Source organism: Xanthomonas hortorum, from assembly GCF_024339125.1.
Lineage (GTDB): Bacteria > Pseudomonadota > Gammaproteobacteria > Xanthomonadales > Xanthomonadaceae > Xanthomonas > Xanthomonas hortorum.
This window is the reverse complement of record NZ_CP101417.1, coordinates 1,550,816-1,666,158: the sequence shown is the minus strand read 5'-3', so window position 1 is coordinate 1,666,158 and position 115,343 is coordinate 1,550,816. Positions and strand designations below refer to the sequence as shown.

The window sequence follows — 115,343 nt, the reverse complement described above, 5'->3', positions numbered from 1 at the left end:
CGAAATCCGCGACCTGGAAACCGCGCAGATGGCGGTGCAGGCCTCGCTCACCGGGCACCTGGTGCTGTCCACGCTGCACACCAACGACGCCGCCTCGGCGATCACCCGTTTGCTGGATCTGGGCGTGCCGCATTACCTGGTGGCTTCCACGCTCAACGGCGTGCTGGCGCAACGCCTGGTGCGCACGCTGTGCGTGCACTGCAAACGCCCGCACACGCTCAGCGACGCCGACTGGGCGGCCATCCGCGAACCCGGCGAAGCCCTGCCGGAACCGCTCAACGTGCACGCGCCGGTGGGTTGCCTGGAATGCCGCCGCACCGGTTACCTGGGCCGGGTGGGCCTGTACGAACTGCTGCCGGTCACCCCACGCCTGCGTACCCTCATCCGCCCGGACACCGAGCTGGCGAGCTTCAGCCAGGCCGCCCGCGGCGAAGGCCTGCGCACGCTGCGCCGCACCGGCCTGGAGAAGGTCGCCGCCGGGCTGACCACCATCGAGGAAGTGCTGTCGGTGTTGCCGCCGCGGGAGTGAGCGGATCCTCCGTCCTGGCGAGCACGTCGCTTGGGCGTGGTTGGCAGCCGGCACGCGCGTGCATGATCGGGGGGATTCTCGAGGCCGCAAGGCATCGAGGGTCGGGGATTGAGTAGAAAATTTTTTGCGCACGGTGGGACCGATCCCTGCCGATCGCCCGTTCGCTCAGGCACGTTGTCGGCGGGCACGCATGCAAAGACACGCCCGGTTTCCACGTCGTTTTCGTACGCCAAGCGCTCGATCGCCATGACGGCGACCGACGCACCCGGCCGCGAGTGCGCGCCGCACGCGCTCGATGTTGCCGCACCAGTGCAAGTCGGCGCTCATGCCGTCATGGTGGAGACGCCATCTGGCCCGCAGCTCAATCTTTCCAACTGTCGCACTTGTCCACGTTCCGGAAGATAGATTGGCCCTCATGCGCGCACTCCCAGACGCTCGACCCCGGCGGGTTTGCGCACCTTGGCGGTCATCTCGTGCATGGCCTTTTGGTGCGCTGCGATCTCCTGCGTCAGTTTTGCCTGCCTGACCGGATCGGGCTGAGGTTTTTGCCGCTCCCTGTCCAGTCGTGTCTGCGCCAACTGCATCCGCTTGTACGGCAGGTGCGTTTGCGCCTTGGCGTTGAAGCTCTCGGCCGTGTGGAACTGCACTTCAAACGCGTAGCCCTCGGCGTCGGTGAAGCTGGCATTGATGCCCCGGTAGGTGCCACCTCCCGAGGTGAAGTAATTTTTCAGCTTCACGCACGTGATTCCTTGCCGACGCAGTGCGTCCTGTGCCGCCAGCACCTTGATCACGAAACCCTCGGACTGCAGCTCAAGCGCATAGCGCAGCGCATCGCCCACGCGCTGCGCGGCCTGTTCGGCAGTCATGCCAGCGCGCAGATGGCGCCGGATCTTGTCCTTGATCGAGGCGACCGATTTCTGGAACGGGGCCTGTTGCGCCTGCTCGATCCGGCCCTGCTTGGCGTCGTAGCGCACGTTGCCCCAGAGCCGCGCGCCCAAGCCTTCGGCCAGCGTGTCGAGCACCGGGGTCAGCGCCGCTTGCTTGCCTGCGGCGGTGTCGAACACACCGGATGCCGACGATGGGTCTGCAGTGCCGGCAGTCTGCTCGGCGCCGGGCGTGGGCGTGGGCGTGGCGCTTGGCAACGCCGGCACCGTCTCTTCCTGCCAGTTGTCGATCTCCTCGCATCCTGGCGGCGAGGCCACGCGCTTGAAGGCCTCCAGTGCAGGCGCCTGCAGGGTGCGTTGCTCGGCCCGCGACGCACCGCCAACCGCCAGCGCATGGGCGCGCTTGTACAGATCGTGGAAGCGCTCCTTGAGCGCGAAGGTCTCCGGCGTGTGGAACTGGATCTCCCACAGCGCACCGTCAGGGCTGCGCAGCGTGACATTGATGGCCTTGAAGACTGGCGGGTAATCGGTGAATTGATTGGTCAGCTTGACCCGTGCATGGCCCTGGTCGTCCAGTGCAGCCAGCGTGGCGCGCAGACCGGCGGTGAAGTCCTGCGGTTCCAGCACCACGCTGTAGCGCAGCGCATCGTTGACGCCCGCCGCCGCTTCTTCCAGCGTCTGCTTTTTCAGTGCCACCCGCTGCTTGAGCTTTTCCTGCAACGAGCCGTAGGACTTTAGTTGATGCTGCGTGCCGGCCAGTTGCCCACCATGGCGGGCGGCAATGCGCTGCAGCATGTCGGTGACCTGCGGCTCCATCTGCCGAGCGCGCCCGAGCAAGGCCTGTGCCTGAACCGCAATGTCCTGCGGCTGCACGTCGCGCAGACGCTCGGTCGGCGGCTGCGACCGGTCGATCCAGCCGGCCTGCTGCAGCGCCTCGAGCGCGTCTTCCATGACGCCGGCGGCCATCGACGGCATGCGCTGCAGCAGCAGCTTGGTCTGTTCGGGATCGAAGCGCCCGTCCTGCATGGCCCGGGCGGTCGCCCTGCTGTATGGCGGGACGCGGACCCGCTCGGCGAAGCTGCGCTCGGACCGTTCGCAGGCCTCCACGATCTTGGCGAACAACGCCGTGCCGGTGTCGGACTTCAGCGCATCGGTGCCGACCTTGACCGCGATGGTGAACAGGTTGCGCAGGGTCAGTTCCGGCTCGCCGGGGATGAGCCCAGGTTGCCCGTCCGGGAACTGCGCATGCGATAGCCGGCGCACCGGGTAGTTGTCCAGGATGGCGTGGATGCGCGCCTCGACGCCAGAGGCGGCCGCGTAGGCCTTGGCCAGGCCGGGAAACGCCTCGGCCACGGCCTCGGGCAACGCCGGCGCGGCGCTGTCGGCGGCCGGGTCCGTCTCCAGCGCAAGCAGCTGCGCGTGCAGCAACGCGGCCGCTTCACGCGCCTCGGGCAGGTGAGCGCGTTCGATCCCCTCGCGCGCCTGCACGCGCAGCGTGGCCAACACCACCGGATCGCGGACCTGCTCTTCGAGCAGCTCGCGCAAACCGTTGCGCAACTCGCGCTCGATGCCATCGTAGGTGCCGAACATCATCTCGCGCGCCATCGCTGCGCGCAGCGCGTCCGGTTGCGCCATGAAACGCGCGGCCAGCGTGGCCGCCGCCGAGGTGATGCGCTGACCGCGCTTGAGCGCCATGATCTCCGACAGCCGCCCGGGCTGGTAGTGGCCGGTGGCCGGGTCGATGGCCGGCGTGGCCGTCTTCGGCGGCTTGAAGGACTTCTGCCGACCGAGCCCGAGCTTGGTCTTGCGATCCATCACCCGCGAAATCAGCGCCGCCAGCTTGGGGTAGCCGGCGTAGATGAAGGCGTCGTCGCCGTCGGTGTCCATGTCGCGTTTGCGCAACTCGTCGATCGGCAGTGCGCCCAGGCACCCAGGCTCCACGATCTCCTTGAGCCGCAGGCTGCCGGTGCTGAGCATGTCGCGCGGCAAGGCACCGCGGTCGCGGCCGTTGGTCCAGCACGACAGCGTCTTCAGATCTTCCTTGGAGCAGGCCAGGTCGGTGTCGGCAAACGCGGCCGGCCATTGCTTCCCGGGCACGACAACCAGCATGCCCTTGCTGTGCAGCATCTGCGGATCGACGCCGGAGCGATCGTCGAAACCGGTGTAGCTGTACTGGATGCCGAAGCACTGGGAAAGGAACGCGGCGGTGGCGTCGCCCTTGGCCACGGTGGCGATGCGTTGCTCGGGCACCGGCAGCAGATTCTCCTTGTCGTAGGGGGGCTTGCCGAGCAGCAACGGGCCGCCGGCCAGGTCGAAGGCGTGGCTGCGCTGCTGCGGCAGATGCACCTTGTCGTCTGCCGACGGCACCGCCCGCACCCGCTGGCCCTGGTAGCCGCCGCTGATCAGCGGCCTGTACACCCGCAACGGGTCATCGCCCGTCGGCTCCAGTGTCTGCAACCGGTCCTGCATCGCCGCATGCGCCTCTTCCAGTGCCGCCGCATCGCGCGGGTAATGGTGCAGCGCCTGCGGTGGCATCAGCGAAGGGCCCTTGTCCTTGGCCACCAGGTCGCGCTGCTCCTCGGTGGCCTGGTTCGCCTGCACTGCGTGCCAGGCCTCGTAATGCTTGCGGAAGGCCGGAATGGACAAGGCCACCTCCAGTTTCAGGAAACCGCAGCCATCGTTGGGGCACAGCGCCAGGGCAGTGCCATCCGCCGCCAACGGCTTGAACGGATGCGCAGGGCCCTCGACGTCATCGAACACGCCCAGGCGCAGCGTGCCCTCCACGACATGGTCACTGGGCACCATCTCCAGCAGCGAGCGCTGCATGCGCGACCAGTCCTCGCGTTGCGGAGCGAGCTTGGCGGCCAACTGCATCAGGCTGCTGCCCGGGGCGGTGTCGGCATAGCGGAATGCAGGCAACAGCGACGCCGACTCCTTGCGTTGGGACATCACCAGACTGCTGCTGCCGGATTTGCTGCGCGCGGCGCGGCTGCCGCCGAACAGGTCGAAGCGCCAGGGCTCGCCGTTGTAGTTGAACGTCCGCGCGAGCATGAAGGTCGATAGGTCACCAGGCAATTGCACCTCCACCAGCGGCAGCCCGGTCAGGCGCGCAAACAGCGAGTACGGCTTGTCCGATTCGGACCGATTGGTCGACAGCTCCTTGCCCACCAGATCGACCACCACATGGGTCGTACTGCCGCGGCCGGGCGCCGGCGGCACCGGCCGACCGGGAACCGAGGACATACTCAAGCGCCCACTGTCCAGGTCAAAGCGGGTCGGTGGATGGGCCTGTGTAATCGCCGGCGCGTCCTTGGCCATGCGCAGGTCCAGGGCGTCGAACACCTGCTCGCCGGCCTCGATCTGCGCGATCAGGTTCCAGCTCATCTCGCCCAGGTCCGCCTCGATCGCCTCGCGCGTGCGCACCAGCGTCAGGTCCACCCACTTCACCAGTTCGTCGCGGCGCTGGCGCACTTGCTTCCGCGGCCCGTCAAGATGGCGCGCTTTCCATTGCCGGATCACCACCGCGTAGGCCTTGAGCACCTGGTAGAAGGTCAGCGCCGGGCAGCGCGTTGCATGCTGTTCGATGTCGGCCGACGCGCGCGCGCCGTCGCCGGGAAGGTACAGGTCGATCTTGCGCGCGACGATGGGCTGCAAGGTGTCGAACACGCGCAATGCCTGGCCCCGATGGCGGGGGCTCAACTCCGGGCTGCTGATCAGCGGCAACAGTCCCATGCAGAGGTTGCCGATCCACTCAAGGCTGGTCTGGCGTAATCCATCGTCCCCGATCAGGACCGACACCCGCTCCAGCGCTGGCTGTCCCAGCGGGCGCATCTGGCGTTGAAGCCGCGCCGAGGCAAGGGCCTTGAAGATCCCCCCGATATCCTTGGCCGAGGCGGATGCAAAACGCTCGCGGTGCAGGTCCAGGTGCCCGGCCATGGCCTGCAGTTTGGCGACGCCCAAGGCCTGGAACTGCTCCTCGTCCAGTTGCAGCAGGCGAGACATCGCGTTCGCCAGCATGGAGATGCCGCGCATTTCGAACTGATGCCAGGGCAGCTCGGCCGAGCCTGCACGCTCGGTGAGCAGGATCCCTGCCGATTGACACGCCGGCCTTCCGAAAGATCTGCTCATCGCGTTGAGCGCCAGGACCACGTCATGCGCGTCCATGAGGTGTCGCAGATCGTGGTCCTCAGCCAGCTTCGCAGCCAATAGGTCCAAGGCCGCCTCGCAGGCCGGCGTGCCGGGCCATTTGCTCAGGGCATTGAGCGCGGTGGCCACATCTTGCGGGGTCAGTGCCTCGCGCAAGGCGGAATCGTCGGCCAGCCGTGCGGCCAATGCACTGGCGGCCTGTGCACAGGCCTGGGTGCCGGGCCATTTGCTCAGGGCATTCAAGGTATTGGTCACGTCGAGTGTGTTGAGCGCCTTGCACAACCCGGGATCGTCGGCGAGCCGGCCGGCCAGCGCGCTGACGGCCTCCGTACAGACCGGCGTGCCCGGCCATTTGCTCAGCGCGTTGAGCGCGTTGGCCACGCCTTGCGGGTTCAATGCTTTGCGCAATCCGGGATCGTCAACCAGCCGCGAGGCCAGCGTACTGACCGCTTCCGTACAGACCGGCGAGCCGGGCCATTTGCTCAGCGCGTTGAGTACGATGGCCACCTGGTGCGGTTCGAGGCCCTTGCGCAACCGGGGTTCGTCGGCCAGCCGCGCGGCGAGCGCACTGGCGGCCTGTGCACAGGCCTGGGTGCCGGGCCATTTGCTCAGGGCATTCAAGGTATTGGTCACGTCGAGTGTGTTGAGCGCCTTGCACAACCCGGGATCGTCGGCGAGCCGGCCGGCCAGCGCGCTGACGGCCTCCGTACAGACCGGCGTGCCCGGCCATTTGCTCAGCGCGTTGAGCACATTGGCCACGCCTTGCGGGTTCAATGCTTTGCGCAATCCGGGATCGTCAACCAGCCGCGAGGCCAGCGTACTGACCGCTTCCGTACAGACCGGCGAGCCGGGCCATTTGCTCAGCGCGTTGAGCGCAACGCCCACTTGTGGCGGCTTGAGGGCGTTATGCAAATCGCTCTCGCATGCCAGCCGCAAGGCCAGCGTGCTCGCGGCGGCCACGCAGGCCTGCGTGCCGGGCCATTTGCTCAGCGCGTTGAGCGCGGTGACCATGCCCTGCCGGTCCATGACCTTGGACAGGCCGCGACCGTCGGCCAGGCGTGCAGCGAGCACACTGGCAGCCTCCGCACACACCGCCGTATCGGGCCATTTGCTCAGGGCGTTGAGCACGTTTGCCATTTCTTGCGATCCGAGGCCCTCGTGCAAACTACGCTCGTCGGCCAGCCGTGCGGCGAGCGCGCTGGCGGCCTGCGCACACACGGCCGTGTCGGGCCATTTGCTCAGCGCGTTGAGCGCGTTGGCCACGCTTTGCGGGTCCAGGGCCTTGCGCAACCGGGAATCGTCGGTCAGCCGTGCGGCCAGCGCACCGACGGCCTCTGCACAGAGCTGCGTGCCGGGCCATTTGCTCAGTGCGTTGAGCGCGGTGGCAATGTCTATTGGATTAAGGGCCTTGCGCAATACCGGATCGTCGACCAGCCGCGAAGCAAGCGCCTCGACCGCGGCTGTGCACAGCGGTGCATCAGGCCTTTTGCTCAGGGCATTCAACGTGTTGGCCACGTCCATTGAGTTGAAGGCATTACGCAACCCCGCATCGCCGGCCAGCCACGCAGCCATTGCGTTGACCGCGGCAGTGCACAGCGGTGCTTCAGGCCATTTGCTCAGGGCATTCAACGCGTTGGTCACGTCCATTGGATTGAGGGCCGTGCGCAACACCGGATCGTCGTCGGCCAGTCGCTCCGCCAGCGCGCTGACGGCCGCCGCACAAATCGACGTGTCGGGCCATTTGCTCAGGGCGTTGAGCGCGACCACCACGCCTTGTGGTTCCAGGCCCTTGCGCAAGGCGGGATCGTCGGCCAGCCGCACGGCCAGTGCCCCGACAACTTCTCCACAGACCTGCGATCTGGGCCATTTGCTCAAGGCATGGAGCGTGGTAACCACTTCGTGCGGCTTGAGGGCATTGCGCAACCTGCGCTCGTCGACCAGCCGCAGGGCAAGCATGCTGGCGACGGCCTCGCAGACCTGCGTGTCTGGCCATTTGCTCAGGGCGTCGAGCGCTTGGGTCACGTTGATCGGGTCGAGGGCCTTGCGCAAGCCGGTATCTTCGGCCAGGCGTACGGCCAGTGCGTTGACAGCTTCCGCACACACCGCCATGTCGGGCCATTTGCTGAGGGCGTTGAGCGCGTTGGCCAAACCTTGGGGGTCCAGGGACTTGCGCAAGGTGGGATCGTCGGCCAGCCGTGCGGCCAGCACACTGGCGGCCTCGGCACAGATCTGCGTGCTGGGCCATTTGCTCAGGGCGTTGAGCACATTGGTCACGCCTTGCGGGTGCAGCGCCTCGCGCAATCCGGGATCGTCGGCCAACCGCGCGGCCAGCGCACAGACGGCCTCTGTACAGACCTGCGTGCCGGGCCATTTGCTCAGGGCGTTGAGCACATTGGGCACGCCGATCGGGGTCAGCGCCTTGCATAAGCCGGGTTCATCGGCCAGCCGCGTGGCCAGCACACTGGCTGCGGCCGCACACACCGGCGTGCCGTGCCATTTGCTCAGGGCGTTGAGCGCCTGGGTCACATTGACAAGATCGAGGCCCTCGTAACACCCGGGATCGTCGGCCAGCCGCTCGGCCAGCGCGCTGACAGCCTCTCCACAGACCGGCGAATCGGGCCATTTGCTCAGGGCGTTGAACGCATTGGCCACTTCTTGCGGATTGAGGGCGCGGCGCAACCTGGGCTCGTCGGCCAGCCGCAGCGCCAGCGCGCCGACAGCCTCTCCACAGACCGGTATGTCGGGCCATTTGCTCAGGGCGTTGAGCGCGTTCGCCACGCTCTGCGCATCCATTGCATCACGCAGGCGTTTGTCGCTGGCGATACGCGCGGCGAGCCCTTGCGCGATGGCCTGGCAATCGGGCTGATCAAGCCACTTGCTGAAAGTGTTGAGTGCCAAGCTGATGTTCTGCGCGCTCAGAGACTGCCGGGCACGCTCGTCACGCAGCAAATGACGCGCCAAACGCGCCACGGCGCGTCCACACCCGCCGCTGTCGATGTTCTTCGAGAAGGCGTTCAGGAGAAGCACCGACGGGTAGCCACCCAGTCCCGCGAGATCGTCGGCCTGATTGAGCTGCCCGGCGATCCACGCGATCGCCTCCATGCACGCGGGCTGGTTCGGGTGCTTGCTCAACTTGTTGGCCACATGCGCCAGCTGCTTCAGCGATGCACCTTCGAACCACCCGGTTTCGGAGAGATAGTGCGCTGCAAGCTCGATGCAATGATCGAGCTCGCGGGGCGTTGCCGCCCTGGTGCGCTGTGCATTGGCAACCAGCTGAAGGTACTTGTCGAGCCGACTCGCGTTGACTTGCGCATGCAAACTCTCTTCCAGGAAAGGCAACGCCATCCGGCCACGCACGCAATGCGCCAACTCGTTGTCATATGCCATGGACACGCACAGGCCGGCGTTATGGTTCGCAGCGATTCCGTGGGGCTCGCTCAACTGTCGCTGTTGCTGCTTTCGCTGCGCCTGCAGCCGTTTTTCTGCCGCCGGGTCCAGCTGATCTTCGGCCATGCGAAGCTCCGCCGTCGTCAACCTCACACCATGGAGTGGGCGCTTTGACTGCCGATAGGATTCTTGCTCTTCGCGCGGTCGTTTTCCTGCGGTCCGGTCGGACTGCCGTTCGGTCGATCGAAGATTTGCCCTCGCCTCCAAACCATCATGCATTGGTCGTTGTGGTCGACGATGCGACGAGGCGACGCTTACATCAGCGGGCAATTTGCCCGGGCGCCGCTCGGTTTCAGCGCGCTCGTTTTTTACGGCAGAGGGCTGCCCGTTCCGAAAGCGCCTGTCCGATGCGCCTTCGCTGGCGTCGGTTTGCTCTTTTTTTGCGGCGCTTGCCGTAGAGGGCTGTCCATAGCGCGTCGACGCCCCAGGGTCATCCGACTCTACCCGCCGCCGTTTGCTGGGCGGCCGTCCAAGGGGGTGACGATCGTCCCTGGTGCTGGCTGCTGCCTGATGCTCGGCTGGCCTGGGCTTCTCCTCATGAGCGTGAGGCAAGTTTGTGCGTAACGAATGTGGATTGGTGGCATGGGTTTTCATGCCGGGAAATTTAAACAATCTGCCCGCGAGCGGCTTCTTCAATACGAAGCGCCGATGACGTGTGCGACGCCGCTGCGAGTTAGGCTAAAGGCCCAAATACCTCGCATGGATTGAACGCCTGGGATGCAGCACGCCGGCACGGCGACGTGCCCCGCAGCCGTGGGGCACGGTGTTCGGATGGTTAGGCACGATTCGCCGTTTTCTTATACGAATCCTGCCGAACCTCTCGTCGACCTAACCACCGCGAAGGCGCGAAGGCCCGGTCAGTCCAGTCGTGCGTTTCTCTGCCGATATACAAGGCGTGCCACAGCCGGCGCCCCCGTCACCACCACCTCCATCCAGCTGAGAGGGAATCAAGACATGTCATTCGGCAATGACCCGCAGCGCCCGTATCGGGGCATCGCTTGAAAAAAACCCGCCACTGCCGCCTACAATCGGGGGATCTGTCGTGTCCGGGTCTTCGCGCATGTCTGTGTTGCCGTTCCTGATCATCGAAACCGGGCACCCCGTGCCGGAGATGAAGCGATACGGCCGTTTTCAGCACTGGATCCGCGTGGCGGCTGGGCTGGCCGAGCAGGAAACCGTGGCCATCGACGTCGCCAATGGCGAGGCGCTACCGGACCCGGCCGACTTTGCCGGCATCATCGTCAGCGGTTCGGCTGCCTTCGTGACCGACCGCGCCGACTGGAGCGAACGCAGTGCCGAATGGCTGCGCCATGCCGCTCATCAGGGCATGCCGTTGCTGGGCATCTGCTACGGGCATCAGCTGCTGGCGCACGCGCTTGGCGGCGAGGTCGACTACAACCCGGCCGGGCGCGAATCCGGCACCATCGCGCTGGAACTGCATCCGCCAGCCGAGCAAGACCCTCTATTTGCAGGCCTTCCGCCGCAGTTCCCGGCACATGCCACCCATCTGCAGACGGTCGTCCGCGCCCCCGATGGCGCCGTCGTGCTGGCGCACTCGCGGCAGGACCGCTGCCATGCGTTCCGCTGGGGCCGCGCCACCTGGGGAGTGCAGTTCCATCCGGAGTTCGCCACCCACCACATGCGCGGTTATGTGCAGGCGCGCGCCGAGTGCATTGCCCGGCATGGCCACTGCGCCCGCACGGTCGCCCGCGAGGTCACCGCCGCTCCGATCGCCCGCAAGCTGCTGCGCCGCTTCGTGCATCACGCATGCGGCCTGCAAACAGTGATCGCTCATCCCGCCGCACACACGTAAAAGCAGCGATAATCGCGGCACGCCGGATGGTCCGGTGCGTGTCGATCCGGAATGGGAATGAGCGAAATTCGTAAGGTGCCGGCATCTGCCGGCGCAGAGTGGCTGTTGACCGGTTTCTCGCTGTTGAAGCGGGCGCCGCTGGCGCTTGGCTCGCTGGGGGTGATCTGGAGCGTGGCCGCCTCGCTGGTGGTGTCGCTGTCGGTACTGGTGCCACTGCTGGGCCCGGCCCTGCAGTTCCTGCTGGTCCTGGCCGGCCCGCTGTTCATGGGCGGCCTGCTGTGGGCCATCCGCGAAGTGGACGAAGGCCGCACCGCCAAGCCATCGCACTTGCTGCACGGTCTGCAGGACGGTCGCGCGCCCCATCTGCTGGTGTCGCTGCTGCCACAGCTGATCGCCGGCCTGCTGCTGGGCGTGCTGCTGCTGGTGATGATCGGCGCCAACGGGCTGCAGCAATTGTCCGAGGTGATGGTCAAGATCAACCAGATCAGCCAGTCCGGCGCGCAGCCGGACCCGGTGCAGATCGAGCAACTTGCCGCCAGCCTGCCGGCCGGCCGTATCCTGCTGTGGCTGCTGCTGACCATCGCCACCTTCGCGGCGATGACGCTGGCGCTATTCGTGATGCCGCCGCAGGTGATGTTCGACCGCAGCACCGGCGGCCACGCGCTGCGCGAGAGCCTGCGCGCCAGCCTGCACAACCTGCCGGCGATGCTGGTGTTTTTCGTGCTGGCCTTCATCAGCATCTTCGCGATCTATTTCGCAGTGATGATCGTGGCGCTGATCGTCGGCCTGGTGGCCGGGCAGACCGTGGCGATGTGGCTGGCCCAGCTGCTTCTGATGGCCGTGCTGATGCCGGTCTTCGCCGGCTCGGTCTACGCCGCCTGGAAGCAGATGTTCACGCACGAAGGCGCCGTTGCACAGCCGGCCCCGCCGTCGCGCCCGGACGTGTTTGCCGCCTGAGGTGCGTGATCTGTAGGAGCGCACCTGGGCGCGATGAAGCTTTCTCGGGAAAGCCTCTATCGCGCCCGGGTGCGCTCCTACACGAGCGGCACCTTCGGTGCCAGCTAGCACCTGCGTTGGCCTGGCGCCTTGTGCAAACAAGCGTCCATCTCGCACTCCCAGCCCTCGTTCTGACACGTCAAGCACTGCTTTGGCTATCAAACGCGTGTGTGCGTGCTTGCGACCGGATCACTCGGGCATCGTAGGAGCGCGCTTGCGCGCGATGAAGCTTTCCCGCGAAAGCTTCATCGCGCACAAGTGCGCTCCTACAAGGAGAGGCCTGGCACTGTCGGTGCCTGACGCGCGGCGCGCTAGGCGGCTTTCGGCCCGACCGCGCGTGAGGCGACGATGCCGAGCTCGTAGAGCAGGCACATCGGGATCGCGAGCATCAGCTGCGAGACCACGTCCGGCGGGGTGAGCACCGCGGCCAGGATGAAGATGCCGACGATGGCGTAGCCACGGCCTTCGCTCAGTTGCTTGGGCGTGACCCAGCCCAGCAGCACCAGGATCACCAGCGCCACCGGCAACTCGAAGCTCGCACCGAAGGCGAAGAAGATCGCCAGCACGAAGTCGAGATAGGAATTGGCATCCGGGGTAATGGCGATCACGTCCGGCTTGAACGTGGTCAGGAAGTGGAACACCGCCGGCAACACCAGGAAATACGCGAAGGCGCAGCCGATATAGAACAACGCCACCGCCGAGGCCAACAGCGGAAACGCCAACTTCTTTTCGCGCTGATACAGGCCCGGCGCCACGAACGCCCAGGCCTGATACAGCAGCCACGGCACGCTGAAGAACACCGCCACGAAGAAGGTCAGCTTGAGCGGGGCGAAGAACGCGCCGGCCGGATTCATCGCGATCATCGTCTGCCCCAGTGGCAGCTGCGAAATCAGCGGCGCCGCCAGCCAGGAATAGATCGCGCGGGAGAACGGCAACAGCGCCAGCAACACCACGCCCAGGCCGATCAGCGCGCGCACCAGCCGCGCGCGTAACTCGACCAGATGCTCGATCAGACTGCTTTCGGCCTGTGCGTCGTCGAACAGGCTCACGGCTGCTTCTCCTGGATCTTGGTTGGCGCGGTCGGCTCTGTCGCGGTGCTCGGCTCGAGCGACGTGCTCGCATCGATAGGTGCGGCAGTCACCGGGGCATGCGCGCTGGTGAGATGTGCGGCATGCGGCGCTGGCACCACGGGGTCATGTGGGGCCGGTACCAACGTTTGATGGGGCGCCGGGGCGATTGGCTGTGCCTGTGCAATCACCGGTGCCGCAGCCGCTGGTGCAGCGACGGCGGCCACTGCCGGCATTCCTGCCGCCGACGTCCCTACGGCCCGCTCGGCATTGGCCCCGGCCGACAGATCCGCATGCGCCAGCTCCAGCGGCGTCGCCACCGGTGTCGCAGTGCTGCGGATATCGATATCGCGGCCCACCTCGTCATGCAGCGCGCGGGCGCCCTGCTCCAGGTGCTGCTGCTTGTTGCGCAACTGGTCTTCGGCCTCGCGCAGCGAGGTCTGCACGTCCTGCAGGCTGCGCTTGAGCTCTTCGGCCTCCAGCTCGCGCTCCAGTTCCTGCTTGACCGAATCCCACTGCATGCGCGCGCGGCGCACCCACAATCCGGCAAACCGGGCCGCCTTGGGCAAACGCTCGGGACCGAGCACCACCAGGGCGACGATTGCGATCAGCGTCAGTTCGCCAACACCTATGTCAAACACCGACGCCGCTCCGGATCAACGCGCGTCGCGGTCGCGCTCGGCCTGCGCCTCACGCGCCTGCTCGGCCGTGCGCGCGTCGTCGCCAAGCTTTCCGGCCGGCTTGTCGTCGTCGTGCATGCCTTTCTTGAATTCCTTGACCGCGCTGCCGAGATCCTTGGCACCGCTGGTGAGCCGCTTGGTACCGAACACCAGCAACACGATCACCAGCACGATCAGCCAGTGCCAAATGCTGAAACCGCCCATGATCTGCTCGCTTGCTGAAAAGAAGGAAGACGCAGGATACCCCAGCGCACCGCGCAGGGGGATGACAGCGGTTTAGCGGTTGCCGTCCAGCGATTCGGTGCGAATTTCGCCATCGGAGACCGGCTGAAATCCCTGTTGCGGCGGCGGCGTGGCGCTGGGCTGCATCGGCACGGTACTGGCCTCGTTGGCCGGCGGCGGCGGGGTGCTCGCGGCCTGTGCCGGTGGCGCGGTCTGCGGACGCGGTGCAGGTGCGGTGCCCTCGGCCGCGCCGTCGGTGCCGCGATTGGCGCGCGCGGTGTAAGTGGCCTCTTCCAGGCGATCGCGGAAAGCGATCACGTCGGTGGACGCGCGCTCGTTGGTGCGGCCTTCGAAGATCATGCGCGGGGTGGCGCCGCCACCGTAGGCATTCAGATCGGCGGCATCGTCGATCTGCAGGATCGCGCCATCCAGTGCGACGCCGGCGAACAGGCCACGGGCGCGCGACCACGACCAGATTTCGGCCTTGAGCTGGCCGTCGGTGGCGGCGGCGGCATTGCGGCCGACCGGGCCGGCGGCCACGCCGGCATCGGCGCCGAGGGTGAATTTGCCGTTGACGATGTTGTCCAGGCTGCGGTCGTTGCGGAACACCAGCACCACGTCGGAGGACTGCACGCCGGCCTGGAAGCCGATGCTGCCGCCGGTGAGCTTGACGAACACCGGCTGCGACCAGCTGCCGTCGGCGTTCTTCATCGACATCAAGCCGTGGCCGCGACGGCCGCCGATCACCAGACCGGCCTTGAGCGTGTCGGGGATGACCACGATGGCGCGTGCCTCGTCGAGCAGCTTGTCCGGGATGGACTGCTCGGGGATCTTCATGATCTCGTTGAGCACGCGAACCGCGTTACGCGCGCGCTGGTCCTCTTCCGGGCCGGCAACGGCATGGCCGGCGGCGAAGGTCAACGACAACAACAGGGCCAGGCGCGACAAACGGGGCATGACAAGCTCCAAAGGACGATCCGTCAAAGATAGCAATGGCGCGACGTTAGTGGTGGCGCAATGAATCGGTGGTGAGCGCAACCGGGCGATCAAGAGGCGGTCAATGGGGGCGATCGATGCGCTGTCCTCGGCAGCGCTGCTGCGCTCTGCCAGAATGCTCGGCATGAATACCACCTCCGATACCGCCCTGCTGGTCGTCAATCTCGGCACGCCCGAGTCGCCCACCGCCCCGGCCGTGCGCCGCTACCTGGCCGAGTTCCTCAGCGACCGCCGTGTGGTCGCGATCCCGCCGCTGTTCTGGAAGCCGCTGCTGTACGGGGTGATCCTGCCGATCCGCGGGCCCAAGTCGGCGGAGAAATACGCCAAGGTGTGGCTGCCGGACGGCTCGCCGCTGGCGGTGTACACGCGTCGCCTGGCCGAGGGTCTGAAAGAGGTGATGCCGGACTGGCATGTGGAATGGGCCATGCGTTACGGCCAGCCCGCGCTGCGCAAGACGCTGGACGGCCTGCGTGCGCGCGGCATCAAGCGCATCGTGGTGCTGCCGCTGTATCCGCAGTATTCGACCACCACCACCGCCTCGATCCAGGACGTGATCGATGCCTGGCGCCCGAGCGCACCGGAGATCGCGGTGGAGGTGATACAGGACTATTGCGAAGACGCCGGCTGGGTCGCAGCGATCGCCGATTCCATCCGTGCGCACTGGCAGGCGCACGGGCGCAGCGAGAAGCTGATGTTCTCCTTCCACGGCCTGCCGCAACGCGTGGCCAATGCCGGCGACCCGTACCCGCAGCAATGCGAGCGCAGCGCGCAGGCGATTGTCGCCGCGCTTGGCCTGGGCGCGGACGACTGGGAGATGGGGTACCAGTCGCGCTTCGGCGCGGAGCGCTGGCTGCAGCCCTACGCCGAACCCACGCTGTGGAAACTGGCCGAAGGTGGCGTGCGCAGCTTCGATCTGGTCTGCCCGGGCTTTGCCACCGACTGCCTGGAAACGTTGGAAGAAGTGGCCTTGGGCTTTGCCGAAACGCTGGCCGAGCGTAACGCCACACTGAGCTATATCCCCTGTCTCAACGCCAGCCCGGCACATGCGCAGGCACTGGCCGCGTTGGCACGTCGCGTATGAGGTTGGAGCCGTTTGCGTGCGAGCTGCCGATTGGTCAGATCACAGGGTTGCGCAATCACGCGCGCGGCCCGCGCCGGATGCTGGCACTGCATGGCTGGCTCGACAACGCGGCCAGCTTTGTACCGCTGAGCGCGCACCTGCACGCGCAGGATCTGGATCTGGTGCTGCTCGATCTACCTGGTCACGGCCATAGCGCGTGGTTGCCGACCGGTGCCGAATACACGCTCAGCAGTGCGATCGGGATTCTGTTGCAGGTGGCCGATGCGCTGGGCTGGGAGCGCTTCAGCGTGCTCGGCCACTCGCTGGGCGGCGGCGTTGCCAGCCTGCTCGCGGCCGCGGCGCCGGAACGCGTGGAAGCCTTGATCGCGATCGAAGCATTGGGCGCACTGGCCGAGCCGGTGGAAAGCACCGCCACGCGCCTGCGCGATGCAGTGGCCTCGGCACGCACGCTGGCGCAGCGGCCGCTGCGGGTGTTTCCATCGATGGAGATGCCGGTACGCGCACGCATGATGGCCAACCAGCTCACCGAACCGGCCGCACGCCTGCTGGTGGAGCGCGGCGTGCGCGCGGTGGAAGGCGGCTATAGCTGGTGCAGCGACCCGCGCCTGACCTTGCCGACAGCGATCCGCATGACCGAGGCGCAGATCGACGTGCTGCTGGCCTCCATCGCCTGCCCGACCCAGGCCATCTTCGCCACGCCCGCGCAGGTGTATTTCCCGGATGCGTTACGCGATCACCGCGTGGCGCTGATGCGCGATGCGCGCCTGCATCTTCTGCCGGGCACGCACCACGTGCATATGGAAACACCGGAAGCAGTGGCGGCCGTGATCAATGGGTTTTTGGCCGAGTTGCCGCCGCGCGAGTGATAGTGGGTGCGGGTTGTGCCTGCAAGCAAACACGCATTGCCATCGCAGCATGGGTGTCATCAGGTTTGTGACGGGCGGTGCGACACACCGCCCATCACTCGGCCTGCAACAACCGCCGCAACTGCGCCTTGAGTTGGCGGCCGTGTTCGTGGAAATAGCTGCGTTCGTCGCGCCAGGCAGGAAAGCGCTGCTCCACTTCGGCCCAGAACGCGGGCGAGTGATTGGCCTGCACCAGGTGGCAGAGCTCGTGCACCAGCACGTATTCGAACGCGGACGGACGGCCTAGCACCAGCGCCAGATCCAGCGCCATCGAGCCATCCGGTGCGAGCGAGCCCCACTGCGAGGACATTACCTTCAGCCGCACCCGTGCCGGTGCGCGCGGCAAGCCCGGCAGATAGCTCGGTAGCCAACGGCCGACATCGGCACGTGCCTGGGCTTCGTAAAATTCCTTCAACGTGCGGCGCAGACCTGCATCGCCCAGTCGTGTGGGCACATGGAATTGCGCGCCGTCATCGGTGATGTCGATACGTGCATAGCGCCCGTCGTGCCAGCTCAGCGGCAACAAGGCACCGCGTAATGGCAGCAGCCCCGGCACGCCACGCTCCAGCGCGGGAAAGGCATCGACCTGCTGATAGCGCGACAGCTGCGTGCTCAGCCACTCCAGGTGCGCCAGCAAAAACCGTTCGCCGGACACCAGGCTGGCGCGGATCGGCAGCGTCAGCCGGGCGCCGCGTTCGTCCACGCTGAGCTTGATGCGCCGCGCACGTGGGTCGCGCACGCGCAACACCTCGATCTGCCGCCCCTCCAGTTCAAGACGCACGCAGTCGCGTTCGACAAGCTGCGGTGTGGGCGCGATGAGGCGGCGGACGGGCGTGAACATGGGCACAGGATAGCGCTGCGATGTGTCAGGTGGTGAGATGGAGCGATTGATGCATTCGATGACGGCGCGCGCGTGATCTGTGGTGGCACTGCATCCATCACGCCATACCCGGCGCAATGCGCAACGCGCAGCTCAACGCACCTTCAACCAGCTCGGCTTGGGAACATCCAGACGATGCTGAAGCTTGAGCTCTCGGTTGTCTTGAGCCGTGGTTAAACGGTGTGGATGGGGCGGTTTTTAGAGCGGATGATCTGGGGCTTGGCTGCAGGGTGCTTGCCCGCCCACCGACGCGGGACACGCCGCAAGTACGTCCTGTAGCTCTCGGTCACTTTGAGAGGTGATTGAACGGTGTGGATGGGGTGGTTGTGGAGCGGATGATCTGCGGCTTGGCTGCAGGGCCCTTACCCGCCCACCATCGCGGGACACGCCGCAAGTACGTCCATGTAGGCTCTTACGCGGCATCCATGCCGCGTAAGGTCCCGCGACGGTGGGCGGGCAAGGACCAGTCGAGATAGTCGGTGTGTAGGGTGCAAGCAGAGCATGACCTGCGTTGTTTAAATAACGGCGCGTCCGCTCAACTTCCCAAAACAAGCCGAGCAAGGGGCAAGCTTTTAAGAAAACAGCCGACTAATCCCCTGGTGCGGTGTCCTCACCGCTTGCGGGACCATGTGGCGGCATGGATGCCGCCACTGAGCCTCCACGGACGGATTCACGGCGTGTCCCGCAAGTGGTGAGGGCACCGCGCCCTCGACCACCCAGGCGTTTGATTTAAACGTCGGATCCCACTTCTACGACGCCGCTGTTCGAAGTTTCTGTTACTCGGCCTTGCTCAATTTCAACGCAGTTTCCAGCAGCAGGAACAGGCGGCGCACTTCGGCGCTCATCAGCGCGAAGCGGGCGTCGAGTTCGGCGCGTGCGCCGTCGTCTTCGCTGTGTTCGAGCTGGTCCAGTGCGCCGTCGAGGAACTTGAGCTTGCGGATCACCAGATCGTCGCCGAGCACGAACGACAGGTTGTCGTCCAGCACCAGCGCCAGCTTGGTGACCTGCTTGCCGGATTCCAGATGCTTGTCGATCTCCTCACCGCGCAGTTCCTGGTGCTGGCACTTGACCACCGCGCCGCCTTCGATCGGATCCTTCATCTCGCATTCTTCGCCCAGGCTCAGGCCTTCGGGCAAGGGCTCGCCGGCGATCCAGCCGGTGAGGATGGCGCGCGGTGCGACTTCGGCATTCAACGGCAGCGCCGGGAAGCTGCCGAGCGCGCCGCGGATCTCGCTCATCACGTTCTCGCCGCTCTTGCGGCTGGAGCTGTTGACCGCGATGTAGCCGTGCTGCAGGTCCAGGATGGCATCGGTGCGCGAGCTCTTGACGAAGGCGCGCGGCAACAGCTCATGGATCAGATCGTCCTTGAGACGCTTGCGGGCCTTGCCGCCGGGGCGACGGCCTTCCTTCTCTTCGATCTCGGCGACCTTGCGCTCGAGCAGATCGTTGATCACCGCGCCGGGCAGGATCTTGTCCTCGCCACCGACGGTGAGCCAGAGGAAATCTTCCAGACGATGCGAGAGCACTTCCTGCTCATCGCGACCGAACGGGGAGATGAAACCGCGCGAGCTCATTTCCAGCGGGCCGACCGGCTTGAGCTGCACTTGCGGCAGCAGCGTGTCGATTTCGGAAAAATCCAGCGTGGTCGGAAAGCGAAACAAGGTGAGATTGCGAAAGAACATGCGTAAGACCGAAGAGGAGGAAACGTGGAGGGTGGAAGACCGACGGCGGCCGGACGGGCCGCGTCAGTCGCTGTCGTGTGTGATATCGCTTGCGGCGAGCCAGGCGTTGGAGTCGGGATCGGGCGGTGCTGCCTCATTGCGGCGGCCCAGCGACAGGAAATCGAACAGCGTGCGGTCGGCCAGTTGCTCGGGCCGCACATCCCCCAGCGCGCGGGCAATCTGTTCGACCCGTCCGGGCTGCTCGCGATCCCACTGCTGCAACATGCGGCCGACCTGCTGGCGCTGCAAATTTTCCTGGCTGCCGCACAGGTTGCACGGAACGATCGGGAACTGGCGCGCCTGCGCGTAGGCGGCGATGTCGGTTTCACGCACATAGGCCAGCGGGCGGATCACCACATGCTGGCCATCGTCGCTGCGCAGCTTGGGTGCCATCGCCGCGAGCCGGGCGTGGTGAAACAGGTTCATGAAGAACGTGGCCACGATGTCGTCGCGATGATGGCCGAGCGCGATCTTGGTCACGCCATGCGCCTGCGCGTAGGCATACAGCGCGCCGCGCCGCAGCCGCGAGCACAACGAACACATGGTCTTGCCGGCCGGAATCACCCGGCTGACCACCGAATAGGTGTCCTGCTCGACGATGTCGAATGGCACGCCGAGATCGCGGAGGTAGCCCGGCAGCACGTGCGCGGGAAAGTCCGGCTGCTTCTGGTCCAGATTCACCGCCACCAGGGTGAACGGCACCGGCGCCTTGCGCTGCAGGTGCAGCAGCATGTCCAGCAAGGTGTAGCTGTCCTTGCCGCCGGACAGGCACACCATGATCTTGTCGCCGGCGGTGATCATGCCGAAATCGGCAATCGCCTGACCCACCTGGCGCTGCAGGCGTTTACCCAGGCGCAGCTGCTCACGCTGCAACCGCTGGCGCGGGTCGCGCGGCGCAGGGTCGGCCAGGGGTTGCGGCAGCGGCAGGACAGCGGTCATAAGCCGGCCATTGTAGCTGCCCCGCGCGCGGCGGGCCGGAGCACGGCGCGTGCGGCTGAATGAGCGGTCAGCTGCTTGTAGGTGGGGCGTGCTGCGGTCGTTCGCCGTGCCGCATGGTTAGCGAGCCCATCACGGCTGCGCGGTGCGCCGGGAGGCCGGTTGCACGGCGGACATCTCGCAGCGCAGCAAGCCTTTCTGCGCCGGGCTGGGTAAAGTCCTGCAGACCGCTTCACTCGGGATCGGCATGGCATCTTCAGCTTCGCTGCATGGCGCGGCTTTTTTCAGTCGCGATTTTGGTAGCGCTAACATTTGCAGGAGTTCGACCGTATGAGCAACACCGTCTACATCGGCGCGAAAGAATATTTCCCCGGCATCGGCAAGATCGGCTTCGAAGGCCGCGACTCTGATAACCCGCTGGCCTTCAAGGTCTACGACGCCAACAAGCAGATCGGCGATAAGACCATGGCCGAGCATCTGCGCTTTGCGGTGGCCTACTGGCACAGCTTCTGCGGCAATGGCGCCGATCCGTTCGGCCCGGGCACGCGTGCGTATCCGTGGGATGTGGGCGCTACCGCGCTCAATCGTGCCGAAGCCAAGGCCGATGCCGCGTTCGAATTCTTCACCAAGCTCGGCGTGCCGTACTACTGCTTCCACGATATCGATCTGTCGCCGGATGCCGACGACATCGGTGAGTACGAGCGCAATCTCAAGCACATGGTCGGCATCGCCAAGCAGCGCCAGGCCGACACCGGCGTCAAGCTGTTGTGGGGCACCGCGAATCTGTTCTCGCACCCGCGCTACATGAATGGTGCATCGACCAACCCGGACTTCAACGTGGTGGCGCGTGCAGCGGTGCAGGTCAAGGCGGCGATCGATGCCACCGTCGAGTTGGGCGGCGAAAACTACGTGTTCTGGGGCGGCCGCGAAGGCTATGCGTGCCTGCACAACACCCAGATGAAGCGCGAGCAGGACAACATGGCGCGCTTCCTCACCCTGGCACGCGACTACGGGCGTGCGATCGGCTTCAAAGGCAATTTCCTGATCGAGCCCAAGCCGATGGAGCCGATGAAGCACCAGTACGACTTCGACAGCGCCACGGTGATCGGCTTCCTGCGCCAGCACGGCCTGGACCAGGATTTCAAGCTCAATATCGAAGCCAACCACGCCACGCTCTCGGGCCACAGCTTCGAGCACGACCTGCAGGTTGCCAGCGATGCCGGCCTGCTCGGCAGCATCGATGCCAACCGCGGCAATCCGCAAAACGGCTGGGACACCGACCAGTTCCCGACTGATCTCTACGACACCGTCGGCGCGATGCTGGTGGTGCTGCGTCAGGGCGGGCTGGCACCGGGCGGGCTGAATTTCGATGCCAAGGTGCGCCGCGAATCGTCCGATCCGCAGGATCTGTTCCTGGCCCACATCGGCGGCATGGACGCGTTCGCACGCGGGCTGGAAGTGGCCAATGCGTTGCTGACGTCCTCGCCGTTGGAGCAATGGCGCGCAGAGCGTTACGCCAGCTTCGACAGCGGCGCCGGTGCGGCATTTGCCGATGGCACCAGCACATTGGTGGACGTGGCCCAACATGCGGCCGGCAATGAGCCAAAGCAACTCAGCGGCCGCCAGGAAGCCTACGAGAACCTGATCAATCAGTATCTGACGCGTTGATGCTGTGCGGATGATCGTCTGCACACGCAGGCGATCACCTACTGCCTGCGCGCTTAAAAGCGCGCAGCGTTACGGTTGTTCTGCTGCATCCGGCGCCGCCGGTGCGGCTACCGAATCCCGCTTGACCAGCAGGTGCGCGACCACATGATCGACCATCTTCGCCGTACGCTCCTTGGCACGAATCGTCTTCAACAGGATATCCAGTGCGGCGTCGGCCATGGCGGCGATGGGCTGCTGCACGGTGGTGAGCTCGGGCCACACTGCGGTGGCGGCAGAAGTATCGTCGAAACCGACCACCGACAGATCGCGCGGCACATCCAGCCCGCGCCGATGCGCAACCGAGATGGCAGCGGCGGCCATATCGTCGTTGCTGGCGAAGATGGCGCTGGGGCGGCGTTTGCGCGCCAGCAGTTTTTCCGCAGCGACCAGACCCGATTTGTAGGTGTAGTCGCCCGGCTGCACCAGATGCCGATCCAGGCGCAAGCCGGCATCGGACAGCGCTGCTTGAAAGCCTTCGAAACGGCGTGCGCTGGCGGACAGATTGGGATGCCCGGCGATGTAGCCGATGCGGGTATGCCCCTGCGCGATCAGATGCTCGGTGATCTCCTTGGCAGCGGCGAATTCGTCGATGCGCACGCAGGCCACATCCGGGCTGAAATGGTTGGAGGCGATCGCCACGACCGGCACCTTGGCGCGCACCAGTTCCAGGACCGCAGCTCTGGATTCGCACAGCGGCGGCGGCAGGATCACCCCAGCCACGCCCTTGGCGAGCTTGCGTGCGGCCTTGCGTTCGGCATCGGCATCCAGGTCGTCCCAGCAGTCGATGACCAACTGGATCGAGGTGCGCGAGGCCACCCGCAACACACCCAGCAACAATTCGCGCAAATACGCGCCGCTGGGGTCGCTGTAGATCAACGCGATACGCAGGCTTTGCGCGGCGGCGAGTGCACTGGCGGCCAGGTTGGGCGTATAGCCGAGCTTGTCCACCGCGCGCAGCACGCGCGCACGGGTGGCATCGCGCACGCTGCCGTTGTTGTTGACCACGCGCGAGACCGTCATCGGCGAGACCTTCGCCAGCGCCGCCACCTCATTGATGGTGATCGCGCGGCTGGTGCGGCGGACCGATTTCCTGACCTTCTCCAAGCGTGGCCTCTTCAAGTGGGTGGCGAACCTGCACGATGCACACATGCTGCGGGGAGAACGCAAGCGCCGCATGCGTGCGTGACGATGCGAGGCATGGTACCGGGAAGCAGGCACAGCGGCGATACACGGCTGCGTGCGTTCGCGACGATGGAGCATGCCGCATGAGCAGATGTTTGACTGGTCGCCGCGTCGCGGATTGCCGCGCGTTCTCATGGCAGTGGTTGCTGGCCATGTTGCTGCTGTGCGGTTTGGCGCTGGCCAGTACCAGTGCGCAAGCCGACGATGGCTATGATTTATGGTTGCGCTACCAACCGCTGGCCAATGCAGCGCAGCTGCGTGATAGCGCGAGCGAATTGATCGTCGCTGGCGACTCGTCGAGCCTGCACGCAGCGCGAGACGAGTTGCAGCGCGGACTGTCGGGCCTGCTTGGCAGCGCGCCGCATCCGGCCGATGCCGTGACCCGCGATGGTGCGATTGTGTTGGGTGCCGCCACAGCGCCGCAGATCGCTGCATTGAAGCTGGACACCGCGCACCTGGACCGCGAGGGGTATCTGATTCGCAGCGTCAGCGTGGGCGGGCATCGCATCACCGCCATCGTCGGCGGCAGCGACATCGGCGCGTTGTACGGCGCGTTCCACTTCCTGCGATTGCTGCAGACCGACCAATCGCTCGCCGCGCTGGATGTGCGCGAGTGGCCGCGTCTGCAGCTGCGCATGCTCAATCATTGGGACAACCTGGATGGCGTGGTCGAGCGTGGCTATGCCGGTGCCTCGTTATGGAACTGGCAGACCCTGCCCGGCTATCTGGACCCGCGTTACACCGACTACGCGCGCGCCAATGCCTCGCTGGGCATCAATGGCACTGTGCTCAATAACGTCAATGCCAAGGCATGGAGCCTGACGCCGCAGTACCTGGACAAGGCCGCGGCGCTGGCCAAGGTGTTTCGGCCGTACGGCATTCGTGTGTTTCTCAGCGCGCGCTTCAGTGCGCCGATCGAGATCGGCGGCCTGAAGACCGCCGACCCGCTGGATCCGCAGGTGCAGCAATGGTGGCGCGACAAAGCAAACGAGATCTACGCACGCATTCCGGATTTTGGCGGATTTTTGGTCAAGGCCAATTCCGAAGGCCAGCCCGGCCCGCAGGATTACGGGCGCAGCCATGCCGATGGCGCGAATCTTTTGGCCGACGCGCTGGCGCCGCATGGCGGTGTGGTGATGTGGCGCGCGTTCGTCTATTCGCATGAGCAGCCGGACGATCGCGCCAAGCAGGCGTATAGCGAGTTCGTGCCGCTGGATGGAAAATTTCGCGACAACGTGATCGTGCAGGTCAAGAACGGCGCGATCGACTTCCAGCCGCGCGAGCCGTTCCATCCGCTGTTCGGCGCAATGCGCAAGACGCCGTTGATGCCGGAGTTTCAGATCACCAAGGAGTATCTGGGCTTTTCGACGCATCTGGCCTACCTGGGCACGCTGTTTGCCGAAACCCTGCAGGCCGATACCTATGCGCGCGGCAAGGGCTCGACCGTGGCCAAGACCGTGGATGGCAGTTTGTTCAAGGATGCCGGTCGCACGCGGTTGACCGGTATTGCCGGCGTGGCCAACATCGGCGCGGACCGCAACTGGAGCGGCTCGATCTTCGATCAGGCCAACTGGTATGCGTACGGGCGGCTGGCCTGGAACCCGGACCTGTCGCCGCAGACGATCGCGCAGGAATGGGTGCGCATGACGTTCTCCAACGATGCTGCCGTGGTCACGCCCGTGGTCGACATGATGCTGCGCTCGCGCGAAGCGGTGGTGGACTACATGACCCCGCTCGGCCTGCATCATCTGATGGGACGTGGCCATCACTACGGCCCGGCACCGTGGGATGCGGGCAGCGAGCGCCCGGATTGGGACCCGGTGTATTACCACCGCGCCGACCGCAACGGGATTGGCTTCGACCGCAGTGCCAGCGGCAGCAATGCGGTGGCGCAATACACGAAGCCGGTGGCGCGCATGTTCGGCGATGTACAGCGCGTGCCCGAGCGCGATCTGCTGTGGTTCCACCATGTGCCCTGGGACCACCGCATGGCCTCCGGGCGGCCGTTGTGGGACGAGTTGGTCTGGCATTACGACCACGGCGTGGACGAGGTGCGTGCCATGCGAGCCACCTGGCAGGGGCTGGCCGGCAAGATCGATGCGCCGCGGTATCAGCAGGTGGCGAACTTCCTGGCGATCCAGCAGGACGAGGCGCAGTGGTGGCGTGATGCCAGTATCGCCTACTTCCAGAGCGTGTCCGGTCGGCCGTTGCCTGCCGGCACGGCGCCACCGGCGCATCCGTTGACGTATTACCAGGCATTGAAATTTCCGTATGCGCCGGGGAATCCGAAATGAGCCTGCGTGGTTTTGCCGTGGTCATCGCCACGCTATCGGCATCGCTGCTACCACGCATCGCGCATGCAGCCGATGCACCGCTGCTGCATGCGCTGTTTCAGGAGCATGTGGTACTGCAGCGCGATGCGCCGATCCGGGTGTGGGGTGATGCGGCCCCAGGCGCGCGCGTGAGCGTGCAACTGGACGCGCAGCAAGTGCAGGCGCGTGCAGACCGGCAAGGCCATTGGCAAGCGCGCCTGCCTGCGCACGCCGCTGGCGGCCCGTATACCTTGAGCGCGCGCATGAATAAGGGCGTGGCACAGCGGGTCAACGACGTGCTGATCGGCGATGTGTGGCTGTGCTCGGGCCAATCTAATATGGAATTGCAGGTGCATCGCACATTGGATTCGCGCAGCGAGATCGCCGATGCCGACAACCCGCGCATTCGCTTGTTCAAGGTGCCGGCGCAATCCAGCCCGACGCCGCAGCGCAGCTTCGGTAGCAATGCGGCGTGGCAGCTCACCACGCCGGAGACAGTGAAGGACTTCTCTGCGGCCTGCTACTACTTCGCGCGTGAGTTGCAGAAGACCGTCGATGTGCCGATGGGCTTGATCAACGCCTCGTGGGGCGGCTCGCAACTACAGGCCTGGATCGGCGAAAAAGCACTGCGTGCTGCAGGGGACGATGGCGCGGCACTGGATGTGCTGGCCCGTTACGCACGCGACCCGGTGGATGCCGCGCCGCAGTGGGCTGCGCTGTGGGAGACGTGGTGGCATGCGCACGGTGAAGGCGAGCCCTGGCAACCGGATGCGCCGGGCACGTGGCAAACAGCACCGGCCGCGCTGGGTGCATGGGACGACTGGGGCGTGCCGCAGTTGGTCGGTTTCAACGGCATGGTCTGGTATCGCACCAGCATCGAGGTGACCGAGGCGCAGGCCGCACAGGACGCCACCTTGTTGCTCGGGCCGGTGGACGAGCTGGACCAGACCTGGGTCAACGGGCGCGGCGTGGGCAGCAGTTACGGCGCCGATCAGCCGCGTCTCTACAGCTTGCCGCGCGGGCGCCTGCATGCCGGGCGCAACAGCGTCGTGCTCAATGTGCTCAATACCTATCGGCGCGGTGGGCTGCTGGGCGATGCGCAATCGCGTGCGCTGCAGTTTGCCGATGGCAGCACGCTAGCGCTGGCCGCGCCCTGGCAGTACCGCATCGTGCCGCCGCAACTGGGCTCGCCACCGCGCGCACCGTGGTCGTCGGCGGCCGGGCTGACCACCTTGTACAACGGCATGATCGCTCCGCTCGGCCAGCTCGGCCTGCGTGGCGTGCTGTGGTACCAGGGCGAATCCAATGCTGGCGATGCAGCACATTACCCGGCCTTGCTCACGGCATGGCAACGCGATTGGCGGCAACGCTTTGGTGCGCAATTGCCGCTGCTGATCGTGCAACTGGCCAACTATGGCGCGCCGCCCACGCAGCCGGTCGAAAGCGGTTGGGCGCAACTGCGCGAGGCACAGCGCCGCTTCGTTGCCAACGATGCGCATGCAGGCCTGGCGGTGGCCATCGATATCGGCGACCGCTACGACATCCATCCGGCCAACAAGCAGGAACTGGGCCGGCGCCTGGCGCGTGCGGCGCGACATGTGGTGTATGGCGATGCGATTGCGCCCTCCGGACCGGTACCACGCAGCGTGCGGCGTGACGGCGACGCACTGCGCATCGACTTCGACGACGTCGACACCGCATTGCTGAGCTACAGCGCCGGTGCACCGATCGGCTTCGAAGTGTGTGGTGCTGCACCCGGCAGTTGCCGCTATGCCGCCGCCACCTTGCGCGAGCGCGCCATCGGCGTGCGCATCCCTGCCGGCCTGGATGCCACACGCGTGCGCTACTGCTGGGCCGACAGCCCGGTCTGCACGCTGTATGACCGCAGAGGCCTGCCCGCCGGCCCGTTCGAACTCCCCGTCACTGCCGCTTCTTCCCCATGAGCGAGACCCCGATGTCACAGACTCCCGACTCCCCTGCTCCGCTGCAAGGCTCGGCCCGCGATCGCGAGATCGTCGAGGCGCGCGTCATCGTCACGTGCCCGGGCCGCAACTTCGTCACCTTGAAGATCCGCACGCGCTCAGGCATCACCGGCTTGGGAGATGCCACGCTCAATGGCCGCGAACTGGCGGTGGCGGCGTATCTGCAGGAACACCTGGTGCCGAACCTGATCGGCCGCGATGCGGGCCGTATCGAAGACATCTGGCAGTTCTTCTACCGCGGCGCGTATTGGCGGCGCGGCCCGGTGACGATGAGCGCGATCGCCGCAGTGGATGTGGCGCTGTGGGACATCCTGGGCAAGATGGCTGGCATGCCGTTGTATCAGTTGCTCGGCGGGCGCTCGCGCGAAGGCGCGCTGGTGTACGGCCATGCCAATGGCCGCGATATCGCCGAAACCAGCGAGGAAGTCGGCCGTTTTCGCGAGCTCGGCTTTATCGCGATTCGCGCGCAGTGCGGCGTGCCCGGCGTCAAGAAGACCTACGGCATCTCCAGCGGCGGCAAACCCTACGAACCTGCCGAAAGCGAACTGCCGACCGAAACGGTGTGGTCCACCCCGCGCTATCTCGGCGTGGTACCCAAGCTGTTCGAGCAGCTGCGCAGCGACCACGGCGATGAAATCGAATTGCTGCACGACGCGCATCACCGGCTCACCCCGATCGAGGCCGCCCGCCTGGGCCGCGATCTGGAGCCGTACCGGCTGTTCTGGCTGGAAGACGCCACGCCTGCCGAGAACCAGCGTGCGTTCGAGGTGATCCGCCAGCACACAGTCACACCGCTGGCGGTGGGCGAGGTGTTCAATTCGCTCTGGGATTGCAAGCATCTGATCGAGCAGCAGTTGATCGACTACATCCGCACCACCATTGTCCACGCCGGTGGCATCACCCATGTGCGGCGGCTGGCGGATTTCGCCGCGCTGCATCAGGTGCGTACCGGCTTCCACGGCGCCACCGATCTGTCGCCGGTGTGCATGGGCGCGGCGTTGCACTTCGACACGTGGGTGCCCAACTTTGGCATCCAGGAGTACATGTTCCATTCCGACGAAGCCAATGCGGTCTTTCCGCACGATTACGTGTTCCGCGATGGTCGATTGCATTGCGGCGAAACACCCGGGCATGGCGTGGAGATCGACGAAGCCCTGGCGGCGAAGTATCCCTACGTGCCCAAGCAGTTGCCGGTTGCGCGCCTGGAAGACGGCGCGATGTGGAATTGGTGATGCGCCTGCTGCCGGCCGTGCTTGCGACACTGCTGATTGCCGTGGCCACGCCTGCGACTGTGCAGGCGCAAGCGCAAGCCGATGTCGCCTTCGATTGGTTCGAGTATCGTGGCGAGGATGCGGTGTTCGCCACGCCATTGCCGGCCGGCCATTACCGCAACCCGGTGCTGGCCGGGTTCTACCCGGACCCCAGCGTGACGCGCGTGGGCGAGCGCTACTACCTGGTCAATTCCACCTTTGCGTATTTCCCGGCGATCCCGGTGTTCGAGAGCACCGATCTTGTGCACTGGACGCAGATCGGCAACGTGGTCGAGCGCCGTGAGCAGTTGAATTACGATGGCCTGGGCGTCTCGCGGGGCATGTTCGCCGCCAGCATTCGTCATCATGCCGGGCGTTTCTATGTGGTGGGCACCTCGGTCGACAGCGGTGGCAACTTCATCGCCAGCGCCCGCGATCCCGCCGGCCCATGGTCGGCACTGACGTGGTTGCCGGGCATCAACGGCATCGACCCGTCGTTGTTCTTCGATACCGACGGCAGCGCCTACCTGCTCAACAACGGCCCGCCGGAAGGCACGCCGTTGTACGAAGGCCATCGCGCGATCTGGATGCAGCGCTTCGACCTCGCCAACAATCAACCGGTCGGCCCGCGCAAGGTGTTGCTCAACGGTGGGGTGGATCTGGCCAGCAAGCCGATCTGGATCGAAGGCCCGCATCTGTATCAACACGACGGTTGGTATTACCTCTCGTGTGCCGAAGGCGGCACCGGGCCGCAGCATTCGCAGGTGGTGCTGCGCAGCCGCACTGTGTGGGGGCCGTTTGAGCCCTCGCCGCACAATCCGATCCTGACCCAACGCGACCTGCCGGCCGAACGCACGCACCCGATCAGCAACGCCGGCCATGTGGATCTGGTGGACACGCCGGACGGGCAATGGTGGGCGGTGTTTCTGGCCAGCCGCCCGTATGCGGGCGAGCGCTACCACACCGGGCGCGAAACCTTTTTGCTGCCGGTGCAATGGCACGATGGCTGGCCGTCGATCCTGCCGGCAGGCGAGCCGATTCCGTATCACGCACAGAGCCCGCGCGGCGGGAAGACACCGGCCGATCAAGCGCCGTTGTCGGGCAACTTCACTTGGCGCGATGACTTTGCCAGCACCTCGCTACAGCGCGAGTGGCTCTATTTGCGTGTGCCCAAACAGGATGTGGCCGATCTACGCGCACGTACCGGTTGGTTGACGCTGCATGCCAGCGCACACGGCCTGGACAGCACCGCCACACCGGCCTTCCTCGCGCGGCGCCAGCAACACACGCGCTTCACTGCAAGCACTGCATTGACTGCGCCCACCCAGGCTGGCGTCAGTGCCGGGCTTGCCGCTTTTCAAAATTCCAATGCGTGGTATGCGTTGGGCGTGCGACGCAATGGCGACGCGCTGGAAGTATTTCTCGACAAGCGCGATGGCGACAAAACCACCACGCTCGCACGCACACGTGTACCAGCAACCACACAGTTGCGCCTGCAGATCAGCGGCGACGGCGGCGCCTACAGCTTCGCCTTCGACGCCGATGGTCGCGGCTGGCAATCGCTACGCCGCAACGACGATGCGGGCATGCTCAGCACCGCACAGGTCGGCGGCTTCGTCGGCAGCATGATCGGGCCTTTTGCCCAGCTGGAACCGGACCGCACCAAGGAGGACTGACCATGCATTCGCACTTCGCACCATCGGTTGCTCGCACACCCCGTGCACGCGCACGCGCCGTGCTGCTGACGATTGCACTTGCCGCAACCACTGCGCAGGCTGCAACACCGCCGCCGTATCTGGACACGCAACGCCCCTTCGACGCGCGTGCTGCCGATCTGGTGTCGCGCATGACGCTGGAAGAAAAGGCCGCGCAGATGCAGAACGCCGCCCCGGCGATCCCGCGCCTGCAGGTGCCCGAATACGATTGGTGGAACGAAGCGCTGCACGGCGTGGCGCGTGCCGGCGGCGCCACTGTATTTCCGCAGGCGATTGGCCTGGCGGCCACCTTCGACACGCCGTTGATGGCCGAGGTGGCCACTGCCATCAGCGACGAAGCGCGCGCCAAGCACCACGCGTTCCTGGCACGCGGCGAACACAAGCGCTATCAGGGGCTCACCTTCTGGTCGCCCAATATCAACATCTTTCGCGATCCGCGCTGGGGCCGTGGGCAGGAAACCTATGGCGAAGATCCGTTCCTCACCGCGCGCATGGGCGTGACCTTCGTGCAGGGCCTGCAGGCGCAGCAAGGCCCGTATCGCAAGCTCGATGCCACCGCCAAACACTTCGCCGTGCACAGCGGCCCGGAGGCCGACCGTCATCACTTCGATGTGCATCCCAGCGAGCGCGATCTGCACGAAACCTATCTGCCTGCATTTCAAGCATTGGTGCAGGAAGGCAAGGTCGCCGCGGTGATGGGCGCCTACAACCGCGTCAACGGCGAATCCGCCTCGGCCAGCACGCGGCTGGAAGGCATCCTGCGCCGCGAGTGGGGCTTTGATGGCTATATCGTCAGCGACTGCGCGGCGATCCGCGACATCTGGCAGAACCACAAGATCGTCCCCACGCCCGAAGCCGCCGCCGCACTCGGCGTCAAGCACGGCACCGATCTGGATTGTGGCGACACCTACGCCGCATTGCCGGCCGCAGTGCGTGCCGGTTTGATCGACGAGGCCACCATCGACATCGCGCTCAAGCGCCTGATGACCACGCGCATGCGGCTGGGCATGTTCGACCCGCCGGCCAAGGTGCCGTGGGCGCAGATTCCCGCATCAGCCAATCAATCGCCGCAGCACGATGCACTGGCACGCCGCACCGCGCGCGAATCGCTGGTGCTGCTGAAAAACGACGGCGTGTTGCCGCTCAAACCCACACTCAAGCGCATCGCCGTGATCGGCCCCACCGCCGACGACCCGATGTCGTTGCTGGGCAACTACTACGGCACGCCGGCCGCGCCGGTCACCATCCTGCAAGGCATCCGCGACGCCGCACCGCAGGCGCAGGTGATCTACGCGCGCGGTAGCGATCTGGTGGAAGGGCGCGAAGACCCCAACGCCGCCGCACCGATCGACACGCGCTATCTGCGCCCGGCCGCTGGCGCCACCCAGAACGGGTTAACCGGCGAATACTTCAAAGGCCGCGCATTGGCCGGCACGCCGGTACTGACCCGCATCGACCCGCGCATCGCCTTCCGTTGGGATCGCAACGCACCCACCGACGATGCGGTGGGCCGTGGCGAACTGCATGCCGACCGCGCGCTCGACAAGGACGACTTCAGCGTGCGCTGGCATGGCCAGCTGCTGCCACCGGTCTCGGGCAACTACGAGTTGCAGATCGCCGCCGACGATGGCGTGCGCCTGTCTCTGGACGGCAAGCTGCTCATCGATCAATGGAGCGAGGCTCCGCGCATGCGCGGCGGCAATGCCAGCGTCGCATTGGAAGGCGGCAAGGCCTACGACTTGCGGGTGGAATATTTCGAAGCCACCCGCGATGCCGGCGTGCGGCTGGCCTGGCGCATGCCCGGCGCCAAACCACCGCTGCAAGAAGCCGTGGATGCCGCCCGCGATGCGGAGGTGGTGGTATTCGTCGGCGGCCTCACCGGCGATGTCGAAGGCGAGGAGATGGACGTCAACTATCCCGGCTTTGCCGGTGGCGACCGCACCGACACCCGCCTGCCCAAACCGCAGCGCGAGTTGTTGCAGGCACTGCAGGCCACCGGCACGCCAGTGGTTGCGGTCCTCACCACCGGCTCGGCACTGGCGATCGACTGGGCGCAACAACACGTGCCCGCCATCCTGCTGGCCTGGTACCCCGGCCAACGCGGCGGCAGCGCAGTGGGCGATGTGCTGTTCGGCCAGGCCAGTCCCGGCGGCCGCTTGCCGATCACCTTCTACAAGGAAGCCGAGCGCCTGCCCGCCTTCGACGATTACGCCATGCGCGGCCGTACCTATCGCTATTTCCAAGGTAAACCGCTGTACCCGTTCGGCCACGGCCTGTCGTACACGCAATTTGCGTACTCGGATCTACGCCTCGATCGCACCACCGTGGCAGCCGATGGCATGCTTACCGCCACGGTCACGCTGAAGAACACCGGCCAACGCGCGGGCGATGAAGTGGTGCAGCTCTATCTGCATCCGCTGAAGCCACAACGCGAACGCGCCCTCAAGGAACTGCACGGCTTCCAACGCATCACCCTGCAACCCGGCGAACAACGGCAGCTGCGCTTTACCATCAAAGCGCAAGACGCCCTGCGCATCTACGACGAGCAACGCAAAGCCTACGCGGTGGACCCAGGCGCCTACGAAGTGCAAATCGGCGCCTCCAGCGCAGGCATCCGCAGCAAACAACGCTTCACCGTCACCGCAAACTGATCCCACCGCAAGCAGCGGAATCAAAGCCCCTCTCCCGTCGGGAGAGGGGTTGGGATGAGGGTACGGCCACCACGCGAACGTGCAGCACCCACTATTCCAAACAAATCATGCCAATCCCACAACTCTCCCTAGCCACCCTTCCGCACCTACCCAAAACAATCCTAAAACCCAACTACGACCCAGCAACAACCACCATCGGCATCGTCCACCTAGGCGCAGGCGCCTTCCACCGCGCCCACCAGGCCGTCTACATCGACGACCTACTCGCCGACGACCCCACCTGGGCCATCAGCGCCGTCTCGCTACACAGCCCACACGTGCGCGACGCCCTACGCCCACAAGACGGCCTCTACACCCTCGCCCTGCTCGACGAACACCCGCAACTGCGCATCATCGCCGCCATTCGCGAAGTGCTGTGCGCCGCCGACGAACAAGCCGCCGTGCTCGCACGCCTCGCCGACCCAGCCGTGCGCCTGGTCACTCTCACCATCACCGAGAAGGGCTATTGCCTCGCAGGCGACACCCTCGACCTCACCCACCCCGATATCGCGCACGACATCGCACATCCCGCGACGCCGCGTAGCGCCATCGGCTATCTCGTCGCCGGCCTGCGGCAGCGCAGGCAGCAAGGCATCGCACCGTTCACCGTCCTCAGCTGCGACAACCTGCAAGACAACGGCAACCTGCTACGCCGCGCGGTGCTGCTGCTCGCACAGCAGAACGATCCCGCGCTTGCAGATTGGATCGACCGGCACGTCAGCTTCCCGCGCTCGATGGTCGACAGCATCACCCCCGCCACCGACGACGCGCTGCGTACGCAGGTACACGCGCAAACCGGTCTGCACGACGCCTGGCCGATTCAACGCGAGCGTTACACGCAGTGGGTGATCGAAGACCGCTTCTGCAACGGACGCCCCGCCTTCGAGCGCGCAGGCGTCACCCTCAGCGACGACATCGCCGGCTACGCACGCGCCAAACTGCGCCTGCTCAACGGCCCGCACTCCGCAATCGCCTATCTCGGCAGCCTGCTGGAGTTGGAGACCGTCACAGACGCCATGCATCATCCACAACTGGCAGCGTTTGTCGAAACCCTGATGCGCGAGGACATCGCCCCCACCCTGCAACCGATGCAAGGCTTCGACCCGCAGCACTACTGCGGCGCCATCCTGGCCCGCTTCCGCAACCCCGCCATCCGCCACCTGCTCGCCCAGATCGCCTGGGACGGCTCGCAGAAGATCCCAGTACGCTTGCTCACCACTATCGGCGACGCATTGGATGCCGGACGACGGATCGACCGGCTATGTCTGCCGGTCGCAGCGTGGTTGCACTTCGTGCGCAGGCAGGCACGTAAAGGCGTGACCTTGATCGATCCATTGGGCGAGGCGCTGAGTAAGATCGGGCGCGACGCAACCGGCGATGCCATCCACGACGTGGCAGCGTTTCTCACTCTCGATGCCGTATTTGCTCCGCTCTCTGGCGATGCGCGCTTTGTTGAAGCACTGCAAGCTGCCTACGGTGCTCTGGGCAGAGCAACACCAGCAGAGATAAACCGGATGATCGATTCGAGGTGATGCGCAGCAAATGCATCTTTGGCGCCATCGCATGTCAACAGAGTCCGATGCGTAATTTGTGCGATTGTTGGACGCCTACCCGCCGACCACCTGCCCAATCCTAATCAGATTGCCGTTCTCATCCACAATCGCAAACTCACGCATTCCCCAAGGCTTGTCACCGACAGGATCCAGCCGTGGGATGCCACGCGCGGGCAGCTCTGCAACACACATCTCCGCGTGGAGCTCGTCGACATTGCCAACCCGGAGATAGCAACCCGCATAGCAGGCAGCCGGTTCAAGATCCGGGTGTGCAAAAAAAGCAGTTCGACATCGCCACGCGTCAGGATCGCGTACCCCGCATCATGTGGATGCGCATCGCCAACGAACCCAAGACGCCGATAAAAGGCGACTGTGTGCGCAATCGACCGGCTAGGCAGCAGTGGAATAGTGCGGTTTGGCGTTTCGGCACTGGAAGTCATTACCACCTCGAATTGGGTTGTAGGATAGTCTCGACGCAGGTTCGATATGCAAGCTATCGGCGAGTTTTATCAATGAGCGGCAATTGGCCCTAGGGAACCTCTGAACAACGCACCACAGATACGCGACACTACCCGCCTGATGTTGAGGAGTGATCCATGCAACTGACGTTCGGTGACGCTGAGGGCCTGGGCAAGCGCAAGCAGACCCGGCGCGAGATCTTTCTGGCCGAGATGGAGCAGGTGGTTCCGTGGCAGCAACTGCTCGGTCTGATCGCGCCGCACTATCCGGTATCGGGCCGGCCAGGTCGGCAGCCGTACGCACTGGCGACGATGTTGCGGATTCATCTGCTGCAGCAGTGGTATGCGCTGAGCGATCCGGCGATGGAAGAAGCACTGCACGAGATCCCGACCTTGCGGCGGTTTGCCCAGCTCGGTGGCTTGGACAACGTTCCGGACGAGACCACGATTCTCAACTTTCGGCGCCTGCTGGAGACCCATGGCCTTGCCGCGCGGATGCTGGAAGCGGTCAACGCGCATCTGGCGCGCAAGGGCCAGAGCCTGCGGTCGGGCACGATCGTCGATGCGACGCTGATCGCGGCGCCCAGTTCGACCAAGAATGCCGACAACGCGCGCGACCCTGAGATGCATCAGACCAAGAAGGGCAATCAGTGGTATTTCGGGATGAAGGCGCACATCGGCGTGGATGAATTTTCCGGGTTGGTGCACCACGTCCATTGCACAGCCGCCAACGTCGCCGATGTCACGGTGATGCACACGTTGCTGCATGGCAAAGAAGACAGCGTGTTCGGCGATAGCGGCTACACCGGTGCGGACAAACGCGAAGAACTGCAGGCCTGCAAGGCTGCATTCTTCATCGCCGCCAGGCCCTCGACGATGCAAGCCCTCGGCAACAAACGCGAGCGTGCTCGGGAAAGACGTTGGGAACACTTCAAGGCCAGCGTGCGCGCGAAGGTGGAGCATCCATTCCGGGTGATCAAGCGCCAGTTCGGCTACACCAAGGTCCGCTATCGCGGCCTGGCCAAGAACACCGCGCAGGTGCTGACCTTGTTTGCGCTATCGAACCTGTGGATGAAGCGAAAGCAGTTACTGCCGACGATGGGGAACGTGCGCCTGTAACCCGGGCAACACCCTGCAAACGCGCCGGAAACGGCAAAAAAATCGAGGATCTGAGCGCCGTCAGCCTGGTCGATGTGGTTAGGCTCATCCTCCGATGCCGTTGATCAGACCATCCTTAGCTCTTGGCGTGGATTCCAGCGACGACCACTGCAAGTTGATTCAGAAGAAGTTTCCGATTTCCGCGAGCCCGGTTCACAAACATCGGGCTCGGATGCAGCATCGAATGAATCCCAGCGGATGGCGCAAGATTAGTGACTGCTGCCCGCGCCAGCATTGCCTTCTTACCAACTAACACTATCGTGTGGACTGCTGGCAGGAGCGTAAGCAGGTTTGCTAATGCAGGTGCAGCTTGACCTAGATCTCGCGTCGTCGCTGGACGGATCTTTGTTCCAGACCCGATGTACCACGGCACGATGTTCCAGACAACGGTACGCTTCCGCTCAAGTCCAGCATCCCTATTCAATTGAAAAAAATTCTTTGCCGTTTCATCTGGATTATTTCGAGACACAAAGCCAGTAGCGATGGCTTTGGGTCCTGGAGCTTCGAGAAGGAACAAACACTCAGCGTCCGTGCCGCCATCGAGCGGATCGAAGTACGGAATACCGTACTCGCTACCCATCTCAAGTCTCAACGACTCGACGTACCTTGTTAGCGCCAGCACATGTAGTTGCTGCAGCATGCCGAAGCGCGCTTGCCTAACCGCAGGAGAAGCAAGTGACTTGGGTGCGTCCATGATATTTGGTTTCGATCAACGCCTGAGTTTGGCTGACTAGCGAGGTGGATTTGACGTACCTCAATATACCAACTGTCTTTCGAACCGTAGGCCTTTCGGGGTCGGGTCGATATCTGTTGACTCACTTCATCGGCAGGTAGCAAGATGAGGGTGCTGCGGCACATTCCGCAGCCGGATTTGACAGTCCGAAACCACAAGGCGCACCAGCGCCCATTGCACGATGTCGGCGCTTTTTCTTTGCCCGATGTCTGCGTTGGGGAGCGTGCCCGCTCTATGGCGGGCGGTGTGCGGAGACCGAAAGGTCTGCCGGTACCTTGTGGCCGGTCTGTCAACCGCATGCCGTCCGCCACCTCGATTGACAGCGATGCGGCGGACTTCCTATCGCACAAGGAGTTCGATATGACACGTCCCAAAGCAACAGCCCGTGCAAGCTCTGCATCGCCCGCCAAACGCACCTCCGTTGTACGCAAGACGGCAAAGCAGAGTCCGGTCTTTACCAGTACTACTGATGAGACATTGATCGATCCATCGCTTGCGCCTACGCCGCCGTTACGCAAACCGTACTTCCGCATCCCGGACCAGGTCACCATGAGCCGCCAGCACTACAACGTGCGGCGTGCCGAAGATGTGGTTGGCTGCGCGGTGCCCAAGCTGCGGCTGTCCGGGCGTTGGTTGGAGCAATGCGGTTTTGCTGTCGGCGATGCGCTGCGGGTTACAGTGGGGCGTGGCGTGTTGTTGATCAGCCGCGTGGCGCCCGCTATTCCTGCGGCAAGACCACGCCGAAGGTGACACGCTTTGAGCGCGCGCTCATCCGGCGCTTTGCGCCCCTTCTCCCGTGCAAGGGAGAGGGGGAACTGCCTGGTCCGGCGCGAATGGCAGAAAGGTACCTGCGTTATGTTTGAGCGGCTTGAAACCTACGCAGCTAAGAAGACAGCTACGCCACGTCGCTCAACATGACATGCTTGGCTCACCTTTGCTCCCATCCATGTTCCGTCAGGTCTGAAACCCGCATGGCCATGCGCAAGAAACACGAGTTGCCGGAAAAACCCTGCATGCACTGCGGGCGGCCGTTTCGTTGGCGCAAGAAGTGGGAGCGCGTGTGGGACGAGGTGAAGTATTGTTCCGACCGTTGCCGTGGCGAGAGCAAGCGGACGCGTCCGGCTCTGTGACCAGCGCGGCGTGTTGATCGCCGATCAACAGCCCGCGCGGCACAGCTACCAGGCCGGTTCGCAGATGTGTATTCGCCTAGTGTTGGAACTCGATATGCAGAGGCGAAGCTCAGTGCCAGGCTGACTTCATGCGGTCGCTTGAGCTAACCGTGTTTGCACTGGTTGGCGAAACACGGTGCAAGACGCGTGGCGGCTGGTGAGCTACCGTGTTCTCGCACCTATGGAGTTCTCTGCATGAAAATGGCTATCTTCAGCACGCGCCCTTACGACAAGCGATTTCTCGAAGAAGCGAAACTGCGCTTGAGAGAGGACTCCACAGCCGAGTCCGTTTACTTCGAAGCATCGCTCGATCTGCAGACCGTAACGCTGGCGCAGGGCTGCGAAGCAGTCTGCGTGTTCGTCAACGACCAGCTCGATGCGTCCGTGCTGCAGGCGCTGCACGCGATGGGCGTGCGCGCAGTACTGCTGCGCTGCGCCGGCTTCAACAACATCGACCTGGTCACCGCCAAGGCGCTGGATTTGTTCGTCGCACGCGTGCCGGCCTACTCGCCCGAAGCGGTGGCCGAGCACACCCTGGCACTGATCATGACGCTCAACCGCCAGACGCATCGTGCCTACAACCGCGTGCGCGAGGGCAACTTCATGCTCAATGGCCTGCTCGGACGCACCTTACACGGCAAGACCGTGGGCCTGATCGGGCTGGGCAAGATCGGGCTGGCGACTGCGCGTATTTTTCAGGGGATGGGCTGCGATGTGCTGGGCTACGATCCCTATCCCACACCTGGCTTCGAGACGCTCGGGCAGCGGGTCGAACTGGAGACGCTGCTCGCACGCGCGGATATCGTCTCGCTGCACTGCCCGCTGACGCCGGCAACGCAACACCTGATCGATGACGCAGCGCTGACCGCGATGAAGCCCGGCGCGATGCTGATCAACACCTCGCGTGGCGGGCTGGTGGATACCGATGCGGTGATCCGCGCATTGAAGTCACGTCAGCTCGGTCATCTGGCCATCGATGTCTACGAGCAGGAAAGCGCCTTGTTCTTTCAGGACCGCTCCGGCGAGATCATCGACGACGATGTGTTTCAACGTTTGATGACCTTCCCCAATGTGCTGGTGACCGGGCATCAGGGATTTTTCACTGCCGAAGCATTGCAGGAGATCTCCGACATCACCCTGCGCAACCTCGCTGATTTCGCTGCAGGCAGTACGTGCGCGAATATTGTTCCGGCACCTTAGCGTCACCTTTTCCGTTCACCACCCGCGCAGGCCCGACCATGTGGCAACAACTCTACGACCCGCTCGGTAACGCCAACCTCTCGGCCTTGCTGGCTGCCTTGCCGGTGGTGTTCTTTTTGCTGGCGCTGACGGTACTGCGGCTCAAGGGGCTGACCGCTGCGTCCCTGGCGGTGCTGGTCTCGGTGGCGGTGTCGTCGCTGGTGTTCGGCATGCCCATGGCCAGCATCGTGGGCGCCGCGCTGCTTGGGATTGCGAACGGCATCTTCCCGATCGGTTTCATCGTGCTGATGGCGGTGTGGCTGTACAAGCTGGCGATCCGCAGTGGCAAGTTCGAGGTGATCCGCGGCAGCATCGCCACGGTGTCCGAAGACCAACGCATCCAGGTGTTGCTCATCGCGTTCTGCTTCGGCGGATTTCTGGAAGGCGCTGCAGGCTTCGGCGTGCCGATTGCCATCTGCGCGGCACTGCTGGTGGAGCTGGGCTTCCGTCCGCTCAAGGCAGCGATGTTGTGCCTGCTGGCCAACGGCGCAGCGGGCGCCTACGGTGCGATCGGCATCCCGGTACTGGTCGGCGCGCAGCAGGGCGGCGTGCGCCTGGACGAGATGTCGCTGATGCTGATGGCATTGGTGCAGGTCTGTGCAGTGTTCGTGCCTGCGGGGCTGGTGGCGATGCTCGATGGGTGGCGTGGCGTGCGCGAGACCTGGCCGGTGCTGCTGTTTGTCGGCGTAGTGTTCAGTGGCGTGCAGACGTTGACCTTGTACCTGCTGGGGCCGGAACTGGTGGACATTCTCGGCCCGCTGGCCGGCATGGGCGGGCTGGCACTCTTCATGCGGTTCTGGCGCCCCAAGCGCATCTACCGCGAAGCGCAGGCTCCGCCCTGCTCCACGCAACGCTGGACGCTCAAGCAGGTGCTGCTGGCATGGTCGCCGTTCTACATCCTCACCGGCGCAATCCTGGTGTGGAGTTTGCCGGCCTTCAAGGCGCTGTTTGCCGCAGATGGCGCGCTTGCGGCCACGGTGTTGCATCTGCCCATCGGCCTGCTCGATCAACGCGTGCAGGAAGTTCCGCCACTGGTCGCCAGCGTGCGCACGCTGCCTGCGGTGTGGAACGTTGGTTGGCTCAACGCTTCCGGTACCGCAATCCTGATCGCGGCGGTGCTCACTGTGCTGCTCTCGCCGCGCTTGAACCTGCGTTCGGCCTCAGGTGAGCTCGCCCAGTCTGCGAGAGAGATGTGGAAGCCGCTGGCCACCGTGTCGCTGGTGATGGCGGTGGCTTATGTCACCAATTATTCGGGCGCGTCTTCTTCCATTGGGCTCGCTTTGGCGCAGGCGGGAGGCGTGTTTCCGTTGTTGTCGCCGGTCATCGGCTGGATGGGCGTGTTCATCACCGGCTCGGTGGTCAACAGCAATACCTTGTTTGCGCACCTGCAGGCGGTAACGGCAGCGCAGATCGGCGTGCCTGCCGCGTTGCTAGTGGCCGCCAACACCGCAGGCGGCGTGATGGCGAAACTGGTCTCGCCGCAATCGATCGCCATTGCCGCGGCTGCGGTCAAGTTGGTGGGGCAGGAGTCGGCGATCATGCGCACCACCTTGGCCGCAAGTCTTGGGCTGCTTGCGTATGTGTGCCTTTGTACGTGGCTGTTGTCGATGGTGTTGCAGTGAAAGCAGTCGCTGCGTGCTGGCTGCATTGATTTTTCGAATGCACCGGCACGCTCCTTTTCAGCGCGACGCGTGGGTTGCTTCAAGCGCACGCCGTGCTCTGCCGTCGCCGAGCGATCAAGCACGCGTATTTGTTGAGTCCGCCATGGCATGCGCCCAGCATTTTTTTGCTTGAGAAGTCCTGCACGGCCTCGCAGGCTGCCTCATCGCGATACCGATACACTCACTGCACTTCGCACTCAGAGAGCGACCTTCCATGACACCGTCAGCGAACGCATTCCGTGTGGCTGTTCTGTTGCTTGCATGCGCATGCGTACCTGCGTTTGCCCAGACTACGGTGCATGCGCCTGGAGTGCCGGCGGCGCAAGCTGCTGCGCAGTGGAAGAATGTTTCTGGCGAAGGCAAGCCGCATGCGCGTCACGAGAACAGCCTGGTCGCCATCGGTGACCGTCTTTACCTGATCGGTGGGCGCGATGATCGGCCCTTGGACATCTTCGATACCAAGACGCGCCGCTGGTCCAAAGGCAGCCCGCCGCCGCTGGCAGTGAGCCACGCACAGGCGGTGGTGTCTTCGGGAAAACTCTACTTCGTCGGCGGCCTGACCGGCGACTATCCGGAAGAAGCCGCGCTGACCCACCTGTTGATCTACGACCCTGCCACCGATCGCTGGCAGGTGGGCGCGGAGATCCCGAAGGATCGCCGCCGCGGCGCTGCCGGAACGGTAGAACACGATGGCGTGCTGTACCTGGTTGGCGGCAATACGCGCGGCCACATGAGCGGCTATGTGCCATGGCTGGATGCGTTCGATACGAAAACGCAGCAATGGACGCAACTGGCCGATGCACCACGTGCGCGCGACCATTTCCACGCGGTGGTGATCGATGGCAAGTTGTATGCGGCCGGTGGACGACGCTCGGCGCATGAAAGTGGCAACACCCTGGCGCAGACAATCGGCGAGGTCGATATCTACAACATCGAACGCGGCACCTGGACTGTCGCCCCGGCTGCGTTACCGACCCCACGCGCAGGTACCGCCGCCATCGCACGCGATGGCCAGCTGCTGGTGATGGGCGGCGAGAGTACGCGCCAGGTCAAAGCACACGACGAAGTCGAGGCCTACGACCCGGCCACCGCCACCTGGAAGACGCTGGCTGCGTTGCCGCAAGGGCGTCATGGCACACAGGCCGCAACCATCGACGGCGATCTCTATCTGGTTGCGGGGAGCGCCAATCGTGGTGGCGGGCCGGAATTGGATGATCTACTGGTACTGGATAGTAAACACAGCGCGGATTAGTAGTTGCTTATAGTGACTTCGCCACTACGAATCTGTCGAAGCATATGGACCAATGACACCTGTACCTCCTTACGCGCTGCTTCTCCTTGGCGTGACGGCATTGATCATCGGCTGGATCTGCTGGCGTTACTTCTGGGGCCGGCACGCGCGCCCCAGGAGTCGTGTGAAGGCCGCGTTCGGCGGCCTCATGGCCGGGCTACTTGCAAGTTTTCCGGCAGTTTTTCTGTTGGAGGCGCTTTCGACGGGTGAAGTCAAATGCCTCGGCAGGCGATGTGGTGGTGTGACTTACGATATCGCTGCCGACCCGGTGGATTATTGGCTCCGTGTCGTCTTCCTTCTGGTTATCTGCCTTTTCTTTCTTTCCGGAACGTTCGTCGCTCTCAAGAAACCTGATCGCAATGGCGGTTCGAGTGTTTAAGGTCGAGAGGTGTTACGCGCCTTGCATGCCTTAAGTTCAAATCACGTATCGCAGAATGTAAGCGCGAGGCTGCAGCACGAGTTCAATCCAACATCGATGGAAACGACTGGCATTGCGGGCCGCTCCAACACTTGAGCGACGCGCGCAATGCCCGCCAAAAACCACTTTTTAGCGGGCAAACTGCAAGCCAAGCGCCTTCACCCGCACGCGCGTCAGCATCGCGTGCGAGGTCATGTAGAGCGTGTGGCCGTCGTTGCCGAAGGCGCAGTTGGAGATCGGCTCGCCGGTTTCGATGCGGCCCAGCCGGCGGCCGTCGGGGGAGAAGACGATGACGCCGCCGGGGCCAGTGGCGAACAGGTGGCCGTCGGCGGAAACCGCCATGCCGTCGGGCAGGCCGGGGGCGTCCTTTGCAACCAGATCGGAGGCATCGGCGAACACGCGCTTGCCGGTCACCGCACCGGTTGCGTCGAGCGCATAGGCCATCCAGATCGGGCGCTGCGGATCGGAGTTGGCCACATACAAGGTGCGCTCGTCGGGCGAGAGCGCGATGCCATTGGGAAGGCTGAGGCTGTCATCGAGCAGATGCACGCTGCCGTCGGTGTCCAGGCGATAGACGCCGTTGAAGCGCAGCTCCTTGACCGGCGAGTCGTTCATGCCTTTGAGACCGTACGGCGGGTCGGTGAAGAACACCACGCCGTCGCTGCGGCGGACCAGATCGTTGGGACTGTTGAAGCGGTGGCCTTCGAACTGCGTCGCCAGCGGTGTCTTCTTGCGCGTGGCCGGGTCGAGCCTGGCGACGATGCGCGTGCCGGAGTCCGCCAACAACACAGTGCCGCCCGGTTCGGCATACAGGCCGTTGGCGCCTGCCTCGCGCAGCGTGGCCTGCTCCGGGCCGCTGTAACCGGAAGGCGACAGAAAGACCGATAGCCCTGCATCTTCGGACCAACGATAGAGCTTGTTTTCCGGCACATCGGTGAACAACAGATAGCCGCCGTTGCGCACCCATGCGAGACCCTCGGACCAGGTGAAGCCTTCGGTAAGCTTTTCGATGCGCGCGTCGCTTGCGATCACATCACTAAAACTGCGATCGAAGGTTTTCAACTGCCCGATGACAGGAAAGCGCGGCGGCGGTGCGTCTTTCCTGGTGCAGGCAGCAAGGACCACCAGCAACGGAACGGCCAACAACAGATAGGGCGGCAAGCGCATCGGGAAGTCCGGTATCGAAGTCGGGCCATGATGCCATCATGGCTGTGCAGGTTTTCCAGAGCGCTAGCAACTCGCCTATCGCGCGCTTGAGTCCGCAGGCACCGCCAACACCGCATCCAATGCGGGTTTGGGCCGATGCTTGCGATCGAACAGCAACGGGTAGTTGGTACGGCCTGGCACGGGGTAATCGTTCTTCCATGACATCCCGTCGGTAACGCCCCAGACACTGACGCGGGCGAGCTTGTCGCGCTTGCGCCAGAACAGCGCGAACAGTTCGGCATAGCGATCGCGTAGTTGCGCCTGCACTTCGGATGGCAAGCCATCGCGATACGGGTCGAGAAAGCGCTTGAATTCCGGCAGCTGGAACTGCTTGTGCGCAAGCCCGGTGCCGATAACCTGGCCTTCCTTGGTGAGCGGCAGCACGTCGACATCCAGCTCGGTGATCATGACTTTGATGCCGAGCGCGGCGTAAGCGTCGATGGCGTCTTCGATATCGCGCAGGCTGGGATAGTCGAGCCCCCAGTGTCCTTGCATGCCGACGCCATCGATGCGGATACCGGATTGCCGCAGCATCTTGACCATGCGCACGATGCCGTCGCGCTTGGCAGGACGCCAGGCATTGAAGTCGTTGTAATACAGCTGCGCATCGGGTGCATAACGCTGCGCGAAAGTGAGGGCATTGCGCACTACGGTGTCGCCATCGCCGACGCGCTGCACCCAGTTGGTAGCGCGGTAACTGCCGTCCTCGTCGATGATCTCGTTGACCACATCCCAGGCCTGCACTTTGCCCGCGTAGCGCCCTGCCACGCGTTCGATATGCGCGCGCATGCGTTCCAGCTGCGCGTCTGCGGTGTTGGGGTTGCCCTGCGCATCGACGAAGAACCAGTCCGGGGTCTGGTTGTGCCACACCAGGGTGTGGCCGATCACGAACATGTCACGGCTGCGTCCGTAGGCAACGAAAGCATCAGCAGCACTGAAGTCGAACACGCCCGGACGTGGAGCAACCACCTCGGCCTTCATCACGTTCTCGGCGGTGATGGCCTTGAAGTGACACGCCACGAGCGCGGCAGAAGCGGCGTCCTTGCCGGAGACGATGTCTGCATTGACGGCAGTGCCGATCAGGAAGCCGTCGGCGTAGGCGTGCTTGAGCGAATTGCTGCGGGTGTCGCATGCAGCAAGTGCGGGCAGCGCCATGACGGCGCCGATGAGGGCCAAACCGAAACGCAAGCGCGTTGCTGGACCCTTGGGGTTGTACTGCATCGCTGGGTTCCTGTTGAGGTACTGCATGCACTGCGTCATCGATAGCCCCATCACTCCACCACCACCTGCGCACTGCCCGCTTGCAAGGTGTCGGACTCGACATGGACCGTGATCGTCCCACGCGCACCGGCCTTGGCGCGCACGATGGCTAGACATAGCCCGTTGAAGGCATTGCGTTGCTGCGAAACGAAGGGCTCCAGGTTGGTGGGGTCGCCGTTGTCGGTGGCAACCAACTCACCCGGTCCTTCGATGCGAAAACGCAGACGGTCGCCGGCAGTGGGCGCAGGACGGCCGTCGCGATCCAGCAGACGCACGGTGACGAAGCTTAGATCCCGGCCGTCGCCATCAATGCGGCTGCGGTCGGTCGTAATCTGCATGCGCGCGGCGATGCCGGCGGTCTGCACACGATCGCTCGCCCAGGGCTTGCCATTCTTGTAGGCCTGTACCCGCAGCTCACCTGGTTGGTAGACCACCTCATCCCAGCGCAACCGATACTGTAGCGGCGCCTTGCGCTTGCGCCCCTGCGACACGCCATTGACGAACAGCTCGGCCTCATCGCCCGAGGTGAACACATGCACCGGCGTGATCTGCCCCTCGCGACCGGGCCAGGTCCAGTGCGGCAGCAGATGCGCCATCGGCAGGTCAGAGCGCCAGCGCGATTGATACAGCCAGTAACGATCCTTGGGAAAACCGGCCAGATCGAAGATGCCGGAGTAGGAACTGCGCGAGCTGTAGTACGGCGTGGGTTCGCCCAGGTAGTCGAAGCCGGTCCAGACGAATTCGCCGGCCACATATGGATGCCGGTCCTGTGCAGCGAACACCTTGTCGGCGCTGGAGCCGAAATCCACTGCATGCAGTTCGTAGGCGCTGACCTGATGGGCAACCGAATCGCCGCCGCGCCCATCGCGCACCGGTGCGCTGTTATCCGGCGTCACTGGAAACAGATACACGCCACGGCTGCTCAAGGCCGATGCGGTCTCGCTACTGAGAATCGCTTTGTGCGGAAACTTGCTATGAAACGCGGGATACTGCGGTTGTTTGCGGATGCGCTCGGTGCCTGCGAACTCCGGCATGTCGCGAATGCCTTCGCCCTGATAGTTGAGGCTGATGACATCCAGCGCAGCGGGCAACGGCATCTCGGGCGAGGCGTAGTTCATCGCCACAGTAGCCGGGCGAGTGGGGTCTTCGTCGTGCACGATGGCATGCAGCGTGCGTGCGATCGCGGCGCCCTGCTCGCCGGTGTATTGCTCGCCAACTTCGTTGCCCACGCTCCACAGCATCACCGAGGGATGATTGCGGTCGCGCCGCAGCATCGCGCGCAAGTCAGGCTCGTGCCACTGCGGGAACACCAGGTGGAAATCCAGCGGGGTCTTCTTCATCTCCCAACTGTCGAACACCTCGTCCACCACCAGCAGGCCCATGCGGTCGGTCAACTCCAATAGCTCGGGCGCGGGCGGGTTATGGCTCATGCGGATGGCGTTGGCGCCCATCTGCTGCAGCAACTGCAGTTGCCGCTCGGCGGCGCGCACGTTGAACGCCGCACCCAGCGCACCGAGATCGTGATGATTGTTCACGCCGCGAATCGGCACATGTTCGCCGTTGACCAACAGCCCCTTGTCTGCATTGAACACGATGCTGCGGATGCCGAACGGTGTTTCGTAGCGATCTACCACGCGCCCGTTCTGGCTGACTTCGGTCACTGCGACATAGCGATGCGGACGCTGTGTCGGTGGCGGGCCCCACAGACGTGGGTGGTCGATCTGCGTGCTGCCCTGCACGCGTGCCGTGCCGCCGCCAGCTACGTCAACCTGCACAGGCGCAATGCGTGCAACAGGCTCACCATTGCGCGTGCCACGCACATCATCGAGCACATAGATCGCGGTACTGACTTGCGCTTGCACCGCACCGCGCGCTGCGTTGTCCAGCGTGACCGCCAGCTGCACCTGCGCAGTCTCGGCAGACACCTGCGGCGTGGTCAGCTGCGTGCCCCATTGCGCGATATGCAGCGGAGCAGCTTTGGTCAACCACACATTGCGATACAGCCCGCCGCCCGGATACCAGCGCGCCGAGTCGGGCGGGTTGTCCAGACGAATCGCCAGCTGGTTGCGTCCACCGGGCACCACATACGGGGTCAGGTCCACGCGCCAGGAGCTGTAGCCATACGGCCAACCGCCGACCAGCTTGCCGTTGAGCCAGATCGTGGCATACGCCATCGCGCCATCGAGATCGAGAAACAACGAGCGGCCGCGATCGCTGACAGGAATGTCCAGATTCTTGCGATACCAACCGATGCCCCAGCTCGGCAAGCGCCCCATGCCGCCGTAAGGGCCATCGGCCAGAAACGGCCCGGCAATCGCCCAATCGTGCGGCAGGTCCACCGGCTCCCAACCGCTGTCGTCGAACTGCGGCTGCACGAAGGTGACGGTGCCGCCGGGATTGCCGGGCGGGCGCGTGTGCTGCTTTGCGGGATCTGCAATCAAGCCATTGGCAGTAGGCAGGATCCACGGCTTGAGCACGCGTGTTGCGGCGGCATCGATGTGCTGCGCCTGCTCGGGTTGCGCATCGGCCACCTTGCCGTCTTCGCTACGCACCACTTGCGGACGCACATCGTAGTCGAGGGTTTCGCGATTGCCAGGGGGATCGCCGCGATGGAAGCGCCATTGCGCGTTGAGCGAGACACGCTCGCGTGGCATCTCGGTTGGCGCCGGTGGTGCCGCCAGTGCGGGCAACACAGGAAGCGTGGCGCAGAGGCAGACGAACACGAGCTGTGCAAGACGCACGCTGCGTTCGGCAACACGGCGCTTCAGCGCGCACCACATCTCTATGCGCGTCATGTCGCTACTCCATCCGACCAGACGCATGCGCTCGGTGTAAAGACTCCACACGCATGCGGGAAGGCATCGCCACACTGCGCGCCATTCACCCTCACAACTTGTAGGCCTGCTTCGGCAAGCGATACGCCAGATCGATCGCGACCTCGGCCGCTTCATCCTCGTCCAGCCGATGCTCGGCAACGAGCTTGGCGAGAAACGCGCTGTCCACACGCCGCGCCACATCGTGCCGTGCAGGAATCGACAGGAACGCGCGGGTGTCGTCGTTGAAGCCCACGGTGTTGTAGAAGCCGGCGCTGGCCAGGGTCTGCTCGCGGAAACGCCACATGCCCTCCGGTGCGTCATGGAACCACCACGCCGGCCCGAGCAGCAGCGAGGGATAATGCCCGGCCAACGGCGCAAGTTCGCGGCTGTAACTGGTTTCGTCCAGCGTGAACACGATCAGCCGCAGACGCGGGTCGTTGCCGAAGCGATCCAGCAGCGGTTTGAGTGCGTGCACGTAGTCGGTGCGCATCGGAATATCGGCGCCCTTGTCGCGCCCGAAGGTCTGAAACAGCTGCCGGTTGTGATTGCGAAAACAGCCCGGATGCAGCTGCATCACCAGGCCGTCGTCCAGGCTCATCGCCGCCATCTCGGTCAGCACCTGCGCGCGGAACAGCTCGGCCTGCGCGGGTGTCGCCGCGCCACGCGCCACGGTGTCGAACAAGCGTTGTGCTTCGTCCGGCGACAGATCTGCGGTGGCGGCGCTGGGGTGGCCACGATCGGTCGAGGTTGCGCCGTGCGCGGCGAAGAACGCGCGGCGTTGCCGATGCGCACGCAAATAGCCCTGCCAGGTCAGCACATCTTCGCCGGTGAGCGTGCCGAACTGCTGTAGCGCGCCGGCAAACTGCTCGTGTTCGGGGTCGACCACCGGGTCTGGCCGGTATGCGGTGAGCACGCGTCCCTTCCAACCGCTGTCTCGAATGGTGGCGTGATGTTGCAGCGTATCCAACGGCGATTCGGTGGTGGCAATCACCTCGATATTGAAACGCTCGAACAAGGCGCGCGGGCGAAATGCCGGCGTCTGCAAGGCTGCGGTGATGTAGTCGTAGTAATGATCGGCAGTGCCGGCATCCAGCCGGACACGCAGATCGAACACATCGTGGAATACATGATTGAGCCACAACGCAGATGGCGTGCCGCGCAACAGCGTGTAGTGCTCCGCGAACACGCGCCACGCCGCGCGTGGATCTACCGCTGCACGCGATCCATCCGCACGCGGGATGCCCAAGGCATCCAACGCGATGCCCTGGCTGTAGAGCATACGGAACACATAGTGGTCCGGCACCAGCAACAACTCGGTGGCATTGGCAAAGGGCACATCGGTGGCGAACCACGCCGGGTCGGTATGGCCGTGCGGGCTAATGATCGGCAGCGCGGCGATCTGCGCATACAGGCGGCGCGCAATCGCACGTGTGCCGGGGTCGGCCGGAAACAGGCGGTCGTCGCGCAGGGTCAGTGGTATGGGTGTGGGCATAAGTCAGTCAACAAACAAGCGAAAGGTGAGTGGCGCAACGCTCACGGCGTGGCGTTGCGATGTGCGGCCACGTAACTACGCAGCCAGGTCAGCGCCGGCCGTTCGCTGCCATCGGCGCGAATCAGGTAGGCCGCTTCCTTGTCGCGCCACAGCCCGGGGCGAAAGCCCCACAGCGTGATGCCGCGCACCGCTGGGTGTTCCCAGAACACCGGGAACACGCGTTGGTAGTCGGCCAGCTGCTGCGCATCGGTGGGCCCGTCCAGATCGAACTCGGTGATGTAGATCGGCAAGCCGGTCGCGGCCAGTGCATCGAGATTGGCGCGATGCACCGACATCGCCACATTCGGAGTGGTTTCGAAGGCGTGCTCCTGAATGCCGATGGCATCGACCAGCTGCTCGCGCTGCAGCAGCTGCACGATCTGCAGATACTTCTGCGTGGCCTGCGGGTTGTTGGTGATGCTGTAGTCGTTGATCATCAGCCGCGCACGCGGAAAGTGCTGGCGGGCGAGCCGAAACGATTGCAGCACCCACTCCCAGCCGCTGGCGCCGTTGCCACCCAGCGCCTGCAGGTAATTGCCGCCGCCGGTGTCGTTTTTGCTGGGCGGGTCGTTGAGTGGTTCGTTGACCACTTCCAGCAGATCGATGTCCGGATAACGCTGCGCCACCGCGGCAAACCACTGCTCGATCTCGCGGCGTTGCTCGGCCGGCGGCAAGGTCTTGATCCACTCCGGCTGCTGATTGCCCCACACCATCACATGCATCTGGAACGGCATGCCGTTGGCCTTGGCCAGCCTGTAGGCGGTATCCAGCCCGCTCCAGTCCATCTGGTCGCGCACCGCTTCCACACTGCCCCACTTGCCGCTGTTCTCCGGTGTGAGCTTGTTCCAGTACTGGGTGAATCCTGCCGCCTGTTGCGGGCTGTAGGCGCTGCCCAGGAATTTGGACGCACCGGATGCCAATGGCGCAGCAGATGCAGATGTTGCGAGGCTGGCTGCAAGCAGCAGACTGGAGAAAACAACGCGCATACGCATGGCGATCACCTCAGGACGAAGGGGAGGACGCAACGGCAGCATCGGCCGGTAGCTGCGCTGGATCCAGGCGTGGCGCCAGCGTGTGCACGACCGTCAACGCCAGCAGGTAGGCCGAGCCCGCCATCAGGAACACCGGCACGTAGCTGCCGGTGGCCTGCAACAGAAAACCGATGAAAGTAGCGATCAGCATGCCGCCCACCGCGCCGGCAAAGCCACCGATACCGACCACCGTGGCGACCGCATGGCGCGGAAACATGTCCGACGGCAGCGTAAACAGGTTGGCCGACCAGCCCTGATGCGCGGCGGTGGCCAAGCCGATCAAACCGACCGCCACCCACAGGTTGTCTGCACGTGCGGCGAACACGATCGGCACTACCGAGATGGCGCAGATCAGCATCGCGGTCTTGCGCGCACGGTTGACGCTCCACCCGCGCGCGATGAAGCGCCCGGCGACCCAGCCCCCGGCGATGCTGCCGATATCGGCAAGCACAAAGATCACGATCAATGGCGCGCCCAGTTGCAACAGACTCAAGCCATATTCGGCATGCAGGAACTTGGGCAGCCAGAACAGGAAGAACCACCAGATCGGGTCGGTGATGAACTTGCCCAGCACAAACGCCCAGGCCTGCCGATGCCGCAACACCTGCAACCACGATAGCCGCCGTTGCACCGGCTCATGCGCATCGCTGCGGATATGCGCCAACTCGGCAGCCGACAATCCCGGCTGTTGCTCGGGCGGGTGATAGCTCAGCCACCACACCAGCAGCCAGGTGGCGCTGAGCACGCCGGTGAACAGGAATGCCGCCTGCCAACCCCAGGCGGTGGCGATTACCGGCACCAGCAACGGCGCGACGATGGCGCCGATATTGGAGCCGGAATTGAAGATGCCGGTGGCCAGGGCGCGCTCGCGACGCGGGAACCACTCGGCCACCGTCTTGAGCGCGGCGGGGAAGTTGCCGGACTCGCCCAGCCCCAGAAAAAACCGCGCAATCGCAAATCCCACCACTGTGGTGGCCAGCGCATGCCCCATCGCCGCCAGGCTCCAGATGCCGATCGCCAGCGCATAGCCGATGCGCGTGCCGAAGCGGTCGATCACCGCACCGCTGCACAGCAATCCCAGCGCGTAGGCGGCCTGGAATGCGGTGACGATGTAGCCGTACTGGATTTCGTTCCAGCCGATCTGCGTCTGCAGAAACGGCGCCAGCACGCCAAGCACCTGGCGGTCGACATAGTTAATGGTGGTGGCGGCGAGCAGCAATGCGCACACACGCCAGCGCACGCGGCCCAGGCGTGCCAGCGTGCCGGCAGGTGCAACCGCCTGCGGCAACTCGCTCATGCGCCTGAGCGCCGCAACGCAGCTAAGCGCAGCGTGCGATGGGCAATCGCACAACCCCCACTGCAATGCGCTGCCGCATGTCCGGGACAGTTCGGCGCATTGCTGCCGTATTCTTCGATTCGATTCATCGACCACTGCACCTGCACAAAGGTGGCCTTGCGCCACGGGTGATAGCGCTACCATTATCACGGCGTGCCGCAAAATCCATCGCGCAGTGCAGCACGCCAGCTGGGCGCCGACGTTCAATACCGTATCGATAAGCGCTACTGCCAGATTCACCGCTATGCCCCGACATCTATGCTGCCCTGCAGTGTGATGTTCTGAATTTGGTAGCGCTAACATCCGCCACCACTGATCGCCCGTCTCCCCCATCGCATCATCGTCGCGCCGCGCATCGGCAGCGGCACTCCCTGCGCAGGGGCGATGCGTGGGACATCCGCTCACCTGTTAGGGAAGGGATTACGGTGAAGAACAGCTACGCACAAACCGCGTTGTCCTGCGCGTTGGGGTCCATCCTGCTGGGCATGGCCAGCACGTCCGCCTTGGCCCAGTCCACCGACGCCGCCGACGCAACAACCGCACAAATTCCACCGGCCGCAACCGCCAGCGGCGATGCGGTGACCCAGCTCGATACCGTCACCGTCTCCGGCTACCGACGCAGCATCCAGTTTTCCACCGATGCCAAGCGCGATTCGGTGGGCTTTGCCGACACCGTGTTTGCCGAGGACATCGGCAAGTTCCCGGACATGAATATCGCCGAGTCGCTCAACCGCATCCCCGGCGTGCAGCTCTCGCGCGACGTCAATGGCGAAGGTCTCAACATCGCCATCCGCGGCCTGGGCACCAGCTTCACCAAGACCACGCTCAACGGCGCCAGCATTGCGACCGCATCCATTGGCTTGAACGCGCAGAACCAGAACCGCGAAGTCGATCTGAACCTGTTCCCCACCGAGTTCTTCACCCAGCTCACCGTGAGCAAGACGCCCACCGCCAGCATGCTCGAAGGTGGCGTCTCCGGCGTGGTGGACATGCGCAGCGCACGCCCGTTCGATCGCCCCGGCGTGCACTTCACCTATCAGGCACAAGCCGACTGGAACAGCACCAGCGAAAAGACCACCCCGCGCGGCGCCTTCATGGGTAGCTGGACCAACGAGGAAGGCACCTTCGGCGCATTGCTGGGCGTTGCATCGGTGCGCGGCAAACTCGGCGTGCGCGGCTTCGAGAGCGTGGGCTGGACCAACCCCGGCCTCACCTACACCCAATGCGGTCTCACCCCGCCTGCGGGCACGCCGGCCACCAATCAACCGGCCGCCTGCAACGTCAACGGCGGCGGCAACTGGCGCATTCCCGATCGCGTCCCGGCCACCGCCGGCAGTGGCCTCACCACCGGCGAGACCATCGATGCGGCGTGGTTGCCGGCACGCAACCCGGGCTTGAGCATCGACCAGATCAGCGACGCGTTGATTCCGCGGCTGGGCCGCAGCGTCTACATGAATGGCGATCGCGACCGCGATGCCTCGGTGATGTCGCTGGAATGGCGCCCGTCCGACAGCATGCATTTCTATCTGGACACGCTGTATTCCGAGGCCAAGCGCACCACCGAGCGGATCAGCATGAATCTGATCGGCCGCAACGGCAACATGATCCCGCTCGGCATGCAGCTGGACCAGAACAACGTGGTCACCAGCGCAACGTTTGCCAACGCGCAGTACTTTCTGGAAGCGCGCCCGTATCGCGAAGAGGTCAAGTTCTGGAGCGTCAACCCGGGCGCGGAACTGTTGTTCGGCGCCGAGCAGGACATCAAGCTCAACGTGCAGGCCAATGCCACGCGCAGCTGGCTGGATCGTGAGTCGCCCAGCATCCTGGTGACCTCGCCGTTCACCACCGTCGACTACCGCAATGAAGGCGGCGACCGCCCCTCGATCACCAGCCCGCTCGATCTCAACGACCCCAATCTGGGCTGGGGCTGGAACGGCGGCCGGGTCAATATCCAGAACGAAAAACGCGTGACCGAAACCCGTGGCGGCCGCGCCGACCTGCAGTTCGGCGAAGACAAGCGCAACATCAAGATCGGCGCCGCCTACGACCAGGCCGAGCGCACCATCCGCGGCTTCGATAACAGCATCGCCTGGGAGCAGGTGGTCTGCCGCGGCGGTGGCGGCAATGTGTGCAACGGCGGCCCCGGCTCGGCGGTGCCGAATGCGGCCCTGGCCGGCTATTTGCGGCCCGGTCCGGACGGCTTTATCACCGCCGATTTCAACCGCTTTCTCGGCGACACCAACTATTACGCGCTACGCGATTCTGCACCGGAAACCAACTCCGCCAACACCGGCGCCTCGGCCGGCGGCATCCGCGAAAAGAACTGGGGTTTCTATATCGAAACCAATGCAGAAACCGAAGTCTGGAACCGCACGCTGCGCTTCAATGCCGGCGTGCGCTATGTCACCACCGATCAGACCATCACCGGCCCGGTCACCATCAACGGCATCCGCCGCATCCAGGTGCTGGATTCGGACTACAAGGAAACCCTGCCCTCGTTCAATGCCGCCTGGGATGTGGCCGACAACGTGGTGCTGCGCCTGTCCAGCTCGCGCACGCTCACCCGGCCCGACCCCAGCGCGATGTTGCCCAACACCAACTTCAGCGACCCCTCCGCGCAGACCGCAACCCAGGGCAATCCAAACCTGGCGCCGTATCTATCCACCAACGTCGACTTCGGCGGCGAGTGGTACACCGGCGGCGAGGGCTATGTGGGCCTCACATTGTTCAACAAGCGCATCAGCGGCTTCACCGTCAACGGCGTGCGGCGCATTCCGTTCAACGACCTGGGCGTGCCGTACGAGAGCCTGCTGCCGATCCAGCAAGCCGGCCTGGACCAGCGCGGTGGCCCCAATGCCGCCACGGTGGACGTGCAGACCCAGGTCAACGCCGACGGCGTGCTCAACATCCGCGGCACCGAGGCGATCTGGGTGCAGCCGCTGGACCAGCTGGTCGACGGCATGGGCTTCAGCGTGAACTACACGCACGTTACCCAATCCTCGGAAGGCGAAGGCATTCCGGCAGTGGCAGTCGGTGTTGCGCCGAACTTGTGGAACGGCACCGTGTACTGGGAAAAGGACGCCGCCTCGGTGCGCCTGTCCTACACCTGGAACGACGACATGGTGATCTCCGGCGCCAACCAGAACGGCATCCCCTACGCACGCCTCAACGCCGACGCGCGCGGCCAACTGGATCTGTCGGCCAGCTACACGCTGGAATCGTTGCCGTCCAAGCCGCAGATCACCCTCAACGTCACCAACCTCACCGACGAACCGCTGCGCACCACCTACGCCTGGCCCAACGCCACCTACGATCTGTACGAGCCCGGGCGCACGGTCATGCTCGGCATTCGCGGCACGTTCTGAGCGTGGTCATCGACACGACCGCGCAGGCGCCAGGCGGGTGTGGCCGACCCGTGGGGAGCGCATGGCCTTGCCGCATGGCCCGCGCACCGCATGCCGCTGCCGCTCCCCTGGCGCGCGCGGTTTTGCCGGACACTTCAGGCGCCATGCCTGCTGCCGCGATCCGGACCGATTGCGGTCGGCGGCATGGCGCGCACCGCGGCGTTTTCCGCAGCACTCCTTGAGCCCCGCCCCACCTCATGAACGATCGCTCACAGCAGCTCTCCTTGCGCGAAAAGATCGGCTACAGCCTGGGCGACCTGGCGGCCAATCTGATCTTCCAGACGCTGGTCACTTTTCTGGCGTTCTTCTACACCGATGTGTTCCGCATTCCGGCGAGTGTGGCCGCCACGTTGATCTTCGTGGTGGGCATGCTCGGCGCCTTCGTATTCACCCCCATCATCGGCATCCTGGCCGATCGCACGCGCACGCGCTGGGGCAAGTTCCGCCCGTGGATCCTGTGGACGGCAGTGCCGTTCGGTGCGTTGTCGCTGGCCGCATTCAACACGCCCGCACTTGGCGAGCAGGGCAAGATCGCATACGCCTTCGCTACCTACACCTTGTTGATGCTGGTGTATGTGGCCAACAACCTGCCGTATTCGGCATTGAGCGGCGTGTTGACCGGCAGCATGGAGCAGCGCAACAGTCTGTCGGCGTATCGCTTTCTGGCGGTGACCCTGGCGCAGTTCGTGATCCAGGTGCTGCTGCTGCCGCTGGTGCTGATCCTGGGCAACGGCGACAAGGCGCAGGGCTTTCGCAACACCATGGCGCTGTTCGCCGCCGTCGGCACGCTGTGCTTTCTGATCACCTTCTTCACCACGCGCGAGCGCGTGCTGCCGATCAGCGAACAACGCACCAGCGTGCGCCAGGACCTCACCGATCTGGTCCGCAACAAACCCTGGCTGGTGATGCTGTCGCTGACCATCCTGGTCTTCATCAATCTCGCCATGAAGGGCGGGATGTATATCTACTACTTCAAGTACTACCTCGATGCGAACGCATTGACGCTGTTTCTGGATCACGCAGGCTTCAATCGCTTTATCGGCGGCATCAACAGTGTGTTGACCGGTGCCGGCATGAGCGCACTGCAGTGGCCGCAGGATGCGCCGACATCCGCATTTAGCGTGTTCAGTGCCGGCGGCATTCTGGCGATGATCGTGGGTATCGGTTTTTCCAAGCGCTTGGCAGACCGCTACGGCAAGCGCAACGTCTTCGGTGGCGCGCTGCTGATCTCCACCGTGTTTTTGCTGGCGTTCTACGTGTACCCGCCGGATGCGATCGGCTGGGTGTTCGCCTCCTACGTGCTGCACGGCTTCTTCTACGGCATCACCATCCCGCTGCTGTGGGCGATGATCGCCGACGTGGCCGACTACTCCGAGTGGAAGAACCACCGCCGCGCCACCGCCATCATCTTCTCGGCGATGTTGTGCGGGCTGAAGATCGGCCTGAGCGTCGGCGGCGCACTTGTCGCCGGGATCCTGGCGTTCTATGGCTACAACGCCGCCCTGCCGCTGCAAAGCGATGCAGTGACGAGCGGCATTCGCCTGGCCATCAGCGTGTATGCCTCCATCCCGTTCCTGCTCGGCACCGCGTTGCTGGTGCTGTACGAGATCGACAAGGCGCTGGAAACCCGCATCGAACACGACCTGGGCGTACGCCGACGCAGCGCACCGCTCGCCACCAGCTGACGCCCTCCCTCCCACTTCATGCACAGGTACGCGCATGTCCGATGAACTGCACTCCGATGCACTGCAGGCGCTGGCGCGCACCGCCATTTCCGCACCGCTGGTCACCCACCTTTACACCGCCGACCCTTCCGCACACGTGTTCGACGGCGCGCTGTACCTGTATCCCTCGCACGACATCGATGCCGGCGTTGCCTTCAGCGATGACGGCTCGCATTTCGACATGGCCGACTACCACGTATTCCGGATGGCGCATCCCAACGCGTCGGTAGAAGACCTCGGGCAAGTGCTGCACGTCCGCGACGTCCCCTGGGCAAAGCGGCAGATGTGGGCGCCGGATGCCGCGCAGCGCGATGGCCGTACGTACCTATATTTCCCCGCAAAACGCGCCGACGGCATCTTCCAGATCGGCGTGGCGGTAGGCGATCGTCCCGAAGGCCCGTTCGTTGCCGAACCCGAGCCCATCGCAGGCACCTACTCGATCGACCCGGCCGTGTTCGCCGACCACGACGGCGCGCACTACCTGTACTTCGGCGGGATCTGGGGCGGCCAGCTGCAGCACTACCGCGACAACGTCTACGACCAAACCAACCAGGAACCCGCAGACGACGCACCCGCACTCGGCCCACGCGTCGCGCGCCTGCGCGAGGACATGACCCAGCTGGCAGAACCCACCCGCGAGATCGTGATCCTCGACGAACACGGCACCCCGCTACGCGCCGGCGACCATGCCCGCCGCTTCTTCGAAGGCCCCTGGGTGCATCACCACGCCGGCCGCTACTACCTGTCGTATTCCACCGGCGACACCCACCTGATCTGCTACGCCACCAGCGACACGCCGTACGGCCCGTTCACTTATCAAGGCGTGCTGCTCGCCCCGGTGATCGGCTGGACCACACACCACTCCATCTGCGGCTTCGAAGGCCAGTGGTATCTGTTCTATCACGACGCTGTTTTATCAGGCGGGCAGACGCATCTACGCAGCATCAAGATGGCGTCGCTGGAGCACGATGCGGATGGAAGGATCGCGACGATTTATCCATATGGGGAAGACGCGGTATCGCCTTGGTGAATGGTCGCCGCTGTGCGGTCAGTTGCAGACGCTAGTCATTGGCTGGCGCCAAGGCAAGTGAGCCATAGCCCGCTCGTTGCCGCTGACGGGCGATCCTCCGGGGAGCGTCCTGTGGCGCGTCGATACTGCATTGCATGCTTTGTGCAGCCAGCCACTCAGGCCTTGTCTCCATCCCGCACGCCTCACGCCTCGCGCATGGCCACCAAGGGACGCAGATCGTCCACAAGGCGCTTTCTGCTGCTACGCGCGTACTCGACCGGGGAGAACGGCATTGCCGAGTCTGCGTAGGCATCGATGAGTTGCAAGAGTGCGTCCCTGCCAATCTCCTCCGGCGCGGGATTACTGCCGGCCTCGGTCAGCGATGTCAGCCGTTCCTGGAGCATTTCCTTCCTGGCGATCTCCATGCCGAGGGACGGGTCTGCCACGCACAGGCCAAAGGTCCCATCAAGAAAATAGGGGATGAACCCCTGGATCTTTTTTTCGATGGCATCCGTGTCCTCGATGTGCGCGCGCAATCCTGTTTCCAATTCCCGACCCAATGCCGCAAGCACGGCATTACGCGCGTCCCCCTTTGCGGCTCGGTCGGCGATATCCCCCCATTTCCTACACTCGGGACGGAAGTACTCGCCCACAAGACGCTCGTCGATGTGTGTGAGTCCAAACGCCGCCGAACGGATGGAATGTCCGTCGCACATATACGTCGGTTTTGGTATGGCATCCGCTTCCAGAAGCGCATCGAGCCGATCGACCGTAATGCCGGCAAGCGATGCGAACGTTGGCTTGTCGACGAAGTGCGTTTGCAGATAGTTCGCCAGCGTCACCGACTGCTGCATGGACAATCACCTGTGTTCATAGAGGGGCGGGACGCTATCACACCGGTACGTAGGCAGGCACAAGATCGGCCTCTGTTCGCCAGAACTGGCGAGACGATGACGACACGCTGCCACGACTTCTCGCACGGTACCGTTATGTCACTGGCACAGAGGGCCACTTACGCCCGGGCTGGAACTGCATCGCATGGGGCTGCATCCAAGCGCATTGCAGCTACGTAGGCCATGTACGTGCTCTTTTAATGGAGGTTGCCATGCGACATCGTTCGATACTTTTGTTACTGACGCTTGCGGTCTACGGGAGTGCTAGCGCAAGCGACTCACGCGCTGCCCTGCCTCGCGCAGACACCGTTGACGTGCCACGCTTCATGGGCGACTGGTACGTCATCGCGCATATTCCTACCCGGCCCGAGCGCAAGGCCTACGATGCCGTGGAGCGCTATGCGCTGCGACCGGATGGCCGCATCCAGACCACGTTTACATTCCGCAAGGGAAGTTTCGAGGCGCCGCTCAAGTCCATGCATCCGATCGGCGAGGTCGCAAAGGAGGGCAATGGCGCGCTGTGGAGCATGCAATTCTTCTGGCCGTTCAAGGCCGAGTACGTGATCGCCTGGCGGGATGCAGATTACGCGCAGACCATCGTGGCACGCAGCAAGCGCGACTACGTGTGGTACATGGCGCGTACCCCGCAGGTCTCCGATGCCGACTATCAGCAGGCCGTTCAACGTATCGCCGCAATGGGCTACGACGTGTCACAGCTGCGCCGCGTACCGCAGTCGCAGCGTTGATGCGGTAAAGCAGTGACGCGGTAAAAAGTGCAACGAGCTCAGCGATACAGTGACTGCATCGCCTGCTCTCGTACACCGACTGCGTCAGACGTCCTTGTCATCTACAGAAAATTCCCAGCCGTCATTCAAGCCTCCCAACGGCTTGGCCTCCACGGCCAACTCCTCCTCGAACGCCGAAATCGCCTTGTGCGACGGGACCATCGTCGGATACACCGTCACGTCCATTGGAAACGCCGTATTTTCCGGGTAATGGCAACAACGCACCTTTTGCTCGAAGCGCAGCAGCGTCACCGAAAACGCCAATGCCGACTCCTTCGTGGGGAAGACCACGGAGAACGCAATCTCTCGCGACGTCGAAAGATCCACCCCCTGTTGCGCAATATGCCAAAGGGTGTCGCCATTATCGTCGTTAGGGTACAGATCCGGATTTCGTTGCATGGGAAGCTTCATTTTTTTGACCAATTTACCGAGGAGGAATCCTAGCGCCTGGCTTGTGTGGGGCCTGTCATTAACTGCGTGCCTGAAATCAAATGGTGTCAAAATGCCCTTCGCGCTCACTATATTTCTGGCGATCACACCATTTCCCGCTTCATCAGCAGGCGCATTCGCGTCGCCTAAGTATCCCCTGAGCTGAAATTTCTGCATGTTAATACCTACATCTCTGCGACACGGCATTGATAACCGAAAGGGCGCGAAGACTCCAGGCCTGCACCTTGACTCCTCCATGCATCGGTAGCACACTTCTTCACGGAGCGTAGCAACTCCGCAAACAGCGGTACCACCCCCGTCAAGCGGTGGTTTTTTGTGCCTGATGTTCGGGCACATGCTCGGCGTCTCCACGCCGGGAGGGCGGCGAATACAAGACCCGCAAGGGAAATAAGCCCGCCGTCTGTTTGCGGTTGCTAACCTCCCGGCATCCCGCCGCATCGTGCGGCGGGAGCCTGTCCGGAGAGTTGAGCATGGAGCATTCTCTGTTCGGGTATTACCTGCTACCTGAAAACGCGCAGCTTCGGTTGCTGCAAACGCGCGATCATTTACGCTTTCTGGCCGCATTGGCACGTCCCTGTTGCATGTCGAACACCTCAGGCATCAATGAGCCTCTCGTACCGATCGATGCTTTGGCTTTTTGCTTCGATCTGTTAGCTGAGCAATTGGATGATGTGCTGATGCAGACCAAGGTGCCTGACGACATGACAGAGCGACGTGCTTCGTCATAGCATGCACATGACTTGAATCAACATGGGCAATCGCTGTAGTCCCGATCTCGGCTACCTGTTGCTGCTTTTACAAGCTATAAGCAATTTGACAGAGAAAAGCACCAAGCCACTGAACATCGTCAGGCAACAGAATTTTTCAGCGATGCACTTGGCAAATGAAGGGAGCATGCGAAATGAAATTCAAAGCAAATCTAGTGGTAGTCGTAGTGCTCATCTGCTTGGCAACTTCTTGTGCAACTGCCAAACCGACGGCTGAAGAACCTCGAGGAACAAAGATGACAACACACACTGAGCTGACACCCCAAGTCCTGATGGATCGCTTCTTATCCTTGATAAGAGATGTCGAAAATTTCGACGAGCTGTCGCCATTAATTCTTGAAAGGTATCTAGAAGTTCCCTTCACCAGGAATGCAGGTGAAAACTCTGGGTTCTATGTGCTCGATCAATCCTCTCCTTATTCAAAATATGCCACCACTTACAACTTCGACGAGAAATTTTCGGAGTATTCGAATGTCACTCTGGAACTTTTACCGCCGAGCAGTATTCCTCCTTCAACCCTTCCTCCTTGCGAGCTAGTCTTTGAGAAATACGACAAGGCCTTGAAAGACGCTGGATTCAAAACTGAAATAGGATACTGGTCTTATAATGAGTTTGGGTGGGTCCTGTCCTTTCAATACTTACGTAAGAATATACGTGCCCAGATCAATCCATGGCACCCTGTCTCCGTAGACCCCCAAAGAAAATCAAGAGAAAACTGTGTCAAGTCGATAAGTCTGCACAAGTTTGAGGAGTAACGATAATGGCAAACGCCAACACTCAATTGCAGTCCATCTTGGCGCAGTTCGCGGGTCGGTCAGATGTCACCCCCGATCAAGAAGCGCAGTTACGCGCGACGATTGCGTCCGATCCGGACCTTACACAGAGACTCAATCAAGAAGCAGCCAGCGGCCATCTAAAAGGATTCTTGCCAGGCGTTGGCGGCTCCGAACCGCTGACGGGCTCCTACGACAAGGCATCCGGAATCGTCACCCTCCCGGCGCTTGATCCAGGATCCACACCGACGGCGAGCTTGCGCGGTTCGCTCCGGCTGCAAGAGATGGGTATGCGTTTCGCAAATAGTTCGTATATGGATGCAAACCAAAAAAGCCAGCCTGTAACGCAAGATATGGTCACCAACCTGCAGGCGACAATCAACAGTTCGCCGACGCTGGCGAACGAGATGAAGCGAGCTGTTACGACCATTGACAGTAGCGACCCCCAAAAACGCATGCTGCTGGAAAATTTCGCTCCTCTCAGCGGCACGATTGCAGGTGGGACGTTCAACCCAACCAGTAAAACCATGAGCATTCCACCAGCTACGGTCGGGCAAACCCAGAGTCAATTCAATAAATTCAACGCTACTGATCTAACATTTGTTCTTGGTCATGAGACGCAGCATGCCTTCAATCAAGTAAGCATGGCCAACTCATACAAACAATTTGATTCCGCAGTGAAAGCGATTGCAGCAAATAATAATCCGGTCAACGATTACACACTCCCCGTGGAGAATCTAGTTAAAAGTGCGCGCGACGATGAGGCCAAAGCTCAGATTTCAGGTTGGAACGCATTGATTGATCGGGAGCGGCAAATCAATCCAGCCGTCGATTTGAATGCAATGAGACGTCTCGGAAACGGCCGTTTGGATGACTTTGTTGAGGCCAATCCGAGCAACAGGGCGCAGACACAAGCGCGGCCAGGGATTACGTTCAATCAGGACGGCTCACTGCCCATGACGCCTCAGAATGTATCTGCACAAGCGACTTTCTACTTCGACAAACAGCCCAGAGGCACGCCAGGACTTCCGCAAAATCAGACAACAGGCATTGGATTCCACGGTGACTCGGACTACCCCAACTACTATGGGGCCGGCGCTGTCAGTCGAGCGATTGCATTTGACAGGGCCTATGCGCATCCGGTGGGTGGGGTCGCCCCGCAAATGCAGCTTGATATGCAACGCCTGCGCTTCAAAGAAGAGCTTTTAGAACATAACGGAATCACGCTGCCCCCAGGCACCACCGCCACACCGCAGGTCTATTGGGACACCGGCAGCAATCCGCCAACCCGCGGGCTGTTGCAACACACAAAAGGATCGCACCAGCACATCAGCCCGACTCCCGACATCGATCCTCAACAGCCAGCACTCAACGTACCCGGCAAGACAGTGCAACCAGACAATGAGCTGCTGGATAAAATTCGCGGTGGCGTTCGCGGCCTTGACCAGCAAGCGGGGAAATCTTGGGATGAGAATAGCGATCGACTAAGCGCAAGTTTGATGCTCATGGCAGCAGAAAAGGGCTTTACAGCAAAAGACGATTTGAAGTTTGCGTTCAACTCACCGACCGATAAGATGGCGGGTGGTGAAGTCCTGCACATGTGGCGAGAAGGCCACCAGTCCCCCGATCCGGCTGCGCATCGAGCGCACATGCCAACACAGGAAGCGCTTTCTGTTCCTGCCGATCAGCGTATGGCACAAGTGGAAGTAATCCAGCAAACAAAGGCGCAGGAAGCCATACAGGCTCAACAACAAGAGAATGTGCAGACACAATCAACACAAGCTCGGTCGATGTGAAAACCCATCGGTAGCTAGATGCCACACTTTGAAATGGAATCTATCAAGTAAATAGCTGCCAAATTATTTCTGAATTCCTGCTTGCTCACACTCTTGAGCCTCAGTCCGCTTTGCAATTCGGTAGTTGGCCTCATCTTTGGCCTGAAGATAAGCCGCGCTCACAAGACCCGCCTGTACGCAGATTTGCGAAGCGTCCCCCTGACGCTTCGCAATGTTGTATTGCTTAACAGAGTCCTTAGCCACATGATCTTCAATCTTTTCGACATTTGAGGTGACCTGACTACCAAAGTGGTCACCCGCAAACCACCAGATGGCTACACCTGCGAATAGTAAGCCGCCGAAAACTTGCCCGCCGGATAGATAGTTAGCTTCCTTATTTGGATGACCGCATTTTTGGCACGATGCAGCCTTGCGTGAGATTTGCGAACCACATGCTTTACATTTAATAAGTTCCATATGCTCCTTCCATATTTTCTAATCTCTAGCCCAGCTCAAGGTTAGTTACTGTGCAAACATCGGAAGGTCACACTAAGAAATGTTTAGCTAGTACAAATAACCTTGCCATTGATCAATCGAAACCTGCAGCAGCTCAACCGAATACGCGACGGATGTCTTTCCGGGAAATGATGTGAGGATTGTCCGTGTAAACCGGGAAATTGCAAAGGACGAAATGCCTGATGCTACCGGTGCCAAACTTCGCTTTGAGCAGGTGCTCTCTCTCTGCTTCCTTTATTAGTGCTCGTTCAAAATAGCGAACAAGTCTTCGGTTGTTCTTGACGAAAGCGCCTCGATTGGTCTGGATCTGATGGTAGTCTAGATAAGCGTTCTTGCACTGGAAGTTGTAGATCGTTCCATCTTTACTCATGACAACATCGAACTCCCTGCGCTCAAGCCGTTTTACTGGCAACTTGACGAAACCCAGCTCTTCAAACTCTTGACTGATGACCTTCTCGAAAATGAACCCAGTCCTGATCTGGAAGCGCCGAATTTTATTTAGATTAACATTCTTGATCTGATAGCAAAACCGTAGAAGCATAAAAAGGTTCGCTACCATCACCGGTCCAGACGCTACAAATGCGCTGAATGATCCTGCAAATGGCTGGCCCTGGACTTCTTTATAAACCAAGGCGCTATACCATGACGCCTGTTTGAAGGGTGCAACGAGATCTCGAAATTTCGGTATGGGCACGGTCACAAAGTACTGGTCTTTGAGGTATGGCTCTAGTGATTCAACGAAGGTGATCAGATCACTGAAGCCAATTCCGGCAAGGTTGAACTCTTTGTATGCACTCAGCACCTGATCCAGCATTGCTCGTAATTCGCCGAACGATATCGGAACCGATGGATCGACCACATGGGTGGGAGCGTAGTGCTCATGGATGTCAGTGATTGAGAGACGCTCTGCTTCGAGGAAGTTAACATCGAGGTATCCGGTCTGACTCTGGTCAAGTAGGCCGTTCTCAATAGCTAGGCATGCGAACTTCGGATCAAGGTCGAAGTTCGCACGCTTTTCGTAGATGCTGGTCAATGGTATGAGTGATTTCTCGACGGATATTAAAATGCTATTGACAGCATCATCAGTACCGAGCCGTTTCCGTCCTTTGCAATGCTTCGAGATTGCGTACAACATTGTCATGAAGTGATAGCGCCGCGCCTTATGATAACGCGCAAGGTCAGCGATAGATTCGATTCCATTGAATAGTCCTTCGCGATCACTTTTATTGACCAGAATCAGCCCTCTAAGCCAGGAAGCTCGCATCGTCATGGTCATAGCCCTCTGGCAAACTGCGGGACGGAAGCGTGCATTCAAGCACTGAAACCACCAAGTGCTAGTTGGATTAGTACGCAATGCCGGAAAATCGAGCGGTGACACAAGCAGTTCGTCCCAAGCCCCCTCACTTGCTAGCGAGCTCTCAATATTGATCAGCTCATCAGACTCTCTAATAAAAGAATGCCACCTTTTAAGGCAGTCCGGCCCGTCAAGATCACCGAGCCAGCCCACGAGGTCTTCTGTGAAAAGTGAAATTTGATCATCAAGTACATTCCGCAGGACATCACCGCCTACACGCTCTCCGTTTTTAAATTTCGCGATCATTATTCAGCTCGCTAGTTGGCTCCCCATTCTATGGCAGCGCAATTGCAGGGGAAGTGCTGAAATTGGCATTAGATCTGCGTCATCGAGAGCACTCGCTCAATTCTTTGAATTAATTAGTGCTACTCGATGACATCTTGCCTTGTACGTCAAAGTGGCCGTACTGACCGAAGCCACTTCAAGGAACCTTAAGGCACCCAAATCAAATTCATCAACTGCGGATCGGCAGTGACCTTGACCAGCTTGCCGCTGGGGCCGAACTGCACCTGATACTCGGAAAAACTGTCGCGCCAGTAGCGCCACAGCGAAGCTTCCAGGTTGGGGTTCTCGCTGCTGATCGGGTAGCCGACCGCCATCAGGACCTGTTCGCGGGTCATGCCGCCGGTGAGCTTGCCATCGTTGATGGCCTGGCGAATCTTCGGCGGGAAGGTGGCGAGCTTGAGCTTGGGGTCGGCGGTGACGATGTAGCGGGCGGCGAAGGCGGTGTTGTCTAGGTCGCGGCTGTAGTCGTTGCCGATGGATTGCTTTTCGCCGGCGATCTTGAGGTTGACGCGGTTGCGGCCGAAACCGGTGACGCTGACCGGGGTGCCGACGGGGAGCACGCGCTTGCCGTCTTCGGCGTAGTTGCTGTCACTGATCCAGCTGCCGTCGGTGCGCAGGTTGCAGCACAGAAAACCGTCGTACTTGGCGACGTCGGCCGCGGTGGCCAGGGCGGAGGCGGTGAGCAGGCTCAGGGCCAGCAGGGAAGAACGCAAACGCATCGTAAAGACTCCTTTCTCGACGGCCGTGGCCGCGCGGCAATGATGAGATGAGGCGCGCCGCCGTTTCCCCAACGGCGCGCAGGCATTGTCGCAGCCTCGGGCAGCTTGGCAAGCGCGGCGGGTGACGCGGCCGGCATCGGTTTGTGTATGCTCGGAGCCGTGGAAACCCTCTCACCCGCCGAGATTGCCGAGCAGATCGCCGAGTTGCGGCGCGCCCACCGCGCGTTGGACGAGGAGATTCAGCGCGTGCCCGCGAACATGGACGACGAGCTGCAGATGAAGCGCTTGAAGAAGCGCAAGCTGCATCTCAAGGACTGCATTACGCGGTTGGAAATGGAGCTGGTGCCTGACGAGCCGGCGTGAGGTTGGTGCGTGCGGCCGCTTGGGTTTGCTTTGCGGTTGTTGGTATCGGCAGCGCGGGGGATAGGCAGTTGGGTCACTGAGTGATGCAGGCAGCGTTTGTCTGATGGCCACCGCGGGCTTTAGCTGAGGCTCGTCGCGTTGGTCGCTTGGGCCGTACCCTCACCCCAACCCCTCTCCCGGGGGGAGAGGGGCTTTGTCTCCTTGTTTTTGTGGCTAAATGCGGCCTGCTAGCGAGTCGCGCCCTTGCCCTAGCCCGCGCGTAGCAGGACCTTGCCACTGCGTCCCGGTTCGGCACTTGCTGCGGCGGCTTTGGCGGCATCTTCCAGATCGAACACGGCTTCAACGGGCAGAGCCAAGCTGCCATCGACAGCGGCCTTGAGCAGTTCGCCGATCATGCGGCGCTTGTCCTCGGGCTTGGTGGCGGCCGTGACCTTGCTGCCCCAGAAGCCGCGCACGCTGGCCTGCTTGAAGATCACATCGCCGCTGGAAATCTGCAGCGGCTCGCCGGTCATCGATCCGAACGAGATCAGCTCGCCGCCTTCGGCCAGCAGCGCCATCAACTCGCCGGCCGCGCTGCCGGCGACCGAGTCGATGGCACGCACGATCGGTGCGTCGCCGGCCAGCGCGCGCGCCTTGTCCTGCCAGCCTGCTTGCGCGGTGGAGATTGCGTTGCCGATGCCCAGCGCTTTCAGCTCGTCCACGCCGGCGTCGCGGCGCACCAGGTTGATCACGTTGATGCCGCGTGCGGCGGCGAGCATGGCCACGGTCTTGCCGACCGCGCCATTGGCGGTGTTCTGCACGATCCAGTCGCCTTTTTTGACGTGCAAGGATTCGATCAGCATGAGGGCGCTCAGCGGCATGGCGATCAACTGGCAGCCGCGGTCATCGTCGAGTGCGTCGGGCAGCGGGACGACGCCGGAGGCGTCAGCAAGGAAGTATTCGGCCCAGCTTTCGTGCACGCCGGCTGCAACGACGCGCTGGCCCACTTGCAGGCCTTCGACACCTTCGCCGAGGGCGTCGATCACGCCCGCCGCTTCGCTGCCGCCGATGGCCGGGAGTTCGGGCTTGTAGCCGTAGTTGCCGCGCACAGTCCACAGGTCGTGGTTGTGGATGGGCGAGCGGCGCATGGCGATGCGGATCTGGCCCTTGCCCGGCTGCGGCGTGAGCCGCTCGCCGAGTTCGAGCACCTGGGCGGGGTCACCGAATTGGGTGTGGACGGCTGCGCGCATGGAGGTCTCCTGCCGGGCACGCTCTTGCTGCGACGCGCCCGATCGTTGTGAAAGGTGGCGCGATGCTATCGGCAGGGCTGCAAGGGAGGGATGAAACGAACGGAACTGCTGTGTGAAGTTGTTGGCGTGCGCGAGTAGTGACGATGCTCTGCTGCAGCGCTGGAGGATTTGCGTGCTGGCCGACCCTCATCCGCCCTTCGGGCGCCTTCTCCCGGAGGGAGAAGGGAAGCGTCTTGCGCGTCTGCGCCTACCTACGTGCCCTGCCATTGGCTCACCCTCACGTACTGCAGGGAGACGATGGCGTTTGCACCGCCGCCTTACTCAGCCGGCGGCGACACCACATCCGGCTTTGCCGCTTCCGGGCTGACCCGCTCGATCGTGTGCCGCAGCTCGCGGCCCAGGATGAACTTGGCATCCTTGGCCCACGCATCCAGGCGCTCGTCGAATACCAGCTTGCTGTTTTCGTCCGGCCACACCAGGCGCAGTTCGCGCAGTTTCTGGATGAAGCTGCGGAACAGGGTCTTGTCGAAGAACTCCGGGGCGGCCGGGGCGTACAACAGGCTCAGGCGTTGCGCGGCCTGTTGGCACAGGCTTTCCAGTTCGCCGGCGCCGAGCACACCGGGGCCGTTCTTCACCAGCACCGAGATGGCGATGTAATAGCGCTCGAACGCCTGCTGTAGCGAATGCCCGATCGCACGCAGGCGAAACACTTCATCGGTCTGCCCGGTGTTGCGGGTCAGCACGCCGCCATCATCGTCGGCGACGTTGAGCAACAGGCCTTCGCGCACAAACATGTCGATGGTCTGTTCGATGCGTTCGGCAAAACGGTCTTCGCTCCACGGCAGAAACAACTCCGCCTGCAGGAACGGGTACACGGTGCGGCCCAGCCGCAGCAGGCCGGCACGGCTCATGCGGCGATTGTTCTGGAAGCAGCACGCCACCCACGACGATGCGGTAAACAAATGCAGCACGTTGTTGCGGAAGTAGCTCAGCAACACCGCGGTGTCGCCGCTGACGCTGAGCACATCGCCCAGCGGATGCGACACACGCGTGAGCACGTTGATCTCTTCGGCGTGGGTGATGATGCGCGCCGGGGTGTGCGGGGTGACGGTGACGCGGTCCGAATACGGCATCTCCGCCAGCAGCTTCTTGCACAACTCGATCTGCGCGATCAGGTCGGCCTCGCCCATCGCATGCTTGGGCGTGGACAGCAGCGCCAGCGCCAGCAGGTTGATCGGGTTGACGTCGGCGGCGCAGTTGATGCGGGTCTGGATCTGGGTGGACAGCGTGTCCACCGCCGGCGCGAGCCAGCTGGGTTTTTCATCGTCGGGCAGGGGTTGGCCATCCCACTCCGGGGCGTGCTTGGCCAGCACGTCGTTGAGCGCGATCGGCTCACCGAAGTTCACCACCACCTGGCCGTAGTTCTGCTTGAGCACCTTCGGGATCGACCACAGCAGGCCCCAGATGGATTCCTTTTCCTTGGGCCGGCCGGTGAGCTCGTCCAGATAGCTGTTGCCTTCCATCAACTTTTCGTAGCCGATGTAGACCGGCTGGAACAGCACCGGCTTGCGCGGCTGGCGCAGGTAGGCGCGCAGCGTCATCGCGATCATGCCGCCCTTGGGCTGCAGCAGACGGCCGGTGCGCGAGCGCCCGCCTTCGACGAAGTATTCGATCGAGTAGCCGCCGGCCACCAATTGGGCGACGTATTCGCTGAGCACCGCCGAATACAGCGCGTTGCCGCGGATGCTGCGGCGGATGAAGAACGCACCGCCCTTGCGCAGCAGCGTGCCGACCACCGGCAGATTGAGATTGATGCCGGCCACGATGTGCGGCGGCACGATGCCGCGTTCGTACAGCAGGTAGCTCAGCAGCAGGTAATCCATATGGCTGCGGTGGCTGGGCACGTAGACCACTTCGTGCCCGGGCGCGGCCTGTTTGAGCTTGTCCAGGTGATGCACCAGCACACCGGCGTAGATGCGGTTCCACACGTGGGTGAGCAGGAAGCTGGCCGAGCGCACCACCGGGCTGGAATAGTCGGCGGCGATTTCCCAGGCGTAGGCATGCGCCTTGCGCCAGGCATCCACCGGCTTGGAGTTGTCGCGCCTGGCCTGGGTGGCGATGGCCTCGCGCACCGAGTCGGCGGCCAGCACCTGGTCCACCAGCAGGCGGCGGGTGGACAGATCCGGCCCGATCACCGCCTCGCGGATACGCCGGAAATGGGTGCGCAGCACGCGCTGCAATTTGCGCAGGGTGCGCTCGGGCGGCAGGCCCTCGGCCATGGTCTGGCGCAGCGAGATCGGCGGGGCGAAGCGCACGATGGTGGTGCGGCCGTTGAGCAGCACCGCCAGCAGGCGCCGGAAGCGGCCCACCAGCGCCCAGTTTTCCGAGAACAGCACCGCGAACCAGCCGCTCTGCTTGTCCGGCGCGCGGCCGACGAAGATCGACACCGGCACCAGATGCACGTCCAGGTCGTCGCGCACGCGGTGCGCCTGCAGCAGCTTGGCCAGCGAATCCGAATGGGTCTTGCCGCCGCGCTGCTCGGGGATCAACGAATTGCTGCTGCTGCGCCGCGACAGCGCCAGATAGGCGCGCTTGCGCTGCAGCGGGTCGCCCGGCAGCGGCACCAGTGGCGAGGGCAGCCCGGCCTCGCGGCAGGCCTTGTCCAGGATCAGGGCGCTGGACAGGCCGTAGTCCTCCAGCACGTAAACCACCGGCGTGCCGTCGTCGTAGCGGCTCGGTTGATCCGGTTCGATGGTCAGGCTCAGCCACGGGTCGGCCAGCCGGCCGAGCAGGCGCGCCCACCACGGGCGTTTGGCGTTACGGGCGGCGGCGACGGCCGGCGCAATCGACGGCACGGCGTCCGGCGGAACCGGTACGGCCGTCGGCAATGCCGCGGCTGTGGCACCGAGATCGGCGGCGGCAGCGCTGGGCGGGGCGGGCTGGCCGTCCGGGAACGGCAGGGGATTTTGTTCTGGCATCGCGGTCATTATCGCCCAGCCGGGCGTTGCCCGGTGTCGGCCGGCGGGGCGGGTGCGGCCGGCGGGGTGTCGGGCGCTGCAGCGGCGCCGGGTAAGGGCGCAGCCGGCGCGGCGCTGAGCAGCGCCTGCACCTCGTCCTGGGTCTGCTGCGGGTACCAGTGGCCTTCGCGCTTGAGCAGGGCGATGGTGAGGTCGATGTCATGCGCTGCAAGGGGATAGCGCAGCCGCACCTGGGCGCGCTCGCCCTCCTGTTTGATCAAGCCGGTGCGCAGCGCATCCAGGCTGGTGTCCAGCGACAGGCCGTAGCGCTCCAGCACCTGCTTGGCCGCTGCCCAGAACGGCCCGAGCCGGCGCAGGCTCTCTTCCATCCCCAAGCGCTGCAGATCGGCATCCGAGCCGATACCGGTGGCGCGGGCGGCAGTCACCAGGTCGGTGATGCTGGCCTTGGCGCGGGCGCGATCGGCCAGCGGCGCGGTCGCGGCCCAGGCGCTCAAGGCGTCGACCAGTTGCACGTAATGCGCGCGCTGCTCGGGCTGGTAGTCGTTGCGGCTGCGCAGGTATTGCACGCCGAACTGGCCCAGCGACTGCGCGGCCTGGCGGATGCCCTGCGCCTGCCCGGCCAGTTGCGCATCGAAGGCCTGTTGCAGCTGGCGTTCGGCACCGGGCGCCGACAGCGCGCCGAGCAGGTTGCCGACCTCGTTGGGCAGCGGCAGCTCAGTCAACGGCCAGCGGCTGGCACCGCTGCGCCAGGCCGCTTCCAGCTGGGTGTACTGCGCAGGCGTGACCCGGATCCGCGCATAGGCAACCAGATCGTTGCGCCGCAATGGCATGGTCATCGACTGCATCGCCGCTGCCGGCTCGGCGGTGGCGCCGGGCAAGGCAGCGGCGGTGTCGCTGCGCTGGCAGCTACTGGCGCATAGCGCCGCCAGCAGCACCCACGCGATGGACTGGAACCGGCCGGCGCGGACGGTGGATAGCGACATGCGCACGATGTTCCCCTGATCGATCGGCGCATCTTGCTGTCTGAATGCGTTGGCGGCAAGGCGCGCGACAACCGTGCGCTCGGGTACGGTGGAAAACGTTAGATTTTCGTAGTTCCAGGCATGTTGTCGTCCAGTGTCCGACATTGACCGCTGTTGTCTTCTCCGGACAAACTTGTCCAGGCATCTGCTCCGAGCCCTTGTGCCGCCTGCGTTTGCTGCAATGCTGCAGCGCATCATGTAAGCGCTTGCAGTTCCTGCTAGCGTGCGCGCCATCTCGTTCTGAGATCGCCATCGGTCGGGGCCGATGTCATCCATGTGCATGTGTGGCACGAATGTTCTGCGCCAGCGGACCATGCGCCCTGACCCGGCGCGCGGCGCCAGGCGCGTTGTTTTGGGGAGTGCGAGAGCATGAGTCGACCAAGGTCCGAAGGCGGTAGCGTCACCATCAAGGATGTCGCGCGCGAAGCGCAGGTGTCGGTGGCCACGGTCTCGCGCACCATGAACGGGCATCAGCACGTGGCCGAGTCAGTGCGCGAACGCGTGTTGCAGGTCGCCCGTGCGCTTCACTACATCCCGCATCACGCCGCGCGCAGCTTGAGCAGCCGGCGCACCCACACCATCGGCGTGGTGTTGCCGGACCTGCATGGCGAATTCTTTTCCGAATTGATCCGCGGCATCGACCAGGTAGCGCGCGAGCAGGGCTATCACCTGCTGGTGTCCAGCTCGCACGGCGACCCGCAGGCGCAGCGCAAGGCGCTGGAACGCCTGCCCGGGCGCGTGGACGGGGTGGTAGTGATGTCGCCCTCGCTGGGCGACTCCGGCGTGCACGAAGACGCGCTGCCCGGCGGCCTGCCTGCAGTGCTGCTCAACTGCGCCGGCACGGCCAGCCAGCGCCCGGTGCTCAACGTGGACAACTACGGCGGCGCGCGGTTGATGACGCGGCATCTGCGCGACAGCGGCCATCGTCGCATCGCCTTCATCGCCGGGCCGGCCGACAACTTCGACGCGCATGAACGTCTGCGCGGCTATCGCGACGAACTGGCGCTGGATGCCGATGCGCAGCCGTGGGTGCTGCCGGGCAACTTCGATGAAGAATCCGGCTACCGCGCCGGCCAGACGCTGGCGCAGGACACACGCCCGGATGCGGTGTTCGCGGCCAACGACATGATGGCGCTGGGCTGCCTGTTCGCGCTCGGCCATGCCGGGCTGAAGGTGCCGCAGGACATCGCGCTGGCCGGCTTCGACGACGTGCCGATGGCGCGCTACGTGCTGCCGGCGCTGACCACCATGCGGGTGGATATCGCCGGGCTGGGCGCGCGTGCATTGCAACTGTTGCTGGGTCAGCAGCTGGTCGATGCGCCTGCACCGCCCACCGATGCCGCACCGCCGGCGTTCTCCGAGATGGTTCCCGAATTGATCGTGCGCGCTTCCAGCGCGCCGCGTGCTGCGCCTCCTACCTGAGACGCGCCATCGCGCTTTGCTGAGCTTGTGTTGCTTGCAGTCCCACAGTTGTTGCCCGCTGTCCCGCTTTACGTAATACCGACGCGCCAGCCACTCCGCTGGTTCGCGCTTTACCCCTGGGAGGGGGAAAGTCATGAAGCATTACCGCACTGTCTCCACCCTGCCGGCGCGCAGCCTGTTGTGCTGCGCCTTGGCCGCCTCGTTGCTGGCCAGCACGCCAGCCATGGCCCAGTCCAGCAACGCGACGTTGCGCGGTCAGGTCGCCGCGGCACAGGCCGGCACAACCGTGACCGCGACCAATGTCGCCAACGGCGCCGTCCGACGCGTGCCCACCGGCGCCGACGGTAGCTACGCGCTGGTCGGCCTGCCTCCGGGCACCTACAAGGTGGACGCCGGCCCCGGCAGCGAGCAGACCGTGACCTTGTCGGTGGCCTCGTCGGTCACCTTGAACCTGGGCGGCGCGGCGGCAGCCGCACCTGCCGGCGATGCGACGACGCTGGACGCGGTGCAGGTCACCGCCACCACGCTGCAGGAGGTCAAGACCTCTGAAGTGGGCACCAACGTGTCGCTGAAGCAGATCAGCACCGTGCCGCAGCTGACGCGCAACTTCCTGGAGTTCGCCGACACCGTGCCGGGCATGCAGTTCGAGACCAACTCCAACGGCAACAGCCAGATCCGCGGCGGCGCGCAGGGCAGCTCGGCGGTGAACGTCTACATCGACGGCGTTGGCCAGAAGAGCTACCTGTTCGGCGGCGTGTCCGGCCAGGAGCAGAGCGCGGGCAATCCGTTCCCGCAGCTGGCGATCGGCGAGTACAAGGTCATCACCTCCAACTACAAGGCCGAGTTCGACCAGGTGGGTTCGGCGGCGATCGTGGCCTCCACCAAGTCAGGCGGCAATGAATTCCATGGCGAGATCTTCGGGCGCACCAGCAATACCGATTTCCGTGCGCGCCAGGCCGATGAGCGCGCCGGCGCACCCAATGCCGACGGCAACAAGCGCAAAACCCACCAGGACGAATACGGTTTTGCGCTGAGCGGGCCGATCGTGCAGGACAAGGCGCATTTCTTCTTCAGCTACGAAGGCAAGGGCTTCGAGGTCTCGGCCAACCCGGTGGCCGTGCCGGATCGTTTCAGCACCTTCGCCGATGACCTGCCGGCCGGCGTGCAGAGCCGGCTCGGCTCGGTGACCCGTCCATTCAACGAAGACCTGTACTTCGGCAAGGTGGACTGGGACATCGGCGAGAACGATCGTTTGGAGCTCACCGGCAAGTACCGCGACGAAGAAAGCCGCGACAGCGTCGGCGACCAGACCACCGCGATCGCCTCCAAGATCAATCTCAATACCGAAAAACGCTTCGACCTGCGCTGGCAGCATTACGGCGAGCGCTACGTCAACGAAGCACGCGTGTCCTATGAAGACGTGTTGTTCAATCCCACCGCCTACACCCTGGGCAGCCAGACCGTGTACACGCGCGGCATCGCCGAAGACGACGTGCTGCTCAACGACGGCGCCACCAGCGGCCTGGCGATCCAGCGCAAGGGCCAGAAAGGCCCCAGCTTCCAGAACGATCTGACTTTCAACAACCTCGAATGGCACGGCAACCACGTCATCAAGATGGGCGTGAAGTACAAGGAAGTGGAGCTGACCCAGAGCGAAAACTCTGCGGCCAACCCGTCGTTCTATTACGCAGTGGGCGATGGCGTCGGCACTGCGGCCACGCCCTATCAGGTGCGCTTCAATCTGCCGTTCGCCGGTGCCGCGCCGTCGGTGACCACCACCAGCAAGCAGCTGGGCCTGTACATCCAGGACGATTGGGACGTCAACGACAAGCTGCAGTTGAACCTCGGCGTGCGCTGGGATGGCGAAAAGATTCCCTCGTACCTGGACAACGTGACCCCGCCGGAAGTGGTGGCGGCCTTGAACGGCCCCGGCACCGATCCAGCGGTGAGTGCCACCTACGCCGAGCAGCTCGCCAAGGGCGGGGTGAACATCAACGACTACATCAGCAACGGCCGCAATCGCAAACAGGACAACAACAACTTCGCGCCGCGCCTGGGCTTTTCCTACGATTTCCGTGGCGACGAGTCGCTGGTGCTGTTCGGCGGTGCCGGCCGCAGCTACGACCGCAACCTGTTCGACGTGATGGGCCTGGAGCAGATCAAATCCGCGCTGGCGCAGTACACGATCCGCTTTGCCGGGCCCACCAACTGCGTCCCGGCGCCGGGTACATGCACCGCCTTCGATCCGGCGTTTGTGAGCAATCCGGACAGCCTGGGCAACCTGGTCGACGCGCGCGTGCGCAACGGCGAGATCAATCTGCTCAATAACGATCTGAAAACGCCGTATGCGGACCAGTATTCGCTGGGCCTGCGTACCCAGCTGGGCGACTGGAACACCTCGGCGACGGTGTCGTATATCCACAGCAAGGACGGTTTCATCTTTACCCTGGGCAACCGCTATGCCAACGGCGATTTCTTCCAGAACGGCGCTCAGGCGTTCGAGCAGCGGCCGCAGGGCTTCGGCAATCTGATCATCGGCAACAACGGCGTGGAGACCAAGACCGGCCAACTGCTGCTGTCGGCGGACAAGGCCTATACGCAGGAAAGCGGCTGGGGCCTGACCGCGGCGTATACCTTCTCGCGCGCACGCGGCAATCGCGGCAACGACGATCGCTACGGCTTCGATGCGGCCACCATCGCCGACTACCCGTTCCTGGACCTCAATGCGGTGCCGCGTCACCGCCTGGTGCTCACCGGCATCTACGACCTGTTCTGGGGCATCAGCGGCTCGGCCAAGCTGACCCTGGCCACGGTGCCGCCGCGTAACGAGGCGATCTCGTTCGATCAGTACGGCGGCCCGAATTCGGACAATATCCGCGTGGTCTCGGTGGATGCGCCCGGTGGCAAGTTCATCGCCGGCGGCGACATCTTCGGCACCCGTCAGCTGGATCTGTCGTTGTCCAAGGACATGCACATCACCGATGCAGTGACCGTGCAGGTGCGCGGCGATTTGATCAATGCGCTGAACTTCCGCAACTACGATCAGTACAGCATCGACTGGGGCAGTGCCGGCATTTACGACCCGCGCGTGAGCATCAACCAGTACGGGGCGATGTCCACCCCGCCCCGCACCTTGTTCATGAGCGCCCGCATCATCTGGTAACGGCTGGCTGGGCGACGCCCGGTGCCTCGGCGCCGGATGCCGTTGGTTGCCAAACCAGTCGTCGATCACTGCACGGCCCCATTGCACTGGGGAGGGGCCGCCTGCAGGTTTCATGCAGTTTGCTTATCGGCAGTGTGTCCACGCAGCGCGTTGCTTGATGCGAGCGATGCTGCAGGCAACACGCTTCCTTCGCGATCGTTTTTTGTTGTGTTTGCAGTCTCTGCTGTCTGTTGCCGCTGTACCCGTTCCGTCCACACCAAGCACTAACCTGACGCGCCAGTCACTTCACTGGTTCGCGCTTTACCCCTGGGAGGGGGAAAGTCATGAAGAATCACCGCACCGTCTCCACCCTGCCCGCACGTAGCCTGTTGTGCTGCGCCCTGGCTGCCTCGTTGTTCGCCACCACCCCGGCCATGGCCCAGTCCAGCAACGCCACGTTGCGCGGCCAGGTCGCGTCCGCGCAAAGCGGCAGCGAGGTCGTCGTCACCAACCTCGCCACCGGCTCGGTGCGACGCGCGCCGGTCAATGCGAACGGCAACTACACCATCGTCGGTTTGCAGCCGGGCACCTACAAGGTTGAATCCAACGGCGCCAGCCGCACGGTGACCCTGTCGGTGGCCTCCAGCGCCACCGTCGATCTCGGCACGGAGGCGGCGGCATCGCCGGCCGGCGATGCGACCACGCTGGACACAGTGACGGTCAGCGCGCCGATGATTCGCGACGTGAAAACTTCGGAAGTGGGCAACACCGTGTCGCTGCGCCAGATCCAGCAGCTGCCGCAGGCCACGCGCAACTTCCTGGAATTTGCCGACACCGTGCCGGGCATGGTGTTCACCATCGACCAGGACGGCAACACCAAGTTGCGCGGCGGTGCGTCCAACGCCAGCTCCAGCAATCTGTACATCGATGGCGTGAGCCAGAAGAGCTACGTCTCCGGCGGCGGCATTGCCGGCCAGGACGAGACCCAGGGCAATCCGTTCCCGCAGTTGGCGATCGGCGAATACAAGGTCATTACCTCCAACTACAAGGCCGAGTACGGCCAGATCAGCGGCGCGGCCATCACTGCGGCAACCAAGTCCGGCACCAACGAGTTCCACGGCGAGGCGTTCTACCGCTTCACCAATCAGGACCTGCGTAAAGAGCGCCCGGACGAAGCCGACGGCAAGGTCGATTCGCAGACCAAGGAATACGGGTTTGCGATCGGCGGACCGCTGATCCAGGACCGCATGCATTTCTTCTTCGCCTACGAAGGCAAGGACAACGTCGCGCCCAAGAGCGTGCAGCCCAGTGCCGAAGCGACGCCCTTCATCGGGCTGTTGCCGTCGAACCTGCGCGATCAATACGGCGCGTCGAACATGCCGTTTAGCGAGGACCTGTACTTCGGCAAGATCGACTTCGAACCGACCGACAACGATCGTATCGAATTGGCCACGCAGTACCGCGACGAAACCCAGGTCAGCAACGTGGGCGGCCAGAACGCACCCGACCGCGCCGTGGACAAGGTCAACAAGGACAAGCGCACCAGCTTGCGTTGGCAGCACAGTGCCGATGGCTGGTTCAACGAAGCCATCCTCACCACCGAGGATTCGCGCAATCTGCCGACGCCGCGCGGCGTGGGCAATGGTTCGATCTACACCTACATCGATCGCACCCAGGCCGACCCGCGCCAGTGGGTGTTTCTCAATACCGGCGCCGCCAGCGGCGAAGACTTCAAACTGCGCAGCCAGAAGGGCTGGTCGTTCCAGAACGACCTGACCTTCAATGCGCTGGAGTGGCACGGCGAGCACACCATCAAGACTGGCGTGACCTACCGCGACATCAAGCTGACCTCGCGCGAATCCAGCTCGCTCAATCCGCAGTTCAGTTATGAAGTCGGCCAGAACGGCGTGGCGCCGGTGCCGTTCCAGGTGCGCTATATCCGCGCGTTCGACAATCCCGGCCAGCTGCCGGTGGTCGAATCGCCGTCCAAGCAGTACGGCATCTATCTGCAGGACGACTGGGCTGCCACCGACAAGCTGATGATCAACATCGGCGTGCGCTACGACTACGAAGACACCCCGGCCTATACGGACTTCGTGACCTCGCAGCCGTTCGTGGATGCGCTGTATTCCGACGACCCGGCCAACCCCGGTCAGCCGTGGGCCAACCGCCTGCTGCCCAGCGGCGTCAACGTGGCCGATTACATCAGCACCGGCAACAACCGCAAGAACTTCAAGGACGCCTGGGCGCCGCGTCTGGGTTTCTCGTACGACCTGTTCGGCGATGAGGCGGCGGTGATCCACGGCGGTGCCGGCCGTTCCTACGACCGCAATCTGTTCGAGCAGCTGGCGCTGGAATCGGTCAAGGCCGCATTGTCGCCGGTGGTGGTGTACTTCAGCGATGCCGCCAGCGGCCAGGGCTGCTTCCGCGACGACCGTGTCTGCGCCCCATGGAATCCGGCGTTTCTCAACGGTATCGATCAGCTCAATACGATCGATGGCACCAACGACAGCTCCGAACTTTTCATGTTCAAGAACAAGCTCAAGACTCCGTACAGCGACCAGTACAGCATCGGCATCAGCAACCAGGTCGGCGACTGGCTGACCGATGTCACCTTCCAGCGCATCCTGTCTTACGACGGCCTGGTGATGAGCCTGGTCAACCGCTATCCGAACGGCGCGTATTTCGATGCCAACGGTGGCGTGCCGTGGGGCGAGCCGGTGCCCGGCTACCGCAATACCATCATCGGCGACAACGGTCTGGAGCAGCGCAGCAGCCAGGTCTTGCTGTCGGCCGAAAAGCCCTACACCAAGGAATCGGGTTGGGGCTTGAACCTGGCCTATACCCACACCAGCGCGCGCCAGAACCGCAACATCGACGAGCCATTTGCGTTCGACAAGGCCACCATCCGCGACTACCCGTTCGTGAAGTCCGATGCGGCCTCTGCGCATCGCTTCGTGGCTTCCGGCTCGCTGGATGGTCCGTGGGGCGTCACCTTCGGCGCCAAGCTGGTGTTGGCCACGCCGGAGCCGATCAACACGATTGCCTGCTACGGCTTCACCGATCCCGATGGCGGTACCTGCCAGCAGGTCGGCGTCGTCCCGCCGGGCAACGGCAAGTTCCTGCTGGGCGGCAAGATCTGGGGCTATCGCACCGTCGATCTGCAGGCCACCAAGGACTTCACCGTGGCCGGCGACTTCAAGCTGACCGCACGGGTAAACGTGCTCAACGCGTTCGACTTCAAGAACTTCACCCAGTACGAATACAACAGCTTTGGCAGCAACGGACGGCTTGACCCGGATATCACCGTTGTCAACAACGGCGAGATCAGCTACGTGCCACGCAGCGTGATCTTCGAGGTGGGCGCAAAGTTCTGATCCAACGTAACCTGCACGCGCATACGCTTGGATGCGCGTGATTCGAACGGGGCCGATTGGCCCCGTTCGCCTATCAGCTTCTGGAGCGACTGACAAAACGTAATGAGCAGTCGTCAGGTGGATGCGTCAACGCATGCAAATGGTGCTGCATGTCGCACCGGCTGCAACCGTCAGGCAGTGGGCGCAGACGTTTTGTCAGTGGCTTTATTTCTTTTGAGGACCGGACCTCCATGATCCCCGCTCCGCTTCGCAACATCGTCATCGTCGGCGGTGGCACCGCCGGCTGGATGGCGGCCGCCGCCTTCGCGCGCGTGCTTGGCCCCGGCTTCAACGTGCAGCTGATCGAATCCGAACAGCTCGGCACCGTTGGCGTCGGCGAGGCCACCGTGCCGCACATCAAGGCCTTCAACAATCTGCTCGGCATCGACGAAGCCGAGTTCGTGCGACAGACCCAGGGCAGCTTCAAGCTCGGTATCGAGTTCGTCGACTGGCAGCGCCCCGGCACCTCGTACATCCACGGCTTCGGCACCCAGATCGGGCATCCGCTTGGGCTGCTGCCGTTCCATCAGTACTGGATCAAGCAACACTTGCGCGGCAAGGCGCAGCCGCTGGGTGCGTACACGCTCAACACCGTGGCCGCCGTGCGCGGCAAGTTCATGACTTCGGCCGGCGATGTGCCGGCCAATTCGCCGCTGGCCAACATCGCCTACGCGTACCACTTCGATGCCACGCAGTACGCACGCTTTTTACGTGGCTATGCCGAGCAACGCGGCGTCATCCGCATCGAAGGCCTGGTCGAGCAGGTGCAGCTGCATCCGGACACCGGCCACGTGCAATCGCTGCAGCTGGCCTCTGGACAAGTAGTCAGCGGCGACTTGTTCATCGACTGCTCGGGCTTCCGTGGGCTGTTGATCGAAGAAGCGCTGCACACCGGCTATCACGACTTCACCCACTGGCTACCCTGCGATCGCGCACTGGCGGTGCCGTGCGAAAACGTCGGCCCGCCCACCCCGTACACGCGCTCCACCGCGCGCGCGGCCGGCTGGCAGTGGCGCATTCCGCTGCAGCACCGCACCGGCAACGGCTACGTGTATTCCAGCGCACACATCAGCGACGACGAAGCGGCCGCCACGCTGCTCGCCAACCTGGATGGCAAAGCGCTGGCCGACCCGCGCCCGCTGCGCTTCACCACCGGGCGGCGCAAGCAGTTCTGGAACCGCAATGTGGTGGCGCTGGGCCTGGCGAGCGGCTTTCTGGAGCCACTGGAATCGACCAGCATCCATCTGATCCAGGCCGGCATTTCTCGGCTGCTGGAATTGTTTCCGCGCGAGGGCATCAGCCCGGTGTTGGTGCAGCGCTACAACGACCGGCTGGCGTTCGAGTTCGACCGCATCCGCGATTTCCTGGTGCTGCATTACCACGCCACCGAACGCGACGACAGCGCGTTCTGGCGCCACTGCCGCACCATGCCGATCACCCCGGAACTGCAATTCACCCTGGACCTGTTCCGCGACAGCGGGCGCTTCTACCGCAATGCCGAGGAAATGTTCGCCGAGATCAGCTGGGTGCAGGTGATGGTCGGCCAGGGCGTGCTGCCGCAGGGCTATCACCCGCTGGTGGATCAGGTGCCCGACCATGACGCCGAACGCTTCCTGGCCAGCATCGCGCAGACCATCGGCCACTGCGTGGACGTCATGCCGACCCACCAGCAGTTCATCGATCGCTACTGCAAGGCGGCGGCGCCGCGTTGAGCAATGACTCGACGCCGCAGTCGCCGCACGCGCCGATCTGCAGGCAAAAAAAAGGATCGGGCACAAGGCCCGATCCCTTCGAAAACCGGGACAAGCCCGGTGGACAATGAGTGGCACAGCTTCCGACTGACATCGGACGAGGGCATCGTACGCAGCCCTTAACGTTAAAGCAACACTTTAATTCTACCGAATTAACTTATTGATTTTATTAGCCAGCGGATGCCATCAAGCGCCTCCCCACTACGCCTGGCGCTGCCCCAATGCCATACGAATCTCAGCCTGGATCGCATCCGCCGCCGCCGCCGGATCGGCAGCCAGGCGAATCGGGCGGCCGACCACGATGGCATCGGCGCCATCGTTGAACGCCTGCGCTACGCCCACGGTGCGCTGCTGGTCGTCGCCGACCGGGCCGCCGGGGCGGATGCCGGGGCAGACGATCGAAAAGGCCGGGCCGGTGGCGCGGCGGATCGGGCCGGCTTCCTGGCCGGAGGCGATCACTCCATCGATGCCGGCGGCCTGGGCGGCCAGCGCGCGCTCCACCACCACCTCCACCGGTTCGCGGTCGATACCCATCGCCGCCAGATCCGGCCGGCCCATCGAGGTCAGCACGGTCACCGCCAGCAAGCGCATGTCGCCGTGGTTGGCCTCGGCGGCGGCCTGCAGCATGCCCGCGTGCCAGCCGTGCACGGTGCAATAGCTCACCGGCCACTGCGCCAGGCGGCGGATGGTGCCGGCCACGGTGGCGGGGATGTCGAAGAACTTCAGGTCGACGAACACGCGTTTTTCGCGCTTGGCCAGGGCGTCGAGCACGTGGAAGTACTCGCCGGAGGCCAGCAGCTCCATGCCGATCTTGTAGAACGCTACCGAGTCGCCCAGCCGGTCCACCCAGGCGATCGCCTCGTCATGGCTGGGCACATCCAGCGCGAAGATCAGCCGCTCGTGCGCGGCCAGCGGCAATGGTGCGCGGCTCATCGGGCCACCTCCAGCGCGGCGCGCTTGGCGTCGTGGCGCTGCTGCCAGGGCTGGCTGAAGTCGTTGTTGAACTGCGCCGGCTCCCAGCCGCCGTAGCTGGGGTTGGGCAGCATCCACCAGCGCTCGCCGAACCAGTCGTGATATTGCTGCAGCAACGCGCCACGCGCCTGACTGGTGTTGGCGGTGACTTGCACAAAGTCGCCCAGCTGGTCGCCGAACTGCATCAGCACGCGGTACTTTTGCCCGGCCAGCTGGCGGCGGCAGTTTTTCTCGCTGCCGTTCTGCTCGCAGCCCTGGACCACCGTGCCCAGGCCCAGAAACACGCTGTCGTCGGCCACCGGCAGCCCGGCGCTGCGCAGGTTGGCCAGCGTGGCGTCCTTGAGGTGCACGGCGCGGTTGGAGATATAGATCAGGGTGATGCCGCGGGCGTTGGCGGCCTTGGCGAAATCCACCACGCCCGGAATTGCGGTGGCCTTCTTCTCGGCCACCCACTGGTCCCAGCTCAGCTCGTCGTATTCCTTGCCGTCGCGCAGCAGACGCGCCTGGTAGGGCGAGTTGTCCAGCACCGTCTCGTCCACGTCCAGCACCACTGCCGGCTTCAGCCCGGTGGCGGCATTGCCGCGTTCTTCGGGCACCAGCGCGTCCCAGTTGGGTTGCTTGAGTGCGGCGTCCAGCTTGTCGGCAGCGGCGCGGTAGGTCTGCTCGGCCACGGCGCGGTACTCCTCCGAACGCTGCATCCACAACACCGCGTTGAGATTGTCGTCGCCGGCCGGTGCGGCGGTGGCTGCGGGGTGCGTGGCGGTCTTGGTGGCAGCGGCGCTGGCGGCCGCATTGGCGGACACGGCGGCATCCTGCGCGCGCTGGGCCAGCTCCTTGTCGCCGGGCTTGCAGGCGCTCAAGGCCAGCACGGTGCAGGCGAGCAGGGACAACGGTGCGTAAAACGAGGGGCGCATGGCATCCACCAGAACAGGAGCGGCAATGAAGACCGCGATTTTAGCGGGTTCGTGCCCCGACGCTTCCATCGCACTGCTGGCAGCACCCGCGAGCAGGATCGGTATGCTTGCGGGCTGATCGCCCCCGGAGTCACCCATGACAGACGCACCTACCCCGCCCGTCCTCGATACCGCCCAGGCCCGCGTGCTCGGCTGCCTGATCGAAAAAGAGGCGACCACGCCGGATGCGTATCCGCTCACGGTCAACGCCGCGCAGGTGGCCGCCAACCAGAAGACCGCGCGCGAGCCGGTGCTGAATCTGCAGACCGGCGTGGTGCATCACGCCTTGCGCCAGCTGGAAACCCTGGGCCTGGTACGCCAGCAGTTTTCCTCGCGCGCCGAGCGCTACGAACATCGGCTGGGCAGCGTGCTGGATCTGACCCGGCAACAAGTGGCCGTGATCGGCCTGCTGCTGTTGCGCGGCCCGCAGACGCTGGGCGAGTTGTATGCACGCAGCGAGCGGCTGGTGCGTTTCAACGATGCCGACGACGTGCGCCACCATCTGGACCGGTTGATCCAGCGCAACCTGGCGGTGCAACTGCCGCGTGCCAGTGGCCAGCGCGAGGAGCGCTATGCGCATCTGCTCAGTGGCGAGCTGGACGTGGAAGCCCTGCAGGCTGCGGCTGCGCGTGCCGCACCGAGTTCGCGCAGCAGCGCCGACAGCAGCGAGCTGGAAGCGCGCGTGCACAGCCTGGAAGCCACCGTCGCCGATCTGCAGGATGCGCTGGCTGCGGTGCAGGCACGCCTGGAGGCGGCTGGCGCCTGAGGGCGCTGTTCTCCTGTCGGAGATGTCCACTTCACTTCGCCGCCCGCGCGGAGCGCAAATCACGCAACGACCGGCCATATCGCCAGACGACACCCTTGCCGAGCGGTAATGGAGCAGGTTGCGCCCCGCACCCGCTCACGTCGGCGTATCCACCTCGTCCCAGTCGGCGTCTTCGAAGTGCAGCAACCAGTTGAGGGTGTAGTGACGCTCGTAGACTACGCCGGGCACGATGCCGGCCGGTGGCGGTTGCTGGGTCTGGCCGGCCTGGCGCACCGCCCAGTGCAGGCGCAAGTGCCGGTCCAGCGCATCCAGCAGTTCGGGCACCGGCCGTAGCGTCAGCGACGGCCGCGTCGCGGCTTCGGCATGCTCCAGCGCGCACTGGGCAGCCAAGGGCACATCGCACAGGTCGGTTGGCTCCCGCAGCGCGTCGGCCAGCCCCAGGGCCCACTGCAGCACGGCCAGGCTCTCGTAGCGCCAGCCGAAGTTGGCGAGCTGCTGCGGCTCCGGCGCGCTTTGGGAAAAGAAGGTACGTTCCTGCGGCGACAGCGCGGCCGCCAGGCCCGGCAGACGGGTTTCAACTTCGTCCAACGATGGTGGTGCATCGCCAGAGGCCAGAATCTCCGCACGCAAGGCCACCGCAAACAACGCCAGCATCCGTTGTGTCACCGCTGCGCTATCGCGCACCCGCGCTTCGGCCTCGCCGGGCACCGGCGGCAAGCTGGGCGGCACGCGGATGCCTTGCGCGGTCAGCCGGGCCAGTTGCTGCGCACGCCGCTCCAACGCATCCGGCGGATACGGCACCTGCGCCTCATCGTCGATCGCCGGCTCGCCCTGGCTGATCAGCACCCGCCCGTGCGGGTCGCGCACGCTGCCGTCGGCCAGAAAACATACCGCGTTGGCCTGCTCGGCCCACTGCGCCAATTCCCCGAAAGCCGCGTCGTCGACCTCGAAGGTGAAGTGCTGACGCACCCGCTGCACATGCCGCATCAGGTGATAGCGCGCCTGGGTCATCTGGCCGTCGCCGGCCTGATTCACGTAGCCGACAAAACCATGCAGATGCGTCGCCAGTTCCGGATCGGCGTGGTCGCGGTGCTGCACGGCGGTACGCGGCAGAAAATCCGGCCACACCGGGTCGCGCAGGGTGGAATAGGCGTTGACCAGCAATGGCATGCGGGTGTCCTTGTTGGGGTGACGAACAAAACTACCGCGCTCACCATCAGACAGATGTCATCGGTGTTCGGTCCCTTATGTACCCCTCGTACACTGCGGTTGCTCGGCGCTGTCGGCGCCGAGCTGACGAACACTCGCCAGGTTTTGTTAGCCACTTTGGGCCGTGCGATAAGCCGGCAGGGTGCCGGAGGCACGCTCAGCTGTCCATGCCGGCGGGCGCAAGATCGATCGTGTAATACAGCACCGGATCGGCCTCCTGGCTCAGCACCCGCAGGCCTTGCCGATGCAATCCGAGGTTTTCCAGCGCGCGGATCGAATCGGCATTGCCCGGCGACACGATCGCGCACAACTGCGACAACGCCAGCACATCGCGTGCATAGTCCAGCACCGCCCGTCCTGCCTCGGTCACATAACCCTTGCCTCGGTAGGCAGGCAGCAGCGCAAAGCCGATATGCGGCACCGGCAAGGTATCGCGGCACAGCAGACCCAAGGTGCCTGCAAACGCGCCCTCGCGCGTCTCCACCGCCCAGTGTGCGAAGCCGTGTGTCTCCTGATGCGCTTGCGCCCACTCACGCAGATGATCGCGCGCCTGCTCGCGCGTGCGCACGCCGCGATCGTTGATGCCGGCGATAAAGCCGGGGTCGTTGACCAATACCAATATCGCATCGGCATCGCGCTCGGGATCGAGCGTGCGCAGGCGCAAACGAGCGGTTTCGATCACAACAGTCACGGCGCACTCCGGCATCGGGAAAAACCAGACTGCCGTGCAGGCCTGTCGCTGGCAAGCCTGCGCATGCGCAACAACCGCTAGTCGAACAACGCCTGGATCGCCGCCAGGCCCGCACTGGCGCGCTCTTTCTTGCGCTCGGCATCGGCCACCGGGTCGGCGCCGTCGCGCTGCAGTTCTTCGGCCGGGATCTCATCGAAGAACCGGCTCGGCTTGAGCCGCACATGCTCGCCGAACTTGCGCGTCAATTTGCTGTGGCTCATCCACAGCTGCTCCTTGGCGCGGGTGATGCCCACGTACAGCAGACGACGCTCTTCCTGCAGATTGCCTTCTTCCAGGCTCACTTCGTGCGGCAACACGCCGTCTTCGCAGCCGACGATGAAGACATAGCGGAATTCCAGGCCCTTGGACGCATGCATGGTCATCATGCGCACCTGGTTGCCGCCATCGTCCTTGTCGTTGCGCGACAACAACGCCAGCTGCGCGGCCAGATCGCTGGCGCTTGCGCCACGTGGGCCGCCTTCGAACCACTCGGCCAATTCGTCCAGATTGCGCTTGCGGCGCTGGAAGCCGGTTTCGTCCTTGGACTGGTTGCGCAGGTCGTTGAGCAGGCCGGATTTTTCGGCCAGGGTGCGCACCAATTCGCCGGCCGGCATTGAGGCCGAATGCTCGCGCATATCGCGCAGGATGTCGGTAAACGCGCTCAGGCCGTTGGCCGCACGCGGCGGCAAGTGCTGCAGCGCGCCCATCGATTCGGCCGCGCGCGACATCGGCACCGACTTCGCACTGGCAAGCTCGGCCAACCGCGCCAGCGAGGTCGCCCCCACTTCGCGCTTGGGCGACTGCACCGCACGCAAGAACGCCGCGTCGTCTTCGGGATTGACGATCAGCCGCAACCACGACAACACGTCCTTGACTTCCTGCCGCTCCAAAAACGCGGTGCCACCGGTCAGGTGATACGGCACGCGCAGCAACTGCAGCGCTTTTTCCAGCGGCCGCGATTGAAAATTGCCGCGGAACAGGATGCAGAAATCGCTCCACGGCACCTGCTTGGCGGTGCCCAGGAACGAGATCTCGGCGGCGACCTTTTCGGCCTCGTGTTCGCTGTCGCGGCATTCCCACACGCGGATGCGCTCGCCGTCGGCCTGGTCGCTCCACAGCGTCTTCAAATGCTCGTGCGGGTTGTGCGCGATCAAGGCGTTGGCCGCCCGCAGCACGCGGTTGGAGCAGCGGTAGTTCTGTTCCAGCTTGATGATTTCCAGGGCCGGATAATCGCGCCCCATCTGCTGCAGGTTTTCCGGATTAGCGCCGCGCCAGGCGTAGATGCTCTGGTCGTCGTCGCCCACGCAGGTGAAGTTGCCGCGCGGCCCGGCCAGCATTTTCAGCAGCCGGTATTGCGCATCGTTGGTGTCCTGGCACTCGTCCACCAACAGATAGCCGATGCGCTCGCGCCAGCCCATCACGATCTCTTCGTTGCCCTCCAGAATCTGCACCGGCAGGCGGATCAGATCGTCGAAGTCCACCGCGTTGAAGGTGGTCAGCCGCGCCTGGTAGCGCTCGTACAGGCTGGCCGCTTCTTTCTCGCGGTTGCTGCGCGCCGCGGCCATCGCCTGTTCGGGCGACATGCCGGCGTTCTTGGCCCGCGAGATCAGATTCTTGGCGTCCTCGATCGCATCGGGCTTGGCTCCATGCATCAGGTCCTTGATCTGCGCGGCGGCATCGTCGGAATCGAAGATCGAAAAGCCGCGCTTCAAACCGGCAGCGGCATGTTCGATCTGCAGAAACTTCAGCCCCAGCGCGTGGAAGGTACAGATGGTCAGCCCCTCGGCGCCATCGCCGCGGATACGCTTGGCCACACGCTCGCGCATTTCCTTGGCGGATTTGTTGGTGAAGGTGATCGCGGCGATGCGCTTGGCCGGATAGCGGCCAATGGCGATCAGATGCGCGATCTTTTCCACGATCACGCGCGTCTTGCCGCTGCCGGCACCGGCCAGCACCAACAAGGGACCTTCGCAGTGCAGCACTGCGGCGCTTTGCGGGGGATTGAGACCGTGCATAGAGGCTTCCAACAGAGCGGGCCATTGTACCGGCGCCGCGTCGGGCGAGCCGGCGGTGCCGGTTCATGCTGCCCAGCCGTTACCGCATGCCGCGCGGCCCGGTAAAATCCACCGATGGCCAAGCTCTATTTCTACTATTCGGCAATGAATGCCGGCAAGACCACCACCTTGCTGCAGTCCGCGCACAACTACCGCGAACGCGGCATGCGCACGTTGATCCTCACGCCCAAGCTCGATCACCGCGCCGGCAGCGGCGTGGTGGCCTCGCGGATCGGCCTGCGCGCCGACGGGCGCACCTTCGATCGCGATACCGAGTTGCAGCAGCTCATCGAGCGCGACATCCAGGCCGAGGGTGCGCTGCATTGCGTCCTGGTCGATGAAGCGCAGTTTCTCAACCGTGCGCAGGTCTGGCAGTTGAGCGAGGTGGTCGACCGCCTGCGCGTGCCGGTGCTCTGTTACGGCCTGCGCACCGACTTCCGCGGCGAGTTGTTCGAGGGAAGCCAGTTCCTGCTGGCCTGGGCCGACGAGCTGGACGAGATCAAGACCATCTGCCACAGCGGCAGCAAGGCCACCATGACCGTGCGCGTGGACGCGCAAGGGCATGCGGTGCAGGACGGCCCGCAGGTGGAGATCGGCGGCAACGAGCGCTACGTGTCAGTCAGCCGTGCCGAGTTCAAGAAGATCATGCGTGGCGAAGGCCGCATCGACCCGCTGCAGATTGCACTGCCGTTGCCGCCTGCGGGGGCGTAACGCTCCACCGCATCATGCTGCCAGCGGCGCAGCGCGGTGCTGGCATACCGCTCCTACAGCGGGCGATGCCGATCCTCTGTGGGCTGTCATCGACAAATCGGACGACGACGGTGGCATTGCAACACCGGAGCCATCGTCTACCGACTGACCATTGGCCAACGCTTCGACGGTAGCCTCCATGAGTGATGAGCCGGTGTCACTACGCCCCAATATTTCCCCGCTGTCAGCGGGCAACGCGCAGTGATGACTCACTGAAGAATTCAGCCGAACCGCCGTTAATCATCTGGCTCGCTATGCGCTTGTGATGCGACGCTAAACCCAGGCAGGCATTCAATCGCCGCTGTATATCTGCGCCCCATCAACCAGCGTATCGTTTGCCCAGCGTTGCAGCGATCTACATGCAACCAAGCTCAACCACAGTCCTGTAAGCTTGCGACCATCCATTTGTCGGGAGGCAATATATGGGTCCGCTTCCTCCCGAATTACGTGCAGATATCGCGCGTGTTGGCCGGCTATCGTCGGTCCCCGATGTACTGACCATCCTTACTCGTCTGACCGGCATGGGGTTCGCCGCCGTCGCGCGCGTGACCGATACGCGCTGGGTGACCTGCCAGGTGCGCGACGACCTGTCCTTCGGTCTGACGCCTGGTGACGAGCTGCCCCTGGTCACCACCTTCTGCGACAGCGTGCGCACCCAGGGCAACGCGTTGTGGTTCGGCCATGCCTCCGAGCACCCGGTCTTCCGCGACCACCCCACGCCGCGGCTCTATGGCTTCGAAAGCTATGTGTCGGTGCCGATCAAGTTCGACGACGGCAGCGTGTTCGGCACCTTGTGCGCGCTGGACCCGCTGCCGCGTGTCATGGATGCGCCGTTGGTGGAAAAGGTCGAGCTGCTGGCGCAACTGCTGGCCGCGCAGATCCAGGCCGAGCAGCGTGCCGAAGAGAGCGCACAGGAATCACTGCGGGCACGCAGCGAACTGGGGCGCATCGGCGCATCGGCGCGCCTGCGCGAAGAGTTCATCGGCATCCTTGGGCACGACCTGCGCAACCCGCTGCAATCGATGCACGCCGTGGTAGACGCGCTATTCATCGACCCGCTCAACCAGCGTCAGGGCGCCTCGCTACGCTCGATGCAGCGCAGCCTGCGGCGCATGGAAGAGCTGATCGACTTCGCCAGCGATTTCGCGCGTGGTATCGAACGCGACTGGCTGCAGCTGGACTACGGCAACGGCAGCGACATGCTCGACGCGCTCTCGCAAGTGGTCGACGAAACCCGCGCCGCGTACCCCAACCAGGTGCTGTCCACGCATGTGGCCATCGACGAACCGGTACATGGCGATGCCGTGCGCCTGGCGCAGATGTTCGGCAGCCTGATGATCAACGCGGTGGTGCAGGGTCAGCAAAGTTCGCTGATCAAGGCGGTTGCAGTGACCGAGAACGGTCGCCTGCGCATCGAAGTCTGCAATCTGGACGGCATCGATCCGCGCCGGCTCGATGTGCTGCAAGCCTCCACCCATGTACACACCCCCGGACGGGCATTGCCGGAAGTCGATCTGGGTCTGCATATGGCCGCCCAGATCGCCCAGGCCCATCAAGGCGAACTGCGCATCACCAGCGGCAAGGATGGCACCTGTTTCCGTGTAGAGCTGGCTTGCGTGCGCCCGCGTGCACGCATGCAACTGGTCAACAGCGCGACGTCGGCCTGAGCCGGGCGCGTCGGCGGTGCATCAATAACTGCGCGGCTGTCACGCGGCCGCGGTCGATATTCCAATTCGGCGGTCTGGCATCACGCTGTTCGTAAGTCACTGACCATGGTGCCACTTATCGGTCGCGCAGCATGGCTGCGCGACGTGCCTGCGCCCTAGTAAATCTTGCGCTCGCTCGCCGGCGGCGGCGTCCATTGGTACAGCCAGGTTTCGGTCAGCGGCTTGCCGTTGGCGCGCAGGAACAGACGGATATCGATCTGCTGGGTGCTGTCATCTGGCGGCACCAGATCGAACATCGCTCGATAGCCTTTGAGTTCATGCAGCGGACGCGCCGATACGATCTCGGTGGTTCCGCGCGACACCTGGATGATCGCCTCGACCTTGGTCTTGGAATCCTTGACCAGCGCAGCCAGCTCGCCCCCCGCGAAGTCCACCGCAAACCGCCAGGAAAAATGGCTGCGCTTCTGCCCAACGATGCCGCCCAGGCCGGTGCGCGTGGCCACGCAATGCGCCAGCGGCGAGCTGGCCGGCGGGTGCGCGCCCCAATACAGGCGATATCCCATCAGCAGTTCCTGCCCCGGCTGAGGCTTGGCCTGCGGATTCCAGAACGCCACGATGTTGTCGAAGGTCTCGTCCACGGTCGGAATCTCGACCAGTTGCACCGAGCCCTTGCCCCAACCGCTCTTTGGCTCGACCCACAGACACGGGCGCTTCTCGTAGAACACGCCGTCGTCCTGGTAATGGTCGAAATTGCGATCGCGCTGCAGCAGCCCGAACCCGCGCGGGTTCTCGTCCACAAACATGTTGAAGCGCAGCTGCGGCGGGTTGCACAACGGCCGCCAGATCCATTCCCCGCCGCCGGTCCACATCGCCAACCCGTCGGTGTCGTGGATCTCCGGGCGCCAGTCCCAATCCATCCGGCTGTCGTTTTCGCCCACCTGGTACATGCTGGTGCACGGGCCGATGCCGAGCCGCTCGATGGCCTTGCGCGGATACAGCGCGCTGTCGATGTCCATCACCAGCACCTCGCCATTGGTGATGGCAAACCGATACGCACCGGCAACGCTAGGCGAGTCCAACAACCCGTACACCACCACAGTGTCCGAATCATCAGCCGGCTGCTCCAGGTAATAGGCGATGAAGTCCGGAAACTCTTCCGGCCCGCCCGTTCCGGTATCGATCGCCAGCCCGCGCGCCGACTGTCCGTACTGGCCTTCCTTGCCGACCGCACGGAAATAACTCGCCCCCAGGAACGCCGAAAAATCGCGGTCGGTGTCCTTGCGCGTGTTCAGACGAAATCCTGCAAACCCCAGGTCTTTAGGCAACTGCTTGCCGCCCAGCCCGCTGCTGCCGTAATCGAACGCAGCCGGGTCATAGGCCAGCTGCTGCGCCTTGCCATCGACGATGTCGTAGATGTGCACCGGGGTATGGAAGTACAGCCCCAGGTGGAAGAACTTCGCCTGAAACTTGCCATTGCCATCGGCCCACAACGCGTGGTCCTGACGGTAGCGGATCGACTGGTACTGATCCCAGTTCAGCGCCTCCAACGGTCCCGGCAACACCTGCTTGTGGCTCTTGTACGCCGCCTTGGCCAGCGCACGCGCCTGACCCTTCAGCCAGGCATAGTCGAACGGCTGCGGCTGCCCCAACCGACGCAGTCCTACCGCCTTGGCCGCCAACGCCCATTGCGGCAACGCCGGCAAACCGAGCGCGGCCAAAGCGGCAGCGGCATTTTTCAGGAAGTGGCGTCGTTGCATGCGCATCGATCTGATCAGGGAATGGCGACATCATAGCCACAGCCCGGCGTGCACGTGAATGCGACGCTCAGGGCGCCGCTGACGAAGACGCGCACGCATTTCTCAGCCCCAGCTCTTTCGCCTTGCTGCACAGGAACTGTCGCTGTGCCTGCTGTTCGTCAGGGCCGCTATAACGCAGCAAGGTCCACTGCTCCTGCGCCTGCATCTGAGCACCGGGTGCAAGCTGCCGATACGGCGCATGCACCTCCATTTCCAGCAGTCCTTGCTCGGGATGCTGTGGTGGCGCATCCAGATACAACTCCACCTGCCCTTGTTCAGGGTGAATCGCCGCCAGTGGCTGATGCGGGAAGCGGATCAACAGCACCTGACCACCTGCAAAACCCGCCATCCAGCCAGCCGAAGGCTGCAGCAACAGCTTGCCGCGCTGGTTCAGCCCGTCCTGCCGTGTATCGGCACTCAGCACGAAAATGCCCTCGTGATGGCGATACGTCGGCGCAGTCGTGCCAGCCTCCGTCGGCGGTTGAACGCGGATATCAGCCCCGTTGGCTACCGGAACGAAGACACGCGTACTGGCTGCAACCCGCGTGTTGAACCACAGATCCCAAGCGATAGGCTGTTTGCGGATATTGCGTGCAGTGGCCTCCATCTCCACGGTATCGGCACGTGTGGATGAGAGCGCAACACGCTTGCGTAGTTGCACACCGGTGACCGGACTGGGTACGCCTTCCAGGATCAGTTGATCGCCACTGCGTGTAACCGTGCGTGTGGTTGCCAACGACAGATACGGATCCGGCGGCCACACTGCAGCTGCGGCTTTACGTGCGGGGTTGACCTGTTGATGCAGCCACCACTGACTCTGCGGCCCTACCCAGACATCGTGGCCCAGATATGGGATATCGCCTGCAATGGCAGAGACCTCCGGCGTAGGTTGCTGGTCTACGGCGATGCCCGTCTTCAACACGTTGGGGTGTCCACGCAAATTGAAGGACAGCACTCGCCCACCGAGCGCAGGCGTGGCACTGAGCTCGATAACCTCGTTTTGCAACTGGATGCGCTCGATTGCGGCCTTGGGGCTGGACGCAAGCTCCTCGGCACACACACTTGCTGCAGGCTGCAACATAAATGCACCAACAGCAATGAGCGGCACGAAGCGACGCAATAAGGCAGGCATGAACAACTCCAATCGCAGGACGCAACGATTGTGGCGCGATGCATAGCGACGCACCAGCGAGCCATCGGTGACTGCGGTTCTGAGCGCGCCCGTCGCATTTACCTCAGGGCTGCTCGCCAGATGCCGTCGCTGATCCAGAACTGGATACTGTTGTTTCGATCAGCGCGTGTGACCTAGCCAGCTATCAACGTTGGCAACTCCCGCACCACACCGTCGCGCGTTGTCCGATGGTGGCGTGTTTCAACACACGTCCACATTGCTTGCAGGCCTCACCCTCACGCCCATACACCGTGAGTTCCTGCTCGAAGTAACCAGGCGCACCGTCCGGGCTAATGAAATCACGCAACGTCGTACCTCCCCGCTGGATCGCATATCCCAGAATGTCTTTGACTGCTGTAGCCAAGCGCCGGTAGCGGTCCAAAGATACTTTTCCAGCCTCTCGCAAGGGGCTGATTCCCGCGCGATGCAGGCTTTCGGCAGCGTAAATATTCCCCACGCCGACGACGACTGCTTGATCCATCAGAAAGGTTTTCACCGCGGCCCGACGGCCACGCGCCAGTGCATGCAGATAATCGCCAGTAAATGCATCCGATAATGGTTCGGGACCAAGTGCAGCAAGCAATTCGTGCACCTGCGTATCGGATTGCCACAGCAGGCAGCCGAATCGGCGCGGATCGTTGAAGCGCAGAACGCGTCCATTTTCCAAACTGATATCCACATGATCGTGCGCACGCGGCAATGTATCGCCAGGCAACACGCGCAGACTTCCGGACATTCCAAGATGCAGCAGCGCACTGCCGCCAGCATCGGTATCGATCAACAGATACTTGGCGCGACGTCGTACGTTGGTAATGGTGGCGCCAGGAAGCAGCTGCTCGATCTGCTCGGGAATGGGCCAGCGCAGATCCGGTCGTCGCAGGATGACGCCGTGAATCCGTTGGTCAACCAGATGCGGGGCCAGGCCGCGCAAGGTGGTTTCGACTTCGGGAAGCTCAGGCATGCAGATATCCAATAGGCGAGGCCGGCGATGTTGCCGACGTGATGGATATGGTGGCGGAGCTAGATAAACCCAAATCTCGTGTTAGCCAGATCCACGCTTGGACGTCAGTGTGCTTGACGCGGTTTTCGTCCAGACCCGCTTCGCGGGTGTTCAAACGCAGCTGGGATCAGAGCGACATTTGCAGATTTTCCCAGCGCCTTCTTGTCAATTTTCGGTTCCCGGCCTCGGCCTCGGAGTATCGCGCCGAATTCCGCGCAAGAAGAAACCCCCAGTCCTGTTGGACTGAGGGTTTCGGGTAAAGCCCCTGGCGATGACCTACTCTCGCATGGCTTGAGCCACACTACCATCGGCGCAGCTGCGTTTCACTTCCGAGTTCGGGATGGGATCGGGTGGTTCCACAGCGCTAATTTCACCAGGGAGACGGTTGGAGTGTCGCCAGTCGGAGCTTCCTCAAACGTGTGCACAAGGATGTGCAGGCGTTTGCGTGTGGAAGCACCTACGGCGCTCGTCTCGCATAGTTAACTTGTGACGTAGCTTGCGTTTGCGGATCTACCAACGTTCGTTGGGACCAAGGCAACTTGAGGTTATATGGTCAAGCCGCACGGATCATTAGTATCAGTTAGCTCAATACATTGCTGTACTTACACACCTGACCTATCAACCACATAGTCTATATGGTTCCTTTAGGGGGCTTGTGCCCCGGGAAGTCTCATCTTGAGGCGCGCTTCCCGCTTAGATGCTTTCAGCGGTTATCGCTTCCGAACATAGCTACCCGGCAATGCCACTGGCGTGACAACCGGAACACCAGAGGTTCGTCCACTCCGGTCCTCTCGTACTAGGAGCAGCCCCTCTCAAACTTCCAACGCCCATGGCAGATAGGGACCGAACTGTCTCACGACGTTCTGAACCCAGCTCGCGTACCACTTTAAATGGCGAACAGCCATACCCTTGGGACCGACTACAGCCCCAGGATGTGATGAGCCGACATCGAGGTGCCAAACACCGCCGTCGATATGAACTCTTGGGCGGTATCAGCCTGTTATCCCCGGAGTACCTTTTATCCGTTGAGCGATGGCCCTTCCATACAGAACCACCGGATCACTAAGACCTACTTTCGTACCTGCTTGATCCGTCGATCTTGCAGTCAAGCACGCTTATGCCTTTGCACACAGTGCGCGATGTCCGACCGCGCTGAGCGTACCTTCGTGCTCCTCCGTTACTCTTTAGGAGGAGACCGCCCCAGTCAAACTACCCACCATACACGGTCCCTGATCCGGATAACGGATCTAGGTTAGAACGTCAAGCACGACAGGGTGGTATTTCAAGGATGGCTCCACTGCAGCTAGCGCCACAGTTTCATAGCCTCCCACCTATCCTACACAGACGAACTCAACGTTCAGTGTAAAGCTATAGTAAAGGTTCACGGGGTCTTTCCGTCTTGCCACGGGAACGCTGCATCTTCACAGCGATTTCAATTTCACTGAGTCTCGGGTGGAGACAGCGCCGCTGTCGTTACGCCATTCGTGCAGGTCGGAACTTACCCGACAAGGAATTTCGCTACCTTAGGACCGTTATAGTTACGGCCGCCGTTTACTGGGGCTTCGATCAAGAGCTTCGCCTTGCGGCTGACCCCATCAATTAACCTTCCAGCACCGGGCAGGCGTCACACCCTATACGTCCACTTTCGTGTTTGCAGAGTGCTGTGTTTTTGATAAACAGTCGCAGCGGCCTGGTTTCTGCGACCCTCTTCAGCTATAGCTCGCATGAGCCACCAAAAAGGGTGCACCTTCTCCCGAAGTTACGGTGCCATGTTGCCTAGTTCCTTCACCCGAGTTCTCTCAAGCGCCTGAGAATTCTCATCCTACCCACCTGTGTCGGTTTACGGTACGGTCTTCGTGAGCTGAAGCTTAGGAGCTTTTCCTGGAAGCGTGGTATCAGTGACTTTGCCATAAAGGCTCGTCTCGGTGCTCGGTCTTAAAGGATCCCGGATTTGCCAAAGATCCAAACCTACCGCCTTTCCCCGGGACAACCAACGCCCGGTACACCTAACCTTCTCCGTCCCTCCATCGCACTCACGCGAGGTGCAGGAATATTAACCTGCTTCCCATCGACTACGGCTTTCGCCCTCGCCTTAGGGACCGACTAACCCTGCGTCGATTAACGTTGCGCAAGGAAACCTTGGGCTTTCGGCGTGCGGGCTTTTCACCCGCATTATCGTTACTCATGTCAGCATTCGCACTTCCGATACCTCCAGCGGACTTCTCAATCCACCTTCGCAGGCTTACGGAACGCTCCTCTACCGCGCATAAAACCAAAAGTTTTACGCACCCCAAGCTTCGGTTCACTGCTTAGCCCCGTTAAATCTTCCGCGCAGACCGACTCGACCAGTGAGCTATTACGCTTTCTTTAAAGGGTGGCTGCTTCTAAGCCAACCTCCTGGCTGTCTATGCCTTTCCACATCGTTTTCCACTTAGCAGTGAATTTGGGACCTTAGCTGTGGGTCTGGGTTGTTTCCCTTTTCACGACGGACGTTAGCACCCGCCGTGTGTCTCCCGGATAGTACGTACTGGTATTCGGAGTTTGCAATGGTTTGGTAAGTCGCGATGACCCCCTAGCCATAACAGTGCTCTACCCCCAGTAGTATTCGTCCGAGGCGCTACCTAAATAGCTTTCGAGGAGAACCAGCTATCTCCGGGTTCGATTAGCTTTTCACTCCTAATCACAGCTCATCCCCGTCTTTTGCAACAGACGTGGGTTCGGGCCTCCAGTACCTGTTACGGCACCTTCACCCTGGCCATGACTAGATCACCCGGTTTCGGGTCTACTGCCCGCGACTATGCGCCCTTATCAGACTCGGTTTCCCTTCGCCTCCCCTATACGGTTAAGCTTGCCACGAACAGTAAGTCGCTGACCCATTATACAAAAGGTACGCAGTCACTCTTGCGAGCTCCTACTGCTTGTACGCACACGGTTTCAGGATCTATTTCACTCCCCTCTCCGGGGTTCTTTTCGCCTTTCCCTCACGGTACTGGTTCACTATCGGTCGGTCAGGAGTATTTAGCCTTGGAGGATGGTCCCCCCATATTCAGACAGGGTTTCACGTGCCCCGCCCTACTCGTCTTCACTGGAGTGGCCCTTTTAAATACAGGGCTATCACCTTCTATGGCCAATCTTTCCAGATTGTTTTTCTAAAGCCATTCCAGCTTAAGGGCTGTTCCCCGTTCGCTCGTCACTACTTAGGGAATCTCGGTTGATTTCTTTTCCTCCGGTTACTTAGATATTTCAGTTCACCGGGTTCGCTTCCAGCAGCTATGAATTCACTGCAGGATACTGCCGAAGCAGTGGGTTTCCCCATTCGGATATTGCCGGATCAAAGCTTGTTGCCAGCTCCCCGACACTTTTCGCAGGCTACCACGTCCTTCATCGCCTCTGACCGCCTAGGCATCCACCGTGTGCGCTTATTCGCTTGACCATATAACCCCAAGTTGCCTCGGAGCTACATGTACGTGTTGTGTGGGGTACAAAGCCACCAACGCGAACATACGACTCAATTATTTAGGGACTCGAAGTCCCCGCCTTAGCCTCAACGACACGTTTAGATAGATATCTCAAACGCTCGCTACGTCACAAGTTATAAAAGAACATGTCTCAGCCTCAACGCTGATCCATATAAATTCTTAAGTGTGCACTACATTCAGAGTGGTGGGTCTGGGTAGACTCGAACTACCGACCTCACCCTTATCAGGGGTGCGCTCTAACCACCTGAGCTACAGACCCGAAGTCTTTTCACTCAATATGGTGGAGCCTGTCGGGATCGAACCGACGACCCCCTGCTTGCAAAGCAGGTGCTCTCCCAGCTGAGCTAAGGCCCCAAAAGGGACTTCGCATACCGACCTGTGCCGGTATGAATCTCTGAATGCAGGTAATTTGTGAGGACGCCCGACAGGACGAATGACGTCATGCTCAAAAGGAGGTGATCCAGCCGCACCTTCCGATACGGCTACCTTGTTACGACTTCACCCCAGTCATCGGCCACACCGTGGCAAGCGCCCTCCCGAAGGTTAAGCTACCTGCTTCTGGTGCAACAAACTCCCATGGTGTGACGGGCGGTGTGTACAAGGCCCGGGAACGTATTCACCGCAGCAATGCTGATCTGCGATTACTAGCGATTCCGACTTCATGGAGTCGAGTTGCAGACTCCAATCCGGACTGAGATAGGGTTTCTGGGATTGGCTTACCCTCGCGGGTTTGCAGCCCTCTGTCCCTACCATTGTAGTACGTGTGTAGCCCTGGTCGTAAGGGCCATGATGACTTGACGTCATCCCCACCTTCCTCCGGTTTGTCACCGGCGGTCTCCTTAGAGTTCCCACCATTACGTGCTGGCAACTAAGGACAAGGGTTGCGCTCGTTGCGGGACTTAACCCAACATCTCACGACACGAGCTGACGACAGCCATGCAGCACCTGTCTCACGGTTCCCGAAGGCACCAATCCATCTCTGGAAAGTTCCGTGGATGTCAAGACCAGGTAAGGTTCTTCGCGTTGCATCGAATTAAACCACATACTCCACCGCTTGTGCGGGCCCCCGTCAATTCCTTTGAGTTTCAGTCTTGCGACCGTACTCCCCAGGCGGCGAACTTAACGCGTTAGCTTCGATACTGCGTGCCAAATTGCACCCAACATCCAGTTCGCATCGTTTAGGGCGTGGACTACCAGGGTATCTAATCCTGTTTGCTCCCCACGCTTTCGTGCCTCAGTGTCAGTGTTGGTCCAGGTAGCCGCCTTCGCCACGGATGTTCCTCCCGATCTCTACGCATTTCACTGCTACACCGGGAATTCCGCTACCCTCTACCACACTCTAGTGACCCAGTATCCACTGCAATTCCCAGGTTGAGCCCAGGGCTTTCACAACAGACTTAAACCACCACCTACGCACGCTTTACGCCCAGTAATTCCGAGTAACGCTTGCACCCTTCGTATTACCGCGGCTGCTGGCACGAAGTTAGCCGGTGCTTATTCTTTGGGTACCGTCAGAACAATCGGGTATTAACCGACTGCTTTTCTTTCCCAACAAAAGGGCTTTACAACCCGAAGGCCTTCTTCACCCACGCGGCATGGCTGGATCAGGCTTGCGCCCATTGTCCAATATTCCCCACTGCTGCCTCCCGTAGGAGTCTGGACCGTGTCTCAGTTCCAGTGTGGCTGATCATCCTCTCAGACCAGCTACGGATCGTCGCCTTGGTGGGCCTTTACCCCGCCAACTAGCTAATCCGACATCGGCTCATTCAATCGCGCGAAGCCCGAAGGTCCTCCGCTTTCACCCGTAGGTCGTATGCGGTATTAGCGTAAGTTTCCCTACGTTATCCCCCACGAAAGAGTAGATTCCGATGTATTCCTCACCCGTCCGCCACTCGCCACCCATAAGAGCAAGCTCTTACTGTGCTGCCGTTCGACTTGCATGTGTTAGGCCTGCCGCCAGCGTTCACTCTGAGCCAGGATCAAACTCTTCACTTAAAATTACATGTCCGAAGACAAATTACTTTAGCTGCAGAAGTTCAACCACTGACAACTTATCGCTTGCAAAGCAATTAATATGTTGCTTTTTGATTAAACGTCTGCAAGATGGACAATCATCCTTCCTGCAGGCGTCCGCACAAATTACCTGCGCACACTGTCAAAGAACATTGGGAAGTGGCCTCAGCGCCGTTCCCGTCAGCTTCGTCGTTTCCGTCGAAGCGAGCCGCCTAGTATAGCGGACTTTTTCTTGCCGTCAACACCTTGTTTCCGAGGTGGTTGACGCTGCTTCGTTTCGACCCGAAGGTTTTCTGCGAAGCGAGCCGGCCATATTAGCAGGCTTTTCATCTTCGTCAACCCCTCGTGAAGAGGAAGTTGCCGCCGCTGCACCTCAATCCGCCGTAGCGTCTTTCCGTGTAGCGAGCCGCCCATCATAGCCGACTTTCCTGCCTCGTCAACACCCAATTTTCTGGGGGTTTTCGAACCCGTTCGTTGTTGCGGTGCTTCGAGAAGCGCCGCCGTCCTGAGCGAGGTCGCGCAGTTTATCGAGACTGGGCGGAAGTGCAAGCACTTTTTGACACTGACATGACACGGCCGTCATTGCGCCAATGCGCGAGGCCTGATTCGACGGACCACTCACCCTGAAGCGGCGCTGCCCACTCCATGTAGAACAAAGGGCTAGCTATAGGAAAGTGCTTGGGTATCGATCATCGGCATGCTCGGTAAGAATGCATGCACTAGATAGAGAGCTCTCGATGCTTCCCTCCCTCAGCCTGCTCCGCGATCTGTCCCTGCCTGCGATTGCTGCAGGCTTTGTCACGGTGCTGGTGGGTTTTGCCAGCTCGGCGGTGATCGTGTTCGAGGCGGCACGCCATCTGGGGGCGGATCAGGCGCAGATCGCCTCGTGGATGTGGGCGCTCGGGATCGGCATGGGGGTGACCTGCATTGGATTGTCGCTGCGCTATCGCGTGCCAGTGGTGACGGCATGGTCCACGCCGGGTGCGGCGATGCTGATCGGCAGTGCGGCCGGTGTGCCGTTGCCTGAGGCGGTCGGTGCGTTTGTGGTGGCTGCAGTGCTTGGAATGGTGGCTGGTTTCTCGGGGTTGTTCGAGCGGGCGATCCGGCGCATTCCGATCTCGCTGGCCTCGGGCATGTTGGCCGGGGTGTTGTTGCGCTTTGGGCTGGATCTGTTCGTGGCGATGCAGAGTCAGGTGCTGCTGGCGCTGGCGATGCTGGTGACCTATCTGGTCGGGCGGCGCTGGTTTGCGCGTTATGCGGTGATTGCGACGTTGCTGGTCGGCATCGCGATTGCGGCCAGTGGCGGGCTATTGCACTGGACAGCGGTGCAGATGGAATTGGCGCATCCGGTGCTGGTGGTGCCGTCGCTGTCGTGGGCGGCGTTGTTCGGGTTGGCGATTCCCTTGTTCGTGGTCACCATGGCTTCGCAGAACGTGCCGGGTGTGGCGGTGATCCGGGCCTCCGGCTATACGGTACCGATCTCGCCGACGATCGGCTGGATCGGTGCGGTCAATACGGTGCTGGCGCCATTCGGCGGCTTTGCCTTGAACCTGGCGGCGATCACCGCTGCGATCTGCATGGGACGCGAGGCGCATGAGGATCCGGCGCGGCGTTATGTGGCTGCGGTCAGTGCGGGCGTGTTCTATGTGGTGATCGGCCTGTTCGGCGCGACCGTGGCGGCGGTGTTTGCCGCCTTTCCGCGCGAGCTGGTGATGGCGATTGCCGGGATCGCGTTGTTGGGCACGATCGGCAACAGCCTGGCGGCGGCCCTGCGCGAAGACAGCGAGCGCGAGGCGGCGCTGATCACCTTCTTGGTGACGGCGTCCGGGCTGACGTTGGGCGGGGTCGGTGCCTCATTCTGGGGCCTGGTGGCCGGAACGATCACCTTGTTGGTGTTGCGGCCGCGGGCCTAGCCGCGGCACGCCATCCAGTGGATGGGCGTCTTATCGGAAGGACTGCCCCCGACCGCGCCAAGCGATGCAGGCAACTGGACCGCAGCGAGCTTGCACCTGGCGCGGCACCGGCTCGCTTATTCGGGATCGCGTAGCTGCAACAGCCAGTGCGCGGTGACGCCGCTGGGGCTGGGCAGCGGTTCGAGATGGAATTGGCGGTAGACCGGTGAGCCGCCAGGCGCGCGCAGCGGCAAGGTGACGTACGCGGCGCGGCCTTGGCGCAGCGCCTCTTCGAGCAGTTCCACCTTGGACCGGGCGGCATCGCTGGCCAGCAGGGCCAGGATGTCGCAACCGATCAGATCGGCCACTTCGGTCTGGATAAGCTCTGCGAACGCCGGATTGACGAACATCAACCGGTGCGCGGCCGTGGTTGCGCCACGTTCGATGATGGCTACGCCGTCGCGCAGACGCGACAGCGAGGCTTCGAGCAGGGTGAAATCCTGCTGGAAGCGCTTGCGCTCCATCAGTTCGATCAACACACGCAGGCTGCGGGCCGACTCCAGGTGCAGCGGCGACCAGCGACGCGCGCGGCCACGCACGGTTTCCTGCCAGAGATCGAAGCTCTTGCGTGGCGAAAGGCGCGAGTTGGGGATGTCCGCCAGCTTGGCCAGCTGCGGATTGCCGGCCCAGTTGACCGTCTGCACCTGTTCGCGGCGGGTCCACAGCAAGGCGCTGCGCGACTGCGGCATCAGCGGCACGAAAATGAAACCGGCGGCCAGCGGTGCCAGATCGGCCAGCTCGGGAAATACCTCGCCGATCGCCTCCACATGCAGGGCGCCGACGGCATCCTCGCGCAGGGCGGCGTGGTGTGCGGATTCGATGTGGTCGCGGATGCGCCGCAGCGCGGCGGCATCGGGCGTGGTGCCATGGCGGCTGATCTCCTTGCCATGGAAGATCGCCACGCCGTCGGCATCGACCACGTCCATCAGGTCAGGCGCCATATCGGCGAGCATCTCCACCGTCATCTGGGCGGCGTCGTTGAAGTCGGTGATCAGCTTTTCGCGCACGGTGAGCAACACCGATTCCATGCGCGCACGCTCGACCGCCTGCAAGGCGCCAATGCGACCAGCCAGCGCGCGCGTGACCGCATCGGTGGCATCGCGCATGGCGTGGCTGGTGAAGTGCGGGCTGTAGTGGTGGCAGGCGATCAGCCCCCACAGCACGTCGTTGACCACGAGCGAGGAGACCAGGGTGGCACTCACGCCCATGTTGGCCAGATATTCCAGATGCACCGGCGAGACGCTCCGCAGGCTGACATCGCTCAGATCCACCGGCGTGCCCAGGCGCGGATGCAAGGTGGGCTCGATTGCGGCGGACTGGTAGCCGACATCGGCGATCTGGCGGATGCGGTTGCGCAGGTACAGCGCGCGCGCCTGCGCCGGGATGTCGGTGGACGGGTAACGCTGGCCGAGATAGGCCACCAATTCGGGGTTGCGCGCCTCGGCAATGACTTCGCCGTTCCACTCTTCGTCGAAGCGGTAAATCATGACTCGATCAAAACCAATCATGTTGCGCAGGCCCTTGACCGCACGCACCGCCGCTTCGTCGATGCCGGGATCGCGCTCGATGCTGCGCAACAGCGGCAGCGCCTCGCGCAGGGTGACGTCCATCAGGCGGGCGTCGCGCGGTTCGATTTCGACCAGCCATTGCTCCGGATACAGATGCCAGGCGGCCACCCAGGGGTGATCGGTGGGCGCTGCGCGCCTGGGGAAACGCACCTCGGCATGTAATAGGTGTTGCGCCTGGTCGTCGACCACGAACGGCTGCTCGCCGGGCAGTTCCAGCACTTGCGTGTAGGGCATGCCCAACAGTTCGGCCAGCGGCACGCCGAGCAACTCGACGGCGGTGGTGCTGGCCTGCACAATGCGTCCATCGGCCGGCTCGATCACCAGCAGCACGCCGTAGGGCTGGATCAGGCCGGGAATGTGGATCGGCTCGCGAGCGCAGACATCCATATTCAGGGGTTCGGTTGGCTGGTTCACGGGCGCGGCTCCGCTGCGAGGCAGGTGTGGAAGTGGGCAAACATGGCCTGCGCACCGTCGATGGCGGCGGCGCGTGCGCAAGGCGTGTCGAGACGTTGGTTGAGCACGGTCTGGAAATGGCGCCAGCCGGCCGGATCGTCGTCGGCCAGTTCGAAATAGCGCAAGGCATCGGCCAGACCGGGCTGCTGTTTGCGCAGGCTGCGCGCGATCATCCGGCCGCCCAGTTGCGAGCCTTCGATGACGTAGAGCATGCCCCAGCGCGCGGCATCGTTGCCGGCGGCGGGCGCTGCGATGGCAGTGCCTGGTTGCTGGCCGAGCACGCGCAGGTCTTCGCGCAAGGCCGGCACGCGGCGGCGATACTGCCAGCCGGTTCCAGCCAGGGTACTGAGCCAATTGCGCAGCTGCGCTTCGAAGCCGGCCAGCAGTGCATGGTGCCGGCGCAGGATCAGCGCATAGGCGTCGCGATCGACGCGTCCCTGCCCCAATGCCTGCATCAGCGGGATCGCTTCGACCAGGCAATGGACGCCCTGGGTGGCATCGCGCAGCACGAACGCGGCCGAGGGCGGAACTGCCAAGGCGTCGGAAGACATAGGGACTCGAGGCGGTGCCGCGGCACGAAGGACACCAGCCTAGCAGCGCCTGCGCAAATCAGATAAAGCGGGCGCGAGTGCAACGTGAATAGGTTGGCATTATTGCGGCGTTGCGTGCGCGATGCCGGGCCCACGCCCTGCCCGCTTCCAGGCCATGACCCAGCCTGCGGCAAGCAGGAGACCGGCCAGCAACCAGGGCGCGCCGGGCAGATGCAACGGGGCGCCGCTGCCGATAAACCAGGCAAACACGTTGGCGAACAACAACGGACCGGCGATGCCGGCCAGACTGATCAGGCTGGTCAACGCGCCCTGCACGCGGCCTTGCGCATCGGCGCCGACCTCGCGGGTGATCAAGGCCTGCGCGGACGGTGCGGCGATCGCCCAGAACGCGCTGATCGGCACGCCGATCAGGAACGCGGTGCCGCTGTCGGCCAGCCCGTAGATGACGAAACCGATGACCCCACAGCCCAGACCCAGCAGCAGCGCGCGACGTTCGCCCAGCCAGCGCACCAGCCGGCCGACCAGCAACGCGTTGACGATGATGCTGCACACACCCACGCCGGCCAGCACCCAGCTCACTTCGCGCGGGCCCCAGTGATACTGGTAGCTGGCGAACAGGACGAAGATGCTGGGGTAGACGTAATGCGCCAGGTTGGCCAGGAACACCACCGAGGCCAGGCCGAAGACCTGCGGGTAGCGACGCAGCAGCTTGAGCGCGCCAAGCGGGTTGGCATGTGACCAATCCAGCCGCGCGGTGCGGCGTTCGGCGGGCAGCGATTCGGGCAGCACGAACCAGCCGTACAACACGTTCAACAAGGCCAGCCCGGCGGCAAACCAAAACGGCCAGCGCAGACCGATGCTGCCCAGCCAGCCGCCGATCAGCGGGCCGGCGACAAAACCAATGCCGAATGCGGCGCCGAGCATGCCGAACGCGCCGGCGCGTTTGTCGGCCGGGGTGACGTCGGCGATATAGGCATTGGCAGTGGAAAAGCTGGCCGAGCATACGCCGGAGATCACCCGCGCCAGCAGCAGCATCGGCAGGGAATGCGCGGCCGCCATCAGGATGAAGTCCAGGCCCAGGCCCAAACACGAGAGCAGGATCACCGGGCGGCGGCCGTAGCGGTCGGACAAGGCGCCCTGCAGCGGCGAGCAGACGAACTGGATGGCGGCAAACAGGAAGCCGAACCAGCCGATCCAGCCGGCCGCCACGGCGTAGTCGCCACCGGTGAATTGACGCACCAGATCCGGCAACACCGGAATGATCACGCCGAAGGACAGCACGTCGATCAGCACGGTGATGAAGATGAAGATCAGCGCGGCGCGGCGCCGGCCCGGTGCAGGAGCGGATGCGGAATCGGGAAAGATGGACATCGCGCGGCACGCAGGGGCGAAGCGGCGAGTGTAGCGGTGGATTGAGCGGTGGGGATGGGCTTACGTACCCTCATCCGCCCTTCGGGCACCTTCTCCCGAGGGGAGAAGGGAAGCGCTTGGCCTGTGCGTCAGAAGACTCTGGTCTATGCGTCCAGCGCAAGATCATTGCGATGTCGTTCAAGCCCCTCTCCCGCCGGGAGAGGGGTTGGGGTGAGGGTACGGGGCGAAGCCACACGCGCACTCAAACTTCACCAGGCTTCGCGCGTACCTTCATCCGCCCCTTCGGGGCACCTCCTCCCGATGGGAGAAGGGAAGCGCCTGGCCTGTGTCTGGCGCAAGGTCAGCGTGATGGAGTTAGAGCCCCTCTCCTGCGGGAGAGGGGTTGGGGTGAGGGTATGGGGCGAAGCCACACGTGCACTCAAACTCCACCAGGCTTCGCGCGTACCCTCATCCGCCCCTTCGGGGCACCTTCTCCCGGTGGGAGAAGGGAGTCATCTCTGCCTCTTTACTGTCTTGGAAAGCTGCGCGGGCTCTGCGCGTGCCTTGGCGAATCTTGCGGTTATTCGACGCTGATGGTCTGGGTCAGCGTGTGGCTGGCGCCGGGGGCGAGTTCGATCACGTCCGGGCCGGCGTTGGCCGCTTCCAGGCAGACGTAGTCGCGCCAGCCGGCGCCCACGTCGGCCATCTTGGCGGCCGCTTCTTCGCCCGGGTTCCAGGCCACCAGCGAGCGGCTGCCTTGGGTGGCGATGACGATGCGGCGGCCGAGCACCGGGTCGGTCAGGGTGTAGCGGCCACCGGCGTTGGTGTAGATGCGGTCACTGCGGCCGGGATCGCGTGGATCGCGCAGGCTCCAGTCGCCTTGTTGGCGATGGGCGGTGGCGTAGTTTTCGTACTTGTCGAGGTAGTCCAGCCCGTCCAGGCCCTGCACGCTGACCTTGAGCGCGTCGCCGACGCGGAAGTAATTGTGCAGCGCCTGGGTGAACCGCACCGGGGCCGGGCTGGTGTTTTCGGTGATCAGGCTTTGTTCGAGCGTGCGGCCGATACGCAGGGTCATGCGCAGACGCAGCGCCAGGTCGTCGAAGCTGGGCGGAGTCAGCGTGAGCATCAGGGTGCCGTCGTCTTCGCGGCGGCTGTCGGTCAGCTGCCACGGCACGGTGCGCACGAAGCCGTGCGAGGGCACTTCGCCGGTCTGGTCCTGGCGGCCGAAGTACGGCCAGCACACCGGCGCGCCGCCTCGGATCGGAGTGGGCGGTTGCTTGGCGGTGGGCGACAGCCACATCACGTCCTGGCCGCCCTTGGGCACGAACGACAGCAGCTGGCCGCCGAACAGGCTGATGGCCGCGGTGGAGAACGGGGTGTCGATCAACAGCGAGGGGAAACCGTGGAAATCGCCTGTGCGCAGGCCGGTGAGGTCGGACATGGGGGGTGCCTTCTGGACGATGGGGGATTGGGCGAATGCGGGATAGGCGGCCGGCAGCTTGAACGCGGTGGCGCGGATGGCGGCGGCGCCGGTGACCGGCGGGGCGGCACGCAGGGCGGTAAGGATGCGTTGACCGGGGCGGCCGTCGGCCGGTTGCAGGCCCAGGCGGGTCTGCTCGACCTGGATGGCGCGGCGGGTGGCGCTGCCGACCATGCCGTCGGCCTCGCCGATCAGGTGGCCGCGGGCCAGCAGCAACTGCTGCAGTTCGCGCCGCTCGGGGCGGCCCAGACCGGGGTCGTCGGTGGGCCAGGCGGCGACCAGGCCGGTGCCGCCGCGCAGGCGGTCGGCAAGCAACGCAATCGACAGTGCGTAGCTTTCGGCGGCGTTGTAGGCGTAGATCGCGTCGTAGTTACGGAAGACCAGAAACGCCGGCCCGGTCGGGCCAGCCGGTAGCAGCAGCGCCGCCGGGGTATCGGCGGGCACACCGGTCGGCGCCAACGCCTTGCCATCGGTGCCAAGCAAGCCGGCGGTCTGCCAGGCCTGCAGCGGTTGGCGCCGGGTGCGGCCGGCCTTGCTGGCATCGAAGCCGGCAGGCAGGCGCACTTCCATCCCCCAGGGGCGGGCGCGCTGCCAGCCGGCCTTGACCAGATAGTTGGCGGTGGAGGCCAGCGCGTCGGGAATGCTGGCGACCAGATCGCGGCGGCCGTCGCCGTCGCCATCCACCGCGATGCGGGCGTAGGTCGAGGGCATGAACTGGGTCTGCCCGAAGGCACCGGCCCAGGAGCCGGTCAACCCGTCCGGAGATAAGTCGCCTTGCTGCAGCAGGCTGAGCAAGGCGAGGAATTCGCCGCGAAAGAACGGTTGACGGCGGCCCGCGCACGACAGCGTGGCCAATGAGACCAGCAACGGGCGCTTGCCGGTGACGCGGCCGTAGTCGCTCTCCACGCCCCACACCGCCACGATGGTGGCCGGATCCACGCCGGTCTGTTCGGACAGGCGGGTCAGCAACGCGCGGTAGGTGACCAACATGGCCTGCCCGTCGGTGACACGCTGGCTGTCGACCAGGCTGGCGAGGTAATCCCAAATAGGGGTGGTGAATTCGGGTTGGGCATCGAGCAGCGGCAAGACGCTGGAATCGCGCGCCAGGCCGGCGGTGAAACGCTGGAAGTTGGCGGCCTCCACGCCCTTGGCGGCGGCCTGGGTCTGCAGGCCCGCCAGGCAGCGGTCGAAGGCCGGATCGGCACAGGCGACTAATGGCAGCAGTGCCAGCAGCGTGGGCAGGACACACCGGATCGGCATCATGGCGTGGTGACCGGCGTAGAGACGGACGTCATGCGGTGGAGCGCTCCTGCGGCAAGTCGAGCCACCGAGGATAGCCAACCTGAGTGGTTCGAGGCGTGCAGGTGGCGCTGCCGCTGCAGCATCGTGAGCTGCGGGAGTGGGTGACGCTACGCGGGAATGAAGGCGTAGTAAGCGCGCTTTTGAGACCGGTAAGGACAGTACTGACGCTCTATGACGTGTGTCAGCTGGGGATAGTGCGCGCCGATGCCGAGGTCTTGAACCGGTCCGCCTGGCAGAGACGCAGCCACAGCTCGGCGGCATTGATCGCCGGGCTTAGCTGCCGTCGCCGGTGATGCCGGTCAGCAGCGACAGCGCCGGTGCGGAGGGGCTGGCGTCGGATACGCGACGGGCGCGGGCCCTGCGTGGAGCATCGTGGCGGGGACCGAACCAGACCATCGCAGTGGCCAGACATGCCGGCAGCACGATCGCGAACACCGCGATGGCCACCAGCACCCACTGCCAGAGATTGAAGGTTGCCATGATCGTGTCCGCCCCGCGGCGAGCTCCGCCGAGGCGGCAAGCTTCCGGGATCGGCTGCGAACGTGGCGTCGACAAACCGCGCCGGCCCATGCCGTTCGTCGGGCTGAATGGCTTCATGTCTGCGGCCTGTTGCGGCATCACTTCAAGCCTGGACCCTGCTCAGCGCGCGTCGAGGTAATACCAGTGGCCGTCTTCGCGCACGAAGCGGCTGTGCTCGGTCATGCGCACCGCGCTGCCGCCGCCAATGCGATAGCGGGCCAGAAACACCACTTCGGCAGTGTCGGCGCCGGTGACGATGGCGCGTTGTACGGTCAGGCCGAGCCAGGTGGTGCGGCCGCCTTGGTCCAGCGACAGTTCGGATGGGCGCGTGGACGGATGCCAGCTGGCGAGCAGGTACGCCACATCGCGGCGTACATAGGCGCTGTAGCGCGCACGCATAAGGGTTTCGGCATCGGGCGCGGCGGCACCGGCATGGTATTGCCCGCAGCACTGCGCGTAGGTGGCGGCGCGGCCACAGGGACAGGGATCGGTGGGTATGGAGGTCGGCATCGGGCGATTGTGCGGGATGGGATTGGGGATTGGGGATTGGGAGGCGGGTTTCTACGTGTTTATGCTGTCGTCCCCGTTGTGCGGAGCGCCGTCTTGCTGGAACTGATTCCCACCGAATTGCCGTGGCTGCTGTGCATTGCCTTCGTTGCCGGATTGGTGGATGCGGCGGTTGGTGGGGGTGGGTTGATCCAGTTGCCGGGGCTGTTCGCCACGCTGCCGCAGCAGGCGCCGTCGCTGATTCTGGGCACCAACAAGTTCAGCGCGATGTTCGGCACCGGGGCCTCGGCGTGGCGGTATGCGCGCAATGTGCGCTTTCCGTGGCGGCCGGTGCTGTATGCCACTGCGGCGGCGTTCACGTTTTCGTTTCTGGGCGCGACGGCGGTCAGCCTGCTGCCCAAGCAGGCGGTGCGGCCGCTGATTCTGGTGCTGCTGGTCGCGATGTTGATCTACACGCTGATCAAGAAGGATTTCGGTGCGCTGCATCGTCCGCGCGAGATCGGCCGGCGTGAGTTGATCACTGCGTTGGCGATGGGCGCGGCAATCGGGTTCTACGATGGGTTCTTCGGTCCTGGCACCGGCAGTTTTCTGATCTTCTTGTTCATCCGCTTTTTCGGGCTGGATTTTCTGCGCGCCTCGGCCGCGGCCAAGGTGGTGAACCTGGCCACTAACCTGGCGGCGCTGTCGTTCTTTTTGCCCAGCGGCCAGGTGATGCTGGCGATCGGCATTCCGATGGCGGTGGCCAACGTGGCCGGTGCAGTGGCCGGTACACGAATGGCGTTGCGCGGTGGCACGCCGCTGATCCGCAAGTTGTTTCTTGTGTTGGTCATCGTGCTGATCGGCAAGATGGGCTGGGATCTGCTGCGTTGACGACCGCGAACCAGACCGCACCGCATCGAACGGCCACGCGGCGCGCACTTCCCGCAACCATGCACACCGACCCTCTCGACTGGCCCTTGCCCGCCCACCAGCGCGGGACCTTACGCGGCATGGATGCCGCGTAAGAGCTTACAAGGACGTACTTGCAGCGTGTCCCGCGTCGGTGGGCGGGCAAGCGCCCTGCGGCCAAGCTACAGATCAGCCGGCTGCGTACAGTTTTGTTGGCGACTCTTAGTCGCTTAGAAATCCATACTCAACGTTGCCGACAAGGTGCGCGGTGCGCCCGGGTAGTTGGTGGTCTGCGTCACCGGTTGCTCGATGTAGAAACGATTGGCGATATTGCGCAGCATCAGCGCCAGTTGATAACGGCCGCCGAAGCGGTATGCCGCCGAGGCATCGAAGCGCGTGTAGCCGGCAATGCGATAGCTGTTGGCGAGATCGCCTTCGCGCTCGCCCACATGCACCGCGCCTGCGCCCAAGGTCAGGCCATACAGCGGTCCGCTGGCGACATGGTAGGTGCTCCACAGACTGGCGCTGACGCGCGGCACGCCGCGCAGGCGATTGCCCTGCGGAATGACGGTATCGCGGGTGACCTGTGCGTCCAGATAGCCGGCGCCCAGAATCAGCCGCCAGTTCTGGGTGAGCTCGCCGGTGATGTCCATTTCCAGCCCGCGCACGCGCTGCTGGCCGGTGACCAGCACAAAGCCATCGTTGTCCGGATCGCTGGTAGCGACGTTGTCCTTGGTGATCTGGAACGCGGCAGCGGTGGCGAGCACGCGGTTGTCGAATAGCGCACTTTTCAGTCCGATTTCGTACTGGCGGCCGGTCTCCGGTGGTGCGCTGCCGCCAGCAAACAGGGTGGCGCTGCGCGGTCGAAACGCGGTGGAGGTGTTGGCGTACAGCGACAGCTGCGGCGCCGCCTTCCACACCACGCCAATGCGTGGCGATGCACGCCGGCCGTCTTCGCGGGTGCGGGCGCCGTTGTCGATGGTGGTCTGTTGCACATCATCCCAGCGCACGCCGGCCAGCACATCCCAGCGCTCGCCGATGCTGATCTGGTCCTGCACGTACAACGCGGCGTAACGCGCATCGACCTCGATGGCGCGCGCCGGCACATACGTGCCCGGCAAGGCGCCCTGCACCGGACTGGTCACGCTGATGCGGGCCAGCGGCGCGCGGGCTTCATCTGTCTGGCGATGCGCATCCACGTATTCGGCGCCGGCCAGCACGTGATGGCGCAGTGGGCCGGTAGCGAAACGCGCCAGCACTTCGGTCTGCGAGGTGGTGGCGCGCACCTGCTGGTCCTGGCGCACCGCGCGGCGTTGCAGAAACGCGCGATCGGCGCTGAAACCGGTGAAGTCGGCCACGTCGCGGCCGCTGTCGCCGTCCTGGTGATTGAGGATCTGGCGCAGCGTCAGCCAGTCATTGGCGTCGACTTCGATGCGCCCGCGTGCGGTGCGCGAGGTGCCGTGATTGCGCGACCACGGCTCGCCAAAACTGCGCTCGGCCGGGCCACGCACCACGCCGTCGATGGCGACCAACCCGCGATCGCCCGGGCTGTTCTGGCGGGTGTATTCCAGATCCAGATCGGCCCGCAGTTGATCGTTCGGCCGCCATGCCAGCGAGGGCGAGACGAACACGCGGTCGCCATCGGCCTGCGCAGCGCGAAAGCTACCGGTCTGCTGCGCGGCGGCGCTGAGCCGTGCCGATACCGTCGGGCTCAACGGGCCGGTGACGCTGGACTGCACGCGGCGCAGGCCGTGTTCGGCCACCTGCACCGAGGCATTGCCGCCGAACACCGCATCCGGCCGCAGCGTGACCAGATTGATCACCCCGCCAGGCTCGCCGCGCCCGTACAACACCGCCGCCGGGCCCTTGAGCACTTCCACCTGGGCGACATTAGCCAGATCGCGCACGGTCTCGGTGAAGTTCTGCGCCGGGTTGAGCAGGATGCCGTCCACCGCATACGAGGACGCCTCGAAGCCGCGAATGACGAAGGTTTCCGAGCGATTGCCCTGGGTGCCGCCGGGCTGCACGTTGGAGACGTTGGCCACCACATCCACCAGCCGGGTGAGTTGCTGTTCGTCGATCACCGAGCGCGGCACCACCTGGATCGCCTGCGGAATGCGCTCCACCGGCGTCTGCGTGCGGGTGGCGCCGGCGGCTTTTTCCGGCCGATACAGGGCGCGCTTTTCGCTGACCACGATGGCGTCGAGCAGGCTGGCCTCCTGGGCGGCGGCCGGCATGGCGGCAAACAGGGACACGAACAACAGGTGGCGAGGCGCAGGCAGTGGGGTCATCGGGATCTTCAGCGGGCGATGCGCGCACTGGCGGGCACATCTGGGCCGCTAATGATAACGATTCTTATCTAGGCGTGCCGGCTTGCTGTGTCCCTGACCTGCGCCGCATGCGACCGCAGCGCGGTGACGCAGGCATCCAGGCGTTGCGCTCAGCGTTTTCCGCGCGGCTTGCTTGCAGATCCGCGCGTGGACGCAGGACGTTCCTTGGCCACTGTGGCTTTGGCTGGCGCGGGCCTGGCAGTGCTGCGCGCCGCGGTTGCTTTGGTTGCTTTGGTTGCGCCACCCAGCGATGTGTTACCGCGTCTGGTCGCCACTGCCGACTTGGCAGCAGGTGTCTTCGGCACTGCCGTGGCTTTGGTCGGCTTGGCAGTCGGCTTGGCGGACGCGGTCGTACGCCTGGATGCCTTCCCGGTATCTGCCTGCGTCTTGGAGGGTTTGGTCGGCGTTGCCGGCTTGCGCGCTGTGCCCGCTGCAGGCGATGCACGCCTGGCTGATGCAGGTTTGGCTGGTGCAGTCTTGGCGGACGCGGCCTTGCCCGCTGCGGTCTTCGCCGATGCCGACTTGCCTGATCCCGCACGTGCGCTGGAAGCGGCGGTTTTCGAGGTCTTCGGCGCGGCTTGAACAGCTGGCGCCAATGCCGGCGTGACCTTGCTGGCGCGCTTGCTCGCCTTGGCTGCCAAGTCGTCCTGCGCAGGGACGTCCTGAAGCGCCGCACCCTCAGCGCCAGAGACAGGACCGGTGCTGTCCATACGCGTTTCACCCCGCGTCGAACGGGCTGCATCCTCGCGCTGCGTAACACTCGCAGACTGCTCCGCAATTGCAGGACCAGCCTCGTCTGCACGCGAGCGCTCGGGCAACTTGAGTCGCTGCGCCTGCTCGTCGTATTCGATCAGCAGCACGCCGGAGTTGTGCCGGCCGCTGATTTCCACAAAGCAGGCGCCGCCGATGAACGGCTCCAGCGTCATCACCGATTTCAGTGGTGTGGCCACCACCATCTGGAAACCGAAGTTCTCGAAGATGTTCATCGCCAGCGCGGTGAATTCGTTGTCGGCCTTGTCGAAGGCTTCGTCCAGCACCACCGCGCAGTAACGCGGCAACTCGCCGTCTTCGCCGCCGAGCTGGTAGCGCAACGCAGCGGCCAGGCAGGTGGTTGCCAGCTTCTGGCGTTGACCGCCGGATTTGCCGGCGCCGCTGCGGTAGATCTCCACCTGCGCGCGGGTCTGTGCGTCCAGTTCAACGCCGATGAATTCCACATGCAGGCGCACGTCCAGCACCTGCTCGCGCCAGCGGCGTGCCTCCGGTTCCTGCGCGCCCAGGCGCGCCACCAGCTCGCGCAAGGTGGAAAACTGCGCCTCGGCCAGTGCGCGGTCTTCGGTCTGTTGATGCGACAGCACCGCACGCAATTGTTGCTGGAATTCCTGCACTTCGCTCAGGCGACGGTCGCTGACCTCGATGGTCAGCAGCGTGCCGCGATTGAACGGCACCTGCTCCAGACTGGCGTTGACCTCGTCCATGCGTTGCTTGATGCCCTTGTGGGCCTCGGCGGTGTGGCGCTGCAGGGCGAGCAGATTGTTCTTGCTCTGGGTCTGCAGCAGGTCGAAGAAGCGGTGCTCGTGGCGCGGCAGGCCATCGCTTTCCAGGCGATCCAGCCGCGCGAGGAAATCGTCGGCACTGGCCAGGCTTACGGTGAAATCGCCGCTGTCTTCCGGCCATTGCTGGCAGTACTTGCGGAAGCAATCGAGCAGCTGCGCGCTGAGCCGGCTGTCGCGGCCCTGGCTCTCGGCCAGTTGCTCGGCCAGGCCGCGCTCGACCACACGGAAATGCGCTTCCAGGTTGTCCAGCGACAGCGGTGCCAACGCCGCCAGGCGTTCGCGCAGGCCCTGCAGCTGGGTGGGCGTGAGCGCGGCGGTGCCGGCACGGCTGGCGCAGGCGGCGTGCTGCTGTTCGAGCCGGACACGCTCGCGCGCCAGCTGCGCGCGCTCCAGCCGCACTTCCTCGTAGGTGCGCTTGGCCTGGTCGCGCAAGGTGCGCGCGGTCTCGATCGCCTGGCCGAGCGCGCGCAGGCCGCTGTTGCCTTCGCGCAGCTGCTGCAGCTGTTCGTCGATATCGCTCAGGCGCTGCAGCTTGGGGCCGACATCGATCTC

Annotated in this window: 75 protein-coding genes, 2 tRNA genes, 3 rRNA genes, 1 other RNA gene and 2 pseudogenes (2 of these 83 running past the window's edge); 37 read left to right on the top strand and 46 right to left on the bottom strand. The window is 63.6% G+C overall.

The genetic code is table 11. From position 1 onward, the window contains the following. Window positions 1-529, top strand: the 3' end of a protein-coding gene (locus tag NMB96_RS06995) for a GspE/PulE family protein (RefSeq protein ID WP_023905692.1). The gene continues 1,286 nt to the left of window position 1, outside the view; 529 of the gene's 1,815 nt are visible here — the last part of the coding sequence; its start codon lies beyond the left edge, outside the window; the stop codon is at window positions 527-529. 413 nt (window positions 530-942) lie between these two features. Here NMB96_RS06995 and xopAD read toward each other — a convergent pair whose 3' ends face one another. Further along, window positions 943-9,600 carry a XopAD/skwp family type III secretion system effector gene (gene xopAD / locus NMB96_RS06990; RefSeq protein ID WP_183086937.1) on the bottom strand — a complete coding sequence of 2,886 codons (8,658 nt, stop codon included), beginning with the start codon at window positions 9,598-9,600 and terminating at the stop codon, window positions 943-945. A gap of 466 nt (window positions 9,601-10,066) precedes the next feature. Between xopAD and NMB96_RS06985 the strand changes: the two genes are divergently transcribed. Both NMB96_RS06985 and NMB96_RS06980 read left to right on the top strand, forming a co-directional pair. Further along, complete coding sequence (locus tag NMB96_RS06985; RefSeq protein ID WP_043889556.1) at window positions 10,067-10,819, top strand: glutamine amidotransferase; 753 nt, start codon at window positions 10,067-10,069, stop codon at window positions 10,817-10,819. A 57-nt stretch (window positions 10,820-10,876) separates the two neighbouring features. After that, window positions 10,877-11,776 (top strand): BPSS1780 family membrane protein, encoded by a 900-nt coding sequence (locus tag NMB96_RS06980; protein ID WP_023905696.1) that lies wholly within the window; start codon window positions 10,877-10,879, stop codon window positions 11,774-11,776. Between the two features lie 350 nt (window positions 11,777-12,126). Here the strand turns inward: NMB96_RS06980 and tatC are convergent, their stop codons facing one another. The 4 genes from tatC to NMB96_RS06960 form a co-directional block, all read right to left on the bottom strand. Then, a complete protein-coding gene (gene tatC / locus NMB96_RS06975; protein ID WP_006449088.1) occupies window positions 12,127-12,864 on the bottom strand; it encodes a twin-arginine translocase subunit TatC in 738 nt (245 codons plus the stop codon). Continuing rightward, window positions 12,861-13,523, bottom strand: coding sequence for a Sec-independent protein translocase protein TatB (tatB, locus tag NMB96_RS06970; protein ID WP_023905697.1), 663 nt, complete (start codon window positions 13,521-13,523; stop codon window positions 12,861-12,863). Before tatB ends, tatC begins: the two co-directional genes overlap by 4 nt. 15 nt (window positions 13,524-13,538) lie before the next feature. After that, window positions 13,539-13,766 carry a Sec-independent protein translocase subunit TatA gene (gene tatA / locus NMB96_RS06965; RefSeq protein WP_023905698.1) on the bottom strand — a complete coding sequence of 76 codons (228 nt, stop codon included), beginning with the start codon at window positions 13,764-13,766 and terminating at the stop codon, window positions 13,539-13,541. Between the two features lie 72 nt (window positions 13,767-13,838). Beyond that, entirely contained in the window at window positions 13,839-14,741 is a 903-nt protein-coding gene (locus NMB96_RS06960) for a lipid-binding SYLF domain-containing protein (protein ID WP_023905699.1), read from the bottom strand. Window positions 14,742-14,895: 154 nt separating this feature from the next. Here NMB96_RS06960 and hemH point away from each other — a divergent pair, with 154 nt between their 5' ends. Both hemH and NMB96_RS06950 read left to right on the top strand, forming a co-directional pair. After that, window positions 14,896-15,861 (top strand): ferrochelatase, encoded by a 966-nt coding sequence (gene hemH, locus NMB96_RS06955; RefSeq protein ID WP_043889933.1) that lies wholly within the window; start codon window positions 14,896-14,898, stop codon window positions 15,859-15,861. Further along, on the top strand, window positions 15,858-16,727 hold the full coding sequence (locus NMB96_RS06950; RefSeq protein ID WP_023905701.1) for an alpha/beta fold hydrolase: 870 nt from the start codon (window positions 15,858-15,860) through the stop codon (window positions 16,725-16,727). The genes hemH and NMB96_RS06950 overlap by 4 nt, the downstream gene beginning before the upstream one ends. A 94-nt stretch (window positions 16,728-16,821) precedes the next feature. Here NMB96_RS06950 and NMB96_RS06945 read toward each other — a convergent pair whose 3' ends face one another. The 3 genes from NMB96_RS06945 to ttcA form a co-directional block, all read right to left on the bottom strand. Beyond that, on the bottom strand, window positions 16,822-17,607 hold the full coding sequence (locus NMB96_RS06945; RefSeq protein ID WP_023905702.1) for a YgjP family zinc-dependent metalloprotease: 786 nt from the start codon (window positions 17,605-17,607) through the stop codon (window positions 16,822-16,824). Window positions 17,608-18,422: 815 nt separating this feature from the next. Then, complete coding sequence (locus NMB96_RS06940; protein WP_255086562.1) at window positions 18,423-19,328, bottom strand: recombination-associated protein RdgC; 906 nt, start codon at window positions 19,326-19,328, stop codon at window positions 18,423-18,425. Between the two features lie 63 nt (window positions 19,329-19,391). Next, window positions 19,392-20,306: a tRNA 2-thiocytidine(32) synthetase TtcA gene (gene ttcA / locus NMB96_RS06935; RefSeq protein ID WP_255086561.1), complete on the bottom strand. Its 915-nt coding sequence runs from the start codon at window positions 20,304-20,306 to the stop codon at window positions 19,392-19,394. 327 nt (window positions 20,307-20,633) lie between these two features. On the opposite strand from ttcA, the gene xylA reads away from it, so the two are divergent. Beyond that, window positions 20,634-21,971, top strand: coding sequence for a xylose isomerase (xylA, locus tag NMB96_RS06930; RefSeq protein WP_255086560.1), 1,338 nt, complete (start codon window positions 20,634-20,636; stop codon window positions 21,969-21,971). 69 nt (window positions 21,972-22,040) lie between these two features. Here the strand turns inward: xylA and NMB96_RS06925 are convergent, their stop codons facing one another. Further along, window positions 22,041-23,114: a LacI family DNA-binding transcriptional regulator gene (locus NMB96_RS06925; RefSeq protein ID WP_162498396.1), complete on the bottom strand. Its 1,074-nt coding sequence runs from the start codon at window positions 23,112-23,114 to the stop codon at window positions 22,041-22,043. Between the two features lie 230 nt (window positions 23,115-23,344). Here NMB96_RS06925 and NMB96_RS06920 point away from each other — a divergent pair, with 230 nt between their 5' ends. The 6 genes from NMB96_RS06920 (at window position 23,345) to NMB96_RS06895 (ending at window position 34,673) form a co-directional block, all read left to right on the top strand. Further along, on the top strand, window positions 23,345-25,486 hold the full coding sequence (locus NMB96_RS06920; RefSeq protein ID WP_425520920.1) for an alpha-glucuronidase family glycosyl hydrolase: 2,142 nt from the start codon (window positions 23,345-23,347) through the stop codon (window positions 25,484-25,486). Beyond that, a complete protein-coding gene (locus NMB96_RS06915; RefSeq protein ID WP_255086558.1) occupies window positions 25,483-27,447 on the top strand; it encodes a sialate O-acetylesterase in 1,965 nt (654 codons plus the stop codon). The genes NMB96_RS06920 and NMB96_RS06915 overlap by 4 nt, the downstream gene beginning before the upstream one ends. Before the next feature lie 11 nt (window positions 27,448-27,458). Then, window positions 27,459-28,718: a D-mannonate dehydratase ManD gene (manD, locus tag NMB96_RS06910; RefSeq protein WP_023905719.1), complete on the top strand. Its 1,260-nt coding sequence runs from the start codon at window positions 27,459-27,461 to the stop codon at window positions 28,716-28,718. Next, window positions 28,718-30,412 (top strand): glycoside hydrolase family 43 protein, encoded by a 1,695-nt coding sequence (locus NMB96_RS06905; RefSeq protein ID WP_043889934.1) that lies wholly within the window; start codon window positions 28,718-28,720, stop codon window positions 30,410-30,412. Before manD ends, NMB96_RS06905 begins: the two co-directional genes overlap by 1 nt. Before the next feature lie 2 nt (window positions 30,413-30,414). Continuing rightward, complete coding sequence (locus NMB96_RS06900; protein WP_255086557.1) at window positions 30,415-33,102, top strand: glycoside hydrolase family 3 protein; 2,688 nt, start codon at window positions 30,415-30,417, stop codon at window positions 33,100-33,102. 107 nt (window positions 33,103-33,209) lie between these two features. Continuing rightward, window positions 33,210-34,673: a mannitol dehydrogenase family protein gene (locus NMB96_RS06895; protein ID WP_023905723.1), complete on the top strand. Its 1,464-nt coding sequence runs from the start codon at window positions 33,210-33,212 to the stop codon at window positions 34,671-34,673. A gap of 75 nt (window positions 34,674-34,748) precedes the next feature. Here NMB96_RS06895 and NMB96_RS06890 read toward each other — a convergent pair. Then, a pseudogene (locus NMB96_RS06890) lies at window positions 34,749-35,134 on the bottom strand (bleomycin resistance protein). Window positions 35,135-35,290: 156 nt separating this feature from the next. On the opposite strand from NMB96_RS06890, the gene NMB96_RS06885 reads away from it, so the two are divergent. Continuing rightward, complete coding sequence (locus NMB96_RS06885; RefSeq protein WP_183086593.1) at window positions 35,291-36,271, top strand: IS5 family transposase; 981 nt, start codon at window positions 35,291-35,293, stop codon at window positions 36,269-36,271. A 115-nt stretch (window positions 36,272-36,386) separates the two neighbouring features. Here the strand turns inward: NMB96_RS06885 and NMB96_RS06880 are convergent, their stop codons facing one another. Further along, window positions 36,387-37,004, bottom strand: coding sequence for a uracil-DNA glycosylase (locus NMB96_RS06880; protein ID WP_084217949.1), 618 nt, complete (start codon window positions 37,002-37,004; stop codon window positions 36,387-36,389). Window positions 37,005-37,340: 336 nt separating this feature from the next. Here NMB96_RS06880 and NMB96_RS06875 point away from each other — a divergent pair, with 336 nt between their 5' ends. The 6 genes from NMB96_RS06875 to NMB96_RS06850 all read left to right on the top strand — a co-directional run bounded on the left by NMB96_RS06875 (window position 37,341) and on the right by NMB96_RS06850 (window position 42,782). Further along, window positions 37,341-37,793, top strand: coding sequence for a SymE family type I addiction module toxin (locus NMB96_RS06875; protein ID WP_255086556.1), 453 nt, complete (start codon window positions 37,341-37,343; stop codon window positions 37,791-37,793). A 221-nt stretch (window positions 37,794-38,014) separates the two neighbouring features. Next, entirely contained in the window at window positions 38,015-38,173 is a 159-nt protein-coding gene (locus NMB96_RS06870) for a DUF2256 domain-containing protein (RefSeq protein WP_255086555.1), read from the top strand. A gap of 234 nt (window positions 38,174-38,407) precedes the next feature. Continuing rightward, window positions 38,408-39,412 carry a 2-hydroxyacid dehydrogenase gene (locus tag NMB96_RS06865; RefSeq protein ID WP_255086554.1) on the top strand — a complete coding sequence of 335 codons (1,005 nt, stop codon included), beginning with the start codon at window positions 38,408-38,410 and terminating at the stop codon, window positions 39,410-39,412. A gap of 38 nt (window positions 39,413-39,450) precedes the next feature. After that, window positions 39,451-41,073, top strand: a complete 1,623-nt coding sequence (locus tag NMB96_RS06860) for an L-lactate permease (RefSeq protein ID WP_255086553.1) — start codon at window positions 39,451-39,453, stop codon at window positions 41,071-41,073. Between the two features lie 253 nt (window positions 41,074-41,326). Then, a complete protein-coding gene (locus tag NMB96_RS06855) occupies window positions 41,327-42,364 on the top strand; it encodes a Kelch repeat-containing protein (protein ID WP_255086552.1) in 1,038 nt (345 codons plus the stop codon). A gap of 52 nt (window positions 42,365-42,416) precedes the next feature. Continuing rightward, window positions 42,417-42,782, top strand: a complete 366-nt coding sequence (locus tag NMB96_RS06850; RefSeq protein ID WP_255086551.1) for a hypothetical protein — start codon at window positions 42,417-42,419, stop codon at window positions 42,780-42,782. A 168-nt stretch (window positions 42,783-42,950) separates the two neighbouring features. On the opposite strand, the gene NMB96_RS06845 is transcribed toward NMB96_RS06850, so the two are convergent. The 6 genes from NMB96_RS06845 to NMB96_RS06820 all read right to left on the bottom strand — a co-directional run bounded on the left by NMB96_RS06845 (window position 42,951) and on the right by NMB96_RS06820 (window position 51,962). Further along, on the bottom strand, window positions 42,951-43,988 hold the full coding sequence (locus NMB96_RS06845) for an SMP-30/gluconolactonase/LRE family protein (protein WP_255086550.1): 1,038 nt from the start codon (window positions 43,986-43,988) through the stop codon (window positions 42,951-42,953). 75 nt (window positions 43,989-44,063) lie between these two features. After that, on the bottom strand, window positions 44,064-45,248 hold the full coding sequence (locus NMB96_RS06840) for an endo-1,4-beta-xylanase (RefSeq protein WP_255086549.1): 1,185 nt from the start codon (window positions 45,246-45,248) through the stop codon (window positions 44,064-44,066). Between the two features lie 50 nt (window positions 45,249-45,298). Beyond that, window positions 45,299-48,082, bottom strand: a complete 2,784-nt coding sequence (gene galB / locus NMB96_RS06835; protein WP_425520909.1) for a beta-galactosidase GalB — start codon at window positions 48,080-48,082, stop codon at window positions 45,299-45,301. Window positions 48,083-48,173: 91 nt separating this feature from the next. Next, entirely contained in the window at window positions 48,174-49,595 is a 1,422-nt protein-coding gene (gene uxaC / locus NMB96_RS06830) for a glucuronate isomerase (protein ID WP_255086548.1), read from the bottom strand. A 41-nt stretch (window positions 49,596-49,636) separates the two neighbouring features. Next, on the bottom strand, window positions 49,637-50,626 hold the full coding sequence (locus NMB96_RS06825; protein WP_255086547.1) for an endo-1,4-beta-xylanase: 990 nt from the start codon (window positions 50,624-50,626) through the stop codon (window positions 49,637-49,639). Window positions 50,627-50,636: 10 nt separating this feature from the next. Continuing rightward, window positions 50,637-51,962 carry an MFS transporter gene (locus NMB96_RS06820; protein WP_039527705.1) on the bottom strand — a complete coding sequence of 442 codons (1,326 nt, stop codon included), beginning with the start codon at window positions 51,960-51,962 and terminating at the stop codon, window positions 50,637-50,639. Window positions 51,963-52,426: 464 nt separating this feature from the next. Between NMB96_RS06820 and NMB96_RS06815 the strand changes: the two genes are divergently transcribed. The 3 genes from NMB96_RS06815 (at window position 52,427) to NMB96_RS06805 (ending at window position 58,159) form a co-directional block, all read left to right on the top strand. Continuing rightward, window positions 52,427-55,366 (top strand): TonB-dependent receptor, encoded by a 2,940-nt coding sequence (locus NMB96_RS06815; RefSeq protein WP_255086546.1) that lies wholly within the window; start codon window positions 52,427-52,429, stop codon window positions 55,364-55,366. 236 nt (window positions 55,367-55,602) lie between these two features. Continuing rightward, the gene (locus tag NMB96_RS06810) at window positions 55,603-57,090 is read left to right on the top strand and encodes an MFS transporter (RefSeq protein WP_255086545.1); all 1,488 of its coding nucleotides are present in this window, start codon (window positions 55,603-55,605) and stop codon (window positions 57,088-57,090) included. 34 nt (window positions 57,091-57,124) lie between these two features. Continuing rightward, complete coding sequence (locus NMB96_RS06805; RefSeq protein ID WP_255086544.1) at window positions 57,125-58,159, top strand: glycoside hydrolase family 43 protein; 1,035 nt, start codon at window positions 57,125-57,127, stop codon at window positions 58,157-58,159. A 182-nt stretch (window positions 58,160-58,341) separates the two neighbouring features. On the opposite strand, the gene NMB96_RS06800 is transcribed toward NMB96_RS06805, so the two are convergent. After that, entirely contained in the window at window positions 58,342-58,992 is a 651-nt protein-coding gene (locus NMB96_RS06800) for a DUF6058 family natural product biosynthesis protein (protein WP_255086543.1), read from the bottom strand. 251 nt (window positions 58,993-59,243) lie between these two features. On the opposite strand from NMB96_RS06800, the gene NMB96_RS06795 reads away from it, so the two are divergent. Further along, on the top strand, window positions 59,244-59,777 hold the full coding sequence (locus NMB96_RS06795) for a lipocalin family protein (protein WP_043889939.1): 534 nt from the start codon (window positions 59,244-59,246) through the stop codon (window positions 59,775-59,777). A gap of 84 nt (window positions 59,778-59,861) precedes the next feature. Here the strand turns inward: NMB96_RS06795 and NMB96_RS06790 are convergent, their stop codons facing one another. Next, on the bottom strand, window positions 59,862-60,215 hold the full coding sequence (locus NMB96_RS06790; protein ID WP_255086939.1) for a ribonuclease E inhibitor RraB: 354 nt from the start codon (window positions 60,213-60,215) through the stop codon (window positions 59,862-59,864). Between the two features lie 521 nt (window positions 60,216-60,736). On the opposite strand from NMB96_RS06790, the gene NMB96_RS06785 reads away from it, so the two are divergent. The 3 genes from NMB96_RS06785 (at window position 60,737) to NMB96_RS06775 (ending at window position 63,602) form a co-directional block, all read left to right on the top strand. Beyond that, the gene (locus NMB96_RS06785; protein ID WP_255086542.1) at window positions 60,737-60,994 is read left to right on the top strand and encodes an XAC0095 family protein; all 258 of its coding nucleotides are present in this window, start codon (window positions 60,737-60,739) and stop codon (window positions 60,992-60,994) included. Between the two features lie 173 nt (window positions 60,995-61,167). Then, window positions 61,168-61,788, top strand: a complete 621-nt coding sequence (locus tag NMB96_RS06780; RefSeq protein WP_255086541.1) for a hypothetical protein — start codon at window positions 61,168-61,170, stop codon at window positions 61,786-61,788. Window positions 61,789-61,793: 5 nt separating this feature from the next. Continuing rightward, window positions 61,794-63,602 (top strand): XVIPCD domain-containing protein, encoded by a 1,809-nt coding sequence (locus NMB96_RS06775; RefSeq protein WP_255086540.1) that lies wholly within the window; start codon window positions 61,794-61,796, stop codon window positions 63,600-63,602. A gap of 63 nt (window positions 63,603-63,665) precedes the next feature. Here NMB96_RS06775 and NMB96_RS06770 read toward each other — a convergent pair whose 3' ends face one another. The 3 genes from NMB96_RS06770 to NMB96_RS06760 form a co-directional block, all read right to left on the bottom strand. Then, complete coding sequence (locus NMB96_RS06770; RefSeq protein ID WP_255086539.1) at window positions 63,666-64,058, bottom strand: hypothetical protein; 393 nt, start codon at window positions 64,056-64,058, stop codon at window positions 63,666-63,668. 133 nt (window positions 64,059-64,191) lie between these two features. Further along, window positions 64,192-65,697: a hypothetical protein gene (locus tag NMB96_RS06765; RefSeq protein WP_255086538.1), complete on the bottom strand. Its 1,506-nt coding sequence runs from the start codon at window positions 65,695-65,697 to the stop codon at window positions 64,192-64,194. Window positions 65,698-65,882: 185 nt separating this feature from the next. Further along, window positions 65,883-66,455, bottom strand: a complete 573-nt coding sequence (locus NMB96_RS06760; RefSeq protein WP_255086537.1) for a hypothetical protein — start codon at window positions 66,453-66,455, stop codon at window positions 65,883-65,885. 159 nt (window positions 66,456-66,614) lie between these two features. On the opposite strand from NMB96_RS06760, the gene NMB96_RS06755 reads away from it, so the two are divergent. Continuing rightward, the gene (locus NMB96_RS06755) at window positions 66,615-66,818 is read left to right on the top strand and encodes a YdcH family protein (RefSeq protein WP_023905744.1); all 204 of its coding nucleotides are present in this window, start codon (window positions 66,615-66,617) and stop codon (window positions 66,816-66,818) included. Between the two features lie 248 nt (window positions 66,819-67,066). On the opposite strand, the gene NMB96_RS06750 is transcribed toward NMB96_RS06755, so the two are convergent. The 3 genes from NMB96_RS06750 to NMB96_RS06740 all read right to left on the bottom strand — a co-directional run bounded on the left by NMB96_RS06750 (window position 67,067) and on the right by NMB96_RS06740 (window position 72,008). Beyond that, window positions 67,067-68,047, bottom strand: a complete 981-nt coding sequence (locus tag NMB96_RS06750) for a zinc-binding dehydrogenase (RefSeq protein ID WP_023905745.1) — start codon at window positions 68,045-68,047, stop codon at window positions 67,067-67,069. Window positions 68,048-68,364: 317 nt separating this feature from the next. Continuing rightward, a complete protein-coding gene (gene plsB / locus NMB96_RS06745) occupies window positions 68,365-71,034 on the bottom strand; it encodes a glycerol-3-phosphate 1-O-acyltransferase PlsB (RefSeq protein WP_255086536.1) in 2,670 nt (889 codons plus the stop codon). Then, the gene (locus NMB96_RS06740) at window positions 71,034-72,008 is read right to left on the bottom strand and encodes a hypothetical protein (protein ID WP_255086535.1); all 975 of its coding nucleotides are present in this window, start codon (window positions 72,006-72,008) and stop codon (window positions 71,034-71,036) included. The genes plsB and NMB96_RS06740 overlap by 1 nt, the downstream gene beginning before the upstream one ends. A gap of 408 nt (window positions 72,009-72,416) precedes the next feature. Between NMB96_RS06740 and NMB96_RS06735 the strand changes: the two genes are divergently transcribed. From NMB96_RS06735 to NMB96_RS06720, 4 genes are all read left to right on the top strand, one after another. Next, window positions 72,417-73,469, top strand: a complete 1,053-nt coding sequence (locus tag NMB96_RS06735) for a LacI family DNA-binding transcriptional regulator (RefSeq protein WP_176341091.1) — start codon at window positions 72,417-72,419, stop codon at window positions 73,467-73,469. A gap of 133 nt (window positions 73,470-73,602) precedes the next feature. Continuing rightward, window positions 73,603-76,632: a TonB-dependent receptor gene (locus tag NMB96_RS06730; RefSeq protein ID WP_255086534.1), complete on the top strand. Its 3,030-nt coding sequence runs from the start codon at window positions 73,603-73,605 to the stop codon at window positions 76,630-76,632. Between the two features lie 323 nt (window positions 76,633-76,955). After that, the gene (locus NMB96_RS06725; protein WP_023905752.1) at window positions 76,956-79,988 is read left to right on the top strand and encodes a TonB-dependent receptor; all 3,033 of its coding nucleotides are present in this window, start codon (window positions 76,956-76,958) and stop codon (window positions 79,986-79,988) included. Window positions 79,989-80,218: 230 nt separating this feature from the next. After that, entirely contained in the window at window positions 80,219-81,739 is a 1,521-nt protein-coding gene (locus NMB96_RS06720; protein ID WP_255086533.1) for a tryptophan halogenase family protein, read from the top strand. A gap of 240 nt (window positions 81,740-81,979) precedes the next feature. Here NMB96_RS06720 and pyrF read toward each other — a convergent pair whose 3' ends face one another. Beyond that, a complete protein-coding gene (pyrF, locus tag NMB96_RS06715) occupies window positions 81,980-82,711 on the bottom strand; it encodes an orotidine-5'-phosphate decarboxylase (RefSeq protein WP_023905754.1) in 732 nt (243 codons plus the stop codon). Next, window positions 82,708-83,673: a 5'-nucleotidase, lipoprotein e(P4) family gene (locus NMB96_RS06710; RefSeq protein ID WP_043889565.1), complete on the bottom strand. Its 966-nt coding sequence runs from the start codon at window positions 83,671-83,673 to the stop codon at window positions 82,708-82,710. Before NMB96_RS06710 ends, pyrF begins: the two co-directional genes overlap by 4 nt. Before the next feature lie 127 nt (window positions 83,674-83,800). Between NMB96_RS06710 and NMB96_RS06705 the strand changes: the two genes are divergently transcribed. Then, window positions 83,801-84,469, top strand: coding sequence for a YceH family protein (locus NMB96_RS06705; protein ID WP_023905756.1), 669 nt, complete (start codon window positions 83,801-83,803; stop codon window positions 84,467-84,469). 135 nt (window positions 84,470-84,604) lie between these two features. Here the strand turns inward: NMB96_RS06705 and NMB96_RS06700 are convergent, their stop codons facing one another. Beyond that, window positions 84,605-85,639 (bottom strand): DUF4272 domain-containing protein, encoded by a 1,035-nt coding sequence (locus NMB96_RS06700; RefSeq protein WP_023905757.1) that lies wholly within the window; start codon window positions 85,637-85,639, stop codon window positions 84,605-84,607. Between the two features lie 77 nt (window positions 85,640-85,716). Between NMB96_RS06700 and NMB96_RS06695 the strand changes: the two genes are divergently transcribed. Beyond that, a non-coding RNA gene (locus tag NMB96_RS06695) (sX9 sRNA) lies at window positions 85,717-85,792 on the top strand. A gap of 43 nt (window positions 85,793-85,835) precedes the next feature. Here the strand turns inward: NMB96_RS06695 and NMB96_RS06690 are convergent. Both NMB96_RS06690 and NMB96_RS06685 read right to left on the bottom strand, forming a co-directional pair. Beyond that, window positions 85,836-86,384, bottom strand: coding sequence for a GNAT family N-acetyltransferase (locus NMB96_RS06690; RefSeq protein WP_023905758.1), 549 nt, complete (start codon window positions 86,382-86,384; stop codon window positions 85,836-85,838). Between the two features lie 62 nt (window positions 86,385-86,446). Beyond that, window positions 86,447-88,423, bottom strand: coding sequence for a UvrD-helicase domain-containing protein (locus NMB96_RS06685; RefSeq protein ID WP_023905759.1), 1,977 nt, complete (start codon window positions 88,421-88,423; stop codon window positions 86,447-86,449). Window positions 88,424-88,537: 114 nt separating this feature from the next. Here NMB96_RS06685 and NMB96_RS06680 point away from each other — a divergent pair, with 114 nt between their 5' ends. Together NMB96_RS06680 and NMB96_RS06675 are read left to right on the top strand one after the other, a co-directional pair. Next, window positions 88,538-89,173, top strand: a complete 636-nt coding sequence (locus NMB96_RS06680; RefSeq protein WP_006452668.1) for a thymidine kinase — start codon at window positions 88,538-88,540, stop codon at window positions 89,171-89,173. A 461-nt stretch (window positions 89,174-89,634) separates the two neighbouring features. Beyond that, a complete protein-coding gene (locus tag NMB96_RS06675) occupies window positions 89,635-90,879 on the top strand; it encodes a GAF domain-containing sensor histidine kinase (protein WP_023905761.1) in 1,245 nt (414 codons plus the stop codon). Between the two features lie 155 nt (window positions 90,880-91,034). Here the strand turns inward: NMB96_RS06675 and NMB96_RS06670 are convergent, their stop codons facing one another. The 8 genes from NMB96_RS06670 to NMB96_RS06635 all read right to left on the bottom strand — a co-directional run bounded on the left by NMB96_RS06670 (window position 91,035) and on the right by NMB96_RS06635 (window position 100,320). Continuing rightward, window positions 91,035-92,636, bottom strand: coding sequence for an OpgD/OpgG family glucan biosynthesis protein (locus NMB96_RS06670; RefSeq protein WP_043889940.1), 1,602 nt, complete (start codon window positions 92,634-92,636; stop codon window positions 91,035-91,037). A gap of 67 nt (window positions 92,637-92,703) precedes the next feature. Further along, the gene (locus NMB96_RS06665) at window positions 92,704-93,807 is read right to left on the bottom strand and encodes a DUF4380 domain-containing protein (protein ID WP_043889941.1); all 1,104 of its coding nucleotides are present in this window, start codon (window positions 93,805-93,807) and stop codon (window positions 92,704-92,706) included. Window positions 93,808-93,991: 184 nt separating this feature from the next. Then, entirely contained in the window at window positions 93,992-94,807 is an 816-nt protein-coding gene (gene mutM / locus NMB96_RS06660) for a bifunctional DNA-formamidopyrimidine glycosylase/DNA-(apurinic or apyrimidinic site) lyase (protein ID WP_043889566.1), read from the bottom strand. Between the two features lie 302 nt (window positions 94,808-95,109). Further along, window positions 95,110-95,224 (bottom strand): 5S ribosomal RNA (rrf, locus tag NMB96_RS06655). Between the two features lie 171 nt (window positions 95,225-95,395). After that, a 23S ribosomal RNA gene (locus NMB96_RS06650) occupies window positions 95,396-98,279 on the bottom strand. A gap of 228 nt (window positions 98,280-98,507) precedes the next feature. Then, window positions 98,508-98,584, bottom strand: a tRNA-Ile gene (locus NMB96_RS06645). Between the two features lie 19 nt (window positions 98,585-98,603). Then, window positions 98,604-98,679, bottom strand: a tRNA-Ala gene (locus NMB96_RS06640). A gap of 94 nt (window positions 98,680-98,773) precedes the next feature. Further along, window positions 98,774-100,320: ribosomal RNA gene (locus NMB96_RS06635) — 16S ribosomal RNA — on the bottom strand. The 16S, 23S and 5S rRNA genes sit together here with 2 tRNA genes alongside, the layout of an rRNA operon. A 755-nt stretch (window positions 100,321-101,075) precedes the next feature. Between NMB96_RS06635 and NMB96_RS06630 the strand changes: the two genes are divergently transcribed. Next, window positions 101,076-102,251, top strand: coding sequence for a benzoate/H(+) symporter BenE family transporter (locus NMB96_RS06630; RefSeq protein WP_255086532.1), 1,176 nt, complete (start codon window positions 101,076-101,078; stop codon window positions 102,249-102,251). A 116-nt stretch (window positions 102,252-102,367) separates the two neighbouring features. Here NMB96_RS06630 and bphP read toward each other — a convergent pair whose 3' ends face one another. The 6 genes from bphP to NMB96_RS06600 form a co-directional block, all read right to left on the bottom strand. After that, the gene (gene bphP, locus NMB96_RS06625; protein WP_183086942.1) at window positions 102,368-104,272 is read right to left on the bottom strand and encodes a bacteriophytochrome BphP; all 1,905 of its coding nucleotides are present in this window, start codon (window positions 104,270-104,272) and stop codon (window positions 102,368-102,370) included. Further along, on the bottom strand, window positions 104,269-104,862 hold the full coding sequence (locus tag NMB96_RS06620) for a biliverdin-producing heme oxygenase (protein WP_023905767.1): 594 nt from the start codon (window positions 104,860-104,862) through the stop codon (window positions 104,269-104,271). Before NMB96_RS06620 ends, bphP begins: the two co-directional genes overlap by 4 nt. Window positions 104,863-104,961: 99 nt before the next feature. Then, window positions 104,962-106,233, bottom strand: a complete 1,272-nt coding sequence (locus tag NMB96_RS06615; RefSeq protein WP_023905768.1) for a TCR/Tet family MFS transporter — start codon at window positions 106,231-106,233, stop codon at window positions 104,962-104,964. Window positions 106,234-106,792: 559 nt separating this feature from the next. After that, the gene (locus NMB96_RS06610) at window positions 106,793-108,955 is read right to left on the bottom strand and encodes a lytic murein transglycosylase (RefSeq protein ID WP_255086531.1); all 2,163 of its coding nucleotides are present in this window, start codon (window positions 108,953-108,955) and stop codon (window positions 106,793-106,795) included. Between the two features lie 312 nt (window positions 108,956-109,267). Further along, the gene (locus NMB96_RS06605; RefSeq protein WP_006449007.1) at window positions 109,268-109,474 is read right to left on the bottom strand and encodes a hypothetical protein; all 207 of its coding nucleotides are present in this window, start codon (window positions 109,472-109,474) and stop codon (window positions 109,268-109,270) included. 159 nt (window positions 109,475-109,633) lie between these two features. Then, complete coding sequence (locus NMB96_RS06600; RefSeq protein ID WP_023905771.1) at window positions 109,634-110,023, bottom strand: YchJ family protein; 390 nt, start codon at window positions 110,021-110,023, stop codon at window positions 109,634-109,636. 93 nt (window positions 110,024-110,116) lie between these two features. Between NMB96_RS06600 and NMB96_RS06595 the strand changes: the two genes are divergently transcribed. Then, window positions 110,117-110,890 carry a sulfite exporter TauE/SafE family protein gene (locus NMB96_RS06595; protein ID WP_183086943.1) on the top strand — a complete coding sequence of 258 codons (774 nt, stop codon included), beginning with the start codon at window positions 110,117-110,119 and terminating at the stop codon, window positions 110,888-110,890. A gap of 248 nt (window positions 110,891-111,138) precedes the next feature. Here NMB96_RS06595 and NMB96_RS06590 read toward each other — a convergent pair whose 3' ends face one another. Both NMB96_RS06590 and NMB96_RS06585 read right to left on the bottom strand, forming a co-directional pair. After that, entirely contained in the window at window positions 111,139-113,199 is a 2,061-nt protein-coding gene (locus NMB96_RS06590; RefSeq protein ID WP_023905773.1) for a TonB-dependent siderophore receptor, read from the bottom strand. Between the two features lie 811 nt (window positions 113,200-114,010). Further along, window positions 114,011-115,343 (bottom strand): annotated as a pseudogene (locus NMB96_RS06585) (ATP-binding protein); its annotated part runs 2,067 nt beyond the window's last position; the annotation flags it as partial.

Excerpts from the sequence above, each read along its gene's own strand:
- xopAD (WP_183086937.1), bottom strand. The coding sequence starts at position 9,600 with ATGAAAACCCATGCCACCAATCCACATTCGTTACGCACAAACTTGCCT.
- NMB96_RS06985 (WP_043889556.1), top strand. The coding sequence starts at position 10,067 with ATGTCTGTGTTGCCGTTCCTGATCATCGAAACCGGGCACCCCGTGCCG.
- NMB96_RS06980 (WP_023905696.1), top strand. The coding sequence starts at position 10,877 with ATGAGCGAAATTCGTAAGGTGCCGGCATCTGCCGGCGCAGAGTGGCTG.
- tatA (WP_023905698.1), bottom strand. The coding sequence starts at position 13,766 with ATGGGCGGTTTCAGCATTTGGCACTGGCTGATCGTGCTGGTGATCGTG.
- NMB96_RS06960 (WP_023905699.1), bottom strand. The coding sequence starts at position 14,741 with ATGCCCCGTTTGTCGCGCCTGGCCCTGTTGTTGTCGTTGACCTTCGCC.
- hemH (WP_043889933.1), top strand. The coding sequence starts at position 14,896 with ATGCTCGGCATGAATACCACCTCCGATACCGCCCTGCTGGTCGTCAAT.
- NMB96_RS06950 (WP_023905701.1), top strand. The coding sequence starts at position 15,858 with ATGAGGTTGGAGCCGTTTGCGTGCGAGCTGCCGATTGGTCAGATCACA.
- NMB96_RS06945 (WP_023905702.1), bottom strand. The coding sequence starts at position 17,607 with ATGTTCACGCCCGTCCGCCGCCTCATCGCGCCCACACCGCAGCTTGTC.
- NMB96_RS06940 (WP_255086562.1), bottom strand. The coding sequence starts at position 19,328 with ATGTTCTTTCGCAATCTCACCTTGTTTCGCTTTCCGACCACGCTGGAT.
- ttcA (WP_255086561.1), bottom strand. The coding sequence starts at position 20,306 with ATGACCGCTGTCCTGCCGCTGCCGCAACCCCTGGCCGACCCTGCGCCG.
- xylA (WP_255086560.1), top strand. The coding sequence starts at position 20,634 with ATGAGCAACACCGTCTACATCGGCGCGAAAGAATATTTCCCCGGCATC.
- NMB96_RS06920 (WP_425520920.1), top strand. The coding sequence starts at position 23,345 with ATGTTGCTGCTGTGCGGTTTGGCGCTGGCCAGTACCAGTGCGCAAGCC.
- NMB96_RS06915 (WP_255086558.1), top strand. The coding sequence starts at position 25,483 with ATGAGCCTGCGTGGTTTTGCCGTGGTCATCGCCACGCTATCGGCATCG.
- manD (WP_023905719.1), top strand. The coding sequence starts at position 27,459 with ATGTCACAGACTCCCGACTCCCCTGCTCCGCTGCAAGGCTCGGCCCGC.
- NMB96_RS06905 (WP_043889934.1), top strand. The coding sequence starts at position 28,718 with ATGCGCCTGCTGCCGGCCGTGCTTGCGACACTGCTGATTGCCGTGGCC.
- NMB96_RS06900 (WP_255086557.1), top strand. The coding sequence starts at position 30,415 with ATGCATTCGCACTTCGCACCATCGGTTGCTCGCACACCCCGTGCACGC.
- NMB96_RS06895 (WP_023905723.1), top strand. The coding sequence starts at position 33,210 with ATGCCAATCCCACAACTCTCCCTAGCCACCCTTCCGCACCTACCCAAA.
- NMB96_RS06885 (WP_183086593.1), top strand. The coding sequence starts at position 35,291 with ATGCAACTGACGTTCGGTGACGCTGAGGGCCTGGGCAAGCGCAAGCAG.
- NMB96_RS06880 (WP_084217949.1), bottom strand. The coding sequence starts at position 37,004 with ATGGACGCACCCAAGTCACTTGCTTCTCCTGCGGTTAGGCAAGCGCGC.
- NMB96_RS06875 (WP_255086556.1), top strand. The coding sequence starts at position 37,341 with ATGCCGTCCGCCACCTCGATTGACAGCGATGCGGCGGACTTCCTATCG.
- NMB96_RS06870 (WP_255086555.1), top strand. The coding sequence starts at position 38,015 with ATGGCCATGCGCAAGAAACACGAGTTGCCGGAAAAACCCTGCATGCAC.
- NMB96_RS06865 (WP_255086554.1), top strand. The coding sequence starts at position 38,408 with ATGAAAATGGCTATCTTCAGCACGCGCCCTTACGACAAGCGATTTCTC.
- NMB96_RS06860 (WP_255086553.1), top strand. The coding sequence starts at position 39,451 with ATGTGGCAACAACTCTACGACCCGCTCGGTAACGCCAACCTCTCGGCC.
- NMB96_RS06855 (WP_255086552.1), top strand. The coding sequence starts at position 41,327 with ATGACACCGTCAGCGAACGCATTCCGTGTGGCTGTTCTGTTGCTTGCA.
- NMB96_RS06850 (WP_255086551.1), top strand. The coding sequence starts at position 42,417 with ATGACACCTGTACCTCCTTACGCGCTGCTTCTCCTTGGCGTGACGGCA.
- NMB96_RS06845 (WP_255086550.1), bottom strand. The coding sequence starts at position 43,988 with ATGCGCTTGCCGCCCTATCTGTTGTTGGCCGTTCCGTTGCTGGTGGTC.
- NMB96_RS06840 (WP_255086549.1), bottom strand. The coding sequence starts at position 45,248 with ATGCAGTACAACCCCAAGGGTCCAGCAACGCGCTTGCGTTTCGGTTTG.
- galB (WP_425520909.1), bottom strand. The coding sequence starts at position 48,082 with ATGACGCGCATAGAGATGTGGTGCGCGCTGAAGCGCCGTGTTGCCGAA.
- uxaC (WP_255086548.1), bottom strand. The coding sequence starts at position 49,595 with ATGCCCACACCCATACCACTGACCCTGCGCGACGACCGCCTGTTTCCG.
- NMB96_RS06825 (WP_255086547.1), bottom strand. The coding sequence starts at position 50,626 with ATGCGTATGCGCGTTGTTTTCTCCAGTCTGCTGCTTGCAGCCAGCCTC.
- NMB96_RS06820 (WP_039527705.1), bottom strand. The coding sequence starts at position 51,962 with ATGAGCGAGTTGCCGCAGGCGGTTGCACCTGCCGGCACGCTGGCACGC.
- NMB96_RS06810 (WP_255086545.1), top strand. The coding sequence starts at position 55,603 with ATGAACGATCGCTCACAGCAGCTCTCCTTGCGCGAAAAGATCGGCTAC.
- NMB96_RS06805 (WP_255086544.1), top strand. The coding sequence starts at position 57,125 with ATGTCCGATGAACTGCACTCCGATGCACTGCAGGCGCTGGCGCGCACC.
- NMB96_RS06800 (WP_255086543.1), bottom strand. The coding sequence starts at position 58,992 with ATGCAGCAGTCGGTGACGCTGGCGAACTATCTGCAAACGCACTTCGTC.
- NMB96_RS06795 (WP_043889939.1), top strand. The coding sequence starts at position 59,244 with ATGCGACATCGTTCGATACTTTTGTTACTGACGCTTGCGGTCTACGGG.
- NMB96_RS06790 (WP_255086939.1), bottom strand. The coding sequence starts at position 60,215 with ATGCAACGAAATCCGGATCTGTACCCTAACGACGATAATGGCGACACC.
- NMB96_RS06785 (WP_255086542.1), top strand. The coding sequence starts at position 60,737 with ATGGAGCATTCTCTGTTCGGGTATTACCTGCTACCTGAAAACGCGCAG.
- NMB96_RS06780 (WP_255086541.1), top strand. The coding sequence starts at position 61,168 with ATGAAATTCAAAGCAAATCTAGTGGTAGTCGTAGTGCTCATCTGCTTG.
- NMB96_RS06775 (WP_255086540.1), top strand. The coding sequence starts at position 61,794 with ATGGCAAACGCCAACACTCAATTGCAGTCCATCTTGGCGCAGTTCGCG.
- NMB96_RS06770 (WP_255086539.1), bottom strand. The coding sequence starts at position 64,058 with ATGGAACTTATTAAATGTAAAGCATGTGGTTCGCAAATCTCACGCAAG.
- NMB96_RS06765 (WP_255086538.1), bottom strand. The coding sequence starts at position 65,697 with ATGATCGCGAAATTTAAAAACGGAGAGCGTGTAGGCGGTGATGTCCTG.
- NMB96_RS06760 (WP_255086537.1), bottom strand. The coding sequence starts at position 66,455 with ATGCGTTTGCGTTCTTCCCTGCTGGCCCTGAGCCTGCTCACCGCCTCC.
- NMB96_RS06750 (WP_023905745.1), bottom strand. The coding sequence starts at position 68,047 with ATGCGCGCAGCCGTCCACACCCAATTCGGTGACCCCGCCCAGGTGCTC.
- plsB (WP_255086536.1), bottom strand. The coding sequence starts at position 71,034 with ATGACCGCGATGCCAGAACAAAATCCCCTGCCGTTCCCGGACGGCCAG.
- NMB96_RS06740 (WP_255086535.1), bottom strand. The coding sequence starts at position 72,008 with ATGTCGCTATCCACCGTCCGCGCCGGCCGGTTCCAGTCCATCGCGTGG.
- NMB96_RS06735 (WP_176341091.1), top strand. The coding sequence starts at position 72,417 with ATGAGTCGACCAAGGTCCGAAGGCGGTAGCGTCACCATCAAGGATGTC.
- NMB96_RS06730 (WP_255086534.1), top strand. The coding sequence starts at position 73,603 with ATGAAGCATTACCGCACTGTCTCCACCCTGCCGGCGCGCAGCCTGTTG.
- NMB96_RS06725 (WP_023905752.1), top strand. The coding sequence starts at position 76,956 with ATGAAGAATCACCGCACCGTCTCCACCCTGCCCGCACGTAGCCTGTTG.
- NMB96_RS06720 (WP_255086533.1), top strand. The coding sequence starts at position 80,219 with ATGATCCCCGCTCCGCTTCGCAACATCGTCATCGTCGGCGGTGGCACC.
- pyrF (WP_023905754.1), bottom strand. The coding sequence starts at position 82,711 with ATGAGCCGCGCACCATTGCCGCTGGCCGCGCACGAGCGGCTGATCTTC.
- NMB96_RS06705 (WP_023905756.1), top strand. The coding sequence starts at position 83,801 with ATGACAGACGCACCTACCCCGCCCGTCCTCGATACCGCCCAGGCCCGC.
- NMB96_RS06700 (WP_023905757.1), bottom strand. The coding sequence starts at position 85,639 with ATGCCATTGCTGGTCAACGCCTATTCCACCCTGCGCGACCCGGTGTGG.
- NMB96_RS06690 (WP_023905758.1), bottom strand. The coding sequence starts at position 86,384 with ATGCCGGAGTGCGCCGTGACTGTTGTGATCGAAACCGCTCGTTTGCGC.
- NMB96_RS06685 (WP_023905759.1), bottom strand. The coding sequence starts at position 88,423 with ATGCACGGTCTCAATCCCCCGCAAAGCGCCGCAGTGCTGCACTGCGAA.
- NMB96_RS06680 (WP_006452668.1), top strand. The coding sequence starts at position 88,538 with ATGGCCAAGCTCTATTTCTACTATTCGGCAATGAATGCCGGCAAGACC.
- NMB96_RS06675 (WP_023905761.1), top strand. The coding sequence starts at position 89,635 with ATGGGTCCGCTTCCTCCCGAATTACGTGCAGATATCGCGCGTGTTGGC.
- NMB96_RS06670 (WP_043889940.1), bottom strand. The coding sequence starts at position 92,636 with ATGCAACGACGCCACTTCCTGAAAAATGCCGCTGCCGCTTTGGCCGCG.
- NMB96_RS06665 (WP_043889941.1), bottom strand. The coding sequence starts at position 93,807 with ATGCCTGCCTTATTGCGTCGCTTCGTGCCGCTCATTGCTGTTGGTGCA.
- mutM (WP_043889566.1), bottom strand. The coding sequence starts at position 94,807 with ATGCCTGAGCTTCCCGAAGTCGAAACCACCTTGCGCGGCCTGGCCCCG.
- NMB96_RS06630 (WP_255086532.1), top strand. The coding sequence starts at position 101,076 with ATGCTTCCCTCCCTCAGCCTGCTCCGCGATCTGTCCCTGCCTGCGATT.
- NMB96_RS06620 (WP_023905767.1), bottom strand. The coding sequence starts at position 104,862 with ATGTCTTCCGACGCCTTGGCAGTTCCGCCCTCGGCCGCGTTCGTGCTG.
- NMB96_RS06615 (WP_023905768.1), bottom strand. The coding sequence starts at position 106,233 with ATGTCCATCTTTCCCGATTCCGCATCCGCTCCTGCACCGGGCCGGCGC.
- NMB96_RS06610 (WP_255086531.1), bottom strand. The coding sequence starts at position 108,955 with ATGATGCCGATCCGGTGTGTCCTGCCCACGCTGCTGGCACTGCTGCCA.
- NMB96_RS06605 (WP_006449007.1), bottom strand. The coding sequence starts at position 109,474 with ATGGCAACCTTCAATCTCTGGCAGTGGGTGCTGGTGGCCATCGCGGTG.
- NMB96_RS06600 (WP_023905771.1), bottom strand. The coding sequence starts at position 110,023 with ATGCCGACCTCCATACCCACCGATCCCTGTCCCTGTGGCCGCGCCGCC.
- NMB96_RS06590 (WP_023905773.1), bottom strand. The coding sequence starts at position 113,199 with ATGACCCCACTGCCTGCGCCTCGCCACCTGTTGTTCGTGTCCCTGTTT.